The following is a 114,882-nucleotide window of genomic DNA, read 5'->3' on the forward strand; positions in this document are numbered from 1 at the left end:
GCACCGGCGTGATCGCCGTGGTACTGAAGCGGCTGGACCGCGCGCTGGCGGACGGCGACACCGTCCACGGCGTGATCAGGGGCTGGGGCATCGGAAACGACGGCGCGGACAAGAAGGCGTACGCCGCGCCCAGCGCGCGCGGGCAACAGGACGCGATCCGGCGCGCGTTGCGGCACGCCCGGGTCGACGCCGGGACCATCGGCTATCTGGAGTCGCACGGCACCGGCACGCTCAAGGGCGACCCGATCGAGCTGGCCGGCGCGGGCGCCGCCTACCGGGAGCACACCGACCGCACCGGCTACTGCGCCCTCGGCGCGGTCAAGGCCAACATCGGGCACCTGGACGTGGCCTCGGGGCTGGCCGGCCTGGTCAAGGCGCTGCTGGTGCTGGAGCGTGGGGTGATCCCGCCGATCGCCGGGTTCACGGAGCCCAACCCGCGGCTGGGGCTCGACGCGAGCCCGTTCTACGTGCCGCGTTCCGCCGAGCCCTGGCCGGAGACGGGCACGCCCCGGCGGGCGGGGCTGACCTCGTTGGGGATCGGCGGCACCAACGTGCACCTGGTTCTGGAGCAGGCGCCCGAGCCGCTGCCGCGCGCCGGCGCGGCGCCGGCGCCCGACGTGCTGCTGGTGTCGGGAAGCAGCCGGGAGGCGCTCGTCGATAACGCGCTCGCCCTGCGGGACGTCCTGCGCGCCCGCCCCGAACTGCCGCTGGCCGACGTGGTGACCACCGCGGCGGTGGGCCGCGCCCACGGGCGGCACCGGCTCGCGGTGCGCGGGGCCTCCACGGCGGGGCTGGCCGAGGCGCTGGACGCCGGGCTGGCCGAGGCGCCGCCCGAGCCGGTGGGCGAGGAGGACGCCCGGGTCGTCTTCCAGTTCACCGGGCAGGGGGCGTTGCGGCCCGGGGTGGCGACCGAGCTGTACGAACGGTTCGCCGTCGTGCGGGAGGTGCTGGACGCCGGCGAGGAGGCGCAGCTGCGCATCACCGGCGAACCGTTCCTGCCCCGGCTGCTCGCCGACGTGGGCGACCCGGCGGACCCGGCCTGGCCGGCGGCGACCGCGCAGGTGGCGCTCTTCGCGCTCCAGTGCGCGCTGGTGGGACTGTGGGAGGAGGCCGGGGTCACCCCGCACGCGGTCACCGGGCACAGCGTCGGCGAGTACGCCGCGCTGTACGCCGCGGGAGCGCTCTCCCTCACCGACGGGTTCGCGCTGCTGGCGCACCGGGGGCGGTTGACCCGTGACGCCTGCCCGCCGGGGGCCATGGTCGCGGTGTCGCTGACCGGTCGGGAGGCGCGGGCGGAGGCGGCCCGGCACCCCGGGGTCGAGCTGGCGGTCTCCAACGGGGAACGTTCCCAGGTGCTGGCCGGCCCCGTGGCGGGGATCGCCGCGCTGCGCGCCCGGCTCGGTGAGCGGAACGTGCCGCACGAACGGCTCGCGGTGGACCGGGCCTTCCACACCGCCCTGACCGAGCCGATGCTCGCGCCGTTCGCCGCGGTGCTGGAGAAGACCCGGTTCACGCCGGTGCGCACGACGTTCGTCAGCGCGCTCGACGGATCTGCGCACGCCCCCGGCTGGGTGCCGGACCACGACCATCTCCTGCGGCACGCCCGCGAACCGGTCCGCTACGACGCGGCGCTGCGCGCCGTCGCCGACACCGGCCCCGGGGTGCTGCTGGAGATCGGGCCGCACACCACGCTCAGCGCTCTGGCCCGCCACGCCCGGGCGGGCGTGCGGGCCGTGCCCTCCCTGCGTCGGGGTGCCGGCCTCGGCGCGCTCTTCGGCGCGGCCGCCGCACTGCACTGCGCGGGGGCGGACGTCCGCTGGGAGGCGTTCCTCGCCGGTAGCGGGGGGCGGCGCGTGCCGCTGCCCGGCTACCGCTTCCAGCGCCGGTCCCACTGGATCGGCTCACCGCCCAGGCCCCCCGCACCGCCGGCGCCCCGGCCCCCGGCGAGAGAGGAAAGCACGATGACGACGGACAGCACGAGGACCGCGCCGCCCGGACCGACCGCCCCGGCGGCGTCCGGCGGGCCGATACTGGAGGGCATCCTGGCGGTGCTCGCCCGCAGCCTCGGCGAGGACCCCGCCTCGGTGCCCGTGGACACCACCTTCTTCGACCTGGGCGCCGACTCCCTGCTGATGATCAACGTGCTGCGCGAGATCGAGCAGGAGCACGGGGTGCGGGTGACGATGCGCGAGCTGTTCGAGGAGACCGGCACCCCGCGGCTGCTCGCCGAACTCATCGCCGGCCGGCTGCCCGCCGCCGCGCCCGTTCCGCCGCCGCCGGCCGCACCCCCGACCGCGGCGGCGCCCCCGCCGCTGCCGCCGCTGCCCTTCACCGCGCCGCCACCCGTGCCGACCCCGCACGTACCGGCCCCGGGCGTGCCCGCACCGCCGCCGCCCGCGCCCGCCGCCGCGCCGGCCGCCCCGGCGGCGGACGGCGAGTTCGTCACGCGGCGCGAGCTGGAGGAGCTGTCGCGGCGCGTCCAGCAGATGTCCCAGATCCAGCTCCAGATGCTGACCCAGCTCACCCAGCTGCTCACCCTCCAGAACGCGGCGAACGCCCCCCACGCCGCGCCCCGGACGGACGACGGGGAGTCCAGGTGAACGACCAGGGCAGTCGCATCCGCGACCTCGACCGGGACCTGGCGGCCATGACCGCGCTGGCGCGACGGGTCACCGAGCAGATGAACGCCGTCGCCGACACGGGACCCGAGGCCGGCACCGGGGCGCCGCCCCGGGAGCACGGCCCCCGCGTGGAGGTCGCCCAGGGCGGCGGGATGGTCCGCGCGGGCGCCCCCCGCGCACAGCAGGAGCACCTGGACGACCTCGTGCGCCGCTACACCGCCAGGACCGCCGCCTCCAAGCGGCTGACGCAGCGCCACCGGCGACGGCTCGCCGACAGCCGGGCCGTGGTCGGCTTCCGCCGCTCGACCAAGGAGATGCTGTACCCGGTGGCGGCGGCGCGGGCCGCCGGGGCCCGGATCGAGGACATCGACGGCAACGTCTACACCGACATCACCATGGGCTTCGGGGTGCTGCTCTTCGGTCACGAGCCGGAGTTCGTCCGGGAGGCCGTTAACGCCCATCTCTCCCGCGGCATCCGGCTCGGCCCGCGCAGCGCGGAGACCGGGGAGACAGCCGAACTCCTCGCCGAGCTGACCGGGTTGGAGCGCGTCGCGTTCGCCAACTCGGGCACCGAGGCCAACGCCGCCGCCATCCGGCTGGCCCGCGCCGCCACCGGCAGGGACCGGATCGTCACCTTCCAGGGCGCCTACCACGGCCACGCCGACCAGGTGCTCGGCCGGGTCGCCGGCCGGGACGGCTCGGCCCGCACCGTCCCCGTCTCGCGCGGCATCCCGGACAGCGCGGTCGCCGAGCTGAGCGTGCTCACCTACGGCAGCGAGGAGGCGCTGGCGGCCATCGAACGGGACGCCGGGCGGATCGCCGCCGTCGTCGTCGAGCCCGTGCAGAGCCGCAACCCGGCGCTCCAGCCCGTCGAGTTCGTGCGCCGGCTGCGCGCGCTGACCGCGCGCCACGGCATCGTGCTGCTCTTCGACGAGATGCTGACCGGCTTCCGCCCCGCGCCGCGCGGCGCGCAGGAGCTGTACGGGGTCACCCCGGACCTGGCCACCTACGGCAAGCTGCTCGGCGGCGGCTTCCCCATCGGGGCGATCGCCGGCCGCGCGGACATCATGGACGGGGTCGACGGCGGCTGGTGGAGCTACGGCGACGACAGCGTCCCGCCCGCCGACACCACGTTCTTCGGCGGCACCTATCTCCAGCACCCGGTGTCGATGACGGCCGCCCGTGCCGTGCTCACCCATCTCAGGGAGCAGGGCCCGGAACTCCAGCGCCGGCTCAACGCGCGCACCGCGGAACTGGCCACCGGGCTCAACGCCTTCTTCGAGGAGGAGGAGTTCCCGCTGCGGGTGCGGTGGTTCGGCTCGCAGTTCCGCTTCGAGCACCACGCGGACATGGAACTCCTCTACTACCACCTGATGTTGCGCGGGGTGCACGTCTGGGAGTGGCGGAACTTCTTCCTCTCCACCGCCCACACCGACGAGGACGTGGCGCGGGTGGACGAGGCGGTGCGCGGCGCCCTGCGCGAGCTGCGCGCCGGCGGCTTCTTCCCCACCGACCGCCCGCGCACCCACGTGCCCGCCACGACGCCGGCCGCCGCCACCGCGCCCGCCCCGGCGACGCGGCCCGCGCCCGCTCCCACGCCGACACCCGCGCCCGCGCCCGCGCCCGCCCCGGCGGCGCGGCCCGCCGGCTCCCCCGGGCGGCGCGCCGACTTCGGGCTCTACTTCTTCGGCGACTATCCGCAGGACGAGACGGAGAACGCGGCGGAGGGCCGGGGCCGGTACGAGGTGCTGATGGAGGCGGCCAGGTTCGCCGACCGGCACGACTTCTCCTCGCTGTGGATGCCGGAACGCCACTTCCACTCGTTCGGCGGTCTCTTCCCCAACCCCGCCGTGCTGGCCGCCGCGCTCTCCCGGGAGACCGAACGGGTGCGGCTCAACGCGGGCTCCGTGGTGCTCCCGCTGCACGACCCGATCCGGGTGGCGGAGGAGTGGTCCATGGCGGACAACCTCTCGGGCGGGCGGATCGGCCTCGGTGTCGCCAGCGGCTGGAACGCCGACGACTTCGTCTTCTTCCCCGAGCGCTTCGGCCGGCACAAGCAGGAGATGTACGAGCGTCTCGAGCAGGTGCGGACGCTGTGGCGCGGCGACGCGCTGCGCCGCGCCACCGGCGACGGGGAGCGCGAGATCCGCCTCTTCCCGCGCCCGGTGCAGGAGATGCCGCCGTGCTACACGGCCGTGGTGGCCAACCCCGAGTCCTACGAGCTGGCCGCCCGGCACGACCTGGGCATCGTCACCAACCTGATGACGCAGGACGTGGCCCAGCTGCGGGAGAACATCGCCCGTTACCGCGCCGCCAGGGCCGAACACGGCCTGGACCCGGAGGCCGGGCGGGTGGCGGTGCTGCTGCACACCTACATCGGCGAGGACCACGAGACGGCGCGCGCCGAGGCGTTCGAACCGATGGCGCGCTACATGCGCGCCTCGCTCGCGCTCTTCAGCGGCGTCACCAACAGCCTGGGCCTCCACGCCGATCTGCGGTCGCTGAGCGAGGACGACCTGGACGTCGTCTTCCGCCGGGCCTACGGCCGCTACTGCGACCAGCGGGCGCTGATCGGCGACGTCGAGTCGGTGCTGCCGGTCGCCGAGGCCGTCGCCGACGCGGGCGCCGACGAGATCGTGGCGCTGGTGGACTTCGGCGTCGCGGACGCGCTCCTGCGCGCCGGACTCCCCCGGTTGGACGCGCTGCGCCGCCGCCACCGGGAGCGTCCCGCGCCCGAGGCGGACGCGCCGCTGTCGCCGGGGCAGGAGCGGATCTGGTTCCTGGAGCGGCTGTTGCCGGGGCGCACCGCCTACAACGAGGTGAAGGCGATCCGGCTGAGCGGCCCGTTGGACACCGGCGCGCTCCATGTGGCGCTGCGCCGGCTGGTGGAGCGCCACGAGATGCTGCGCACCGTCTTCCGGCCGGCGGGCGAGTCCGCGGTGCAGCGGGTGCGGGCCGTGCCGGCGCCGGACTTCGAGGTGGTGGACGGCACCGCACGGCCCGAGGCGGCCGTCCGGGAGGCGCTGGCGGCGGAGAGCTCCCGCCGTTTCGACCTGGAGCGCGGGCCGCTGTTCGTCAGCCGGCTGGTGCGCACGGCGGCGGACGAGCACGTGCTGGTGCTGTCGTTCCACCACATCGTCGTGGACGCGGCGTCGGCGACCGTGCTGAGCCGGGACCTCTCCGCCTTCTACCGGGCGGAGCGCGACGGGACGCCGGCCGGGCTGCCGGCGCTGGGGCGGCGTTACGCCGACCACGCGCGCCGGGCGCGGGCGGCCCAGGACGGGCCTGAGGCGGCGCGCGACCTGGCGTACTGGCTGCGGGCCCTCGGCGGTGGGCTGCCCGTGCTGGAGCTGCCGACGGACCGTCCGAGGCCGGAGCGGATGACCTCGGAGGGCCGTGCGGTCTTCCACTCGTTGGGCCCGGAACTCACGGGCCGCGTACGGGCGTTGGGGGCCTCCCGGCGGGCCACGCTCTTCATGACGCTGCTGGCGGGCTGGGCCGCGATGCTGCGCCGGGTCACCGGGCAGGAGGACGTGGTCGTGGGCGTTCCGGTCTCGGAACGCCCACGGGGGGCCGAGGAGTTGGTCGGCTTCTTCGTCAACACCCTGGCGGTCCGGGTGGACCTGACGGGCGATCCGGGGTTCGAGACGCTGCTGGACCGGGTGCGGGGCGTGGCGCTCGACGCCTACGACCACGCGGGGACGCCGTTCGAGCGGGTGGTGCGGGAGCTGGCGCCGCCGCGCGGGACGGACCGGACGCCGGTCTTCCAGGTGTGCGCGGAGTTCCAGTCGGCGGAGCCGTTCCGCTTCGACCTGCCGGACGTCGAGGCCGTCCCGTTGGACGCGGGCCCGGACAAGGCGCTGACCGATCTGACGGTGTACTTCACCGACGGGCCCGAGGGCGTGCGCTGCCATCTGGAGTACAACGCCGACCTGTTCGACGCGGAGACCGTCGACGGCTTCTTCGCCGTCTTCCGTGACGTGCTCGCCGCCGCGACCGCCGAGCCCCGGGCGCCGCTGTCGCGGCTGGCGCCGCCGGCTGCCGAGGGCGACCCGGTGCCCGAGGAGTGGGAACGCGGCCCGGTGCGGCCCGTCGAGGAGACCACGGTCCACGCCTGGGTGGCGCGGCGCGCGGCGGAACGCCCCGATCATCCCGCGGTGGTGGCGGGCGAGACCGTGCTGAGCTACGGGGAGTTGGAGGCACGCGCCGAGCGGCTGGCCGGCGCGCTGCGCGCCCTCGCGCCCGGCGACGGGTCAGGCGGGGTGGTGGCGGTGTGGCTGCCGCGCTCGGTCGACCTGGTGGTGGCGCAGCTCGCGGTGTGGAAGACCGGCGGCGCCTATCTGCCGCTCGACCCCTCGCTCGGCACGGCGCGCGCCACCGACGTGGTCGCCGAGAGCCGGGCGTACGCGGTGGTGAGCGCGGGAGCGGGGGTGCCGCCGCTGCGGCCGCCGGGGCCGGTGGCCGTGGTGGCGCCGGACGCCGCCGCCCCCGAGGGCGGCACGCGGCCCGCGTCCGCGCCGGGCGACGGCGCGTCACCGGCCTGTGTCCTCTACACCTCGGGCAGCACCGGCGTGCCCAAGGGCGTGGTGCTCACCCACCGGGGCCTGGTGGATCTGTGCGGGTGGCACCACGCGCGCTTCGGGTTCACCGGCGAGGACCGGTCGGCGGCGGTGTGCGGGCAGAGTTTCGACGCCCTGCTGCTTGAGGTCTGGCCCGCGCTGACGGCGGGCGGGACGGTGGTGGTGGCCGACGAGGCCGTCCGCACCGACCCGCCGGCGCTGGCCCGCTGGTACGCGGAGCGGCGCGTCGCGTTCAGCATCCTGCCCACGGCCCTCGGCGAGCAGTTGATGCGGCTGCCGGCCGGCGACCAACCGCCCCTGCGGCACCTGCTGTTGGGCGGCGAGCAGCTGCGGGTACGGCCCCGGGCCGAGGCCCGGTACGAGGCGGTGAACGTCTACGGCCCGACGGAGACCACGGTGCTGTGCGTCGCCGAGACCGTGGCCCCGCCGACGGACGGCGCGGACACCGGGCCGATCCCGATCGGCCGGCCGGTCGACAACGTCCGGCTGCGGGTGGTCGACGACGCGGGCAGGCCGGTGCCGGTCGGCGCGGTCGGCGAGCTGCTGGTGTCGGGCCCCGGGGTGGCCGACGGCTATCTGCACCGGCCCGACCTGACCGGGGAGCGCTTCCGGGAGGAGCCGGCACCGCGCCACTACCGGACCGGGGACCTGGTGCGCTGGACCCCCGCGGGGCGGCTGTCGTTCGTGGGCCGCGCCGACGACCAGGTGAAGATCCGCGGTTTCCGGGTGGAGCCGGAGGAGGTGGCGCGGGTGCTCGGCCGGCTGGCCGGCGTGCGGCGGGCCGCCGTCGTGGGCCGGGTCAGGGACAACGGCGAGACCGTGCTGGACGCCCATGTGGTGCCGGTGGCGCCGGTGGAGGGCGGGGCCGACGGGCACCGCGCCCTCGCCGGCCGGCTGGCGCGCGAACTGGCCGACCGGCTCCCGGAGTACATGGTGCCGCGCGCCTGGAACGTGCTGGCCGCGCTGCCGCTGTCGGCCAACGGCAAGCTGGACCGGGGGCAACTCCCGCCGGCCGGGCTGCGGCTCGGCGTGGGCGGACCGCCCGCGCCGGAGCGGGTTCCCGGGCCGCCGTCACCCGCGCGGGGCGGGCGGCTGCGGGAGATCTGGGGCGCCGAGTTCGATCTGGCGCCGGAGGCGGTCGACCCCGAGGTCTCGCTCTTCGACCTGGGCGGCCACTCGCTGACCGCGATGCGGCTGGTCAACCGCTTCCGCGAGGAGTGGGGCGTGGAGTACCCGCTGTCCCGGCTCTACGAGGAGCCGACGCTGCGGGCGGTCGAGACGTTCCTCGACGGCGGCGCGGACGGCGGCGCGGACCCCGGCGGCGCGGACCCCGGCGGGGGCGCGGCGGCCGCGCCCGGGCGCCGGGTGGTGCGCGCGGGGCCGGCCACCGAGCAGCAGGCCAGGTTCGCCACCCGCCACGCGGAGCACGCCAGGCCGCAGGTCTACAACGTGGCGCTGCGGATCGACCTCTCCGGCACGTTGGACGAGGAGGCCCTGGCCTCCGCGCTGCGGACGGTGGCGGAGCGCCACGAGTCGCTGCGCACCCGGCTGGTGCGGGAGGCGGACGGCGGCTGGCGCCAGGAGGTGCTGGAGCCGGTCCCGGTGGCGCTGCCGGTCGACGACCTCACCGACCGCCCCGAGGCGGAACGCGAGGCGCTGGTCGGTGAGATCGCGAGGCGCGCGGCGGAGACCCCGCTCGACCCGTACACCGGCGACGTGCTGGCGCACCGGCTGGTGCGGGCCGGCGCGGACGCCTGGACGCTGGTGCTGGTGCTGCACCACTGCACCTGCGACGGGTGGGCGGTCACCGTGCTGCTCAAGGAGGTGGCGGCGCTCTACCGGGCGGCGCTGACCGGGGCCGACGACGGCCTGTCGCCCGAGCCGCCGCAGCAGTTGGAGTACGCGCGGTGGCAGGCGGAGCTGTTCAGGACCACCGGCGAACGGCGGCTCGCGTACTGGCTGGAGGAGTTGGCGGACGCGCCGTTCCGCGCCGGACTGCCGCTGGACCGGCCCCGGCCGGAGACGCTGAGCGGCGCGGGCGGCGTGGTGCCGTTCACCGTGCCGGCCGACGTGTGGAAGGCGGTGGAACGGTGGGCCGCGCGGCGCGGCACCACGCCGTTCGTGGTGACGGCCGCCGCGCTCGGCCGGCTGCTCGGCGGCAAGGCGGAACGGCCCGACGTGCTGCTGAACATCTCCTACGCCGGGCGGGAGAGCCGCGCGTTCGAGTCGTTGGTCGGCTGCACGGCCACCGGCTTCACGCTGCGGGTCCGCGACGGCGACGGCGGCTCGTTCGCGGCGCTCGTCGACCGGGTCGCCGGCTCCGTCGTGCGCGGCATGGAGCAGGCGATGCCGGCGCGCCGGGTGGCCCCGGCGATGCGGGAGCGCACGGGCGTGCCGATGCCGGACGCGCTGGCCCTCGGCCTGGCGTACGAGAGTTCGCTGGACACCGGGATGGACCTGCCGGGGCTGACCGCCACGGTGGAGGACGTCGCGCCGGACGCCTCGCGCGCGGAGTTCATCATGGTGCTCGACCCGGCCGGCGGCGAACTCGGCGGCGTCGTGGAGTACTCGGCCGACCTGTGGGACCGGGAGACCGTCCGGACGTGGACGGAGGAGTACGTGGCGCTGCTGCGCGAGAGCGTCGAGGAGCCGGCCGGGGAGGTGACCGGCTGACCGGCGGGGCGGGGCGCGCGGGCCGGTGCGGCCGGCGCGCCCCGCGCGGCGTTCACAGGAACGCGTGCCCCTCGCCCCGGTAGGTGGGTGCCTCGCCGTCGATCCGGTCGCCCGCGACCAGGTGGAAGGAGTCGACGCGCTCGGCGAGTTCGCCCGCCTTGGCGTGGCGGAACCACACCCGGTCCCCGACGCGCAGCCGGTCGGCGGCGGGCCCCAGCAGCGGGGACTGCACCTCTCCCGCGCCCTCCATCCCGCGGTAGCGCAGCCCCGGCGGGAAGACCGGCCGGGGCTGCCGGTCGGCGCCCGGCGGTCCCGAGGCGATCCAGCCGCCGCCGAGCACCGTGGCCACCCCGGGCGCGGGGCGGCGCACCACGGGCAGCGCGAACCAGGCCGCCGGGCGCGGTCGGAACGCGCGGTAGCCGTCGAAGAGCAGCGGCCCGTAGAGGCCGGACCCGGCGGCCACCTCGGTGACGGCGGGCTCGGCCGCGGTGCGCTCGACGCTGCCGGTGCCGCCGCCGTTGACGAACTCCAGGTCGGCGAGGGACCGCACGGCGGCGACCGCGGCGGCCCTGCGTTCGGCCAGCTCGGCGACGGAGGCGCGCTGCATCGCCCGCACGGCCAGGCCGCGCAGCGGCGAGCCGGCCGGGGCGTCGCCGACGCCCGCGGTCTGCGACTCGTAGGACATCATGCCCACCAGCCGGAACTCCGGCCGGTCGGCCACGGCGCGGGCCAGCGCCAGCGCGCCCCGCGGCGTGCGGACGGGAGAGCGGCGGGCGCCGATGTGCAGCCGGTCGCCGAACAGCCGCAGCGAGGCGTCGAGTTCGAGGCAGACCCGGACCGGGCGGTCGGCGGAGGGCCGTGCGGTCTCCCGGACGAAGTCCAGGTGGTCGACGGAGTCGACCATCAGCGTCACGCGTCGCGCCAGCCGCTCGTCGGCCGCCAGCCGGCGCAGCGCGGCGCGGTCGGCCGTCGGGTAGCCCACCACCACGTCCTCGACGCCCGCGACGCCGGCCCCGTCCGGGGCGTCCTCGTCCGTCGCCAGCCACAGGGCCTCCGGCAGGGTGAACGCCAGCACGCCGGCGAAGCCGCGCCGCGCCAGCACCCGCCGGGTCAGCTCCCGGCAGCGCAGCGACTTGCTGGCCACCCGGATCGGCTTGCCGAGCGCCCGGCGCGCGAGGTCGTCGGCGTTGGCGTCGTAGGCGTCGAGGTCGACCACGGCGAACGGCGGGTCCAGGGCGGCCGTGGCGCGTTCCAGGCGTGCACGGGTCTCGCCGTCCGCGGCCTGCTGCGGCATAGTGACGGGTGCGCTCACCCTGACCCCCAGTCTCGTCCGTGCGGCCGTCCGAACCCGGTCGGCCGGGTGTGGACCACCGTAGCGGCGCCGCCGCGCGGGGCAACCCCCGCGCGGGGCACGGAAACACGCGCACCACCTCCCGGGGTCCGCACGGGCGCGGACGGCGCGAGGAGAGGGGACGGCGGATGGGCGTCGCTACCACCGAGGCCGACTGGCGGAACTGGTCCCGCACCGCGAGCGCGCGCCCGGTGCGGGTCGAACGGCCGCGCACGGTCGAGGAGTTGCGCGAGGTCGTGCGGCGGGCGGTGGCCGAGGGGCTGCGGGTGAAGGCCGTCGGCAGCGGCCACTCGTTCACCGGGATCGCGGTCGCGGATGGCGTGCTGGTGCGGATGGACGCGCTGGACGCGCCGCTGCGGATCGACCGGCGCTCCGGGCTGGTCACCGTCGAGGCGGGCATCCCGCTGCACCGGCTGAACGCGGTGCTGGCCGCGCACGGTCTGGCGATGACCAATCTCGGCGACATCGACCGGCAGACCCTCTCCGGCGCCCTCTCCACCGGCACCCACGGCACCGGGGCCCGCTCCGGCGGGCTGGCCGCGCAGGTGCGGGCGCTGGAACTGGTGCTGGCGGACGGCTCGCTGGTGCGCTGCTCGGCCGGGGAGCGGCCCGAGCTGTTCGCCGCCGCCCGCGTCGGGCTGGGGGCGCTGGGCGTGCTCGCCACCGTCACGCTCCAGTGCGAGCCGGCCTTCGCGCTGCGCGCCCACGAGGGGCCGATGGGGCTGCCCGAGGTGCTGGACGGCCTCGACGCGCTGCTCGCCGCCAACGAGCACTTCGAGTTTTACTGGTTCCCGCACACCGACCGCGCGCTCACCAAGCGCAACAACCGGCTGCCTCCCGGCGAGCGGCCGTGCCCGCTGGGGCGGGCACGCGCCTGGTTCGACGACGAGTTCCTCTCCAACACCCTGCTGGAGGGCGTCAGCCGGCTGGGCACGGCGGTGCCGGGGGCGATCCCCCGGCTCAACGCGCTCAGCAGCCGCGCCCTCGCGGCCAGGACCTACAGCCACGCCTCGCACCGGGTCTTCACCTCGGCGCGGCGGGTGGTCTTCCGCGAGATGGAGTACGCGGTGCCGAGGGAGTCGGTGGCCGAGGTGGTGCGGGCGGTCCACCGCTGGGTGGCGGGGAGCGGCGAACGGGTCGCCTTCCCCGTCGAGGTGCGGTTCGCGCCGGCCGACGACGTGTGGCTCTCCACCGCCTACCGGCGGGAGAGCGCCTATGTGGCGGTGCACCAGTACCACCGGCTGCCGCACGAGCGGTACTTCCGCGCCGTGGCGGCGATCGCCGACGCGGTGGGCGGTCGCCCGCACTGGGGCAAGCTGCACTGGCTGGACGCGGCGGCGCTGCGCGGGCGCTATCCGCGGCTCGACGACTTCCTGGCCGTCCGGGACCGGCTCGACCCCGGCGGGGTCTTCGCCAACCCCTATCTGGACCGGGTGCTGGGCCCGGCCCCGGCCGCCGGCTGAGCGCCACCGGCCGGGGCACGCGCGAGGACGGCGGGCAGCGCGTCCGCCGGGTCGTGGCCGGCGGTGAGTTCCCGGGCGCGCCTTCGCGCCAGGCGGGCCCCGGGGCCGAGGGCCCACGTCCACCAGTGCCCCAGCCGTTCCTCGTCCAGCCGCTCGCCGGGGATCACCGCGGGCCAGCGCAGGGCCCTGGCCTGGGCTGTCATCTTGGCACCGGCGCTCACCGGGTCGATCGCCACGGCCGGGACGCCGACGCGCAGCGCCAGCACCAGCCCGTGCAGACGGTCGGTGACGACGACGTCGAGGCGCTCCAGCAGGGACAGCAGTTCGTCCGGCGTGCCGGGGAGCGTGCCGTCGCGCGCGTCGAGCCGCGTGTCGAACGGCACGGGCGCGCAGCGCGTGTCGTTGAGCCAGCCCGTGACGGTCTCCGCGACCCGGCCGTGCAGCCGGCGCGCGCCGTACTCGTGCTGGCCTCCGGTGAGCAGCAGCCCGGCCACGGGGACGGCGGGGCGCGCGGGCGCGCGGGCCGCGAGGTCCTCGGTGGGCGGGCCGGCGCCGTCGCGGGCGAGGATCCGGTGGAAGCCGGCGACGGCCGGGTCCCGCGGATCGAGCACCGAGGTGCCGACGGCCACCCGCAGGCAGTGGCCGAACCGCTCGTGCAGCCAGGCGATGTCCTGGCCGTGGAGCGGCCCGCAGACGAAGACCAGCCGGGTGTAGGCGGCCGGGTCGGCGTCCGCGAGGGAGAGCGCGCCGGGCCGGAAGCCGGGGCTCCAGGCGACGTCGTGGGGCTGGCCCGCCCGGTCGAGCACGGCCTGGACCCGGTGCAGGGCCAGGATGTCGCCGGCGGTCGCCTCGCCGTGGAGGAGACTGAACCAACCGGTCACCAGGGTCCGTTCCATCGCGGCCGGGTTTCCCGTCCCCGACGGCCGAAACCGGCTCCCGGCGTCGGCGTGCGTCAGATCCGGCCGTCGGTCAGCCGGGTCAGCGGGCCGGCGTTGCTCCGGAACGAGCGGCGGCCCAGGGCGAAGGCGCCGGCGGCCAGGCAGACGGCGCCCACGGCGGTGCCGGCGGAGACGCCCTTGTGGTGCCGGGCCGTGGTCCAGGCGCTGGTCGCGCCGGAGGCCGCGTGGTGCGCGGCGGAGGTGACGGCCTGCCGGCCGCCGGCCAGTCCGGCGGCGGCCGCGCGGCCGGCTCGGCCGGCGGTCTCGCCCGCCGCGCGCGCCGTCTCCCCGGCGGACTCCTCGGCCCCCTTCGCGTGCGCCGCGGCCTGCTCGGCCTCCTCCTTGGCGACTGCCAGCCGGGTGCCGGCCTTGGTGCGGTTGTCGTCCGTGCGGTTCTTCCTGGCTTCGCTCTTCGCAGTCATGACGCTCGGGTAACCGCGCAAATCGCTCTGAAACGTGGCCCGTTGACCCGCTTCGCCAACTCCCCCGACACCGGGGCGCGTTGGGGCGCGATCACTTCGGGGGACGCGGGAGGCCGCGTGGGGGGCCCGAGCGCCTCACCCTGGCCCTGTTCGTCACTAACTGCCATAATGCCACTTAATGTATCGCGCTCGACGGAACCGGAGCCCGAGATGACGACGACCAGACGCCGCGGCGGCGCGATGAGCGAGGTGCGGCGGCGCCGCCTTCGGCTGGAGATCTCGCGGGAGGCTTCCCGGCTCTTCTGGCGGCAGGGCGTCGAGGCCACCAGCGGCGACCAGATCGCCGAGGCCGTCGGCCTGTCCACCCGCACCATCTGGCGCCACTTCCGCACCAAGGAGAGCTGCGCCGAGCCCATCGTCGCCCGCGGCGTCGAGCGGGGGGTGACCCTCCTCCGCGCCTGGCCCCCGCACCTCTCCCTGGAGGAGCACGCCGCGGCCGAACGGACCGGGCACGTCCGCGAGGCCGGCGCCGACGCCCTCGCGGACGACGACCGGCTGGCCATGCGCCTGGTGGTCCTCGGTGAACGGGAGCCCGCCCTGCGCACCGCGTGGCTGATGGCCTGCGACCGGATCGAGCGGGAGCTGCGGCCGGTCATCGCCGAACGCCTCGGGCTCGCGGCCGACGACCGGCGGGTGCGGCCACACGCCGCCGCGGCGGCCGCGGCGCTGCGGGTGCACAACGAGCACGTCGCCGTCGCGCTGCTGGCCGGCGGCGACCCACTCCGGCGCCTCGACACCCCGGCCCACCTCGCCCGGGCCGTCCGCACCGCGACCGGCGGGGCGGTAGGGGACGCGATCGCCCGCCGCCCCGGGCACCCGCCCCCGTGAGAACAGGCGCCGGGCCGCGCCATAATCCTCCGATGCGCTCCTCCCCCTCACCGCAACCCGCCCGCCGCTGGGCCCGCGCCGAACGCCTCGACGCCGACCGGATGGCCGAGGCCCTCCACGAGCGGACCGGCGTCCGACTGACCGTGGAGGGCCCCTGCCCCGGCGGGCAGGTGGGCGCGGCCTACGTGCGGTGGCCCGACGGCCGCCGCTCCGTGCTGAAGTGGCGCCCGCGCGCCCGCGTCGCCGACCTGGTGGACGGCCCGATCGCCGTCTCCGAGGCGCTGCGGGCCGCCGGCTGCCCCGTGCCGGCCACCGAGCTGGTCGAGCAGGTCGACCACGCCGTCGTCACGGTCCAGGAGCTGCTGCCGGGCAGCACGCTGGACCGTCTGGACGCGCACGGCCTCGAACAGGCACTGGCCCTCAACCGGGCGTTCGCCGGGCGGCTGGCCGACCGCCCCGACATCCCGGCGATCGCGCTGTATCTGCGCGAGGACGGTCCCGGCTTCTGCCTGCACGAGCCGCTGCGCCGGCACGGCGCCCGCGCCGCCGCGCTGGAGCGCTGGGTCACCGCCGTCGGCGCCGCGCACCCGCCGGCGATGGAGGGCGAGGACGCCGTCCACCTGGACTACCACCCGGGCAACATGCTGGCGGTGGACGGCACCCTCACCGGCGTCATCGACTGGGACGGCGCCGGACGCGGCCACCACGGGTTCGACCTGGTCACCCTGCGGTTCGGCGTGCATGTCGAGGGGACGGGCCCGGGGGTGGAGGACCGGCTGGACGAGGTGCTCGACGCGCTGCCCGAGACGGTGCTGCGGCCGGCCTGGGCGCACATGAGTCTGCGGATGGTCGACTGGTCCATCCGCCACCACACCCCGGCCGACGTGGAGCACTGGCTGGACCTGGCCGCGCGCCGGACGGACTGAACGCGCTCCTCCCGCGGCATCACCGCGTCGCGGCGCCGCGAAGGGCACGCGAACGGCGGGAGGCCGACGGCGGCGGCCGTTCCCCCCTCCGCTCCGGGGCGGGCGGCGCCCGCCGGTGACCGCCGGACGCGGCAGGGCGGGACCTCCCCCGTGTGCGCCGTGCGCCGACCCGGCTGTCACTCGATGACGCCCGAACCGTTCACTTCGTGACAGCCAGCCGGGAGGCCAGCTCCCTGGCCGCCTCCCGCCCCGCGCGGTTGGCGCCGACGGTGGACTGCGAGGGGCCGAAGCCGATCAGCCACACCCGCGGCTCGTCGACCACGCGAGTGCCGCGCAGCGTGATGCCGCCCCGCGCGTTGCGCAGTCCCAACGGGTCGAGATGGCCGAGCGCCGCCTTGAAGCCGGTGGCCCACAGCAGGGTGTCGACGGCGGTGAACGAGCCGTCGGCCTCCCGGACCCCGAGGGGCTCGACGGCCGTGAACATCGGGCGCCGCACCAGCGCCCCGCGCTCCTCGGCCGCGCGGGCGTACGGGGTCCAGGCCAGGCCGGTGTAGGAGACGACGCTGCCCGTCGGGCGCCCCGCCGTCACGTCGGCGGTCACCCTGGCGATGACCTCGCGGCCCTCCACCTCGGGGCGGAACGCGCCCTCGCGGAAGACCGGTTCGCGGCGGGTGTACCAGAAGGTGGTCGCCACCCGGGAGACCTCCTCCAGCAGTTGCACCGCCGAGATCCCGCCGCCGACGACGGCCACCCGCCGCCCCGCCAGCTCCTCGGCCGAGACGTAGTCCCGGGTGTGCAACTGCCGGCCGGCGAAGGTCTCCTGCCCCGGGTAGCGCGGCCGGACCGGGTTGTTCCAGGTGCCGGTCGCGTTGACCAGGGCGCGGGTGCGCCACCGGCCGGCGGTGGACTCCACCAGCAGCTCGCCCTCCGGGTCCGTGTCGGCCCGGCTGACGGCGGTGACGGTGACCGGGCGGAGGATCGGCGGACGGGTGGCGCGCTCGAACGCGTCGAAGTAGCGGGGAACGGCGTCCCGGCTCGGCTCGGCGGGGTCGATCGGCGGCTGGGGGAAGTCCGGCAGGTCGAAGATGCCGTTGACGGTCGCCATCCGCAGCGACTCCCAGCGGTGCCGCCAGGCGCCGCCCGCGCCGGACTCGGCGTCCAGCACCACCACGGTGCGGTCCGCCTCCGGGTCGGTCAGCGCGCTGGCGAAGCCGCGCCGCCCGAGGTGATAGGCGGCCGAGAGGCCGGCCTGGCCGCCACCGACGACCACCGCGGTGGCCCGACGCTCGGCGCCGGGCTGGACGAGGGCTCCCATCAGCCGAACTGTACCGACCGCTTGGCCAGCCCCATCCAGAAGCCGTCGATCACGCTGCGCTGCGCGGTGAGCTCGCCCACGGCGTCCGCCGCCCCCATGGCGACGAAGAGCGGCGCGAAGTGCTCGGTGCGCGGATGCGCCAGGGCGCCGGCGGGCGAGGCGTGGGTGAAGTCGAGCAGCGCGTCCGCGTCGCCCGCCTCCAGTGCCTCGTGCCCCCAGTCGTCGAACTCGGCGGACCAGGCGGGCACGCCCTCGTCGCGCAGCGCCGCGAGGTTGTGGGTGAAGAAGCCGGAGCCGACGATCAGCACCCCCTCGTCGCGCAGCGGCGCCAGCCGTCGGCCGATCTCCATCAGCCGCCCGGGGTCGAGGGTCGGCAGCGAGATCTGGAGCACCGGGATGTCGGCGTCCGGGTACATCTCCACCAGCGGCACGTAGGCGCCGTGGTCCAGCCCCCGCTCCGGCACGTCCCGCACCGGTGTGCCGGCGGAACGCAGCAACGCCCGGACGTCCGCCGCGAGTGCGGGGGCGCCGGGCGCCGGGTAGCGCACCCGGTAGTAGCGCTCGGGAAAGCCCCAGAAGTCGTACTCCAGCGGCACGGTCGCGGTGGCGCCGATCGCCAGCGGGGCCTCCTCCCAGTGCGCCGAGACCATCAGAACGGCCTTCGGCCTCGGCAGTGCGGCCGACCAGGCGGCGAGCTGCCCCGGCCAGAGCGCGTCGTCCGCCAGCGGCGGGGCGCCGTGCGAGACATAGAGCGCGGGCATCCGGGCGGACGTGGGTATGGCGGTCACGGGGCCCTCCGACGGTCTCATTGAAGCTTCAACTTCTTGCGTCGAGAGTACTCCAGTGAGAGCTCCGCCGGGCCGCGCCGGCGAGGCCCCCGGTCGCCCGGGGGCGTCGCCGTCCGTGACCCGGCGGGTGGTTCGGTGGTTCAGCAGGTGCCGTCGGGGAACCGGACGCCGTTGTCCGCGCCCGCGACCTCGCTCACCACGCTCGGGACGCAGTCCGCGCCGTCCGGCGCGTAGGAGTAGGGGATGTCCACGGTGGTGGTCGACTCCGGGTCCGGCCCCGCCGGGTTGGTCTCGTCGCCCGGCTCGGACCAGGTCACGTTCTCGAAGACGTTGCCGTCGACCTGCCAGTAGCCGGCCTCGTCCGTGTAGAAGGTGCCCAGGACGTCCTTGGAGTCCTGGAAGTAGTTGTTCTCCACCCGCACCCGCGCGCCGGCCCGGGAGTTGATCCCGGACTCGTGGACGCTCACGTAGTGGTTGTTGAAGACGTGCCCGACGCCGCCGCGCAGCAGCGGGGTGCGGGAGTCGATGTTCTCGTACAGGTTGTGGTGGTAGGTGACGAAGCCGTTGGAGGTGTCGCTCTCGCTGGAGCCGACCAGCCCGCCGCGCCCGGAGTCGCGCAGGACGCTGTGGGAGAGCGTGACGTACTGGGTGTTGTTCTTCATGTCGAAGAGCCCGTCGTAGCCCTCGTCCTCGCCGCCGGACGCCTCCAGCGTGACGTGGTCGACCCAGACGTTGCGGACGTCCTTCTCCATCCCGATGGCGTCGCCGCCGTTGGAGGTCGGCGAGCCCGACTTCTTGACGTTCCGCACCGTCACGTTCTGGATGATGATGTTGCTGGACTCCCGTATGTGGATCCCCAGTTGGTCGAAGACCGCGCCGTCGCCGACGCCGACCAGGGTCACGTTGCTGATCTGCTTCAGCTCGATCACGTCGTCGGCGGTGTTGCAGCTGTCGCCGGAGACCTTGCTGGTGTTCCCGTGGTTGATGGTGCCCTCGACCTCGATGGTGATCGGGGTGTCCTCGCTGGCCCGCGAGCAGAGCGCCTCGTGGATCTCGGTCCCGGTGCCGGCCCGGACGGTCTCGCCGCCCTCGCCGCCGGTGGTGCCGCCGTTCTCGCCGGCGTAGCCGCTGGCCGTGCCCGTCACCGAGGTGGACGCCTCGGCCGACGCCTCGGGCATCGACAGCGCGACCCCGCTCGCGGCCACCACGGCCAGCAGCGTCGTGGTCACGCCGACCCGCGGCGATACTCGTGTCCTCATGGTTGGTCCGCCTTTCGCGCGTTGTGGGGGGTGTGGCGGGGGTCGCTCAGTCCGTGACCCGGGCGCCGCCGAAGGTCACCACGAGGCTGCCGTCCTCGGCGAAGGACCAGTCCAGGTCGCCCGCGTAGGCGCCGCAGGAGGCGCCGTTCTCGCCCGACCAGAACTCGTTGGAGCCGTCGACGTCGCCGATCGTGCGGTCGTTGGAGCCGCTGTCGCACGAGACGTTGTCGCGGAAGACGGAGGAGCCGCCGTCGAAGTTGAAGTTGCGCTCCTCGCTGCCGATGCTCACGTTGCCCGAGACGGTCATGGAGCCGGTGTTGCGGTTGTAGGTGAACCCGTGCTTGCCGTTGCCGTGCGCGATGTTGTCGCGCAGCACGTGGTCGACGCCGATGTCCTCGCCGCCCAGCTTGTAGCCGTTGCGGTCGCCGTCGCCGGCCTGGGAGCCGTCGGAGAGCGTGCCGTTGTCGTAGGCGAGCGAGTTCTCGATGGTGACCGCGCCGATCGCGCCGGTCTCCGACTTGGTGTAGAGGTCGTAGCCGTCGTCGATGTTGTGGTGCGCGACGGTGTGTCGGAAGACGTTGCCGGGCCCGACCGTCAGCTTGGGCGCGAAGCCGTCGGCGTCCTCGCCGTCGGAGTCGACGTTGTCGTGCGAGACGGCGCTGAGCACCAGGTTGTTCGAGGGCCACTCGCTCTCGGGGGTGTCGGAGGTGGCGCGGGAGAGCTGGAGCCCGGAGTCGCGGTTGTGGCGGGTGACGGTGCGCTCGATGACGTTGTCGCTGCCGCTGACGAAGATGCCGTTGTCGCCCGCGTGCTCGACCGTGATGCCGTAGAGGTGCCAGAAGGAGGCGTTCAGCGCCAGACCCCGGTTGGCGGAGTCCTCCTCCTGGGCGGAGAAGTCCAGCACCGGGGTCTCCCCCGGGTAGGCCGACAGCGTGGTGCGGGCGTCGGCCGTGCCGTCGCTGCCCGGCGCGATGGTGACCGTCTCCGCCAACGCGTAGGTCCCGTCGCGCAGATAGACCGTCCCGCCCGCGGTGACGCGCTCCAGCGCGGCGGTGAGCGTGGTCGGGTCGTCCTCCGTCCCGGCGGCGTCGGCGCCGCCGTCCGGCGAGGCGTAGAGCGCGTCGGCCGCCAGGGCGGGCGCGCCCGGCTCGTCGGCGCCTGCGCCGGCGGCCGCGCCCAGCAGCCACGCCGCCATCACGCCGGAGAGCGAGACCGCGAGGGCGACGCGCCGGCGGCGGGCGGGAACACGGACCAGAGACATGGGCTCATCTCCTCAGAACCGGGGTGGGGGGTGCCTCGGCGGAAACGACGACCCCGCGGAAACGGGGAAGGGGTGGGGCCAGCCACCCGCGGCTCCCCGGTCCGCCGGCGCGTCGGCCGCGCGGGTTCTCGTCGCCGGGCGCACGGCACGGACCGCGCGACCCGGCGTTGACCGGTGGTGTGGAACGGCGGGGACCGAGCGGCTCCCTGGTGGGTTTCGGCCTCGCCGCGCAAGCGCTTGCCGTCACGGTCGGGGGTTCCCGACCTGGTCAGGGGCACTTGGGGGAACAGCGTAGGAGCGGGAGGCCGAACAATTCCGGGATGCGCGTGGACAATAACGATCCCACGCGCCCCTCCCCCGCCGGGGACACCGCGTCAACTGCCCGGGAACGGCCCCCCGTTCGCCCCGGCGGGTCGTTCAGTCCAGGTAGCGATAGGCGGAATAGGTCAGATAGCCGGCGTCGCCCCCCTGGTAGAAGTCGCGCGCGTCCTCGGGGCTCAACGGCAGCCCGGCGCGCAGCCGTTCCACCAGGTCCGGGTTGGCGATGAACGCGCGGCCGAAACTGATCAGGTCCGCGCCGAGCCCCAGCCAGCGGTCGGCGTCGGCGCGGTCGGTCCGCTTCGGGCCGCCGGGCGGAACCGGGTTCATGATCAACGTGCCGGGCCAGGACTCGCGCAGCCCGAGCAGCACCTCCTCCTCGCTGGTCGCGACGAGATGGACATAGGCCAGGTCCAGCCGGGCCAACTCGGCGAGCAGCGTCCCGTAGAGCCGGGGCACGTCCTCGTCCGCCACGCCCCAGGTCGTCGACCCGGGCGAGAGCCGGATGCCGGTCCTGGCGGCGCCGACCGCGTCGACGGTGGCCTCCGCCGCCTCCACGGCGAACCGGACGCGGCCCGCCACCGAGCCGCCGTAGCGGTCGGTGCGCAGGTTGGCGTTGCTCGACAGGAACTGCGAGATCAGATAGCCGTTGGCACCGTGCAGTTCCACCCCGTCGAAGCCGGCCTCCACCGCTCCCCTGGCCGCCTCCGCGTACGAGGCGGCGTGCTCCGGGACCTCGGCGGTCTCCAGCGCGCGGGGAACGGGCGCCGGCCGGGGGCCGTTCGGGGTGAAGACGTCGCCGACGGCGGGCACGGCCGAGGGTCCCACGGGCCATGAGCCGGTGGTGTCGGGGTGCGAGACCCGGCCGCCGTGCATGATCTGCGCGAAGATCCGGCCGCCGTTGGCGTGCACGGCCTCGGTGACCTGCCGCCAGGAGGCGACCTGCGCCCGGGTGTGCAGTCCCGGCGTGCCAGGGTTGGACTGGCCGACCAGGCTGGGCTGCACGCCCTCGGAGACGATCAGCCCGGCGCTGGCCCGCTGCGCGTAGTAGCCGGCCATCGACGGCGTCGCCAGCCCGCCGTCGGCGGCCCGCGCGCGGGTCATCGGGGCCATCACGACGCGGTTGGGAAGGGCCAGCTCGCCGAGCCGGTGGCGGGAGAAGAGGGCTGAGCGGGATGACATCGTTTCGGGCTCCTCACGGTCGCCGCGTTCCCAGATCTTGGGCGGCGCGGCTACGCTAAAAGCTCACATCCATGTGAGGGGCAAGTCCGGGGCGCGGTCCATCTCACCGGGCGGCGCCCAGGCCCCGGGAGGGCGGAACGTTGCGGATCGGCGAGTTGGCCGCGCGCACCGGCGTGAGCGTGCGGTCGCTGCGGTACTACGAGGAGCAGGGCCTGCTGAGCAGCGCCCGGAGCGCGAGCGGCCAGCGGCACTACACCGAGGGCGCGGTCGGCCGGGTGGAACTCATCCAGCAGCTGTACAACGCCGGCCTGTCCAGCAGGACCGTCGCCCAGCTGCTGCCGTGCGTGGACGCGCCCAGCCACCGGGCGACGGACGTGGCGCTGGAGAAGTTGGCGCGCGAACGGGACCGGATCTCGGCCCACATCGACGAGCTGGCCGCGACCAGGGACGCCCTGGACGCGGTGATGGAGACGGCGCGCGCCTACCGCACCGGGCAGTGGCCGCCACAGGGCGCGGGCGACTGCGCGGCGCGGCGGCGCGCGGGATGAGCCGGGGCGGCCGGGTGGGGTCCCGGGGGGCGCGGGGTTGACTTCGGGCATGAGGATGCGCAGCAGTTTTCCCGCCGCCGTGGTCGTCGCCGTCGTCGCGTGCGCGGCGCTCGCGTCGTGCTCTTCGGACTCCGACTCGGACCCGGAGGGGGGCTCGGGCTCCGGCTCCGGCGGGGCGGGCGCCGAGTCGTCGGCGTCCGAGACCGACGAGGACGGGGCCGGGGCGCCGGAGGAGGAGACCGGGGACGGAGACGGGGAGGGAGACGGGGAGGAGGCCGCGCCCCCGCCGTCCGGGCCGTGCGCGGAGGGGAGTTGTGAGGTCGAGGTGGTCGTGGGGGATGTCCTCGAGGTCCCGGAGAGCTACGGCCTCGGGCCGATCGAGGTCACGGGCATCGCCGGCGACACGGTCGACATGGTCGCGCCCGTGACGGGTTCCGGCTTCAGCCTGGCCGGCTGTTCCGGGGGCGGCGGGGTGACCTCCCACGGCGGCGGTGGCGTCGGGATGAGCTGCGACGTGGGGACGGCCGCCACCGTCAACGACGCGATGGGCCTGGAGGTCGTCGAGATCACGGGCGACGGCGCCGTCCTGCGGATCGAACCCGCCGGGTGAGGCGCCTCCCGGCCGGCCGGGTCGGCGCGACCGGCCGGCCGGGTCAGGAGAAGAAGACCAGGTTGACGATCGCCACCGTGCCGATGGCCACGATCAGCCCGCGCATCAGTCCCGGGGGCAGCCGTCGCCCGACGCGGGCGCCGACCACGCCGCCGAGGGTGGCGCCCACGGCGATCAGCGCGACGGCCAGCCAGTCGATCGAGTCCCAGGCGACCGCCATGAAGACCACGGCTGCCACCAGGTTGACGCCGGTGACCAGCAGGTTCTTCACCGCGTTGACGGACTGGAGGGACTCGCTGGTCAGGATGGACAGCAGCCCGACGACGAGGATGCCCTGCGCGGCGCCGAAGTAGCCGCCGTAGACGCCGACGACCAGGGTGCCGCCGAGCAGCGCCGCGCGCCGGCCGGACGAGGGGCCGGCGTCGGCGGCGCCCTCCGGGTCCTCCGCGGCGCGGCGGGCGGCCGCCCGCTGGACGAACGGTCCCGCGACGACCATCACCAGGCCGGCGGCGATCAGCACCGGGACGATGGTGCGGAACGCGTCGTCCGGCAGCACCAGCAGCAGCGCCGCGCCGACGATCCCGCCGCCCAGGGAGGCGGGCAGCAGCACGCGGGCGAGGCCGGCGTTCCGGCGCAGCTCGTGCCGGTAGCCGAGGGTGCCGGAGAGACCGCCGCCGACCAGGCCGATGTTGTTGGAGATGTTGGCGACCAGCGGCGGGTAGCCGCAGAGGACCAGCACGGGGAACGAGACCAGCGTGCCGGAGCCGACGACCACGTTGATCATCCCGGCCCAGAAGCCGGCGCCGAGGATGGCGGCCCACTTGCCGCCGACGGCCGCCGCCTCGACCAGGCCGGCGTCGGCGATCACCACCGGCCGGCCCGTTCACCCGCCGCGGCTCCCCCGCCGCACCCGTGACCGCGCGTCGCATCCATGGCCCCAGGCTAGGACCCCTGGCGAGCGGCCCCGCGAGCGGCCCGGGTCAGGCGCCGGCGTGGTGGGGGGTGGCGTGCGACGAGCCGAGCAGCGCGAGTGCCCGCGCCGTGGGCCCGTCCGGCTCGGCCTGGTAGACGACCAACTGCCGGCCGGGGGCGTCGCGGACGTCGAACGTGAGGGAGGTGAAGGAGAGCCTGCCGACCTCCGGATGGTGCAGCTCCTTGTCGGTGCGCGACTTGTCCCGGACGATGTGCGCGCCCCACAGCGCGGCGAACTCGGCGCTCCGGCCGGCCAGCGTCGCGACGAGGGCGCGCAGCCGGGGGCAGTCCGGGTCGATGCCCTCGGCCTGGCGCAGATGGCCGACGACCACCCGCGCGGTCAGCGACCAGCGCACGTGGAAGTGCCGGGCGACCGGGTCGAGGAAGACCATGCGGGCGAGGTTGTCCGGTCTCCTGAACGGCGCGTGCAGCGCCTCGGCGAGCGGGTTGGCGGCGAGGATCTCCAACGTGCGGTCGATGACGAACGCGGGAGCGCCGGCGAACCCGTGCAACAGCCGCCGCAGCGCCGGCGGGACGGAGTCCGCCGGCGGTGTCGAACGGGGCCCGGGGGCGGTGCCCGCCAGCCGGTGGAGATGGTCGCGGGCGTCGGCGTCCAGCCGCAGGGCGCGGCCGAGCGCGTCGACGACCCGCGCCGACGGATGGCGCTCGCGGCCCTGCTCCAGGCGCGCGTAGTAGTCGACGTTGACCCCGGCCAGCACCGCGACCTCCTCGCGGCGCAGCCCCGGCACCCGGCGCGGGCCGTGGGAGGGGATGCCGCTCTCCTCCGGGCGCAGCCGCGACCTGCGGGCGCGGAGGAAGGGACCGAGCCGGTTCTCACTCATGCGTCGAGGGTAGGGCGCGCCGTCGCGCGCCGCCTGGGTGTGGCGCACCCAGGCGGCGAACGCCCTGGTCCCGGCGGTGCGTTCGGCCGAGACTCGGTGCGGACCCGGGGACGCGCCCCGGGCCGCGACGAGGGGAGCGGGGAGATGGCGGAGCGGGACGCCGGATGTCAGGCGCTGGAGGCGCGGCTGAGGAGGTGGGAGGACGGTCAGGCGCTGCGCGGGCTGCTGATGCGCGGCTGGCGGGCGTTGGACCACAGGGACTGGGACGCCTGGATCGCGCACTGGGCCGAGGACGCGGTCTTCGAGTTCGGCCCGTGGGGCGAGACGCGGGGCCGGCGGGCGATCAGGGAGCGGGTGGAGGAGGCCGAGGCCGACTACCCGACGATGCAGCACCACATCCTCAACCTGCATGTGGAGGTGGAGGGCGACCGGGCGACCGGCATCGGCTACATGTGGTTCGTCGCGGTCACCGCGCCCGGCCGGACCGGCACGCCGTACGCGATGGGCGGCCCCTACGACTGGGAGTTCCGCCGGGGCGCGGACGGCCGCTGGCTGGTGACGCGCCAGCGGTTGGGGCTGTGGTGGACGAGCGGCGAGGACACGGGGGACCGCTTCGCCGCTCCGCCGGGCGCTGCCGGCGGTCTCACCCCGTGAGGTCCGCGAAGCGGGCGAACTCCCAGGGGTCGTGGGCGCTGAGGACGGTGACCTCGTCCGGGTGGTCGCGGCGGAGGCCGCGCAGTCGGTCGCGCGTCCCGACGCGCGCCGCGACATCGGTCTCCGCTCCCTGCTGGACGGGCTCCAGGGCGGGGTGGGGAAGGGGCGGGGTGCGCTCGATCTCACCGTGGTACATGTACGCGTCGCCGGCGTGGAAGAGCCATCGTCCGTCGCCCTCGCGCACGGCGACGCCCGCGTGTCCCGCCGAGTGGCCGGGCAGCGGCACCAGCAGCAGTTCGGACGCCAGTCCCCGGGGCCGCGCCACTCCCGGGAAGCCGAACCACTCCCCGCCCCCGTCCTCGGACGCGGGCGTGAGCATCGGGCCGTGCGCCCGGTGGGCCGGCATGAAGCGGTCGAGGCTGTGCCCGTGGTGCGCCGCGGCGGGGTCGGTGACGGCCCGGTACTCGTCGGGGTGCAGGTGCACCCGTGCGTGCGGGAAGTCGGGCAGTCCTCCCGTGTGGTCGCGGTGCAGGTGGGTGAGCACGATGTGCCGCACGTCCCCGGGCGCGTACCCGAGGCGGACGACCTGGCGCAGCGCGCTCTCCGCGCGGTCCAGCGCGGGCTGGGCATAGGCCACCCAGTCGGCGCCCAGCGAACGGCGGGGGTGCCGCAGGTCGGCGGTTCCGAGGCCGGTGTCCACCAGGACCAGCCCGTCGGAGTCCGTTTCGAGGAGCAGGCAGTGGCAGACGACGGCGCGTGCGCGGGGCGCGGGGTCCGTCGCGGGTTCCGCCGGAAGTGGTGGAATCTTCCGGAGCGAACCGCAGTTGAGGTGGTGGACACGCATGAGGCCCCCTGGAGTCGGGTCGGCGGGGTGTGCGCCACGGACGTTAGGAGGAGCCCTCGTGACTCACCAAACGGTGGGACACACGCCCACCGGGGACGGGGACGGTCCGCTGGCGGACTGTCCGGACAGCGCCCTCGTTCCGCCGGGCTCCGAGCCGCGCTGCCCCGTCGACATCACCCTCGCCACGCTCGGAGGCCGGTGGACGCCGCTGGTGGTCCGCGAGTTCCTGCGTCGCGGCCAGGCCAGCTACTCCGAGCTGTCCGCCGCCCTGCCCGCCCTCTCGGACAAGGTGCTCTCGGACCGGCTGGCCCAGTTGACCGGCGCGGGCGTCGTCGAGCGCCGTCGCACCCCCGGTTGGCCTCCCCGCGTGCGCTACGTGCTCACCGCGCAGGGGCGGGCGCTGGAGCCCGTGGTGCGGGGCATGTGGGAGTGGGGCACGGCGCGACGCGAGGCTCTCGCGCGGGCGCCGGGCCCGTCAGACTCCGTCTAGGGCCTTCGACAGGACGGTGCGGATGTGGAGCGGGTCGGCGTCGCGGTCGTCGAGGAGGATCGCGGCGCAGAGGCCGTCGCACAGCGCGACGAACGCCTCGACCGCGTCCGGGTCGTCCGTCCGCGTGCGGGCCAGCGCCGCGACGTTGTCGCGCCAGCCGCGCGCCGCCGGGCGCAGCGCGGGGCGGCGCGCCGCCAGCGTCGACAACTCGCGCTCCGCCAGGGCCCGTTCGCGTCCGGGGCCGGAGGAGTCGGCGATGAGCAGGGCGAGCCCGCCGAGCGGGTCGTCGTCGGCCTCGACGAGCCGGCGGATGTGGTCGGTGTAGGCGTCGGCGATGCTGGTCAACGCGGCCACCAGCAGGTCGTCGAGGGTGGCGAAGTAGTAGAGCGTGAGGCTGGTGGTGATCCCCGCCTCCCTGGCGACGGCCCGGTGGGTCACCCCGGCGGCGCCGTCGCGGCGGACCACGGTGAGCGTCGCCTCGATGATCTGGGCCCTGCGGCGTTGGCCGCGCAGCCTGCGCCCGTCGACCGTGCCCTGCTCGTCCGCCATCGCCCTCACCGCTCGTCGAAGCCCGCCGGGGTCGAGGCTATCGGCTCCGCGCCGGGGGCGGGTTGGCCGATCGGCCGGATGTGGCGCAGCGCGCGGAGGCAGACGAGCGACGCGGCGGCGACGGCGGCACCGGCGACGAGCGCGGCGGTGTTGAGGCCCCCGGTGAACGCGTCCCGCGCGTGGGCCAGGGCGCCCGGGGGCAGCCGTTCCGCCACGGACACCGCGCCGGGGAGGCTTTCGGCGTAGGGCCGCGCCTCGGCGGGGGCCAGGCCGGGCCGTTCCCCCGCCGACGTCCGGTAGAGCGCCGTCGCGAGGCTGCCCAGGAGCGCGACCCCGGCCGCGACCCCCAGCTCCTGAACGGTCTCCGACATCGCGGCGGCCGACCCGGCCCGCTCCCGCGGTGCCGCGCCCACGACGATGTCGGTGCCCAGCGAGGCGATCGTTCCGAGGCCGAGGTAGAGGAAGCCGAACCCGACGACCACGCTCGTCCGGCTGTCGCTCCCGGCGAGGGCGAGCAGGGCGTAGCCGACGAGGGAGAGGGCGAGGGCGGCCGCCATCACCCGCCCCGGCGGAACGCGCGTGGCGAGCAGCGGGGCGCCGATGCCGCCGACCAGCATCGCGAGCGCGGGCGGCCCCATCCACAGGCCGGCGGCCGTGGGCGAGAGCCCCGCGACGAGCTGGAGGTGCTGGGTGACCAGGAACATCATGCCGCCGAAGCCGGCCAGACCGACCAGCAGCACGCCAAGCGCGGCGGAGAAGGCGCGGTCGGTGAAGAGCCGCACGTCCAGCAGCGGTCTCGGCAGGCGGAGTTGGCGGCGCACGAAGACGACGGCCGAGGCGCCGCCGAGCAGCGCGGCGACGAGCGCCTGTCCGTCGGGGCCCTCGGCCGCGACATGCTTGACGGCGTAGACGGCCGGCAGCACGGCCGCCAGCGACAGGGCGACGCTCCACGGGTCGAGCCGGCCGGTGGCCGGCCGGCTCTCGGGGAGCAGCACGGGCGCGGCGACCAGCACCACCACCGCGACGGGCACCGCGAGCAGGAAGACCGCGCCCCACCAGAGGTGGGAGGAGAGCACGCCTCCCACCGCCGGACCGGCCGCCATGCCGAGCGCGAACATCGTGGCCCAGGCGCCGATCGCCAACGCCCGCTGCCTGGCGTCCCGGAACATGTCGCCGATGAGGGAGAGCGTGGACGGCATCAGCGTCGCCCCCGCCACGCCCAGCAGCGCGCGGGCGAGGATCAGCCAGAGCGCGCCGGGGGCGAACGCAGCGAGCACCGAGGCCGCGCCGAACGCGGCCATGCCGACGCGCAGCAGCCGCCGGCGCCCGACGCGGTCGCCGAGGGTGCCCATGGTGATCAGGAACCCCGCGATCAGGAACCCGTAGGCGTCCATGATCCACAGGGTCTCCGTCGCGCTCGGCCGCAGCTCCGCGGTGAGGCTCGGAACGACCAGGTACAGCGCCGTGACGTCCAGTCCCAGCAGCGCGGTCGGCAACGCCAGGACCGCGAAGCCGGCCCACTCGCGCCTTCCGGCGCGCGACGACGGTTCCGCCATCTCACCCTCCCACTTAGTTGAACTCACGTACTAGTTGTACCATCGTTCAACAATGAGCGTGTGGGAGGTGCCGGGTCATCAGGGGACGGACGCCGAGGGGACCTCGGACGGGGACCTAGCGTGCCGCGGAGTCGCTCAGCAGCCGCAGCGCCAGGTCCTTCAGCTCCTGGTCGGCCTCGCCGGCGTCGCCGGAGTCGAAGGGCGGGGCCGGGTCGTACTCGATGGCGAGCTGGATGGCGCGGGCGGTCCGCTCGTCGGTGAGCTCGGCCGCCAGGTGGAGCGCCAGGTCGATGCCCGCCGAGACCCCGGCGGCGGTGAGGATCCTTCCCGAGCGGACATAGCGCTCCGGCACGTAGGTGACGCCGTAGGTGTCCTCGATGTACTCCGCCGACGCCCAGTGGGTGGTCGCCCGCCGGCCCGTCAGCAGCCCGGCCGCCGCGAGGATCAACGACCCGGTGCAGACGGAGGTGGTCCAGCGGGTGCGCCGGTGGACGCGGCCGATCCACTCCCGCAGCCGCGGGTTCTCGATGGCGCCGACCGTTCCTTCCAGACCGCCGCCGGGAACCAGCAGCACGTCGAGCCGGTCGACCTCGTCGAGGGACGCGTCGGCGAGGACGGCGACGTCGCGGGTGTCGGTGCGGACGGGGCCGGCGTGCTCGCCGATCATGGTGACGGAGGCGCCGGGCAGCCGGGAGAGCACCTCGGACGGGCCGGTGGGGTCGAGCAGGCTGAACCCCTCGTAGAGCAGCACACCGACGCGGGGGCCCGCCCCGCCGCCGGAGGCGGGCAGGGGCGCGGGCTCGGGGGCGGGCGCGGAGGGGCGTGCGCCGGCGGCGGCCGGCGCGGCGCCGGCGAGCACGGAGCCCGCGGCGGCGGCGACGGTGGCGCCGAGCAGGGCGCGGCGGTCGGTGCGGCGCGGCACGCCGGTCTTCTGGGTCGTCATGGCACGGAAGCCTGGCGCGGCGGCGGCTCCCGTGGGGTCGGCGTGTCCCTCATCCTGCGCAACGTGTCCCCGGTCGCGCCGTAGTGGTCGAGCAACGCCTGGCGCAGCACCGTAGCCGAGCCGAAACCGCAGCGGCGCGCCACGGCGGCCAGCGGCAGCGAGCTGGCGCGCAGCAGGTGGACGGCGGCCTCGGCGCGCGCGGCGCGCACGGCCCTGGCGGGGGTGACCCCGAGGTGGGCGGCGAAGAGCCGGGTGAGGTGGCGTGGGCTGACGCCGGCCCTCGCGGCGAGGGCGCGGGGGCTGAGGTCGTCGGTGAGGTGCCCCGCGACATGGCGCAGCAGGTCGGCGACGGCGCGGTCCCTCGGCGGCGGCGCGGCGAATGACGCGCTCAACTGGGCCTGGTCGGCCGGTCGGTGGACCCAGGTGACCAGCTCCCGGGCGACGGCGCGGGCGAGGACCGGGCCGTGGTCGTCCTCGACGAGGGCCAGCGCCAGGTCGAGGCCGCTGACCACGCCCGCCGAGGTGAAGACGTGGCCGTCCCTGACGTACAGCGGCGTCGGGTCGACGGCCACCGCCGGATGGCGCTCGGCGAGCGCCCGCCCGTACCGCCAGTGGGTGGTGACCCGCCGGTTGTCCAGCAGACCGGCGGCGGCGAGCACGTCGGTGCCGGTGCAGACGGAGGCGACCCGGCGCGCGCCGCGCGCCAGCCGCCGCACCTGCGCGACCAGCGCCCCGTCGCGCGCCGCCGTCTCGCTGCCGGCGCCGCCGCTGACCAGCAGCGTGTCCACCCGCCCCGGGACCTCGGCCACCGCGCGCAGCGCGCCGACCCGCAGCCCGCAGGAGGTGCGGGCGGCACGGCCGCCGGGGGTGGCGACCTCGACGGTGTAGGCCGGCGCGGCCCGGTGCGCGTTGGCGATCTCGAAGGCACCCGCCGGGCAGGCGATGTCCAGGATCTGGGCGTCGTCATAGGCGACGATCAACACCCGGCGTTCCTCGGCCCGTTCCTCCACCACGGCTCCTCCCCCGGACGGGCCCGGCCCGCCGCTGGTCGTTGGAGCGTAGACCGGCGGCGGGTCCGGGTGCCGGTCAGGGGCCGAGGAGCAGCGCCAGGGGCGCGTCGGGGTCGGTGACGACATGGCGCAGCAGGACGGTCAGGTCGTCGGCCCAGGCGACGACGGTGGCCGGCTCGAAGAGGTCGGTGGCGTACTCGAAGGTCACCTCCAACCCGGTCTCGTGCGGCACCAGGACGACGTAGAGCGCGTTCCTCGCCACACCGGGGAGGGGCAACGGGCGGACGGTCGCGGACAGTCCGGGCAGGTCGAGGGCGGGGGGCGGGGTGGTGACCACGGTGAAGAGCACGTCGGGGAAGGCGCCGGCCGAGGTGCCGGGGGCGACGAGATCGGCCACCTCCGCCAGCGGCAGCTCCTGGTGGTCGAGCGCGGCGAAGAGGGCGGAGCCCAGGCGCCGCGCCAGCTCGCCGACCGTCCCGGCAGCCGTGAGACGGGCGCGCAGCGCCACCGCGTCCCCCAACAGACCGACGACGTCCGCGCGTTCGGGGTCCAGCCGGTTGGCGCTCGACGCGTTGAGCACCACGTCGTCACCGCGCCCGGTGCGGCGGGACGCCCACACCGCGAACGCGGCGGCGAGCACGGCGTAGGGCGTGGTGCCCAGCCGGGTCGCGGTCTCGGGCAGCGCGCGGGAGAGCGCCGCCTCCAGCGTGCGGGTGTGCAGGGCGCCCCGGCCGGAGAGCACGGCCGGACGCGGCCGGTCCGCCGGCAGCGCGAGATCGAGCCGCGCCCCGGCCAACTCGGCGCGCCAGAAGCGTTCCAGCTCCGCCCTGCGCTCCCCCGCCAGCGCGGCCTCCGCGCGTGCCATCGCCGGGAACTGGCCGCCGGGCGGCGGGAGTTCGGCTGCCCCCGGGTCCTCGGCGGCGTGCGCGAGCGCCCCGAGGTCGCGCCAGATCACGCCCAGCGACCAGCCGTCGCAGACGGCGTGGTGGAAGACCGTCAGCAGGGTCCAGCGGTCCGGCCCCGTCCTGGCCAGCCGGAAGCGGAAGAGCGGCGCGCGCTCCAGCGCGAACGGGCGGCCGGCGTGGCGCAGGCACCACCGTTCCACCTCGGCGTCCGCGACCAGCGCCCCCGGGTCCAGCTCGTCGACGGGGAGGTCGACCGGGACCCGGTCCAGCACCTCCACCAGCGCACGCCCGTCCCGCACCACCAACCGGGAGCGCAGCGCCGTGTGGCGTTCCACCAGCGCGGCCAGCCAGGCGCGGAGCCGCTCGGGTCGCACGGATCCGCGCAGGTCGACGCGGTGGGTGACGTGGTAGCAGCCGGCGTCGGCGCGCTCGTGGTGGCGGCGCCACAGGCGGCGTTGGACGGCGTTCATCGGGACGGTCTCGGTCACCTCCCACCGCCGGTCCGCCCCGCGTGCGGCGATCCCCCTGACGGTGGGGGTGCGGAAGAACTCGGCCATGGGCAGGGTCAGTTCCAGCTCCCGCGCCATGCGGTGCAGCAGGCGCACCGCGCTCAGCGAGTGCCCGCCGAGCGCGAAGAACGAACGGGTCACCGGGACGTGCGCCACGCCCAACTCCTCGGCCCACAGCTCCCGCAGGGCCTTCTCCAGCGGGGTGGCCGGCTCGTCGTCCTCGGCGCCGGACGCCGGCTCCGCCTCCGGTTCCGGCAGCGCGTGCCGGTCGAGCTTGCCGGAGGCGTTCACCGGCAGCCGCGCCAGCCGCGCCCAGTGGCGCGGCACCAGCGGGTCGGGCAGGCGCGCGGCCAGCGCCTCGCGGCAGCGGGCCAGCACGTCCGCCCCGTCCTCGCCCGGCGCGGGCACCACGCAGGCGAACAGCTCCCGGGCGCCGTTCCGGTCGCCGCGCGCCACCACGGCGGCGTCGGCCACCCAGGGCAGCGCGGTCAGCGCGGCGCGCACCTCGCCCGGTTCGACCCGGTGGCCGCGGATCTTCGTCTGGTCGTCGATCCGCCCCCGGTACTGGAGGGTGCCGTCGGCGCGCCAGCGCGCCAGGTCCCCGGTGCGGTAGGCGGAGGCGCCCGTGCCGTCGTCGAGGAAGGCGGCGGCGGTCTCCTCGGGGCGGCCCAGATAGCCGGCGGCCACGGGCACGCCGCCGACGTGGAGTTCGCCGACGGCGCCCAGCGGCACCGGCCGGCCCGCCGGGTCCAGCAGCCGGAGGCGGGCGCCGCGCACCGGGGTGCCGATCGGCGGCCACGGGCCGGCCCCGGGGTCGACCCGGTGGGAGGTGACGATCACGGACGCCTCGGTCGGTCCGTACTGGTGGTACAGCGCGCAGTCCGCGTGCCGGTCGAGGAAGCGGCGTACGCCGTCGGTGAGTTGAAGCGCCTCGCCGGCGGAGAACAACTCCCGCAGGGTGGGCAGCCGGGGCTCGGTCTCCAGCAGGTGACGCAGCGGCGTGCTGGGCAGGAACATCCGCTCCACGGCGTGGCGCCGCACCGTCTCGGCCACCTCCCCCGGGTCGCGGCGCGCGGCGTCGTCGATCAGCACCAGCGCGGCGCCGGCCGCGAGGGTGGTGAAGACCTCCTGGACGTGCACGTCGAAGACCGGCGCCGTCCACTGGAGGGTGCGCAGCGCGGGGTGCGCGTCGAGATGGGCGAGCACCAGGTTGACGGGGCCCCGGTGGGGCACCACCACCGCCTTGGGGCGACCGGTCGAGCCCGAAGTGTGCAGGCAGTAGGCGGGGTCGTCGGGCCCGGCGGGCTCGGGGGGCCCGGGGGCGTCCGGCGTCCCGGCCGGCTCCGCCTCGTCCCCGTCGACCGGCACCAGCGGCACGTCCCCGGCGAGCGCGGGGTGCGCCCCCAGGGTCGCCGCGTCGCCGAGCAGGGCGCAGGGGTCGCCGTCGGCCAGCAGCCCGGCGAGCCGGGGCGTGGGCGCCGACGGGTCGAGCGGCAGATAGGCCGCGCCGCTGGTGAGCACGCCGAGCAGCGCGGTGATCAGCTCGGGGCCGCGCGGCAGCAGCACGGCGACCCGCCGGCCCCGGCCCGCGCCCGCGGCCCGCAGCCGGCCCGCCAGCCGTTCGACCCGTTCGGCCAACTCACCGTAGCTGACGCGTAGTTCGCCGTGGATCAGGGCGGTCGCCCCGGGGGTGCGGCGGGCCTGGCGGGCGAAGAGCCCGTGCAGGGTGTCCTCGACGACGGGCGCCGGCTCCTCGAGCCGTCCGAGCCGGGCGAGCGCGGCGCGCTCGGCCTCGGGGACGGCGGTGAGCGCGGCGAGCGGCGCGGCCGGGTCGGCCAGGGCGCGGCGCAGCAGCGCCTCGACCCGGTCCAGCAGCCGCCGCACCGTGGCCGCCTCCAGCAGCGCGGTGTCGTACTCGACGGCGACCCGCAGGCCGCCGGGATGGTGCGTCAGATAGAAGCTGAGGTCGAACGGGGCGCGGTCGCTGGGCACGTCGAGCAGCGTCGCGCGCGGGCCCGGCGGGTCGAAGGCGACGGCCTCCTCGTTCTCGTACTCGACCAGGACCTGGAAGAGCGGGTTGCGGCCGGGGTCACGGGCGGGGTTCAGCGCGCCGACCAGTTCGTCGAACGGCACGCCCCGGTGGTCCAGCGCCTCGGCGCCGCGCTCCCGCACCCGCCGCAGCAGGGTGGGCAGGTCGGGGTCGCCCGTGAGGTCCAGGCGGAGCGGAACGGTGTCGAGGAAGAACCCGACGTGGCCCTCGGCCCCCTCCGGGCGCGCCGAGACGGCGGTGCCGACGACGATCTCCGACTGCCCGGCGTGCCGGGCGAGCACCGCGCCGATGGCGCCGGTCAGCGCCATGAAGAGAGTGGCGCGCTGGGAGGCGGCGAACTCCCGTACCGCACGGACGAGTTCGGCGTCCCAGGCATGGCTGACGCTGGCGCCGGCGCCGGTTCTGACCGACGGCCTGGGGTGGTCGGTGGGCAGCGCCCACTCGGGGGCGCCTTCGAGGCGTCGCCGCCAGTGGTCGAGTGCGGCGGCACGTTCCCCGGCGTCCGGCTCCGCCCGCTCCGGCGCCTCGGGCAGCGGCGGCAGCGGCGCGAGGCCGGTCTCGGTCTCGGTCTCGGCACGGTAGAAGGCGGCCAGGTCGGAGACGAGGACAGCCGTCGAGGCGGAGTCGAAGACGAGGTGGTGGGCCATCAGGAAGAGCAGATGGCTCTCCTCGGAGAGCCGCAGCAGCCGCGCGGTGACCAGCGGCCCCTCGGCGGTGTCGAGCACCCGGCCGCGCTCGGCGGCCAGCGCGACGGCGACGGCCCGGTCCACGTCGAGCCCCAGATGCTCCTCCACCGGGCAGTCGAACGGCATCCGGGCGCGCACCTCGCGGTGCGGCACGCCGTCCTCCTCACCGAAGACGGTGCGCAGCGCGGGCTGCCGCTCGGCGACGCGGTCGAGCGCGCGGCGGAACGCGGGCACGTCCAGCGGTCCTTCGAGGTGGACGGCCTTGGGCTCGTGGTACATGTGCGTGCCGGGGTGCAGCCGCTCCAGAAACCACACGCGCCGCTGGGCCGGCGTCAACGGCAGCCGTGGCGGCGGCTGTTCGACGGTCGGGGCGGTGGCGGAAGCGGCGCTCACGGGCGGGGTCGGCGGGGGCGCGGTCGACGGCGGGGCGCCGCGGGCGGGCCTCGGCTCGGCGGCCAGGTCCCGGCGGAGGCCGTCGAGAAGCGGCAGCGCCGCCAGCACCTTCTCCTTCTCGACGCCGAAGTCCACGAAGCAGGCGATCTCGTCCGCCCCGGCCGCCAGCAGCCGGCGCCCGGTGGCCAGCGCCGCCTCCCGGTCGCCGATCAGCGCGCGCGTGTCGCAGTAGTCGGCGTAGGCCCGGCCGAGCAGGAACTCCACGTCCTCCTCGGGCGAGTCGGCCAGGTCGACCTCCATCCCGAGGCTGTTGGTCACCTGGTTCAGCAGCGCGAGCGAGGAGCGCAGATAGCGCACGAACGGGCGGTGCGCCTCCGCCCTGGCGCGGGCGTCGTCCTCCGCCAGATAGGTGTGCATCAGCACGACGACGCGCCCGCCGGCCGGGTCGAGGCCGTGTTCGGCGCGGGCGGCGCGGTAGCGGGCGATGTTCTCCGCCAGTTGCTCCACCGTCTGGGTCATCAGGTTGGTGACGACGCCCAGGCCCTCGGCCGCGGCCCTGCGGTAGCTGTCCGGGTTGCCGACCACGGCGGCGTACATCGGCGGGTCCGGCTGGACGGGCGTGGGATGGAGCCGCACGTCGACGGGCCGGCCGTCACCCGAGGTGGTGGTCACCGCCTCGCCGGCCCACAGGCTCCGCACGGTCGCCAGGTGCTCGTACATCACCTCGCGGTGCCGCCCGAAGTTCTGCGGCGCCAGCGCGAAGTCGGTGGCGTGCCAGCCGCTGGCGAAGCAGAGGCCGACCCGGCCGCCGGAGACGTTGTCGACGACCGACCACTCCTCGGCGACCCGCACGGGGTGGTGCAGCGGCAGCACGACGGAGCCGGCGTGCAGCCGGACCCGGCTGGTCCTGGCCGCCAGGGCGGCGGCGAGGACGGAGGGGTTGGGGAAGAGCGCGCCGAACGAGGCGAAGTGCCGCTCGGGGAACCACAGCGCGTGGAACCCGTTGCGGTCGGCGAACTCGGCCGCCTCCATGATCAACGCGTACTTGTCGTGCGCGTCGTCCTGCGGGTAGTCCCCGAAGAAGTAGAGGCTGACGTCGCAGGCACCCGCCGGCACGGGCGCGGGCGGTGCGGCGGCGGGTGCGGGGACGGGCACGGGGGCGCGCTCACCCGCAGGCGCGGACGCGGGCGCCGGCACGGACGCGGGCGCCGGCACGGATGCGGGCGCCGGCGCGGACGCCGGCGCGGACGCCGGCGCGGGCTCCGTCGACGCGCCGCCCAGCAGGTCGAGTTGGCGGCCGATCACCTCGCCGACCTGGTCGGCCAGCCGCTCCATCAGCCGCAGCTGCCGCGCCAGCAGCGCGTGCGGCGCGTGCGGCCCGTCGGGTGACGCCTCGACGGGCGGCCCGGGGGGCGACGGAGCCGACACCTGAACGTCCGCCGGGGCGGCCGCCGGGGCTGGTGCCTCGGCGGAGGCGGAAGCGGAAGGTCCGGTCGGGACGGACGCGGGACCGGGCCGCGCGGGCGGGGCCGGCGGGACGGGTTCGGCCGAAGCGGCCGGGCGTTCCGCCTCGGCGGCGAGCCGGGCGGCCAGCGCACGCGGGGTGTCGACGGCCTCGAAGAGCTCGCGCACCGGGACGCGCACCCCGTGGCGCCGCTCCAGCGCGGCCGTCAGACCCATCAGCGAGAGCGAGTCGGCGCCCAGCGCGAGAAAGGAGCTGTCCGGGGCGACCTCGGCCACCGGTCTGCCCAGCTTGCCGGCGGTCACCTCGCGTACGGACGAGAGCAGTTCCTCGGACACCGGCGGGCGCGGTTCCCCGGATGCCCCCGACCCCGCCGGCGCGGGCGCCGGCCCCGCTCCCCCGCGTGTCGCCGCGAAGGGCACCGCCGTGCGGCGCAGCGGGTGACCGGGCAGCGGGACGCGGCCGACGTCCGGGACCAGCGAGGGCCAGTTCAGCTCGGCGCCCGCGCGGTGGAGCGCGCCGAGCGAGGCCAGCAGCCCGGCCGTCTGCTCGTCGGCCGTGTCACCCGCGCCCTGCCCCCGCAGCCAGCGGCTCTCCGGGTCGGCGGCGCGGCCGAGCCCGGTGAGGGCGTCGCCGGCGCCCGCCTCGACGAAGTCGCGGTGGCCCCGCCGCGCCGCCGTGGCCAGCACCAGGTCGAAGCGGACCGGTTCGCGTCCCTGCCGGCACAGGTGGTCGACGTCCACGCGCCAGCCGACCGGCCGGTGCAGGCCGTCCGTCGCGGTGACCAACGGCAGGCGTAGCGGCCGGAGCGCGACCCGTCGGGCGAGCTCGCGGAAGGCGCGCAGCGCCGGTTCCATCGCGGCGGTGTGATAGGCCCGGTCCACGGGCAGCGCGCGGTGCGGCACCCGCTCGTCCACGCAACGGCGCGTCAACTCCCCCAACGCCGCCGGGTCCCCCGCGACGACCTGCACGCCGGGGCCGTTGCACGCCGCCACCGTCGTGCCCGTCGCCTCGGCGAGGCGCCGCGCGGTGGGCGGGTCGGTGAGCAGCGCGAGCATCCCGCCGGGGGGCGCGTGGTCCCGGGTCGCCCGGCCGCGCCACGCGGTCAGCCGCAGCCCGTCGTCCAGGGAGAGGGCGCCGGCGGCGTGCAGCGCGGCGAACTCGCCCACGCTGTGGCCGAAGACCAGCGCCGGCTCGATCCCGGCGGCGCGCCAGGCGGCGGTCAGGGCCGTCTGGTGGGCGTAGAGCGCGGCCTGGGCCAGCTCGGCGGGCAGCGGCTGGTCCGCGTCGCCGACCAGCAGCGGTTCCAGCAGCTCGCCGTCGAACTCCCGCGCGTACAGCGCGCCGCAGCGCTCCAGCGTCCGGCGGGCCGCCGGATGCGCGGCCCACAGCCCGGCGGCCATGGCGCGCCGGGCGCCGCCCTGCCCGGGGTAGGCGAAGGCGACCGGTCCCGCCTCCCGGCCGGCCTCGGGCACCGAGGCGCGCAGGGAGCGCGCCAGCTCCCCGGCGGTGCGGCCGACGGCCACCGCGCGGGCGGCCCGGTGCGGCCTGCCGTGTGCCAGGGTGGCGGCGACCTCGGCGGCCGCCGGCGCCGGCCGCGCGGTCAGCCGCGCGACGAGTCCCGCGACCGACTCGGCCAGCGCCGCCTCGTCCACGGCCGAGACCGGCACGAGCAGCGGAGAAGCGGCGTCCGGCGCGGGGGCGCGCTCGGGCGCCTCCTCCAGCACCACGTGGGCGTTGGTGCCGCCGACGCCCAGCGCGCCGACCCCGGCGCGACGCGGCGCCCCCTCCGGGGCCGGCCAGGGCGCCACCGCCCGCACCAGGGTCAACGGGCCGTCGTGCAGGGGGAGTTCGGGGTTCGGTGTGGCGAGCCCGACGGTGGGGACCAGGGTGCGGTGGCGCAGCATCAGCACCGTCTTCAGCAGCCCGGCCATGCCGGCACAGCTGTCGAGGTGACCCACGTTGGGTTTCACCGAGCCGACGGCGACCGTTCCCTCCGGGCCGTCGTCTCCGGTCAACGCCTCGCGCAGCGCGGTGAGTTCTATCGGGTCGCCGAGGGCCGTCCCGGTGCCGTGGGCCTCGACGTAGCCCAGGGCCGACGGCGGCAGGTCGGCGCGGCGCAGCGCCTCGCGGACGACGTCGACCTGGCCGGCGACGCCGGGCGCGGCGAAGCCGGCCTTGGCGGCGCCGTCGTTGTTGACGGCCGAGCCCCGGATGACGGCGTGCACGGTGTCGCCGTCGGCGAGCGCCCGGTCGAGGCGCTTGACGAGGACGACGGCCACGCCGTTGCCCCCGACGGTGCCGTCGGCCTCGGCGTCGAAGCTGCGACATCGCCCGCTGGGCGAGAGGATCGACCCCGGGTGTCCCCGATAGCCGGTGTGCTGCGGCAGATGGACGGCGGCGGCGCCGGCGAGCGCGAGGTCGACCTCCCCGTCCAGCACGGCGCGCGCGGCGAGGTGGACGGCGACCAGCGCGGTGGAGCAGGCGGTGCGCACCCCGATCGCGGGGCCGGTCAGGCCGAGCCGGTAGGCGACGCGGGTGGCCAGGAAGTCCGGTTCCCGGCCGATGGCGTCGGCCATGCCGGCGCCCGGGTCGTCCGGGTCGGGGTCGGGGCCGGCCAACGGCCGCTGGTGGTCGTAGAGATGCATCCCGGAGCCGGCGTAGACCCCGACCCGGGCGGCGGCGGGCGTGGCCGCGTGTCCCGCGTCCTCCAGCGCGCGGTGGCAGCACTCAAGGAAGAGGCGGTGCGCGGGGTGGGTCGCCTCGGCCTCGGCCGGCGTCATGCCGAAGAACGCGGGGTCGAACTCCTCGACGCCGTCGATGACCCCGCCGACCGGCACCCGCGCGGGGTCCGCGCGCTCCTCCGGGGTGAGCCCGGCGGCGGCCAGCTCCGCGTCGTCGAAGACGCGCACCGCGCTGCGCCCGTCGCGCAGCAGCTCCCAGAACTCCTCGGGTGTCGACGCCCCGGGGAAGCGCAGCGCCATCCCGACGACGGCGACCCGGCGCGCCGCGTCGTCCTCGGTCCGGTCGGCGGGCGCGGCGGCCGTCTCCACGGTCGCCGCGGCCGCTCCCGGGCCGTCCGCGAGCCGTGCGGCGAGGGAGGCGACGGTGGGGTGGGCGAAGAACGCGGCGGCCGGCGGCACGGCGCCGAGCCGTTCGGCGAGCCGGGCGCGAAGCCTGGCCAGGCGCACGGAGTTCAGACCCAGTTCCCAGAACGGCACGGTGTCGTCCACCGGTCCGTCCAGCAGGGCCGCCAGTTCCTCGCGCACGGCGTCGGCGACCGCGCCGGGCGCGGGCGCCGGATCGGCGTCGAAGTCGCCGGCGAGCAGGCGTTCCCGCAGCTCTCCCCGGCGGACCTTGCCCGCCGGGGTCCTGGGGAACTCCCCCTCCGCGACCGGCACCACGCGGGCCGCGGTCAGCCGCAGCCGGGCGTAGAGCGCCGCGGCGGCCTCGCGGGCGATCCGTTCGTCGTCGGCGCCCCGGCTGACGAGGAAGACGGCCAGCTCCTCGGTGCCGGTGTCGGCCCGGGGGATCCCGCAGGCCGCGATCCCGTCGCGGGGCAGCCCCAGGGCGACGGCGAGGACCTCCTCGACCTCGTGGCTGTAGACGTTGTGGCCGTTGATGATGATCAGGTCCTTGCGGCGGCCGGTGATGACCAGCTGCTCGTCGGCGAGGAACGCGAGGTCGCCGGTGTCCAGCCAGTCGCGCCCGCCGGGGAAGGCGGCGGCGTCCGCCTCCGGGTCGTCGACATAGCCGGGCGTGACCCGGGCGGGGGCGTGGACCTGGAGCCGGCCGACGCGCCCCGGGCGGGTCGGCTCGCCGGCGTCGTCGACCAGCCGCAGGGTGACGCCGTGGGCGGGGCGACCGCAGGAGACGAACGTGACGGCCTCCTCGTCCGGGGTCCCGGGCCCGGCGACGACCAGGTCGCCGGCGAGGCTGTCCTTGCGGAGCCGGTGGACGGTGCCCGGCCGGTCGAGCCGCCCGTGGGTGACGCCGGTGACGGTCTCGGCCATGCCCCAGACGGGCACCACGTGGCGCTCGGTGACGCCGAACGGCGCGGTGGCGTCGAGGAAGCGGCGCATCACCGGCCAGGCGACGCGTTCGCCGCCGCAGACCAGGGTCCTGAGCGCGGACAGGTCCCAGCCGGCGTCGGGCCGTTCGGCCAGCGCGTCGACGAGGAGCTGGAAGCCGAAGGTGGGCGCCCAGCCGTGGGCGGCGCGGTGCTCGGCGAGCAGGTCGAACCAGCGCGTCGGCTCGGCGAGCACCCACTCGGTGGGGGCGTGCACGTTGGTGGAGCCGGTGAAGACGGCCAGCAGGTGGTAGAGCAGGAAGGCGCCGCTGTGGTCGACGGGCAGCCAGTTGACCAGGGTGTCCTCGGGGCGCACGTCGAGGACGCGGCGGGAGCTCGCGGCGAAGTCGGCGAGCCCGGCGTGGGTGAGGCGGGCGGCCTTCGGCGCTCCGGTGCTGCCCGAGGAGAGCATCAGCAGGGCGGTGGCGGCGGGGTCGGGCGCCGGCTCCCCGTCGACGGGGTGGGCGGTGAGCAGGTCGCGGGCGGCGGCCGTTCTCAGCGCCGGATCGGTGCGGGTGAGGTGCGCGAGGTCGGCGGGGTCGAGCAGGACCAGCGGGCGCGCCAGCAGCCGGTCGACGTGGCGCAGCCGTTCCCGCGCGGGCGAGTCGGGGACGGGACGGTCGGCGATGGCGACGGGCCTGGCGCCCCGGAGGAGGCAGCCCCAGAAGGCGGGGAAGAACGCGGCGAGCGGCAGCCCGCACAGCACGACGGCGTCGCCCGGCCGCACCCCGGCCTCCCGCAGCCCGCCGGCCAGGCGGCGTGCGGCGTCCAGGAGTTCGGGATAGGTGAGGCCGGTGCGCGTCCCGTCGTCGGCGACGGTGACGACGCGGCCGGGCCCGGTCTCGGCGGCTTGTAAAAGGGCGCGCACGGCGTCCGGCGCGTCCTCGCGCGTCCGCTCGGGCTCGGGCCCCCGGCACTGTGCCTGTCCTCGGACGCGCTCCATCGGCGTTTTCCCCATCTCTCGTGCTCGCGGTGGTCTCTCGCGGTGTCGGTGGTCGCGCGCCGGTCAGACGCGGGTGGTGGCGGGCTCCCGCGGGGCGGCGGCGCGCCGGCGGGTGGTGAGAAGCAGCAACACGAGCGCCCCGCAGAACGCGGCGCCGTGGAAGAGGCCGACCACGGTCACCGCCGGCCACACCTCGAGCGCCGCCGCGGCGACGACGGTGCCCAGCGCGAACCCGGACTGCTCCGCGGTGGCCGAGAGACCGAAGAGCCGGCCGCGCTCCCGGTCGGGCACGGCCTGGAGGCGCGAGGTGTAGACGATCTCGGTCCAGCCGTCGGCGAAGCCGGCGCAGGCGGCGGCCAGCACCAGCCCGAGGGCGGGCAGCCCGAGGAAGGCGGTGAGGAACGCGACCGACATGGCGCAGGTGCCCAGCGCGAACGCCCGCGTGCTCCAGGCGCCCTCCCCGGCGCGGCGGCGCAGCACCAGGTGGGCGAGGACGGTGCCGACGGCCCAGGCGGCCCAGAACTGGGTCATGAAGACCGCCGGCGCGTCGGCGTGGTCGGTGTTGGCCACGACGGGCAGCGCCACGTTGTGCGAGGAGGAGGCCAGCGCGTCCAGGCCGCGCAGCAGCACCAGCCCGAGCAGCAGCGCGGGCAGCCCGGCGAGCGCGCGGCGGCGGCGCACCGGCCCGGTCTCCCCCGCCCGCCCCTCCGGCGGCTGCTGCTCCTCGGCGCCGGGCGGCAGGTCGGTGCGGGGCCGCAGCAGGACCAGGGCGACGGCGGAGACGGCGAAGCTGGCGGCGTTGAGCGCGAACGCCAACGGGTAGCCGCCCCAGCCGATCACCGCGGCCGCCGAGGCGAAGCCGAGCACGGTGGCCAGCGAACGGGCCGTCACCAGCATCCCGTTGACCCGCCCCCTGGCCTCCTGCCCGACCATCACGGGGACCGCGCTGCGCAGCGCCACGTTGAAGCAGGTGTTGCCGGCGCCCAGCACGACCACGGCGCAGGCGACCGCCGCCAGCGGGGTGGCCTCGCCGCCGATGGCCAGCGCGGCCATGGCCGTGGCCTGGGCGAGGTCGGCGCCGATCATGGTGGTGCGGCGGCCGATCCGCGCGGTCAGCGCGCCGGCCGCCAGCCCGGCGGCGAAGCCGGCGCACAGCCGCAGCGCCATCAGCAGGCCGACGCCGAAGGCGGTGCCGGTGACCTCGTAGGAGAAGAGGGAGAGCGCGATCAGGTTCAGATAGTTGCCGTAGGACGAGACCGCGTAGGCGCACGCGAGCAGCCTCAAGCGCTGGTCCACTGCCGCCACCGTGCCCCCATGTCACCCGAACGTGTTGCTCCGCTTCCCCGGCGCCGAGCTTAACCAGCGGCACACCGTCGAAGTCCAGCACGACATGGCCGCAACCCGACTTCTCTGATGGCGAGTTGACGCCACGCATCCCCGCGGAACGCCGGGGGCGCGCGGCGGGCGGAACGCGCCCTTCCCTTTTCGGCCGTTCCGGGAACTCGCGCGGCACGGACGACGTTCTCCGGGAACGCGAGGCGTTACCACACCGGTACGCGGCGAGTGAGAGAGTCGGGAGTGCGCCGATGGCGATGTGGGACAAGATCAAGGACCAGGCCATGAGTCAGGCCAAGAACCTCCAGCAGTCCAAGAGCGGCGCGGGCAAGACGTCGTCCCCCGGCGGGAGCGGGAGCGGCGGCTCGAAGGCCAAGCTGGTGAGCGCGCTCAAGGCGCAGCTGACCTCGCTCAAGGGCGAGTTGAAGTCGGGCGGCTTCCGGGACGCCAGCGTCGCGCTGTGCGCGCTGGTCGCCGCCGCCGACGGCCGCGTGGACCCGGCGGAGCGGCAGCAGGTGGAGCACCTGATCCTGACCAACGACGTCCTCCAGAACTTCCCGGCCGACCAGCTGCGCGCCCAGTTCACCAAGCACGTGGACGCGCTCGGCTCCCGGTTCGCGGACGGCCGTTCGGCGGCGATGGCGGACGTGGCCAAGGCGGCGAAGAAGCCGCAGGAGGCGCGGGCCGTGGTGCAGATCGGCATCGTGGTCGCCGGGGCGGACGGCTATGTGGCGCCGGCCGAGGCGGCCGTGCTCCGGGAGGCGTGCGTCGCCCTGGGCCTCTCCCCCGCCGAGTTCGAGCTCTGAGCGCGCCCGGGTCACGCCGATGACCGGCTCCGACACGGACGAGGCGCCCGCGCTGGTGCTGGAGACCCGCGCGTCGGACTCGCCGTTCGTGGCGCACGTGTGGCGCGGCCGCAGCACGCGGGTCGACCGGATGACCTCCGTGGCCACACCGCACTGGGAGCTGGTGGTCCACGCGCGGGAGGGGCGGGTCCACGTCGGCCTCCAGGGCCCCGAGTCGCGCGCCAGCACCGCCCCCGTCCCCCAGGACGCGGAGTTCCTCGGGATCACCTTCGCGCTGGGCGCGTGGATGCCGCACCTGGCGGTGAGCCGGCTGCTCGACGCGGCGGCCGAGCTGCCGAGCGCGACGCGCTCCTCGTTCTCTCTCAAGGGCTCGGCGTGGCACCTGCCGACCTTCGACAACGCGGAGGCGTTCGTGCGGCGGCTGGTCCGCGAGGACGTACTGACGCGCGACCCGGTCGTCACCTCGGTGCTGGCCGGCGGCGATCCCGGGGTCTCCGCGCGCACCGCGCAGCGGCGCTTCCGGGCGGCCACCGGGCTCAGCCGGGAGGCCATCCGCGGGATCGAGCGGGCCCGGCGCGCGGCGCTGCTGGTCCAGGACGGCGTGCCGGCGGCGGAGGTGGTCCACCGCCTCGGCTACTTCGACCAGCCGCACCTGGCCAGGTCGTTGGCCCGGTACGTGGGCCGTACCGCCACCCAGCTCAGCGCGCGGACCCCGGCGGAGGCGATGTCGCTTCCGTACAAGACCGGGGCCGCCGGCGCCGCATAACCTCCGGCGCGTGGCCGTGGGGGCCACACGTGACCCCGGGCCCGGCCCGGGGAGAGAAGAGAGGTCTCACGCCGTGCGCAAGCTCGTCTCCTGCCTGTTCGTCTCCCTCGACGGCGTCGCCGAGTCGCCCGACCAGTGGCAGTTCGCCTTCGACGAGGAGATGGGCGAGGCGGTGACCCGTTCCCTGGAGGGGAACGACACGGTGCTGATGGGCGCCACCACCTTCACCGAGTGGTCCGGGTACTGGCCCTCGGTCACCGAGGGCGAGGACGCCGGCTTCGCCGACTGGATCAACGGCGCGCCCAAGTACGTCGCCTCCACGACGCTCACCAGCGTCGACGAGTGGCCGGGCAGCCGCCTGCTGGAGGGCGGACTGGCCGAGGCGGTCGGCGCGTTGAAGGAGGGTGAGGGCGGCGGGATCTCGGTCGCCGGCAGCCCGTCCCTGGTCGCCTCCCTGCTGGAGGCCGGCCTGCTGGACGAGCTGGTGCTGCTGATCCACCCGGTGATCGCCGGCGGGGGCCGCCGGAAGCTCTTCGCCGACGACGCCCCGCTGAGGAAGCTGACCCTCGTCGAGGCGCGCCCCACCGGCAGCGGCGTGATCATCGCCACCTACCGCCCCGCGCGCTGACCGGTGCGGGCCCCGGCGCCCCGGCGCGTCCGGGGCCCGCGTCCCACCAGCCGGGCAGCGACTTCCGCGCCTCGGGGCGTTGTGGCAGACTGCGCGGCAAGGTCACGAGTGACAGCGTCGATGGGCCCCGGCCCGCTGTCCGGCAACCCTCCGTCGCGGCGGGGTGCCCCGGGTGATGACCGGGCCGTGGACAGCAGGGTCCATGGCAAGTGCGGCCCAGGGGAGTTTCTCGTGCGTCAGCGAATGCGGTAGGAGCCTTCGGCTCCGCCTCCGCCCGTTCCCGTCGCGGCGCGCCCCGTCGCGACCCTTGCCCGTCGCGTCCCGCCGGAGACATCGTCATGCCCACGCACACCGCGTCCCGCCCTGCCGTCACGCCCGTCCCCCCGCAGCCGACCCGCTCCGCGCCCGGGAGCGCGGCCCACCCGCACGCCGTGCTCAGCGAGGCGGTGACCGCCCCGCTGGCCGGCGGCGGCGAGATCGGCTACGCGGCGCTCGACTATGCCGCGAGCGCCCCCGTACTGCGCCGGGTGTGGGAGGAGGTCGCCGCCTACGCCCCCTACTACGGCAGCGTGCACCGGGGAACGGGCCATCTCTCCCGGCTCTCCACCGAGCTGTTCGAACGCTCCCGCGCCACCGTCGCCGCCTTCCTCGACTGCCGGGCGGACGACCGGCTGCTCTTCACCCGTTCCACCACCGACTCGCTGAACCTGCTGGCCGCCGCGCTGCCCGCGGGCACCCGGGTCTTCGTCTTCGAGACGGAGCACCACGCGGCGCTGCTGCCCTGGGCACACCACGGCCACCCGGTCCACCACCTTCCGGCGCCCGCCGACCCCGAAGGCGCGGTCCGCGCCGCTGAGGAGGCGCTCGCCGAGGCGCCCGAGGGGCCCAAGCTGCTGTGCGTCACCGGCGCCTCCAACGTGACCGGCGAGCTGTGGCCGGTGCGCCGGCTGGCCGCCGCCGCGCATCGGCACGGCGCCCGGATCGTGCTGGACGCGGCGCAGTTGGTGCCGCACCGGGCGGTCAGCGTCGCCGAACTCGACGTGGACTGGGTGGCGTTCTCCGGCCACAAGCTGTACGCGCCGTTCGGCGCCGGTGTCCTCGCCGGCCGCGCCGACTGGCTGGACGCCGCCGCGCCCTATCTGGCCGGCGGCGGGGCGACCCGCGTCGTCGCACGCGACCGGAGCGGCGGGCTGCGGGTGAGCTGGGCCGAGGGCGAGGCCCGCCACGAGGCCGGCTCGCCCAACGTCATCGGGGCACTGGCCGTCGCCGCCGCCTGCCGCGCCCTGACCGACGGCGGCGGGTACCCGGCGCTCGTGGCGCGGGAGACGGAGCTGCTGACCCGGCTGCGCGCGGGGCTCGCGGCGCTGCCGGGGGTCACCGAACTCTCCCTGTTCGGCGCGGACGCGGAACGGGTGGCCGTCGTCTCGTTCACCGTCGAGGGGTGGGAGAGCGGGGAGTTGGCGACGGTGCTCTCCGAGCGGTACGGGATCGGGGTGCGGTCCGGGATGTTCTGCGCGCAGCCGCTGGTGCGGCGGCTGCTCGACGCGGACGACGGGTCGCAGGACTGCGGCGGCACGCTGCGGGCGCTGCGCGCCAGCTTCGGCGCCGGCACCCCCCGGGAACACGTGGACCGCCTGGTCGGCGCGCTCGCCACGTTGGCCCTGCCGGGCACCGGAAGGTCGACCACCCGCCCCGACCACGTGCGTCCGTAGGCGCTCAACGCGGTGGGCCGGTGAAGGGGCGCGGGGAACCGCGCGGGCGCCCCCCACCGGGCCGGGGACGACACCCCGCCCGAGACACCCTCGAAGGGGTGTCGCCCCCGTCCCCCTACCGGTGTTCGACCGTCAGCTCGTGGATCTCGACCTCGCCGTAGTTGTCCTCGTCGCAGGGCGAGGAGTTCTGGCAGTTGGCCTGCGTGTAGGCGCCCGCCTTGAAGTAGTTGGTGGAGTCGGAGTGGTCGAGGGTCGTGGCCAGCTCGCCGTTGTAGTGGACCTCGATCTCCCCGTCGGAGACCACGTACGTGATCTCGAAGACGGTGCCCAACTCGTACTCGTCCGTGAGCAGGTGGTGGTGTCGGGTGTCGCCCTCGGTGATCCACAGCTCGTCGTCCTCCAGGCGCACCACCGTCACGTCGTCGTCGCCGCCGTGGATCTGCGCGCCGACCACCCACGGCCGTTCCTCGGGGAGATGGGTGAACGCCTCCCGGACCGTCATGATGTGGGTGCCCGAGGTGGAGGACCACTCGGTCTCGTCCTCCCCGCCCGGCTCCATCTCCCGCAGCTCGGAGCGCGGGTAGCTGGAGCCGCCCGTGGTGACGCCGTCGACCGGGGCGCGGAAGCGCACCGCCTCGCCCGAGGGGGTGACCTCGAAGTACGGGTCGTGGGAGAAGCCGTCCAGCTCCGGCTGGAAGATCTCGGTGGGGTCCTCGTCGTCGCCGATCGGCAGCGTCACCTTCCAGTCGTCCAGGTCCAGGACGTCGGACGGGAGTTCGGCGTCGCCGTCCACCCCTCGCGCCGCCGGGGAGGCGCCGTCGGCCGCCCACACGGTGGTGGCGGCGACCGGCGCCGCGACCAGCGCCGTAAGGGCGGCGAGCGCCAGCGGCAGCCCGCGGCGGCGACCGGTGGCGTCGGCGGGACGGGTGGGGCGGGTGGGGCGGAAGGGCCTCACGGGGTTCTCCCTCTGGTCCGGGTGCGGTGCGGGCGCGGTGTCCCGGGGGAAGACTAGGAACGGCGTCCGGGAGGGGGCACGGGCCCGGCGGTGATCCGGTTGTGGCCGCGTCGTGAAGACCGCCGGGTAGGTGGCCCCGGGCGGCACGCCACGGCAGTAGGTTCTTCCCGTGCGTGCGCGGTGTGCGCACCGGTGCGCGGGGTGAGGGGGAAGGGTGCGTCCGGGAGACGAGTTAGCCGGCAAGTACGTCCTGCGGGAGGTCATCGGGAGGGGGCGCGGCGGCCATGTGTGGCGCGCCCACGACCGGTGGGCCGGCGGGGATGTCGCGCTCAAACCCGGACAGCCGGGAGCCGGTGGGGCGCTCCCCTTCGAGGCGTCGCTGGGGGAGCCGCGCGCCCTGGCGAAGTTCCGCGGCCACCCGCACGTGGTGACGTTGTTGAACGTCGTGGAGGCGTCGCCCGACGCGCCGGCGGGAACGAGCCACTGGCTGGTGCTGGAGTACATGCCGGGGGGCGGACTCGACCGCGGGCGGCTGCTGCCGCCCGAAGAGGCGGCCCGGGTCGGCGCCCAACTCGCGGACGCCCTGGCGGCGTTGCACGAGGGCGGCATCGTGCACTGCGACGTGAAGCCGGCCAACGTGGGCCGCGATCACCGGGGTACGGCGAAGCTGCTGGACTTCGGCGCCGCCTACCGCTTCCGGGACACGGCGACCGTGACCGTCAACGGGCCGTTCAGCTTCACCCCCGACTACGCGGCGCCGGAGATGGCCAAGGGGCACATCCCCCGGCCGGCCTCCGACGTCTTCAGCCTCGCGGCGACGGTGCACGCGCTGGTGACCGGCGCCCCGCCGCGCGGCGACGCCGCGCCGGACGACGCCACCACGGCCCGCACCGGCGAGAGCCGCGCGGGCGAGGGTCGCACGGAGGAGGACGACGAGGCGCTGCGGCGGTGGCGCGCCGAGCAGGGCGTGGTCCGGGTGGACACCGAGCGCGTCGGGCCGTTGGCGCCGGTGTTGGAGGCGATGCTGCGCCGCGACCCGGGCGCCAGGCCGGACGCCGCCGAGGCGGGCCGGCTGCTGGCGGCGGTCGCCGGCGAGGAGTCGACGTCCGGGGCGCGGACGGCGGGTCCCGGCCCGGACGCGACGACGGGCGAGGGGCCGCCCTCCCCGCGTCGCCGCTGGCCGTGGGCGGTCGGCGCCGCCGGCGCCGCCGCCCTGCTCGCCGCGCTGCTGGTGGTGGTCGACGGCGGCGGGGACGACGCGGAGGAGCCGGCGGCCCCGACCGCCGGCGAGGCGGGGGTCATCGGCGACCCGCGCACCGCCGACCTGTGCGCGCTGGTCGACGTGCCGGCGCTCAGCCAGCTCGGGGACGTCCGGGTGGACACGGACTTCGGCAACTTCGACCAGTGCGAGGTCATCCTCAACGAGGAGGGCGGGGGCGAGGGCCAGTCGCGGGTCGACGTCTCCCTCCAGGTGCGGCCCGGGGCGCCGCCCGAGGCGAGCCGGGTCACGCGCGAGATCGGCGGGCTGGCCGTGGTGCCGGGCGAGCCGGCGGCCGACGAGTGCCGGATGACGCTGGTGCCGCCGGGCGCCGAGGAGGAGGAGCGGGTGCTGCTGCTGCGCGCCACCGAGGAGGACGACCCGGTGGCCGGCGGGGCGGCGATGCTGTGCAACATCGCGGACACAGCGGCCAGGGGCGTGGCCGCCGTGCTCGCCGAGGGCGCGGTGCCGCGACTGCCGGCGGCGCGCGCCGAGGAGTCGCTGGTGTGGGAGAGCGCCTGCGGGCTGGTGGACCGGGAGGCGCTGGCGGCCGTTCCCGAGCTGGTCGGGGACGAGCCCGAGGTCGGGCTCATGGAGTGGTCGTGCGAGTGGGCCGACGACGACAGCGGCATGGAGGCGAAGGTCTCCTTCCACCGCGACCAGCCCGACTCCCTCCCGGACGGCGAGTGGCGGGCCTTGAACGGCTACGACACGCTGATCGCGGCGGGCAACGAGCCGGAGACCTGCTCCGCGTTCGTCGCGTACCGCGAGTACGGCGGGCAGGACGCCGACACCTACGCGGAGACGGTGCGGCTGTATGTCCGGGGGCCGCGCGCGATGGACGAGTTGTGCGGCGGGGTCACCGAGCTGGCCACCCAGGTGAGCAGGCGGCTGCCGCCGGCCGGCTGACCGGGAGGGGTCACGGCGCGGCCGGGCGAGACTGTGCCCACGACGCGACGAGACGTGAGGAAGGGGGCGCCGCGATGCGCCACGACCGTCCGCCGAGCCTGGCCAGGCTCGGCCAGGGCCAGGGCACGGCCGGCTCCCCCGCCGGCCCCGTCGTGCCCGGCACCCTGCACGCCAGGAGTCTGACGGGGAACCTGCGGGTCGCCCCCGACGCCGGGCGCACCATCAGCTTCGGGCGGGCCCTCGGCCCGGAGAACGCGCTGACCGTGGGTCGCGAGGACACCGGCGTCAGCCGCCGCCACGGCGAGGTGAGCTACCACGACCGGAGCTGGTGGCTGCGGAACACCGGCCAGCGGCTGATGCGGCTGCCGCGCGGGCAGTTGGTCCACAGCTCGACCGACCCGGTGCCGCTGGCCCCCGGGTACACCCCGGTCTTCGTGCGCGGCTTCGGCTACCGCGAGCACCTGGTCGAGCTGTACGTCACCGACCACGGCGACTCCGGGCCCCGCGCGCGGGACTCGGCGGAGACCGTTCCCCCGCGCCGCTGGCCGCTGACCGACGCGGAGCGGCTGGCGCTGATCGTGCTCGGGCAGGAGTATCTGCGCTACGACCTGGAGCCGAGGCCGTTGGTCTACCGCCGGGCGGTGGAGCAGCTGCGGGCCCTCCAGCCGGAGTACGGGTGGACCGAGCGCCGGGTGCAGGAGCGGGTGAGCGCGGTCCGCCGCCGGCTGGACCGCAGCGGCCTGGTGGAGGCAAAGCTGCTGCGCGAGGCCGACGACGACGCCAGCGACGCCACGCTGATGCACAACCTGCTGCGCGAGTTGGTGGACTCCACGACGCTGGTGCCGCCGGATCTCACGGCGTTGGAGCTGGCCCTGGACGCGCTCGACGGGGAGGCGTAGCCGGCACCGGCCCCGCGCGCGGCGACGGGCGCGCCCTCATCCGGTCGCGCCCTCATCCGGAGGCGCGCGCGGGGGCGGGGGCGCCGGCGAACTCCTCGTCCAGCAGCGCGGCCAGCGCGCGCAGCGCGGGGACGGCCCGGTCGGTGCGCCAGACCAGGCCGAGTTGGGACGCCTCGCCCAGCCCCGCGACGGGCAGGTAGCGGACGTCGCCCCGGGTGGCGCGGTCGGCGAGCGGCCGGCAGACGAGCAGGGCGTGCTCGCCGGCGGCCACCAGGGCCAGGCCCTCCTGCACGGTGCTGATGCCCGTCGTCGAGCGGATCGGGGCGCCGGCCGGGGTGGCGCTCGGCACCCGGGCGGCGCGCCAGTAGTCGGGCGCGTCCCCGGTCGGGTGGAGCAGGTCCAGGTCCGCCAGCGCCTCGACGGGCGCCGTGTCCGCCCGCGCCAGCGGGTGCCAGGAGGCGACGGCCAGCAGCCTGTCCTGCGGCGGAAAGCGGTAGCCCACCGTCAACCGGGGCTCGCGCATGGGCAGTTCGACGATCACGGCGTCCAACTCCCCGCCGAGCACGGCGGAGAACGGGGAGCCGAGCGGGATCTCGCTGAGCGCGATGCCGACCTCGTGCTCGGCACGCAGCCGCCGGAACGCCTCGGTGACCTCCTCGTAGACGCTGCCGTGGAACCCCACGCGCAGCTCGCGCAGCGCCGCCCGCCTGGCGCGCTCGTGGGCGCCGGCGATCACGGCCGTGAGCGTCTCGTAGGCGGGACGCACCTCGTCGACGAACTGGCCTCCGAACCGCGTGAGCGCCACCCGTCGGCTGGTGCGGTCCACCAGCCGCACGCCCAGCCGTCGTTCCAGGGCCGCGACCAGCTGGCTGACCCGGCTCTGGGAACACCCCAGGCGCTCCGCCGTCCGCCCGAAGTGCAACTCGTCGGCGAGCGTGAGCAGGCACTCGATCTGCTGGACGTGCACCGGGTTCATCGCCGCGCCTTCCGCCGGATCATCGATCAGCCTAGCTCATCGATCCGTTGAGAACTTCGGCGTTGTTCCCGGTCACGGGCGCTGTTTGGCTGGACGTCATGGGTTCGCACACGCCGGCGGGGAACGCCGGCCAGGACACGACGCGCACCACCCGCCGGCAGTGGGTCGCGGTCGCCGTGTTGTCGTTGAGCACCTTCGTGGTGGTCACCTCCGAGATGCTTCCGGTCGGTGTGCTGACGCCGATGGCCGAAGGGGTGGGCACCGGCACCGGCGCGGCCGGCCTCAGCCTGACGATCACCGGACTGGTCACCGCCGTCACCGCGCCGACGGTGCCACGGCTGCTCGGCGGCCAGGACCGGCGCCGGGTGCTGGCCGTCGCCATGGTGGTCCTCGCGGTGGGCAACGCGCTGACCGCAGTCGCCGACGGCTTCGGCGCGCTGGTGGTCTCCCGCGTCGTGCTGGGGCTCGGGATGGGGGCGGTGTGGGGGCTGGCCTCGGCGGTCGCCGTCCGGCTGGTCGCCGCGCGCGACACGGCGCTGGCCGTCTCCCTCGCGGTCGGCGGCGTCGCGGCGGCCTCGGTGGTCGGGGTGCCGTTGGGCACGGCGGTGGGCAACGCCCTCGGCTGGCGCGCCGCGTTCGCCTCGCTCGCCGGCGCGGCGCTGCTGCTGGCGGCCGCGCTGCCGCTCGTCCTCCCCGGGCTGCCGCGCCCTGCGGCGCCGGGCGGCGCGGACCCGCGCGAGGCGCCCGCGCCGCTGTGGCGCACCCCGGCGGTGGCCGTCGGCCTGGTGCTGATCGCCCTCCTGGTCACCGCGCACTTCGCCGCCTACACCTATGTGCGGCCGGTGCTGGAGGAGGTGACCGGCCTGTCCCCCACCCCGATCGCCCTGATGCTGCTGGTCTACGGGGTGTTCGGGCTGGCCGGCAACTTCCTGGCCGGGGCGTGGGCCGCCCGGCGGGCGCGCGCCACGCTGCTGACGCTGACCGCCGGCGTCGTCGCCTCCGTCGGTCTGCTGGCCCTCCTCGGCACGCTGACGGCCGTCACCGGGGCCGGCGTCGCGCTGTGGGGCCTGGCCTACGGCGGTGTGTCGGTGGCCGGTCAGATCTGGATGACGCAGGCCGCGCCCGAGCGGACGGAGCAGGTCACGGGCGTCTACGTCGGGATCTTCACCGCCGCCATCGCGCTGGGCGCGTTCCTCGGCGGACTGGCCGTCGAGGCCATCTCCCTCCCCCTCCTGCTGGGCGGCGCGGCGGCGCTCGCGGCCGTCGCGCTGGCGGTCGGGCTGCTGGGCCCCGGGCCCGCGCCCCGCGCGCGGGGCGGCGGCGCGGCGGCCGGCGCCCCGGTGACCACCCCGGATGAGGAATCTCTCATCTCCCGTTCATGACAGGGTGACCCCGCCGGCCGCAGGCTGAGGCCATGGCCTTCTCCCACCGGCTGGCGGTGCTCGCCGCCGTCGTCCTCATCCCCGTGACGATCGCGGGGGCGAGCCACGTGCTCGGCGACGACACGCCGTCGCCCGACGTCGCCCCCGACGTCCGGCTCCAGGACCCGTCGGACCCGGCGCCCTCCGCGTCGGCTCCCCCGTCGGAGCCGCCACGGGAGGATGTCGCGCCCCGTCCCCGAGCCACCGAGACCTCCCTCCATGACGACGAACGACCGCCCGGTGCGGGGCAGGACGCCCCGGACGACGACGACCGCTGGGACGACGACGGGGACGACGAGGACGACGGGGACGACGACTGAGGAGGGGTCCGGGGAGCGGGCACGGCGCCCGTTCCGGATCGGGGCCAGGTTCCGCATCCTGCTGTGGCTGGTGGTGCTCATGGCGGTGTCGCTGGTCACCGTCGTGGTCATCGTCCGCTCGGTGCTGTGGGGCGACATGAACGACCGGGTCCACCAGATCCTCGGCCAGGAGACCGCCGAGTTCGGCAACTTCGTGGAGTACGGGCGGGACGTCCGCACCGGTGAGCCGTTCTCCGACCCCAGGACGCTGCTGAACGACTACCTGGAGCGGCAGTTCCCCGAGCCCGCCGAGGAGTTGCTGGGCTTCGTGCCGGGCGAGGAGCGCGACACCCTGATCCGGCAACCGCGCGAGATCAGCGCGCGGCTGCCGCTGCACGAGGACCCGGCGTCGGTGGAGCGGATCATCGCCGACGAGGCGCGCTCCGGCACCCTGCGCCGGCCGCAGGGCGACGTCCGCTGGGCCAAGGTGAACATCGACCACGCCGGCTCCGACCGGCCGGCCGCGTTCCTCGTCACCTACCACCCGGCGAACGCGGAGGACTCGGTGCGGAACGTGGTGCGCACCCTCGTCCTGGTCTCCGGGATCGCGCTGCTGATGACCTGCGTCGTCGGCTGGTGGGTCGCGGGCGGGATCCTGGCGCCGGTGCGGCTGGTGCGCAACACCGCCGCCCAGCTGACCGAGCAGGACCTCGCCCGACGCATCCCGGTGCGCGGCTCGGACGACGTCTCCGCGCTCGCCGAGACCTTCAACGCGATGCTGGACCGGCTGGAGCGGGCCTTCGCCACCCAGCGCCGGTTCGTCGACGACGCCGGGCACGAGCTGCGCACGCCGATCACCATCGTGCGCGGCCATCTGGAGCTGATGAGCCAGGACGAGGGACCCGAGGCGGCGGCCGAGCGGCGCGAGACGCTGCGCCTGGTCAGTGACGAACTGGACCGGATGAGCCGCATCGTGGAGGATCTGCTGACGCTGGCCACCTCCGAGCAGCCGGACTTCACGCGCCCCGAGCCGGTGGAGCTGGCCGAGCTGACGGCCGACGTCTTCGTCAAGGCGCGGGCGTTGGGCGAGCGGCGCTGGGAGCTGGCCGAGGTCGCCGAGGGCGAGGCGGTGCTCGACCCCCAGCGCGTCACCCAGGCGATGGTGCAGTTGGCGCAGAACGCGGTGCGCCACACCGGCCCGGGCGACGTGGTGCGCGTCGGCTCGCGGTGGCGGGACGACCGGGTGGAGCTGTATGTCGCCGACAGCGGGCCCGGGGTCGCCGACGACGAGGCGCCGTTCGTCTTCGACCGCTTCTGGCGCGGCGCCGACCGCCGGGGCGGCGGGGCGGGGCTCGGGCTGTCCATCGTGCGCGCCATCGCCGAGGGCCACCGCGGGCGGGCCGGGCTGAGCCCGACGCCCGGCGGGGGCGCCACCTTCACGCTGACACTGGAGAGCGCATGAACCGGGTGCTGATCGCCGAGGACGAGGAGCGCATCGCCTCCTTCGTCCAGAAGGGGCTGCGGGCCAACGGGTTCACCACCACGGTCGCCGCCGACGGGGACGCCGCGCTGGCCCACGCGCTGAGCGGCGGGTTCGACCTGATGCTGCTCGACATAGGGCTGCCGGGTCTCGACGGGTTCTCGGTGCTGCGGCAGATGCGGGAGGCGCGCGTCGGGGTGCCGGTGATCGTGCTGACCGCGCGGGACTCGGTGCGGGACACCGTGGCCGGCCTTGAGGGCGGCGCGGACGACTGGATGACCAAGCCGTTCCGCTTCGAGGAGCTGCTGGCCAGGGTGCGGCTGCGCATCCGCACGGCGGCCGGCGCCCCGGAGGCGACCGTGCTGCGCAGCGGTGACCTCAGCCTGGACCTGCGGACCCGGCGCGCGCATACCGGCGGCGCACGGGTGGACCTGACGGCCCGGGAGTTCACCCTGCTCGAACTCTTCCTGCGCCACCCGGGGCAGGTGCTCTCGCGGGAGCAGATCCTCTCCCAGGTGTGGGGCTACGACTTCGACCCGGGCTCCAACATCGTGGACGTCTACGTCCGGGCGCTGCGCCGGAAGCTGGGCGGCGGCTGCGTGGAGACCCTGCGCGGGATGGGGTACCGGCTGCCGACCCCGGGGCCTGAGGGGCGCTCCGGCTGACCGTGGGGCGGGCGCCGGACGCGGCGACGCCCGCCGGATGAAGGCCCTCTCATCCGGGGTTCACCGAACCCTCAGCGGCCGTTCCCAGACTGGCCTGGTGTCCACGCTCACCGTTCACTCCGCGTTCTCCGCCCGCCGCTCGCTCGCGCTGGGGCTGTGCCTCGGCCTCGCGGGGCTGCTGGCGGTGCCGGCGAACTTCCCCGGCCTCGGCGCCGACGCGCGGTTGACGCTGGCGGTCTTCACGCTGGCCACCTGCGCCTGGGTCGCCACCCCGCTCGACGACACCCAGGTGGCGCTCGGCGCCGGCCTGGTGCTCACGGTGGGCGGGGTGACCGCGGCCGAGGCGTTCTTCGCGACCCTGGGCGATCCGACCATCTGGCTGCTGATCTGCGCGTTCGTGCTGGCCGCCGCCGTCGCGGAGAGCGGGCTGGCCGGGCGGCTGGCCGCCTTCCTGGTGGGCGGCGCCCGCACGGTGCGGCAGTTGGCGCACCTGACGACGGCCGCGCTGGTCGTCTCGGCGTTCGCGGTGCCGGCGACCTCCGGGCGGGCGGCGCTGGCCCTGCCGGTCTTCGTGGCGCTGGCGCGGGCGTTGGCCGGGCGCCGCAGGGTGGTGGTGGCGCTGGCGCTGCTCTTCCCCACGGTCATCCTGTTGTCCGCGGTCGCCACCCTGATCGGTGCCGGCGCCCATCTGATCACCGTCTCGGTGCTGTGGGAGGCCACCGGACAGCGGATCGGCTTCCACCAGTGGCTGCTGCTGGGGCTGCCGTTGGCCGTCGTCTCCTCCCATCTGGCGGCCGAGGTGGTGCTGGCGCTGACGACCCGCCGGGAGGACCGGCGGCTTCCGGTGCGGATCGCGCCCGCCGACATCGAGCGGTGCGGTGAACGGCCGGTGACCGGGCCGCTGACGCCGGTCGAGCGGCGGTGCGCGGCGCTGCTCGGCGCGGTGGTGGTGCTGTGGTCGGCGGAGCCGCTGCACGGGATGTCGCCCGCGCTGGTGGCGTTGGCCGGCGCCGTGGCCGTCACCGCCCCGGGCGTCGGCGCGGTGACGCTGCGGGCGGCGCTGGCGACGGTGCCGTGGTCGTTGCTGCTGTTCATGGCGGCGACGATGGGGATGGGCGTGGCGCTGCTGACCTCGGGCGCGGCCGAGTGGCTGCTGGGCTGGCTGCCCGAGGGGGCCGTCGCGCCGTGGCTCTTCCTGGGCGCGGTGGTGGCCTTGAGCACGGCGGCCCACCTGGTGCTCCAGTCGCGTTCCGCGCGGTCCGCCGTGCTGGTGCCGCTGGTGGTGGCGGGGGCGGTCGGCGCCGGGGTGGACCCGGTGTCGGCGGCGCTCGCCTCGACCGCGGCGGCCGGCTTCTGCCACACGCTGCCCGCCTCGGCGAAGCCCGTGGCGCTCTTCGGTGACGTCCCGGACGTCCCGACCTACACCCCGCGCGACCTGCTGCGGCTCTCCGCGGTGCTGGCACCGCTGACGGCCGCGCTGGTCCTGCTGTTCGCCCTGGCCGTCTGGCCGTTGTTCGGCGTCGCCCCGTGAGGGGGCGGTTCTTCGAGGAGAGTCCCATGGTGTTTCCCTACCGGATCGTGGTCGCCCCCAGCGGGTTCAAGGAGTCGCTGTCGGCGGCCGACGCCGCCGAGGCGATCGCCGCCGGGCTGCGCCGGGCGGCGCCGGGCGCCGAGATCGACCTGGTACCGCTGGTCGACGGCGGCGAGGGCACGGCCAGGGCGCTGGCCGCGGCGACCGGCGGGCGGCTGGTGCCGGTGGCCGCGACCGGGCCGACGGGCGATCCGCTCCACGCCGAACTGGCGGTGCTGGGCGGGACGGCGGTGGTGGAGATGGCGTCCGTCGCCGGACTCTCCCTGGTGCCGGCAGGGCTGCGCGACCCGGGGCTGACCACGACGCGCGGCGTCGGCGAGCTGGTGCGCGCCGCCCTGGACCTGGGGGCGCGCCGGGTGCTGGTCGGGTGCGGCGACTCGGGCACGTCCGACGGCGGCGCGGGGGCGCTCCAGGCGCTGGGCGCGCGCCTGCTGGACGCCGGGGGGCGCGAACTGCCGCCGGGGGGCGCGGCGTTGCGTCACCTGGACCGCATAGACCCGACGGGCCTGGACCCGAGGCTGGCCGGCACGGAACTGGTGGTGGCGTGCAACCCGTTCAACGTGCTGTGCGGGCCGCGCGGGGTCGCCCGGGTCTTCGGGCCGCAGAAGGGAGCCGGCCCGGCGCGGGTCGAGGAGCTGTCCTCGGCGCTGGAGCGGTGGGCCTCGGTGCTGGCCAGGGACGTGGCGCCGGCCGGGCTCGACCTGCGGTCGGGGGCGGGCACGGGCGCCTCGGGCGGGCTGGGGGCCGGGCTGGCCGCGCTGGGCGCGCGACTGCGGCCCCGGTTCGAGGTGCTGCTGGACCACTCCGGCCTGGACGCCCGGCTGGCGGCGGCTGACCTGGTGGTCACGGCGGAGGGCGCGCTGGACCGGGAGTCCTCCCGGGGCAAGGTCCCGGGCGAGGTGGCGCGCCGGGCGAAGGCGTTCGGGGTGCCCGTGCTGGTGCTGGCCGGCACCATCGGGGAGGGCGCGCGGGAGGCCACGCGGGTCGGCGTCGACGCCTGGAGCGGCATCCTGCCGGCGCCCGTCGGGCTGCCGGAGGCGCTGGCGCGCGGCGGGGAGTTCCTGGCGGACGCGGCGGAACGGGCGCTGCGGATGGTGCTGTTGGGCGGCCGGCTGGCCGAACGCGCCGTGCGCTCCTGAACGCGGGGCCGGTCGGCGCGGGCACGGGGGGCGTCCGGACGGCGACTGTCGGTGCGGGCTGCTACGGTCCGAACCGTGCGCACTTCCCGGGCGGCTTCCGGCGCGGGGTGCGGGCAGAGAGGGGCGGCGCGGGGCGCATGAGCGGTCAGTTACGGATGAGGGCGGCCGACCTGGTCGGCCGTGACGCGGAGTTGGCCGTCGTGGCGGCGACGCTCCGGGACGCGGCCGGCGGCCGGGGCGGCACGGTCTTCGTCACCGGGGAGCCCGGCATCGGGAAGACCCGGCTGGCGGCCGGCGCGCTGGAGCTGGCGCGCGGCGCCGGCATGGCGGTGCTGCGCGGCAGGTGCACCACGGTCGGCCCCGCGGTGCCGTTCCGTCCGCTGACCGAGGCGCTGTTGGCGCTGGCCAGGACGGGCGAGGCGCCGCCGGCCGAGGTGCTGGGCCCCTATCTGCCGGTGCTGGGCCGGCTGGTGCCGGAGTGGTCGACGGGAGGGGACTGCGACGACTCGCCGGTGGTGCTGGCCGAGGCGGTGCTGCGGCTGGCGTCGGCGCGGGGCCGGGCGCACGGCTGTCTGCTGGTCGTGGACGACCTGCAGGACGCGGACCCGGAGACGCTGGCGGTCATGGAGTACCTGGCGGCGAATCTCGCCGGGCAGCCGGTGGCCCTGTTGGCGACGGTGCGCTCCACGCCGTCGGCCGCGCGGGAGTTGACGGAGGCGGTGGCGCGGCGGGGGGAGGCCGTCCCGCTGCCGCTCGGCCGGCTGGGCGCGGCGGAGGTCCACGCGTTCACGGCCGGCTGCCTGGGCGTTCCGGCCGACGCGCTGCCGCGCGAGGTGTCGGCCGAGGTCTTCGCCGACAGCCACGGGATACCTTTCGTCGCCGAGGAGCTGGTGCGCGCGATGATCGCGGCCGGGCGGCTGGCCGGGGGCGGCGGCGGGTGGCGGCTGGTGCCGAGCGAACGCCCGTCCGTGCCGGTGACGTTGGTGCGGGTGGTGGCGGAGCGCGCCGGGCGGCTTGGGCCGGGAGGGGTGCGGGCGCTGTCGGTGGCGGCGGTGCTGGGGCGTGCCTTCCCGCTGTCGGTGCTGCGGCAGTGCGCGGGGCTGCCGGAGGAGACGCTGCTCGGGGCGGTGCGCGCGGCGCTGGCCGAGGGGCTGCTCCAGCCGGACGAGGAGCACGGCCACGGCTGGTACGCGTTCGCGCATCCGCTGGCCGAGGAGGCGCTGCTGTCGCTGCTCGGCCCGGCGGACCGGACGGAGCTGTCGGCGCTGGCCGCCGAGGCGGTGGCGGAGCTGTACCCGGGGCTGCCGGGCACCTGGTGCCTGCTGGCGGCGCGGCTGCGCCGGCACGCGGGCGAGCCGGGGGCGGCGGCCGGCCACTATCTGGAGGTGGCGCGCCGGGCGTTGGCCGGCAGCGGCCCGGGGACGGCGATCACCGTGGTCGACGAGGCGCTGGCGATGCTGGGCGACGCGCCGTTCGCGCCGGTGGGCGCCGGGGTGCACCGCTCGTTGCTGGAGACGCTGCTGCTGGCGCTGGCCGACGACGGGCGCTTCGACCGCGCGGTCGGGGTCGCCGACCGGCTGCGCCGGGCCGACCTGGCCGCGGCGCCGGGCGCGGACGCCGCCCGCCGGGTGGAGCTGCACGTGCGGCTGGCGTGGGCGGCCGAGGTGGCGGGCCGTTGGCAGGAGGGCCTGGCGCAGGTCGCCGAGGCCAGGGCGCTGCTGCCGCCGGACGCCGGCGGGGCGGAGACCGCCGGGATCGACGCGGTGGAGGCGTATCTGACGGTCTCCGACACCCGCCCGGGGCACATCGCGCACAGCGCGCGGCTGGCGCGCCGCGCCATCGAGGGCGCGTGGCAGCGGGAGGACCCGGCGCTGGCCTGCCAGGCGTGGTACGCGGTGGGCGCGGCGGGCCGGGGCCGTTCGCTGGCCGCCTCCGACCGGTGCTTCCGGGAGACGCTGCGGATCGCCACCGCCCACGAGTTGAACGGCTGGCGCGCGCACGGGCTGTGGGGTCTCGGGGGCAACGCCTGGCTGGCGGAGGCGGAGACCGACGCGCTGACCTACGCGTGGCACGAGGCACTGCGGACGGGATGCGTGTCCCTGGCGCACAACGCGGGCGCGCTGCTGGCGCTGGACGCGGCGCTGCGCGCGGACTTCGCGCGCGCGGAGCAGCTGGTGGACGGCGCGTTGGACGAGACGCGGCGGCTGAAGCTGGCGTCGGTGACGCGTTATCTGCTGATGGTGCGCGCCGTGGTCGCCGCGCACCGGGGGCGGCGGACGGGGATGCGGGCGGCGCTGGCCGAGTTCCGGGCCGACGGTGGCGAGCGGTCGATGGAGGCGCCGCTGGCGCGGGGGCTCGGGGAGCTGTTCTGCGCGCTGTTGGAGGAGGACCGGCCCCGGGCGACCCGGCTGGCCGCCTCGGTGACGGCCGTGGCCAGGGCCGACGAGGAGGAGTTCTTCCATCTGACGGGCCCGCACGGGCTGGTGCTGCTGCTCGACGTGCTGGACGGCCGGGCGGGCCGCGCCGAGTGGGAGCGGATCACCGCGGGGCAGGCCGGCAGGCTGCGGTGGAACCGCCAGTTCGGCCGGCTGGCGCTCGCCGTGCTGGAGGGCAGGGAGGGCCGGGCGGAGCGGGCCGAGGCGGCGACGCGCGAGGCGTGGGCCGACGCGGAGCCGTTCCCGGTGGCGCGGTGGTTGGGGACGCGGCTGGTGGCGGAGGCGGCGCTGGCCGACGGCTGGGGCGAGCCGCGCCGGTGGCTGGCCGAGGCCGAGGAGTTCTTCCACCGGGCCGGGGTCATCGCGGTGGCCGGCGCGTGCCGTTCGCTGCTGCGGGGCGTGGGGGTGGTGGTGCGGCAGCGCCGCGCCGGCACCGACCGGATACCGGAGCCGCTGCGGGCGATGGGGCTGACCACCCGGGAGTACGACGTCTTCCGGCTGCTGGTCGACCGCCCGGGGAACAAGGCGCTGGCGGCGCGGCTGCACCTGTCGGCGCGCACGGTCGAGAAGCATGTGGCGAGCCTGCTGTCCAAGACGGGCACCGGGGACCGCCACCGGCTGTGCGAGTTCGCGGCCGACTTCCTGTCGTCGCCGGCCGGCTCCGGGGAGCGCGGTCAGCCGGCGGACGGCGAGGCGGTCCCCCCGTAGGGCGCGGGGCGCCGCGTGGGGGCGCGGCCCGGTGCCGGGAGGCGCCCCCGCGCGTGGTCAGCCGATGCCGACGTTGACGCTGACCGAGGTGGTCCCCGGTTCGTTGTTGAGCACGACGGTGACGACGGCCGCGCCGACGGTGGCGCCCGTGAGGATCGCCAGCCGCACTCTCGCCCGCCGGGCCGAGCGGGCCTCCGAGGACTCGTCGGCCTCCTCCGTCGCCGCCTCCTCGTCCCACGGCTCGTTCGACTGTTCGTCCGCCACCTGGTCACGCTCCTTCCGTTGTCCTGGTTTCCGTTGCTCGGTCGTGGTGCCGGGTGCCGCGCCGGGCCCCGGGTCGGTCGCCCGTGCGGGACGGGACGCCCTCGCCGTCCCCCGCCCGCAGGCGGAGCACCGAGGGGACCTCGGGGCCGAGGGCCAGCCGCAGCAGGCCGTGGCCGATGCCCGCGAGGCCGTTCAGCAGGCCGGGCGTCGGCACGCCGTCGGGCGTGCCGCAGCGCGGGCCTTCGCGTTCGATGGCGTGCAGCAGCCGGGTCACCGCGGGGTGGGCGGGCGGGCCTTCGCCCCTCGTGTCCGCCACCAGCGGTTCCAGCAGGCCGAGTTCGCCGTGGCAGAGCGAGTGGTCCGGTCCCGGCGCCCGGTCGGCGAGCCGCTCGCGGTGCGCGGCGCGCGCGGCGGCCGAGCCGCCGGCCAGCAGCGTGCCGGCGAGGCCGGCGCACCAGCCGAGGTCGGCGGCGGGGGGCGCGGCGGCGGTCGGGCGGCCCAGCGCGAGGTCGACGCCGGCGCTCCCCCGCAGCAGGCCGGGCGCGGCCGGGGGCGTGGCGCGTTCCAGGCGCGCGGTGAGCGCGGCGGCGAGCGCGGCGGCCCCCGGCGTGCCCCGGGCGCGCAGCGCCTCGGCGCCGAGCAGGGCGCCGGCGAGGCCGTCGGCGAGGTCGGCCGTGTCGGCGCGCGCGGCGGCCGAGGCGAGCGCGGTCCGCGCGTCGGGCAGCGCGGCGGTCAGCTCCTCGCTGTCCAGCAGCCGCGCCAGCCGGGCGGTGGCGTAGGCGAGGCCGCCGACGCCGTGGAACCCGCCGGGCCCGACGGCGTCCGCCAGTTCGGGGTGGGCGGCCAGCAGCCGCAGGGTGGCGGGCAGCGGGCGGGTGACGGCGTCGGCCGCCGCCGTCAGGTAGCGGTCGCGGCCGGTGGCGCGGCCCAGCTCGGCCAGGAACAGGGCCGTGCCGGGGTAGCCGTCGGCGAGCGCGGCGCCCTGCGGGTGGAGGAACCAGCGGCGTGCGCCCAGCAGATGGAGACCGGCCCAGTTGACGCGTGCCCCGTCCGTCCTGGCCAGCGCGAGCAGCCGGTCGCCCACGTTCTCGGCGAGCGCGCTCGCCCATTCGGCCCCGGGCGGCGCGCCCACGGCGGTGCCCGGCGGCACGGGCGGCGTCCCGGGGTCGGCGCGGTGGCCGGCGAACGGCCGCGTGGTGGCGAGGGAGGCGCGCACCACCCAGTCCTGGAAGCCGCGTTCCGTCTCGTCCCAGCCGCGCAGCGCGGCGACGGCGGCGGCCAGTCCCGGGCCCGGCAGGACGTCCGGCACGGTGCGGCCGGTCGCGGTGCGCACGTCGGCGGAGCCGGGGGTGGTGGTCAGCAGCGGGATGTCGCCGTCGAGCAGCTCGGCCAGCTCGTGGTCGGCGAGCGCGGCGGGGCGGGGGCGTCCGGTGTCCTCGTGGAGGGCGGCGAAGGCGCGGCGCCTGGCGGCCAGGGTTCGCAGCGCCTCGGGTGCGGTGGCCTCGGCGAGCAGGTCGGCGTACTCCTGGCTCGGGCGGACGACCAGCCGGGTGCGCTCCTCCGCGAAACGTATCAACGGGCCGTCTTCGGCGGTGAGTTCGGCGGCGTGCGCGGACAGCAGGCGGTGTGCGGCGCGGAAGCCGTCGCGCAGCGCGCCGGCGTGGTCGGCCGGCACGGGCGGGGCGTGCGGCGGCGGGAGGGTGGGGCGGTTGGGTCCGCCGGGCCAGGGCAGCCGCCCGCGGACCAGCCGCATCCGGTCGGTGCCGGCGTCCTCCCAGGTGGGGAGGTGTCCGGGGGTGAGCTGGCCGGCGTGGGCGCCGACGGCCGAGCTGTCGATGGCGCCGGCCTCGCCGAGCAGCGGCTGCGGCAGCACGGCGGTGCGGTGCGCCGACTCGGCGAGGGCGTCCGCCGCCGGGTCGGGGCCGCCGTCGGTCAGCGGCGGGGCCGAGGGGTGGAAGAGGGTCTCCACGTCGACCACCACGGGGTGGCCGCCGGCCGCGATGACGTTCTCTGCGTGGATGTCGACCGCGCGGACGGCCTGGAGCAGCGCGAGTTGCGCGCCGGTACGCGCGTAGAAGGCCGCGACCTCGGCCTCGTGGGCGCAGGGCGCCGGGGCGACGAAGCCGGCCCAGCCGTAGCCGTCGCGCGGCAGCAGCTCGACGGCGCGCGGCGCCAGGTCCGGGCGCCGGCGGGCGAACCATTCCAGCAGCTCGTTCCACCGGGCGTGCGCCCCCAGGGGCCGGGGCTTGTGGACCAGCCGGCGGCCGTCGGCGAACTCCAGCAGCGCGACCGTCCGGCCGCCGGCGTGCGGGTCGCCGAGCCCCAGGCGGACCCGGGTCGGCGCGCCGGGGACGGCGTCGCCGGCCAGCAGGGTGGCGGCCAGGGCGGCGCGGTCGGCGCGCCACCGGCCGAGCAGCTCGACGGCGACGTCGACGGCGGTCAGGCAGCGTCCGCCCCACAGCCGGCCCAACACCGGGTGTCCCGCGAGGAGTTCGGTGAGGGCGGGGCGGGTGGCGAGGGCGCGCAGCGCCTCGTCGAAGCGGTCTGTGGGCGTGGCGCCGGTCAACTCCCCCGCCGCGCGCGCCTTGTGGACGTGGCCGACCAGCGTGCGCGCCCCGGCCGTGGCGAGTTGGGCGGCGAGCCAGCGGCGGGTGCCGGCCCACACCGCGCGCGCGTCGGCGTCCCGCGCGGCGGGCGCGGCGGCGGCGAAGGCGGCGTCGGCCGCCGCCAGCAGCGGCGCCAACGGCGGCGCCAGCAGCCCCGCGAGGTCCTGCGCCGGGCGCGGGGCCGGGGCCGGCGGCCGCGCGGGCGCCGCCGCGAGGGCGCGCTCGACGTACGCGGCCCAGGGCGGCGGCCCGTCGGTGGCCCGCTCGTCCTCGTCGCGGGCCGGCAGCCACCACGGGGCGGCAACGCCCGTCCCGCGACGGGCGTTCGGCGGCGCGGTGACTGGGTGCATGGGACGACTCTTTCAGAACGGGCAGGGCCGGTCATGGGGGAAACTCCCCCAGTTTCTCCACAGCCGGAAAGCGCTAAGGTGAGGCTAACCTAAGTTGAGGATCGCTCCTCGGCTCGCAGGACACCGCCGTCCGCCCCGTCTCCGCGCTTCCCCCAGGAGGTCCCGGTGTTCCCTCCGTCCGCCCCCGTCCCCCAGGCCGCCCCGGACCAGCCCCCCGCGCCCGGCTGGCCCGAGGAGGACGCCGACCGCTACCGCGCCGCCGGCCACTGGCGCGGGGAGACCCTCGGCCGGGTGCTGCGCGACCGCGCCGTGGCCCACCCCGACCGGGTGGCCCTGGTGGACGGGCCGCGCCGCTGGAGCTACGCCCGGCTGGACGCCGCGGTCGACCGGATGGCCGCAGGACTCTCCGCCCTCGGACTGGTCCCCGGCGACCGCGTCGTGGTGCGCCTCCCCAACGCCGCCGAGTTCTTCGAGCTTCTGCTGGCCCTCCTCCGGCTCGGCGCGCTCCCGGTCCTCGCCCAACCGGCCGACCGGGACGCCGAGTTGCGCAACCTGTGCGCCTCCGCCGAGGCCGTCGCCCTGGTGGTCGGCGACCAGGGCGACGGACACGACGTCCGCACCCTCGCGAGCCGGGTCCGCCGTCGGGTGCCCTCGCTCTCCCACGTGCTGGTGGCCGGCGAGCCCGGGGCGCACACCCCGCTGGACGCCGTACCCACCGACCCGGTCCGCCCGTCGCACGGGCCGAGGCCGTCCGATCCCGCGCTGCTGCGCCCCTCCGGCTCGTCGACCGGCGCGCCCCGGCTGGTGGCGCGCACCCACGACGACCTGCTGCACCAACTGCGGACCGCCGGTGAGGTCTCCGGCGTCGACGCCTCCGCGGTCTTTCTCTGCGCCCTTCCCGCCGGTTCCACGCTGGCGCTGAGCGCCCCCGGCGCGCTCGGTACCCTGTGCGCCGGGGGGCGCGTGGTGGTCTGTCCGCACCCGGCGCCGGACACCGCGTTCCCGCTGATCGCGCGGGAGAGGGTCACCCACACCACGCTCGTCCCCCCGCTTGCCGGAAGCTGGATCGCGGCCGCGACGACCACCCTGCACGACCTGTCCTCCCTCCGACTGCTCCAGGTGGGCGGCGCCCCGCTGGCCGAAAGGACCGCGCGCCGGGTCGCGCCGGCGCTGGGCTGCGCGCTGCAACAGCTCTACACGACGGCCGAGGGGCTGGTCAGCGCGACCCGGCTGGACGACCCGGTGGAGACCGTGGTCACCACCCAGGGCCGCCCGCTCTCCCCGGACGTCGAGGCCCGCGTGGTGGACGGCGACGAGGCCGAGGTGCCGCCCGGCGAGCCGGGGCAACTGCTGCTCCGCGGCCCGGCCACCGTCCGCGGCTACTGGCGCGCGCCGGAGGAGGGCCGCTTCGCCTTCACCCCCGACGGGTTCCACCGCACCGGCGACCTGGTGCGGCGCACGGAACGCGGCGACCTGGTGGTGGTCGGCCGGGTCAGGCGTCAGATCAACAGGGGCGGCCAGCAGTTCGCGCCCGAGGAGGTCGAGAACCACCTGCTGGCCCACCCGGCCGTGTACGACGCGCGGATCGTCGGCGTCCCCGACCCGTCGCTCGGCGCCCGGGTCGGAGCCCAACTCGTCGCACGCCCCGGCGCGACACCGCCCTCCCGGGATGTTGTCCGGGCGTTTCTGCGGGACCGCGGCCTGGCCGAGTACAAGATCCCCGAGCGGGTCGAGTGCCTGCCCGCCCTCCCGCACGCCGATCCACCCCCCACCCCCCGGGCCCTGACGGGGACCGCGCCGGCGGGCCGACCCTGAGGCCGCCGGCGGGAGGAGACCCGAACATCGGCGAACTCCCGTACCCGGCAAGTCCGTTCACGCCAGGCCCACGCCATGGAACTGGCACACGGAGGGGCCCAGACGCCCCGTACCGCCACCCCTCCGGGGGACGCGTCCGCACCCCCGCCCCGGCTACGGTTCCCGGGTCGCGCACCGGTGCACCAGGCGACGTCCCGGCCCGCGCCGCCCGTCGGCGACGCGGTGCGAATATCCGTACGAGAAGGGAAGAACTGTGCCCATGGTGTTCGAGAACGGCGGTCCTTCGGACCGCATCAGCGGTGTCACGTGGGTCAAGAGCGCCGCGAGCGCGGGCGACGGCAACTGCGTCGAGCTGGCGGCGCTCCCGAACGGCGAGGTCGCGGTCCGCAACTCCCGCTTCCCCCAGGGACCGGCGCTGGTGTACACGCCCGCGGAGATGCGGGCCTTCGTCTCCGGGGTGCGGTCGGGCGATTTCGATTCGCTGCTGTGACGACCCGGTGAGGACCTGAACCGCCCTGCCCCGCAGGGCGGTTGCGCGGACAGCCGCACTTCCGTCGGGGATACTGAACGTCGACATCCCTACCACGGAGCGTGCCCATGTCCGTTAGCGGTCCCAGCCGACTCACCGTCGCCGCCTCCGGCGACCCGTGCGCCACGCGCTGGGGCACGCCGGAGGCGGCGCAGCGGGTGCTGGGCGAGAGCCTGCGCCAGCTGCGCCACGACGCCGGGTTGACGTTGCGGGAGGTCGCCGAGCCACTGCGGGGCTCGGAGGCCAAGGTGAGCCGGCTGGAGCGGGGCGCCGGCTCGCCCAAGGAGCGCGACATCGAGGACCTGATCGTCTTCTTCCGCGTCCCCGACGAGAAGGCCAGGGAGATCCGGGCGCTGCTGCGGCAGGCCAGGGAGAGCCCCTGGTGGTCGCAGTTCAGCGACGTGACGCCCAGCTACCTGCGCCGGCTGATAGGGCTGGAGGGATCGGCCGCCGGCATCCACACCTACGAGAACCACGTGGTGCCCGGCCTCCTCCAGACCGAGGAGTACGCCAGGGCCGTGATCAGGGCGGCGCTGCCGCAGGCCGACCTCATGACCGTGGAGCGGAAGGTCGAGCTGCGGGTCTCCCGGCAGAAGGTGCTCCAGTCGGCGCAGCCTCCGATGGTCCGCGCCCTGCTGGACGAGGCGATCCTGCGCCGCCCGGTCGGCGACTACGGCGTGATGTGGCGGCAGTTGCGCCATCTGCGGGAGGTCGCGCGGCGCCCGTCCGTGCGGCTGCGGGTCGTGGAGTTCGAGCAGGGCACCGGGCGCGTTCCGCACTACCCCATCACCCGGCTGCACTTCGGGGACGGCGGGCCTTCCGAGCTGGTCTACGTGGAGCATCTGGAGAGCGCGACCTATGTGACGCGTCCCACCGAACTGGAGCGCTACCGCAGCCTGTTGGAGGAGGTCGGCGAGGCGGCCTCCGGCTGGGAGCGCACCGAGGAGCTGCTGACCGGGGCCATCGAGGAGTACCGGCGCAAGGACCTGGGGGACCGGCGGGCCCGCGGCCGCGCGCGGTGAGCGGGGTCAGGTCGCGGCGACCCCGCACCAGCCGGTCCACTCGTCGGTGCGCTGCGGCGGCTGGAGCCGGTCGTCCGGGCGCCAGTGGCGCACGTCGGTCAGCCCGGGATCCAGCAGCCGCGTCCCGGCGAAGTACCCGGCCACGTCGGCGCGTTCCCGCACCCTGCCCCAGCGGCCCCCGGTCAGCTCGGCCATCAGCGCGGTGATCCGGCGACGGACCAGCGCGTCGTCGCTGACCAGGTGCGAGAGGGCGACGAAACTGCCGGGTGGCAGCCGGGCGCTGACGTCGGCGACCAGTTCGGCGGGGGCCTGGGCGTCCGTCAGGCAGTGCAGCACGGAGCCGAAGAGCGCCGCCGTGGGCTCGGCGGCCAGCAGCCGGCGGACCCCGGGGTCGGCGAAGACGCGCTCCGGGCGCGTGATGTCGGCCCGCACGACCAGGGTGTCCCGGTCCTCCTCCAGGACCAGCCGGCCGTGGGCGACGGCCATGGGGTCGATGTCCACGTAGACCACCCGGGCGCCCGGCACGTGCCGCCTGGCGATCTGGTGGACGTTCTCCCTGGCCGGCATCCCGACGCCGAAGTCGATGTACTGGGTGACCCCGTGGTCCCTGGCGAGCACCCGGACGGCGCGCTCCAGGAAGGCCCGGCAGTTGCGGACCACGGCGACGCTGCTGGGGGCGAGGGCGAGCAGCCGGGCGACGGCCTCCCGGTCGGCCCTGTAGTGCTCGGCGCCGCCCAGCAGGTAGTCGTGCATTCGCGCGACGCTTGGCGTGGTGGTGTCGATCCGCGCGCTGATTCCCCGCCTCCCGTTCCCTCACCGCTCTCACCGGGGCAGGCCCACCGAGGGCGCCGTGGGGGCCGACTGTAGTGCACGTCCCCGCCCGATCTCAGGTGTTCACGGGGGGAGTTGGCGGGCACACCCCCGGGGCGCGCGACGCGGCGGGGGGCGCACGTCGTGGGCCGCGCCGTGGCGGCGTCGTCGAAGCGCGCCTCGGCCCCCCGGCAAGGTGACAGGGTGTGTCACCTGCCGCGGGGAGAATCGCCACCATGCAGAAGACCTCCGCACGCCTGCTGGCCCTGTTGTCACTGCTGGGGACCCGTCGCGACTGGCCTGGCGCCCTGCTGGCCGAGCGGCTCGACATCAGCCTGCGCACCGTGCGCCGCGACATCGACCGGCTGCGCGAACTCGGCTACCCCGTCTCGGCGACCAAGGGCCCCGAGGGCGGCTACCGCCTCGCGGCCGGCGCCGACCTGCCCCCGCTGCTGTTCGACGACGAGCAGGCCATCGCCCTCACCCTCGCCCTCCAGATCGCCGCCACCACCGAGGGCAGCGGCCACGCCGAGCCGGCCGCCCGTGCCCTGCGCACCGTCCGCCAGGTGATGCCCGCCCGGCTGCGCAACCGCGTCGACGCGCTGCGGGTCACCGCCGTCGAACGCCCCACCGCGCGACCGGCCGCGCCCGTCGGCGGCGACGTGCTGCTCGCGCTCAGCGCCGCCGCCCACGCCCACGAGGTCCTGCGCTTCGACTACGGCCCGGGGGAACCCGACCGGCCCCCGCGACGCGTCGAGCCCCACCACGTCCTCACCCGGGACGGGCGCTGGTACCTCGTCGCCTTCGACCTCGACCGCCAGGACTGGCGTATCTTCCGCGCCGACCGGATCACCCCGCGCGTCCCGAACGGGCCCCGCTTCAGCCCGCGACGACTGCCCGGAGGCGACGTGGCCACCTTTGTCACCGGCCGGTTCCGCGGCGCCACCGACACCACCGGCGACTGGCCCTGCACCGGCACCGTCGTCCTCGCGCTGGGCGCCGCCGCGCTGGCCCCCTACGTCCGGGACGGCGTGCTGGAGGAGATCGGCCCGGACCGTTGCCGCCTCACCCTCGGATCGTGGTCCTGGACCAGCCTCGCCGCCGACATCGCCCGTTTCGACGTCGACACCACGGTCGTCGGCCCGCCAGAACTGACCCACGCGTTCGCACACCTGGCCCGCCGGTGCGCCGCCACGACCGGCCAGGCCACGTAGCGGAACGCGGGAGCACGGGAGCACGGGCTCGAGAGGACGCGGGAACAGGGGAACGCGGGAGTGCCGGACAGAAAACGCGGGAGTGCCGGACAGAAACTGACCGCTGCGCCGGGCAGCATCCCCGACCATGGCGCACTCCTCCTCCGCACCCGTCCCCGCCGCCTCCCCCCGCGGGAGGCCGCGCGGCCTCCGTCCCCTCCCCGCCGCGCCGGTCCGCCGTGTGACCGACCGGGAACGCCGCGCGCGGCTCGCCACGAGGCACGCGCTGGCCCCCGCCCACCGGGTCGGGTCGCCGTCGGCCGTCGCGCGGGCGATGACCGTGCTGCACGCGACGGAGCCCGCCACCGTCCCGCTGTCCTGCCACGCCCGGATGCACTCGCTGACGATCCGGGAGGTGGACCGCGCGCTCTTCACCGATCGCGGCCTCGTCAAGCAACTCGCCATGCGCCGCACGCTGTTCGCCTTCCCGCGCGACCTGCTCCCCGCCGCCTGGGCGGGCGCGTCCGCCCGCGTCGCGGCCGTCGAGCGCGCCCGCGTCACGCGGGACGTGGTCGCGGCCGGCCTCGCCTCCGACGGGGACGACTGGCTCGACCGCGCCCGCGGCGAAGTCCTCGCCCTCCTGGCCGACCACCCCGACGGGCTGACCGCACGCGAGATCCGCGGCGCCGTACCGAGGATCGACGTGCGGGTCGCGGTGCGGCCCGGCGATCCCTGGACGGCCTCGCGCGTCCTCACCCAGCTGGGCGCCACGGCCGACCTGGTCCGCGGCACCAACACCGCCGACTGGTACGTCTCCCGCCCCCGGTGGACGCGCACCCGCGACTGGCTGGGCGACACGCCCGCGCCGATGACCGCGGCGGACGGCTACCGGGAGATCACCCGCCGCTGGCTGTACAGCTTCGGTCCGGGAACGGAGGACGACCTCGTGTGGTGGCTCGGCGCCACCAGGACGATCGTCCGCGAGGCGCTCGCCGCTCTCGGCGCGGTGCCCGTCGCCCTGGACACCGGGGCGATCGGCTGGCTGCTGGCCGACGACGTGGACGAGCTCGCCGATCCGGGCCCCTGGGCCGCGCTGCTGCCGGTGCTGGACCCGACCGTGATGGGGTGGCGGGCCCGCGACTTCTATCTCGGCCCGCACCGGGAGCCGCTCTTCGAACGCCGCGGCAACGCCGGGACGACCGCCTGGGTCAACGGCCGGGTGGTGGGCTGCTGGGTGCAGGACGAGGCGGGCCGGGTGCGCGTGCGCCCGCTGGAGCGGTTGTCGGCCGACGAGGAACGCCTGCTCGGCGCGGAGACCGAGCGGCTGACCGCCTGGCTCGCGGGCTTCCGTGTCCCCACCGGCTACGTCTCACCCGCGATGAGGCCCTGAGCGCCGCGGCCCCGCCCCGGGCCTGCGCGGGGCCGCCGGCCGCGACGCGCGCTCAGGCGCCCCGGCCGGCCCGCGCGGCGTCGTGGGCCTCGCGGGCGTCGAGCAGTTCGTCGACGTGCGCGCGCACCCAGTCGCAGACCTCCTCCAGCGGCTCCAGCAGCCCCCGGCCCAGGGGTGTCAGCCGGTACTCGACGCGCCGCCCCCCGGCGCCGTGCTCCTCGGAGCGCGCCACCAGCCCGTCGCGTTCCAGGGCACGCAGCGAGGCGGTCAGCACCTTGGGCGTGACCCGCCGCAGCGGCACCCGCAGCTCGGAGAAGCGGCGGGGCCCTCCGGCCAGGCAACGGAGCACCATGAAGCCCCACTTGTCGCCGACCCGCACCGGGCTGAGCGTGCTGGGGCACACCTCGTCGAACAGGTCGGCGGGCAGGGGTTCCCTCATGTCCCCGGACGATAGCCGGTATCCGGGAGGTAACCACCACCCCCGCTAACGTCCTGGCCACCGGCCGGCGCACGGGCGTCGGCCCGGACGAGAGGAGTCGCGCGATGCGGATCGTGGTGTTCGGGGGCGGCGGGCGCGCCGGGCGGGCGACGGTGGCCGAGGCGCGGGCGCGGGGGCACGAGGTCACCGCCGTGGTACGCGATCCACGGCGGCACCCGGAGCTGCCCGCGACGCGAACGGTGGCCGGCGACGTGACCGTCGTCGAGGACGTGCGGCGGGCCGCCGAGGGGCAGGACGCGGCGATCAGCGCGGTGGCCGACCTGACGGTGCCGGCCGACGCGTTCTACACCGGCGCCGCCGACGCCCTGACGGCCGGGCTCCGCACGGCGGGGGTGGGGCGGCTGCTGGTCGTCGGGATCGCCTCGGTGCTGCCGGGGAGGTCGGGTGCCCCGCTGATGGACGAGCCCGGCTACCCGCGTGAGCACCGCGCCTTCCTGCTCGGGCACGCGGCGGGGCTCGCCCGGCTGCGGGAGGCGGCGCTGGACTGGGTGTACGCGGCGCCGGCCGGCGACTTCGACCACGAGGGCGGGCGGACGGGACGCTATCGGCTCGCGGAGCACGGCGCGGCCGAGGACCGGATCTCCTACGCCGATCTCGCGGTCGCCCTGCTGGACGAGGTGGAGAGGCCGGCCCACCACCGCGCCCTGCTGGCCGTCGCGGGGGACGGCGACCGCTGAGCCCCTGCCCTGCCGGTCCCGCCGGGCCCGCGACCGGATCGGCGGGACCGGGCCCGTGCCGTCAGGGCCGCCGCGCCCGGGGCACCGGCGGGCCCTCCCCCGGGCTCCGGTCGCGGACCAGCACCCCGACGGCGACCAGCGCCACCACCCCCAGCACGCCGCCCAGGGTGAGGGCGGAGAACCGCAGCCGCCCGTCGCCGAGCTGGAGCAGCAGCGCGAAGAGCGGCGAGAGGCAGAGCAGGAGGGAGGTGGTGATGGGCTCGGTGTGCCGCACCCCGACCTGGAGCGCGCAGAGCGGGACCCCGACCCCTATCACCGCGACCACGACGCCCGGGACCAGCGCGGCCTCCAGCCCGGGGCCGCCCTCCAGGGCGACCAGCGCCCAGGACGCCGCCCCGATCAGTACGAAACGGGTGGCCAGCGCCGTCCCGGGGGCGCAGCCCGCGTCGTTCAGCCGCTTCATGTAGAGGATGCTGGCGGCCGACCCGGCGGCGCAGGACAGGGTGAGCCCCAGGCCCCAGGCCGCGTCGCCGGCCCCGATCTCGCCCAGGCCGCTGCGCCCGCTGAACGAGCCCCACATCAGCACGCCCAGCAGCCCGCAGATGGCCGCCGAGACCACGATCTCCGCGCGCAGCACCCGGCTCCGCCGGCGCAGCAGCGGGCCGGCGAACACCGTGATGACCGGGCCGAGCGCCAGACTGACGACGTTGACGATCGCCGGCTCCAGATGGTCGAGGGCGTAGAAGGTGCTCAGCCAGGTGACGGCCGTCGTGACGTTGAGGGCGACCAGGTCGGGGCGGTGCCGCGCCCACGCGCCGGGCGCGGCGGGGCGCAGCCGGCGGCGGGCGGCGTCGGCCGCGGCGAACACGGCCACCGCCAGGGTGAAGGCGACGGCGGCGACCGCGGCGGGGCTGACCACCTCGAAGCGGTTGCCCGCGTAGACGTCCATGGCGGCGGCGAGCACGGCGTAGACCAGCAGCGGCAGCACGCCCCGCCGGGGCCCGGCGCCGGCGAGGCCGGGGACGCCGGGTGCGGCGGGCGCGGACGGGGAAGCGGTCACACGGCACCGTCGCCGCGGAAGGTGGCGACGATCCCCCGGGCGGTGAGGAACGTCAGCCAGCGACGGACGGCCTCGGGGTCGTCGGTGGCCTGGTGGAGCCCCGGCGGCACCCGGCCGGCCGCGACGTCGAGCACGGCGCAGGCCAGCGGCACGGAGACCAGCCGCGCGGTGGCGGACTCCCGGGCGTCGCCCACCGTGTCCAGGCTCCACTCCCCCGACCAGTCGGTGCCGTCGTCGGTGTGGACGCTCAGCCGCACGGACATCACGACTCGGTCGCGGTCAGCGTCCGTGCCGGGCTGGCGGGCCGCGAGCCGCTCGGCGAGGGCGGCGACGCCCGCCTCGTCGGCCTCGGCCAGCTCGGCGAGGACCGGCTTCCACGCCGCGCTCCAGCCGTCAGGCCGCAGCGTGCCGCGCGCGAAGCTCTCCAGCCGCCAGGTGGCAGGCAGCCCGTAGGTGGCGAGGAACGGCAGGCTGTCCCGGCCGGGATGGGCCTCGAACGTCTCGTCGCCGACGGTCAGTCGGCGGGTGTCCTCCCAGGGCCGGGCGACCAGTCGCGGCAGCCCCTCGGCGATCGTCCGGGCCGGGGTGAGCAGCGCGGTCAGCGCCTCGTGCGGCGAGCGGTCGAAGCGGTGGCGGAAGGCGTCGGGCGCCGCCGGGCCGCTTCCGCTGTGGGAGGCGAAGTCCGCCACGGCGGGGCGGTCGCCGAGGGTGGCCCGCGCGGCGCCGACCAGGTCGTGGGCGAACAGGTGGTCGACGCCGGGGGCGAGGCCGACCTCGGTGAGCAGCACGGAGCCGCGCTCGGCCGCCCGCCTGGCGTGGGGGGTGAGCCCGGGGTCCGCGTAGCCGGGGCTGACGAGATGGGCCGCGCCGGCCAGCGCCGCCTCGGCGAGCGCGGGATGCCCGGCGGCGGGCAGCATCGCGACGACCACGTCGCCGGGCACGATCTCCCGGGCGAGGGCCCCGGGCTCCAGGGCGCGCGGCTCGGCGCCGCCGGTGAGGCCGAGCCGGTCCAGGTGGGACTCGGCCCTCGCGACGGTGCGCCCCCACAGCAGGGTGGCGGCCTCGTCGCAGACGAGCCCCAGGCCGCTGCCGGTCGCACGGCCCGTGCCGATCCAGTGCACGCGGCCGGTCGGTGGGATCAGGTCAGCCATCGGTCCTCACTCGCGGGTCGTGCGGTGGTGTGGAGCGGTCATCCCCCGGGGCGGGGCGACCGGACGAACTCCCCTCGGCGCGCGGCGCCTTCCGCCCACGCGCACCCGCGTCCCTCGCCGCTCCGTATCCCGCGCCCCGCTTCCCGCGCATGGCACCACTCCCCTTTTCCACGCCCGTCACCAGCGGGAATCCCGCCGGGTACCGGACGTTGGGCAGAATGCGCCGGGACACGAAAGGGTGTCAAGGAATACCCGGCGCCAACCCCTGGGAAGGCGAAAGGAATTGACTGTTGCCGATCGGATAAGGCTTCGCTTTATCGGGACCCAACCGATCAATCGATCGAGATAACCAGCAGTCCGACCAGCACCCCCACAAAAGACCACCGCCGATGTGATCTGACTCACCGTCACCCGGGGAACGCGCACCGTGGAACGCGGCTCCACCTCAGGGAGCACCCTCACCAACCGCCCCACCCTCGCCCCAGTCCTCCGCTTTCACTTTCGAAAGCACCCGAAACCAGGGGAAGGGTGCCGCGCCCCACCTCCGCACCCCTCGACGAGGCGCCGCCGCGCTCCCCCGCCCCCGCACGCCCGAGGGGCCCGCGCACGGGGGAGTTCCCCCGTGCCACGGACCCCTCGGGTCGGCGCGGCGCGGTCCGCTCAGGCGGTGGCCGGCGGCGGGTCGGCGGCCGGGGGCTCCTGGCCCCCGGCGTCGCGGCCGCGGCCGCTCAGCTCGCGCCAGACGGCGAGCACCACCAGCAGCGCGGCGACGATCCCGAGGCCCAACGGGATGGCCATCCGCACCAGCCAGAGCATCTGGGAGTTGGAGTCCGCGTCGTCGGCCCGCTCCTTGGTGCCCTCCTCGGTCCCCTCGACCGCCAGCGCGTTGACCGGCGCCAGGTCGACCGGCCCCTCCGGCCCCTGGATCTGGGCGACCACGGCCTGGTCCAGCGAGCCGTTGAGGACCGCGCCGGTCTCGGAGTCGACCCACGCGACCCGCGAGACGCTGGCGGCGTAGGTCAGCGGCACCTCGTCGGGCAGCTGCCCCAGCAGCTCGGGCGGCGGCTGCTGCTCGGCGGGAAGGGTCTGGGCTATGCCCGCCAACACGTCCTTGGGCAGCGCGGCGGGGAAGCGCTCCGTCATGGCCGGGTCGGCCAGCGGCCCCGCGGCGTCCATCGTGTAGACGTAGGCGGTGCGGCCCTCCACGTCCTCGGTCCGGTCGTAGACGGCCGGCACCTCGGTGGCGGTGGTCGGGTCCCAGAAGGTGTAGTCCTTCTCCTCCGGGTCCAGCGGCCAGGAGATGACGAGCCCCTGGTGCTCCTCCGCCTCCGAGCCCTCCGGCGCCTCGACGTTGACCAGGTCCTTCCGGTCCACGGCCCAGCGGTGGCTGGTGGTGGACAGTTCGGTGCCGTCCTCGCCGGCCACCGTGACGTCGTCGGTGACGACGGCGGTCGAGCCGTCGGTCTCCACGACCTTGACGTGGCGGTCGAGGCTGATCGGGACGTCGCGGAGGAAGGCGTTGGCCAGGTCCCCGCTCTCGATGGCGGCCGCGTTGAGCAGCGTCGCCGATCCGGTGTACTCGAAGGTGGTGTCCGTGTCGTCCGGAAGCTGGTGGACGGACGGGTAGACCACGAGGCGGGTCACGACCGAGGCGGCCACCAGCACGGCGGCCGATCCGGACAGGACCCAGGTGCTTCTGCGCATGGCATCTCCCGGTTACGCGCACACGACATTGTGCGACGGCTGGGTCAACCTATGGTCGGCACCAGTGCGGGTCAATAAACTTCCGACAACAGGTGAACGACTGTTCACCCCGACTCGCGCCCCCGTCACCGCCCCCGCGCCCCCGGCGTCCGGAACGCGCCGTCCCGTTGACGCCCCTCCGGCACCGTGCCAGCATCCCGACTGAGAGCGCTCTCCGGCTCAACTCGCCCCCCGCGGAAGGCGCGTTGCCCGGCGGTCGCCAGCATCCCGCACGGACTCCCCCATCCCCCACCGGAAGGTCCAGGCGATGTCCCTCGTGCCCCGCGTGTTGACCGGCGTGATCGCGTTGCTGCTGGGCGCCGGCGCCCCCACCCTGGCCGGCGCCGCGCCCGCGGACACCGGAGGACCGACGCCCGCCGCCTCCGCCAAGAAGGGCGTCAGCGCGACACCGGTCGCCGGCGCCTCGGAGGCACTCGCCGACGTCGACGTCTCCTGGCACTACGGCTGGGCGTCGGGACCGCGGGGTGTCGCGACGCCCGAGGGCGCCGAGTTCGTCCCGATGATCTGGGGCGCGGACTCCGTCACGGACGAGGCGCTGGCCGAGGCGGCGCGGGAGGGCGAGCAACTGCTGGGCTTCAACGAGCCCGACCTCCCGGAGCAGGCGAACATGTCGGTGGAGCAGGCGCTCGACCTGTGGCCGCGGCTGGAGTCCACCGGGCTGCGCCTGGGCGCGCCGGCGGTCGCCTACGGCGGGGACACCCCCGGCGGCTGGCTGGACCGCTTCATGACGGGCGCCGAGGAACGGGGGCTGCGCGTCGACTTCGTCCCGGTGCACTGGTACGGCTCGGACTTCGGACCGGACGCGGTGGAGCACCTGCGGGGCTATCTCCAGGCGGTGGCGGACCGGTACGGCAAGCCGGTGTGGCTGACCGAGTACGCGCTGATCGACTTCACCGGCCCGACCCCGCGCTACCCCGGCGAGCAGGAGCAGGCGGACTTCGTGCGGAACTCGACGGCGATGCTGGAGGAGCAGCCGTACGTCGAGCGCTACGCCTGGTTCACCCTCTCCACGGGCACCCACGCGACCGGGCTCTACGAGGGGACGACACCCAACGCGAGCGGGCTGGCCTACCGGGAGGCCGGCTCCTGAGGCGCCGCCTCACGGGCGCCAGTACCCCAGCGCGTGCAGCCGGCTTCTGGGGATCCCGACCTCCCGGCGCAGGAAGGAGGCCAGCGCCCGGGTGGTGACGGTGTCACACGTGACCCAGGCGTAGACGTCCGCCGGGTCCCGGACCAGCGCGGGCAGCTCGGCGCGCACCCGCCGCACCAACCCGGCGCCGCCGTCGACCCGTTCGACCAGCCGCAGCTCGTGGCGGTCGGGATCCAGCCGGAAGGGCAGCACCCGGTCGCCCAGGTGCGGGGTCTCGAACCAGAGGGTGGCGGGGGTGTCGGGGTGGTCGGCGAGCAGGGAGACGACGGCGGGCAGCGCGGCGGGGTCGCCGACCACCAGCAGCCGCCCCGGGGCGGGCGCCGGTCGGGTGTAGCCGGAGCCCTGGAGGGTCGCGTCGACGGTGTCGCCGGGGCGCGCGCTCCTGGCCCAGTCGCTGGCCGCGCCCGAGTGCAGCGCGAACTCCAGGCTCAACGCGCCGGCGCGCGGGTCCGGGTCGACCAGGGTGAACGCGCGCTGGTGCGGCTTGCCGCCGCGGTCGAACCAGAGCCTGACCCACATCGTCGGGTGCGGCGGAACGGCCGCGAGCAGCCCGCCGTCCGTGACCCGCACCCGGCGGTAGCGGTCGGTGATCCGCTCCACCCCGGTCACGGTGAACGTGAAGTCCCTGCCGCGGAACAGCCTCAGGACCGCCCCCTCCCAGCCGTGCCCCATCGCTCGCGCCGCCTCTCCGTGCCGACAACCGGCGCACCCCGCACCGTGAAGTTAGGCTAGCCTAAGCTAAGTTCACGGTGCGGGATGCCGGCCCTCCCCGGCCTCCCCCGTCAGCGCCCGCGCGGCGGCCAGCAGCGCCTCGGGGTGGTGGATCAGGTCGGTGTTGTCGGCCCACTGGTCGACCGCGCCGGTCAACGGCCAGGCGCGGACCGCCGGATCGGTCAGCGTGCCGGCCAGCGCACCGGCGAGGCGCTCGGCGTGCAGCACCCGGTACGGACGGCTGTGGTAGTCGCGCGGGGTCGGGTCGACGTGCGGGGCGAGGCCGGTCGCGTTCTGCAGGCGCGCGACCCGTTCCCACGCGCGGCCCAGCGCCGCCTCGCGCTCCGGGTAGTCGTCCGCGCGCTGCGCGGCGCGCAGGTCGGGCGTCAGCTCGCGGGCCACCGGCAGCCGGGCGAAGGCGCTGCCCAGCCACTTGCTGTAGGGCGCGTAGCGGCGGGCCAGCAGCAGGCACAGCCGCATCAGGTCGCGCACCAGCCGGCCGGCCACCACGGCGGAGCCCAACTCGTCACCGACCTCGGCGCAGCGGCCGACGAACGCCTCCTCCTGGGAGACCCGCTGCCACTGGCAGGCGAGTTGGTAGCGCCAGAGCTCGTCCGGGTACCAGTCCAGACGGCGGCGCGCCGCCGTCAGCGTGCCGAGTCCGTCGTGGAAGACCGCGCCGCCGGTGACCTCGGCGAGCCGTTGCTGCGGCATCGCCAGCCACTCCACCGGGGTGGGCGGGTCGCTCACCCCGCCAGGGCCGAGCTGCCGCCGCAGCCAGGCGTCCACGGTGGTGACCGTCACCCGGTGGTCGACCGGCCCCTCGGTGGGGGTCATCAGGCCGACCGGATCGGTCTCGGCCCGTTCGAAGTGGGTGGGCCAGCCCCTGACGTGCTTGGGCAGCCGCCGGGCGAACAACTCCACGAGCTCCGGCGCGCGTTCCGCGTCCGCGGGCGCCAGGAAGAGTTCCAGGCGGGGACCCCACTCGTGGTCGGCGGAGCGGGCGGTGTCGAAGCCCAGCACCTCCGAGCCCGCGCCCACGCGGGCGGCGGCGTGCGGCAGTCCTGGTCGCGCCTCGGCCAACAGCGGCGCGACCGCCTCGTGGTAGAGGACGCGGGAGAGTTCGAGGCCGGGAAGGAAGGCGGCGGGGGGTGTGGTCATGGCGCCACTCTCACCCGGCGCGCGGGCCCGGGCCAGCGAATTAGGCCGGGCCCGCGTCGCGCGGCCGTTCAGTCCTCGACGACCCGCTTGCCGTCCGCGTCGCGCACCACGGTGAAGGCGTCGACGACCGTGCCCTCCTCGGTCCTTGACTCGTAGCGCAGGCTGTCGGTGGTCACGTCGACGACCTGGTAGGTCTGGGTGTCGCCGTGCTGGACGCGGACCTCGGCGCCGGCCGCTTCCCAGTCCTCGGGGCTGGGCTCGTACATCTTCGGTCCGGCGACCGAGACGACGTAGGCGGGTCCCGTGGTGACGTCGGGGTCGTCGGTGCGGCGGTCCAGCAGGTTGCCCCGGCCGTAGGAGTGGTCGTGGCCCTGGAGCACCAGGTCGACGTCGTGCTCCTCCAGGACGTCGAGAAACGCCTCGCGCACGGCGAGCCCGCTGCGGCCCTCGCTGTTGGCCATGACCGGCTGGTGCAGGGTGACGACGGTCCAGCGGTTCGGGTTGTCGCTCAACACCCGCTCCAGCCAGACCTTCTGGTCCTCCAGCCAGTCGACCGCGTCGAACCAGGGCGCGTTGGTGTAGTTGCTGTTGAGCGAGACGAAGCGCACGCCCTGGTAGTCGGTGTAGTGCGCGGTGCCGTCCAGGTCCTCGTCGTCCGGGCCGTTTCCGGCGCCGGGGAACTGGCGGGTCCAGTGCGCGGACAGCTCCCAGCCGTCGTACTCGTGGTTGCCCGGCGTGGCGAACTGCGGGTGGGTGGCGGTGTGGCCGGTGCCGAAGGCGTCGAACCACTCGGCCCACTCGTCGTCGGCGTCGGCGTTGTTGACCAGGTCGCCGGCGTGCACGGTGAACGCGGCGTCGGGGACGGCGGCCCGCGCGGCGTGGACCAGCGGCGCGGCGCCGGTGGTGATGTCGTTCTGGATGTCGCCGAAGTACAGGAAGGAGAACGGGTCCCCCGCCGCGCCGGCGGTGCGGAAGGTGATCCACCCGCTCCATTCGGTGCCGTCGCCCACGCGGTAGCGGTAGGCGGTGTCGGCGGTGAGACCGGTGAGGTCGGCACGGTGGTAGTGGCCGCCGGCGACCTCGCCGGTGGCGACGGCCGGCACGGTCACGGCGGTACCGCCGTCCGCCGGCTGGTACTCGACGGCGGGCGCGGCCGAGGCGGCGTCGGCGCGCCAGGTCAGGGTGGCCGCGGTGTCGGGGGTGGCGGTCGCGGAGAGCACGATCCGGTCGAAGCCTCCCGCCTCCGTGGCACGCGCGTGGTCCTGCGCGCCGGCGGGTGCTCCGGCCAGGCCGGCGAGCACCAGCGCCGCGGTCGCGGGCAGCGCCGACCTGCGGGCGCCGCGCGGCAGGCGGCGCGGCCGTGCGGTGGATGTCATGCGGACTCCTCGTGGGGCGGCGATCCGTGAGGGCCGGCCCGGCGGCGCCGGGAGGGCCCCCGCCAGCCTGCCCACCGCACCTGGCATGTGCGTGAACGCCAGGCCAACGTCACCGCCCCGGAGCAACGTCACCACCCCCGGCCGGCGTCGCCGCCCCCGCCCGCACGCGCCGCGGTGGCGGCCCGGCCGGCCGCCACCGCGGTCACCCGGCCGCCGTCACCCGGCGAGCACGCCGGCCAGCGCCTCGGCCGTCGCCGGGTGGGCCGTCACCAGCGCGCCCGCCGGTCCCGCCGGGGGCGGCGCCTCAGCCCACTCCACCGGCAGTCCGAGCAGCGCCGTCCACGCCTCGCATCCGGCCGGGTGGGCGGCCAGCAGCCCGCCCGCCGGCCCGGCGTCGGGCGCGAGCCGCGCCGGCGCGGTCGCCGGCGGCGCCTCCCACGGCGGCACCAGCGCGTCCAGCGCCGGCAGCGCCCCGGGGAAGGTCCGGCCCGCCTCCCGCACCAGCACCGGCAGCAGCTCCGCCGCCTCCCGCCGCAGCGTCATGATCAACCGCGGCAGCCAGGGCAGCAGCACCTCGTCCGGCAGCCGGCCGAACGCCCCGGACAACTGCTCCACCACGAACGGCGCCAGCGAGGGCACCGGCTCCAACGCCTGCACGAAACCGCTGACATAGCGCGGGAACGACGGCACCACCAGCGGGTTGGCCAGCAGCTCCGCGCACCGCTCCCGCAGCTCGGACAGCGGCAGCAGGTCCAGCCGGTGCTCCGCCGCCCACAGCAGCGCCGTCCGGTCCGGCCGCGCCGGATGGCACTGCCGCACGGCCAGCTCCAACTGCGCCCGGTCACAGCCCAGGGCCAGCGCGAAGCCCTCAAGGCCGAACAGGAAGCCCAGCATCGCCGCGACCTGCCGCGCCCCGACCTCCTCGTCGGTGAACGCCGTGGGCAGCAGCGTGCAGTAGTGCGCGTAACCGGTGGTCACGAAGGTCTCGGCCCAGGGCGGCGGCCCCGCCTCCGTGGTGCGGTAGTACGCGAGCAGCCGGCGTATCCGGCGCAGCACCAACGGCGCGCCGTCCACCGTGCGTTCGGCCGCCAGCAGCGCCACGGCACGGGCGCCGAGGTCGTCGACCAGCCGGCCGGGGCCGAGGTAGACCAGCGCCTCCTCGACGGCCTTCAGCGCGGTCGCCGCCGTGGCGTCGGGCTCGCGCACCGCGCGCCGCAGCCGCTGCTCCAGCACCTGCTCGACGGTGACGCCCTCGTAGCCGAGCTGCACCAGCGCCCGCTGCTCGCGGCCGAGCGCCAGGTCCCAGCTCTCCTGGATGGCGCGCTCCCCCAGGGTGCGGTCCCCCATCACCGGGCGGACCACGTCCCCCAGCAGGCGGCGCAGCATCCACAGCACGTCAGAACAGGGCCGCAGCTCCGGTCTGCCGGCCAGGTCCAGCAGGGCGCGCTGCTGGGTGCGGGCGGTGAGGTTGAGCCCCAGCGGCTCCAGCCGGTCCAGCACGTCGCGCGCCAGCGGCGGCAGCGCGTCGTAGCCGACCGTGCCGATCCGGTCCCCGCCCAGCAGAATCCCGCACAGCCGGCGCACGTCCCGCTTGCCGGGGACGGTGTCCTTCTCGACGCAGGTGACCGCCGCGTCCTCGAAGTCGTACGGCGTGGGCCTGGCCCGGCCGCGCATCCCCGCCAGCAGCACCGAGGTCTCGAAGACGGCGATGGCGTCGGCGGTGCTGGCCAGGTAGCCGTTGCGGCGGGCGAGCCGGACCAGGTCCACGCACCAGCCGCGCAGCTCCTCCTCGTCCAGCGCACCCGGCACGGGCGACCGGTCCAGGAACGGCGACAGCCGGTCGCCGCCCGCCTCGCCCGCGCCGCCCGGGGAGGGGGCGCGCTTACGGGCCTTCGGCTTCCCGCGCCCGCTTTGCTGACCCGCCAGCCGGAACGGGGTCAGCCGCTCCGCCGTCAGCGTGCGCGACCAGGTGGCCGCCGCCAGCGAGACGGCGCCGGGGGCGAGGCCGAACTGCGCCTCGATCGCCGAGTGGCTGGAGGGGATCAGCCCGTACCGCCAGGCGGTCCCGGTGCGCTCCGGTATCGGGAACGGCTCCGCCTCGGAGGCGAGGCCGAACTGCTCGACGCGGCTGGCCGCGTGGAACGCCCCGCAGACGTGGAGCGCGGTCGCTGGGTCGGCGCCGGAGGAGGCCAGATGCTCCTTGATCCGGGTCCACATGTACCGCTCGCGGTCCTCGTCGACCGCCAGCCGCGCCCGCCGCTCGGGCCGCAGCCTGCGGAAGAGGCTGCCGATCATCACCATGACCTGGCGGTACGTCCGGTAGTCCGCGCCGGCCAGCGGCTGCTCCACGTACTGGTCCCACCACTCGGACCAGTGCCTGACCTTCCCGTGGTGCAGCAGGTAAGCCTCCAACTCGGCGAAGCCGGGCCGCAGCCGGCCCACGCCGACGCCGAGGGCGTCGCCGTGCAGCCCCGCCGCCTCCTCCGGCTCCTGCCCCTCGCCGTCCGCCGCCGGATCCGCGCCCGGGGGCTCCTCCCGCTCCCGCCACTGGAGGACGTGGTCGGCCGACCGGTCCACCAGCACCAGCTCGACGTCGGGGGTGTCCAGCGCGTAGGCGATGGCCTGGTACTCGGCGGACGCCTCCGTCAGGGGCGCCACCACGCTCAGCGGCGCCCAGTCGGAGGGGAAGCCGTCCAGCTCGGTGGCGAACGCCTGGAGCGCGACGGGCAGCCGGCAGTTGCGCAGCTCCTCCAGCAGCGGGGCCAGGTCCTCCGGCAGCTCCAGGTAGATCACCCGGGGCTGCTTCTCCGCCAGCCGCCTGGCCATGGCCAGCGCGGAGGCGGGTGAGTGGTGGCAGACCGGGAAGATCTCCAGCTCCTCGGCGAGCGCCCGGTCGACGTCCTCGACCATCCCGGCCAGGATCTCCGGCACCGCGTCGTCGGCCCCGGCGAACTCCTCGGCCGCCGCCCGCAGCCGCTCGCGCAGCGGGCCGAGGTCCCCGGCGGGCCCGGCGACCGGGCCCGCCGCGACGGGGGCGCTCACGACAGCGTCGCGATCGCCTCGCGGCCACCGTCCAGGAAGTCCCGCCAGGGACCGCCCTGTTCGCCCTCGCTGCGGGGCTCGACGACGCCGTGCCAGAACTTGTTGAGGATCGCCAGGTCCTCCGGTGCGCGCCGGGCGAGCGAGCCGACCAGCGAGCTGGCGAGCGTGTGGGCGCCCAGCTCCTTCTCGCCGAAGAACTGGCTGTGCAGCACCGCGTCCTCCAGGACGCCGATCTGCTCGGCGGTGGAGAGCGCGGACTCCAGCCGCTCGTCGTCGCTGGCCGCGTTGGCCGCCGCCGCGCGCAGGTCGGCGAAGCTCTGGAGCAGGATGTCCAGCAGCGTCGGCGGCACCTCCACCTCTATCCGGTGGCGGCGCAGCAGCTCGCTGGTGCGGAACCGGACGATCTCCGCCTCGCTGCGCTTGTTGGTCACCACCGGCACCCGGACGAAGTTGAACCGGCGCTTCAGCGCGGACGACAGGTCGTTGACGCCCCGGTCCCTGCTGTTGGCGGTGGCGATGATCGAGAACCCGGGCTTGGCGAAGACCGTGTTCTCCCCGTCGGCGCCGTCGAGTTCGGGGATGGAGACGTACTTCTCGGACAGGATCGAGATCAGCGCGTCCTGCACGTCGCTGGTGGAACGGGTCAGCTCCTCGAAGCGGCCGATCACGCCGGTCTCCATCGCCGTCATGATCGGCGAGGGGATCATCGCCTCGCGGGACTGTCCCTGGGCGATGACCTGCGCGACGTTCCACGAGTACTTGATCTGGTCCTCCGTGGTGCCGGCGGTGCCCTGGACCACCAGCGTCGAGTTGCGGCAGATCGCCGCGGACAGCAGCTCCGCGAGCCAGCTCTTGCCGGTGCCGGGGTCGCCGATCAGCAGCAGGCCCCGGTCGGAGGCGAGGGTGACGATGGAACGCTCCACGAAGGCGCGGTCGCCGAACCACTTCTGGGGGATCTCGCGGTCGAGCCCGTCGGCCCGCTCGGACCCCAGGATGAACAGCCGCACCATCTTCGGGCTCAGTCGCCAGGAGAACGGCTTGGGCGCGTCGTCGACGGACTCCAGCCAGTCCAGCTCCTCGGCGTACTTCACCTCGGCGGGCGCGCGCAGCAGATTGTCGGTCATCGGGACTCCTAGGCGAGGAAGTTCTTGAGTTCGAACACGAGCTTGCGGATGTGGCCGGAGATCACCGGCGTGCCCAGCTCCTTGAGGTGCTGGCGGAACGTCGGGTTGACGCTGCCGCGCCCCGAGCTGTTGACGGAGCCGACCGGTATGAGGCGGGCCCCCGAGCGGTGCACCGCCCGGAAGTCGTTCATCAGCGCCGGGTTGTCGTAGAAGTCGGAGATCCACACCAGCACCGTGTTGTCCGGGTCGGTGATCTTCGGCCGGGCCAGGGCCATCGCGGCCGTGCCGTCGGTGCCGCCCCCGAGCCGGGTGCGCAGCAGTACCTCGAAGGGGTCGTGCACCCAGGGCGTCAGGTCCAGCGCGCGGGTGTCGTAGGCGACGAGGTGGACGTCGACCTTGGGCAGCCCGGCGAAGATCGAGGCCAGGATGGTGCAGTTGACCATCGAGTCCACCATCGAGCCCGACTGGTCGACGACGACCACCAGCCGCGCCGGCGTCGTCCGGCGCGCCGTGTGCCGGTAGTAGAGCCGGTCGACGTAGAGCCGCCGCTGCTCGGGGTCGTAGTTGGTCAGGTTCTTCCAGACGGTGCGCTGGACGTCCAGGTTGCGGAAGACCCTCTTGGGCGGCACCGAGCGGTCGATGGTGCCGGCGCTGGTCTTCTCCACCTGGGTGCGCAGCACCTCGGCCACCTCGTCGACGAAGCGGCGGATCAGCGCCCTGGCGCTGGCCAGCGCGGTGCCCGAGAGGTTGTCCTTGTCGTGCAGCAGCTGCTCGATCAGCGACATGCTCGGCGTGAGCGCCCGGGCGCGCGCCGGGTCGGCGAGCACCTCGCGCAGATGCATCCGCTTGACCAGGTCGCCCTCCAGGGCCGACAGGTAACCGGAGAGCTCGCCCCGTCCGCCCTCGTCGCCGCCCAGCGCCTGCCGGCACCATGAGGCGTCCCGCTGCCAGTCGTTGAACCGGGCGGCGGAGACCGCGCCCGTACCGGTGGCGAACGTGTTCAGCAGCAGCTTGGTGACCAGGGCCGCGCGGCGCACCGAGCGCTCCGGGTCCTCCTCCGCGCCGCCCCCCTCCGCGCCGTCCTCCTCCCGCCCGCCGCGCAGCGCGGCGAACTCGTCGGCCAGCTCCGGGAAGCGCTGGATCAGGTTGTCCACCGAGACGCCCGGGTCCAGCAGCGCCGGCGGGAGTCCGAGGTCCTCGGCGACGGCCACGCCCGCGCTCTCCAGCGCGGGCTGCTCCTCGCCGTCGAAGAGGCGGGCCAGCAGCCGCCAGTACAGCACCTGCCGGCGGTTGCCCATGGCCCGCGCGTGCGCCGGGTCGCCGGCCCGCGGCGCGCTCGTCTCGTGCTCGGTGTCGGTCATGCGCGCAGCAACCGTCCCGCGCGCTCGCGCAGCACCGCGAGCGGGTCGCCCCACCTGGCCTCGGACTTGGCGGCCTTCGGGTCCGTCGGCCCGTCCGCCCAGTCCCCGGTGTGCACCTCGACCTCCTGCCGCCGCACGGTGGCCCGCACCCCGAGGGGCCGCAGCGTCCAGCCGTCGGCCTCCCAGCACAGCAGCCCCAGGCACGCGGTGGACGCGCCCACCAGCTGCGGTGTCAACGGGCCCGCCGCCGGCAGGTGCTCCACGTCCAGCCGCAGCGCGTGACCGTCGAGCGTGAGCACGTCCTTCTTCACCCGGTACCCCTCCAGCCACACCGGCTCGGCGAGCTGCACCGGATGGCGCCGCAGCGGCGGCACCGGCGCGGCGACCGCGCCCGCCAGCTGGGTGCGCGCGGTGACGAACGGATCCGCCGGCTCGTCGAGCGCCACGGCGGACTCGTCCCACAGCAGCTCGCCGCCGCCCAGCGGCGTCAGCCCGGTCGCGCTCAGCGCCCGGCGCTCGGCCAACGCCCGCAGCAGCACGGGGAACCGGGCCAGCAGCCGCCACACCGTCGGCCCGGTCAGCGTCTCGACCTTGGCCGCGCCGACCCCGAACCGCACCAGCCGCGCCGGCCGGTCGCCGCCCTCCTCCAGCAGGGCGTGCACGACGAGCTGAACGGCGGTGGGATGCTCGTGCAGCTCGGCGCCCAACGGCAGCAGCCGGCCGCTCACCGGGGCCGCCGGCGCGTCCGCCGTCCGCAGCACGCCCGGCTGGCACAGCAGCAGCGCCGCCGCCCACAGGTCGGCCCAGCGCCGCACCGGCAGCCGCTCCCAGGTGGCCAGCGGCAGGCAGGCGCGCAGCTCGCCGGCGAGCCCGTCCAGCAGCACCGCGAGCCTCCGGGCCGCCGGCTCCGCCCACAGCGCCGTCAGCGCCTGGTCGACGCCCCGCAGGGAGTCGTCCGTGAGGCCCCGCCAGCCGACCAGCGCCAGCTCCCGCAGCCAGGAACGCGCCCCCTCCAGCAGCCGGTCCGGCAGCGGCTCCCCGCCGCCCGCCTCCGGCCACTCCGCGCGCTGACGCCCCAACGCCGCGTCCAGCGCGGCCAGTTGGCCGTCGTGCACCGCGCCCAGCAGCGCGGCCCTGGCAGCGGCCAGCACGACCAGCCGCTCGTCGGAGACGGAGCCGGCCCGGACCTTCTCGGCGGCCTCGGTGGCCGCCGCGCCAAGCGGCGACGCGGAGACCGTGCCGGCCAGCGCCGACACCGCGCCCGCCTGCTCCGGGGTGAGCCGGCCGAGCCCGCCGACCAGCGTCCGGTCGAAGCCGTCCACCGCCTCCAGCGCCTCGGACACCCCGTGCGGCTCGTTCGCCAGCAGCTCGGCGAGCTGAATGCCCAGCATCAGCGCACCGCCCCCGTCGCCGGGAACCACCGCAGCTCAGGCAGCGGCGCCGCGCTCTCCGGCACCTCCAGATAGGCGAGATGCCGCAGGAAGCGGCTGAACACCTCGGCCGCCGGGCGGTCGTGGTTGACCCCGCCACCGCGCAGCCGCGACGCCAGGTCGCCGTCCCCCGGCTCCGCCCGCAGATAGCGGCCGACCCGCTCCTCCCCGTACTGGAGGACGGCCTCCTTCACCAGCGCGTCGACGTGCTTGCAGCCGCCCGGCCGCGCGCCCCCGCAGGGCCGGTTGTTGTTGGTGCCGCAGCTGACGTCGTGGCTGCCGGCCTCGATCGCCGACACATAGACCCGGGCGATGTCGGAACCGCTGGACACCACTCCCTGCAACCTGCCGTCGGCCAGCTCGACGAACGGCACCTTCACCACCTTGCGGGGCCTCGCCCCCGGAACGACGCGCGCCGTCGCACGCCGCTCCCAGCGGATCGTCTCCGCGTTCTCCACCATCGTCTCTCCCCTGACTGTGCGCCGGGGCCGGGCCGTTTCCGCGCAGGCCCCATCAGCCCTCACGGGCAGCCGGAACCAGAGGAACCCCCAGCCCAGAGGGCCGTTGCGACCCTCTGTGGCGATCTGGGGAACAGCATGGCCCACACCACTGACAATCGCCGAAACGGCCGTGCCCGCCCGCCTCTGCTAGCGTCCGAGGCATGATCACGGACGGCTCCCCGACCCAACTCATCGACCTGGCCGCCTCGGTGCTCCACCCGCACCGGGTGGGGGACCGGCTCTTCGGCGACGTCGCCTCCGCGCTGCTGACCGCCGGCGGCAGCCTCCACACGGGCGTGTGCATCGACACCGGCTCGGGCACCGGCTTCTGCGCGGAACACGCGGCGATCGGCGCGATGGTGACGGCCCGCGAGTACCGCATCGCCCGCATCGTCGCCGTGTGGCGCAGCGACGAGGGCGTGCTCCACGTGCTGCCCCCGTGCGGCCGCTGCCGCGAGTTCATCCGGCAGATCGACCCGGCCAACCTGGACACCGAGGTCGTCCTGAGCCGCACGGAGGCCCCACCGCTGCGGGACCTTCTCCCGGCCCACGCGTGGCCGTCCCCGCTGGACTGAGGCATCGGGGACCGGCCGCGGCCGTCAGTCCAACTCCCGGTACTCCTCCGGCGGGTGAACCAGCTCGGGGTGGGTGGACGCGTAGCGGTCGCCGTGGATCACGCGCATCGCCCAGTGCCACGCCTCGTCATGGAAGACCAGGCCCCGGAAGGGCGCGTCGGCCGGCTCGTACGGGTAGTGCTCCCGCGCCACCGCCCGCGCCTCCTCGGGGGTCAGCCCGCCGTGGCGCGCCAACACCCAGGCGTAGCGGCGCCGTTCGGCCAGCAGATAGGCGACGTACTCCGTCTCGCTCCATGTCATCCCCGCCCCCTCACACGGGCATTCCACCACGGACCGGCCCCGTCGGGGCGTCCTCCGACGCGGTGTGCAGGACCAGGTCGTTGATCCCCGGCGTGCCCAGGGAGATCCGCAGGCCGTCCTCGCCCAACAGACGTGTCGTCAGGCCGTTGGCGCGCAGCCGCGCGGCCAGCTCCCGGGTGCGGGGGCCGGGCGGCAGCCAGACGAAGTTGGCCTGGCTGGGCGGAACCTGCCAACCTGCCGCCCGCAGCCCGGCGACGAGCCTGTCCCGCTCGCCGCGGGCCCGCTCCATCCGGTCGGCGAGCTCGTACTCGGCCCGCAGGGAGGCCACCGCGGCCGCCTCGGCGAGCGCCGTCACGCCGAACGCGGGGCGCAGCCTGGTCAGGGCGTCGACCATCGCCGGGTGCGTCACGGCGTAGCCGACCCGCAGCCCGGCGAGCCCGTGCGCCTTGGAGAAGGTACGGACGACCGTCAACCCCGGGTGCTCCGCGACGAGTTCGACGGCACGTGGCGCGGCGGGGTCGTCCACGTAGTCGATGTAGGCCTCGTCGAGCACGACGTGCACCCGCTCCGGAACGCGCTCCAGAAACGCGGCCAGCCGGTCGTGGGTGACGGTGGTGCCGGTCGGGTTGTTGGGCGAGCAGACGAAGACCAGCCGGGTGCGCGGAGTGATCGCGGCCGCCATGGCCGGCAGGTCGAGGGCGGCGCGGCGCAGCGGCACGGTGACCGTGCGGGCGCCGTTGGCCCGGATCGCCAGTGGATAGCCCTCGAAGGAGGGCCATCCCGTCACGACCTCCTCGCCGGGCGCGGTGGTGAGCCGCACCAACTGGTCCAGGAGGGGGGTGGCGCCGGGGCTGACGAACAGCCGCTCGGGCGGCACGGAGAGCCGGCGGGCGAGCGCCCCGACCAGGGCGGAGTTGGCGAGGTCGGGATAGCGGTTGATCCGGCGGGCGGCCTCGGCGAGGGCGGCGCCGACGGCCGGCAGCGGCGGCTCCGGGTTCTCGTTGGAGGAGAGCTTGTGGGTGGCGGCGAGCGAGGCGGGCTCGCCCGCGGCGTAGGCGGGAAGGGACAGGAACTGCTCACGCACGGTGGGTGGTCGGGAAGGCATGGTGGTTCCCTCCGCTCGGCGCGCCCGCCCCGCGCCGGGCGGTGCGGGGCCGGGTCGCGGCGCGTGGCCTGCTCAGGCGTAGTAGCTGAACTTCTTCGTCAGCGCGCGGACGGCCGGATCGGGGCCGGTCACCCCGGTGGCGATGATCTCCAACTGGGCGGCCTCGGAACCGGCCACCTCCGCGCGGTACTTCTCGAACTCGTTGCTCCAGCTCCGACCCCGGTCGGAGAAGACGGCATGGAGCAGCCCCTCCTCCCGGGCGGCGGCGGCGAGCTTCCCCACCTGGGCGGGCCTTCCGGTGAGCACGACCACGTTGTCGCGGATGGTGGCGTGCTCGTTGCCCGACAGGTCCGCCAGCCGCTCCGCGCCGTAGAGCGCGGGCCGCCGGGTCGCGAGGTGGCCCATGAGCACGGCCGTGGCGTTGGCGACGACGCCGGGCGGCAGGTGCTTGGCGACCACGAGGGCCGTGCGAAGTCCGGTGTCCTGCGGGGTCACTCGGGTTTCCTCTCGAAGACGATGAAGGCCATGGACGTCCCGCGCGCGAGGACCTGGACCACGTCGAGCCCGTGGTGCTCGGCGACCAGCCTGTTGGTCACCGCGAGCGTGTCGGGACGGCCCTGGACGATATCGCGCACCGCCGTCGTGTTGGACGTCGCCGGGAGGACCTCGTCGAAGGACTTGTCGATCTGGTCGAGGAGCCGCAGGGTCGCGGGCTGGTGGCACAGCCTGCGGTAGGAGTCGGCCTTCCCGCCGTCGGAGGCCACCAGGACCATGTCGGGCAGCCGGCTGAGGAAGGCGCCCACGGCGACCAGCTCCGGGTCGAAGAAGAACCCGCGCACCTCGGCGTAGGCGCCGGGGACCAGCAGCGCGTCCTCCTGTCGCCGCTTCACACTGTCCGCGGCGAGTTCGAAGGAGGGATAGCCGGAGAGCCGCTCGGCCAGCCCGGCGAAGTATTCGGTACCGACGGCGACGCTGCACGTGAGTCCTTCCGGCTCGTCGGCCAGCGTCGCGACAGAACGATATCGATAACGCGGCAGAAGCCTCGTGTGATAGGCCGCACGCACCGCTGTCTCGGTCATCGTTTCTCAGTTCTCCTGACGGTTTCGGAGGAAAGACGACACGGGGGGGGCGAAAGGCGGAAAGAAAGAGGGCGCGTGCGCTCAGGGAGCGTCGAACGCGACTCTGATCCCCAGGGCGAGCAGGACACCGCCGGTGAGGCACTCCAGTCGGGCGCGCACCCGGGGCCGGGTCAGCCAGCCGTGCAGCAGCCCGACCAGCGAGGAGGTCAGCCGCCACCAGACCAGCGCCACCCCGACGAAGGCGAACGTGAGCACGAACGAGGTGCGCACGCGGGGCTCCTCGGGCCCGATGAACTGCGGCAGGAGGGTCAGGAAGAGGACGGCGATCTTCGGGTTCAGCAGGTCGTTGAGCACGCCCTGCCGGAAGGCGACGGCCCGGGTGAGCGGCGCCCGGACCGTCCCGACCGAGGTGAGCGGCTCGGCGGCCGCCCGGACGGCCCGCCGCCTCCCGCGCCAGACGCCCCACAGGGTGCCGGCGCCGAGCCACAGGAGATAGAGCGCCCCGGCCAGCTTCAGCCCCGCGTACGCGGTCGCGGAGGCGGCGAACACGGCGGAGAGTCCGAGCGTCGACACGGTGGCGTGCACCAGCAGTCCGCTGCACACCCCGAGCCCGGTCCACCACATGGCCGAACTGCCGCCCCGCAGGCTGTTACGCAGCCCGAGCGCGGTGTCCGGCCCGGGAATGACCGTCAGCACGATCACGACAAACAGAAACGGGATCAGTTGTTCCGGCAATGCCACAGCCCATTCGACTCACTGCGCCCCCCTTTGGGCCACTGCGGCGGACCGGCCTTCGTGTACGCGGGAACGCACTGCACCCCACCCCGCGCATCACGGCCGCCCGCCCTTCTCCCCCAAACCCTAGAGGCGCCCGAGTTATCCCGACAATTACCTGATCGGGTGAAGCCGAATGAGCGTCGGAGAGGCCGCCCCGAAGCGGCGACAAAGGAAGGAAGAAGGGCGGGAAAGGGCGCGGCCACAGCCCGCCCGCCGCGCGTCCCCCGGGAACGGGGGCGGGGTCACACGCCTCGGCCGCCGGACCGCGCCTCCCTCTCCACGACGGCGCGGAAGGCGCCGGGAGGGCGTCCGGTGAGGCGCCGCACGGTGTCGGTGACCCGGTCCTCCGCGCCGTCCGCGACGGCGCGGTCCAGGCCGGCCAGCAGCGCGGCGAACTCGGCGGGGAGGGACGCCGCGAGCCGTGCGCGCATGTGCTCGTACGACAGGTTCCGGTGCGTCACGGGCCGGCCCGTGACCTCGGTGAGGATCGCGGCGATGTCGTCGTAGCCGAGCGCCTCGGGGCCGGTGAGGACGAGATCGGTGTTGGGCGCGCTCCGGTCCGTCAGGGCGCGGACGGCCACGGCCGCGATGTCCTCGGCGTCGACGAAGCCGACCCGGCCGTCCCCGGTCGCGGTCCGGATGACGCCCTCGTCGCGGATGCTGTCGGCGTGGACGTGCGCGCCGGTGAAGTTCTGCATGAACCACGAGGGCCGCAGCACCGCCCACTCCCCGAACAGGCCGGGCAGCGCCGCGTGCACCTGACCCACCGCCGGGCCGCCCTCGGGGATGGCCGAGGCGCTCAGCAGCACCGCGCGGCGCACCCCGGCGGCGCGGGCGCGCCGGAGGAACGCCAGCATGAGCGGCGCCGGGTCGGGGTCGCCCACGGGCGGCACCAGGTAGACGCGCTCGACGCCGTCGAGGGCGGGCCCGTGGGTGGTTGGCGCGTACCAGTCGAACGCGACCGGCTCGGCGCCGGCCGACGGGGCGGCCCGGCGGCTGGCGGCCCTGACCCGGTGCCCCTCGGCCGTCAGTCGCGCGACGGTGCGGCTTCCTGTGGTGCCGGTCGCGCCGATGACCAGCGTGGCGGCGGCGCTCATCGGCCGCCGCCGGCGAAGTCGGTGCCCGGCTGCTGGACGGCGAGCGGGTTCCAGTAGTCGCGGCAGGAGGCGATGAGCCCGTCCTCGACGGTCACCACGGCGACGTAGGACGCGTCGAAGGGCGCCCCGGTCTCCACCACGCGGCCGACGCCGCGCATCTCGACCACGACGGTGCGCGGGTCGGTGGTCTGGTGGACGCGCAGGTCGGGGAAGTCGCGCAGGTCGATGTGGTCGGGGTAGTGGCGCATGTAGGCCGCGACCTCCTCCCTGCCCTCCAGGCGCCGGGGCCAGCCTTCGGGGGCGAAGGGGAACTCCAGGACCCCGTCCTCGGCGAAGAGCGCCGCCCACGCGGCAATGTCCTTGTCGAGCAGCAGTCGCAGGCCGTGGCGGAACAGCTCCGCCGGAGAGGTCGGCGTGGGCATGGGTATCCTCCAGTGACGTATCCGGACCCGCGGTCCGGATCGAGAATACGGACCGAGGGTCCGCTTTTCAAGCGGACCGTGTGGAGGGAGCACCATGGCCGAACCCAGGGCCCGCAAGGATGCCGCCCGCAACAGGGAGGCCGTCCTCGCCGCCGCCGACGCGCTCTTCTCCCGTCGGGCGAGCCCGGAGGACGTCACCATGGCCGAGGTCGCGGCGGCGGCCGGCGTCGGAAAGGGAACGCTCTTCCGCGCGTTCGGGGACCGCGCCGGACTGCTCCGCGCGCTCTACGAGGCCCGGCTCGAACCGCTCAGGGCCGCCATCGAGAGCGGCCCGCCGCCCCTGGGCCCCGCGACACCGCCGCGCGAACGCGTCCCCGCCCTGCTCGACGCCGCGCTGTGCTTCAAGCTCGACAACCGGAGCCTCGCGATGGCCCTGGAGGAGAGCGGGGGCACCAGCCCGTACCGCACGGAGCACTACGCCCGCTGGCACGCCATGCTCCGTGACCTGCTGGAGCGGATCCCCGGCCTGGGCGACGGCGACTTCCCCGCGCACGCCCTGCTCGCCGCCACCCGGGCCGACCTCGTCGAGCACCTCGCGGGAGAGGGGCGGGCGCCACGCGAGAGGCTGCGGGAACGGTTGGCGCGCTACGTGGAGAGGTTCCTCGACTCCGGGGCGCCCGTGGAGAGGTGACCCGGGGGAACGGCGCGCCGGGGGCTCCGGTACCCGCCCCCGGCGCGCCGTTCCGCGGGGCTACGCGGCGCGGCCGTGGGCGACGCGGGAGCGGCGGGCCACGGAGTCGAGGGTGACGGCGAGGGCCAGGACGAGGCCGGTGATGATGAACCGGAAGGAGGAGTCCAGGTCAAGCAGCGTCAGGCCGTTGGAGATCGACTGGATCACCAGGATGCCGAGCAGCGCGGAAAACGCGCTGCCCCGGCCGCCGAAGAGGCTGGTGCCGCCGATGACGGCGGCGGCGATGGCGTTGAGGTTGACGTCGCCGGCGCCGGTGGCCTGGTTGGCGGCGGCGAGGCGGGCCGCCGCGATCATGCCGCCGAGGGCGGCCAGCGTCGAGCACAGCACGAAGACCGAGGTGTAGACCCGGCGCACGTTGATGCCCGCGCGCCGTGCGGCCTCCGCGTTGCCACCGACGGCAAAGACCGAGCGCCCCCAGCCGGTCCGCGTCAGCGCGTAGTGCAGCAGCAGGACCAGCACCACGAAGCTGACGAAGAGCCAGCCCACGCCCCGCGCCCGGTTGAGGTACCAGACGGCGAAGCCGAGGCCGAGCAGCACGGCGGCGCTGCGGGCCACCAGCAGGGAGGTGGAACGGGCCGAGAGGCCGGCGGCGCGGCGGGTCCTGGCCAGGCCGTAGCCGGTGGCGAAGAGCCAGCCGGCGGCCACGACCACCAGCACATAGGACAACCACTCGGGCAGGAAGGCGAGTTGGGCGAAGTGCACCAGGTCGGACTCGAACGGCAGGTTGATCGCCCCGGTGTCGCCGAGCAGCCACAACTGGATGCCGAGGAAGCTGAGCAGGCCGGCGAGGGTGGCGACGAAGCTGGGCACGCCGAGCCTGGTCACCATCTGCGCGTAGACCACGCCGATCAGCGCGCCCGCGCCGAGCGCCGCGGCCATGGACAGCGGCAGCGGCCAGCCGTGGCTGACGAAGGTGACGGCGGTCAGCGCGGCGGAGAGCCCGCTGACGGAGCCGACCGACAGGTCGATCTGCCCGACGAGCAGCACGCAGACCACGCCGAGCGCGATGATGCCGACGGAGGCGGACTCCATCAGCAGGTTGACCAGGTTGGCGCTGGAGAGGAAGACGGAGTTCAGCGACTGGAAGACCGTCCAGATCACGACCAGCCCCAGGACGATCGGCAGCACGCCGAGGTCACCGGAGCGTACGCGTCGCCACAGCCCGCCGGCCACGGACCTCCACCCGTCGCCGCGCCGCAGTCGTTCGTCGAGCAGGTCGAGCGGGGCCGCCGTCTCGGCCGCCTTGACGTCGGCCATCAGGCTTCCCCCTTCACGGAACGGGCGCGCCCCGCGCGGCGGGAGACCACGTTGTCGCTGGCGCCGATCATCGCGGCGACGATCTCCTCGCTGGGCGCCTCGGCGGCGAAGACGCCGTTGTTGCGGCCGAGGCGCAGCACCACGACGCGGTCGGCGACGGCCCGGACGTCCTCCATGTTGTGACTGATCATGATCACGCCGAGCCCGCGTTCCCTGAGGCGTTCGATCAGGTTCAGCACCTCGGCGGTCTGGGCCACCCCCAAAGCGGCCGTCGGTTCGTCGAGAACGATCACCCGGGGGTCGCCCAGCAGCGTGCGGGCGATGGCGACCGTCTGGCGCTGGCCGCCGGAGAGGGAGGCGACGGGCACCCGGACGGTGGGGATCTTCGCCGACAGCTGGCGCAGCAGCTCCCAGGACCTGATCTCCATCGTGACCTCGTCCAGCCGGGCACGGCGCAACTCGCGGCCGAGGAAGAGGTTCTGGATCACGTTCAGGTTCTCGCACAGCGCCAGGTCCTGGAAGACGGTGGCGATGCCGAGGGCGTGCGCGTCGGCCGGGCTGGCGACGGTCACCTCGCGGTCGGCGAAGGTGAGGGTCCCCGCGTCCGGGCGGTGGACGCCGGCGAGGACCTTGACCAGGGTGGACTTGCCGGCGCCGTTGTCGCCGACGACCGCCACCACCTCGCCGGGTGAGACGTCGAGGTCGACGTCGGTGAGCGCGGCGACGGCGCCGAAGTTCTTGCTGATGCCGCGCAGCGACAGGATGGGCCGCCCGCCCGGGGCCGCGGCCGGCTCCTTGACCGGGTCGTTCATCTCACTGCTCCCACTCGATGCCGGCCTCGGCGCAGGCGTCGGCGTACTCGGGGGTGCAGACGTCGGCCGCGTCGACCTGGTCGGACTCGGCCAGGACCTCGGGGAGGTTGTCCAGGGTGACGACGGTCGGCTCGAAGAGCTGGGCGGGGGTGTCGAAGAGTTCGAGCTCCCCCTCGGGGGTCTCGCCCTGGGCGAAACGGTAGGAGACCTCGGCGGCGGCCTCCGCGACGATCTTGATGGGCTTGGAGATGGTGTTGTACTGCTGTCCCGCGACGATGCGTTGGGCCGCCGCCACCTCGAAGTCGTTGCCGGTGACCGGCGGGATCGGGACGCCGGCGGCCTGGAACGCGGCGATCGCGCCGCCCCCGGTGCCGTCGTTGGCGGCGACGACGCCGGCGATGTCGTCCTCGAAGCGGTTGATCTGGCCGGCGACCCAGTCCTGCGCGTCGGACGGCTGCCAGCCCGGGGTGTCGAACTCGGCGAGCAGCTCGTAGCCGCTGTCGTCGACCGCGTTGTGGATGCCCTGCTTGATCAGCCCGGCGGCCGCGTCCGTGGGCGAGCCGTTGACCTGGAGGATGCCGCCCTCGGCGCCGGTCTCGTCGAGATGGTCGACGAGGGACTGCCCGATGGACTCGCCGATCGCCTCGTTGTCGAAGGATATGTAGTAGTCGGCCGGGGTGCTGGATATCGGCCGGTCGTAGGCGATGACCGGGACGCCCTGGGAACGGGAGGCGTTGACGACGCTGGCGGCGGCGTCGGAGTCGACCGGGTCGATGACCAGCACGTCCGCGCCCTGCGCCAGCGCGGAGTTGGCCTGCTCCTGCTGGCGGGAGGCGTCGGCGTTGGCGTTCTGGTAGATGACCGAGCAGTCCGCGCACAGCTCCTTGATCCGCGCCTCGAAGAGCGGGGCGTCCCACAGCTCGTAGCGCGGCGAGGCGATGTCCGGCATGAGGAAGGCGATGGTGGCGCTGTCCCCGCCGCCGCCGTCGTCGTTGGTCTCCTCCTCCGAGGCGCAGGCGGACGCCGAGGCGGCGGCGAAGGCGAGGGTCAGGGCGAGTGCGAGGGTGCGTCGGCTCACGGTGCGTTCCCTTCGGGCGGGTCAGGCTTGCAGGGGGTGGTTCAGCGAGAGCAGGGCGGCCGGGTGGGCGGGGTCGTCGGGCAGCCGGATCTCGGTCACCGCGACGTTCTCGACCCGGGGGAAGAGCCGCCGGTAGTGGGTGTGGGGCAGTCCCAGCAGCGCGCACAGTCCCAGGCGGAGCGCCGTGCTGTGTGCGACGACCAGCACGGTGCGCCCGGGGAAGCGCGCGCCGATCGCGCGGAGCGCGGCGCTCACCCGGGCGGCGACCTCGTCCGGCGGTTCGGCGCCGGGGAACGGGTGGGCGGCCGGGTCGGCGACGAACCGGCGCACCGTCTCGGGGTCGGCCTCGGCCCTGGTGCGTCCCTCCAGTTCGCCGAAGTCGGCCTCGCGCAGGCCCGGTTCACGCAGCAGTTCGACGCCGAGCGCCTCGGCGGCCGGGGTCGCGGTGCGCACGGCGCGGCCCAGCGGCGAGCTGACGACGGTGTCGACGCCGGCGGCGACGGCACCGCGCGCGAGTGCCGCGACCTGGCGCAGGCCGTTGTCGGTCAGGTCGGGGTCGGTGCGGGCGCCGGCGTAGCGGTTCTCGGCGTGCCAGACGGTCTCGGCGTGCCGGGCGAGCAGCAGCCGCGCGGGCGTCGGGGTGCTCATCGGGCCTCCAGGACCTCGGGGTTGGCGCAGTGCAGCGGCGCGTCGCCGCGCAGCCAGCGGCCGGCCTCGGCGGCGACCATGGTGGCGGCGCGACGGGCGGTGGCGCGGCTCGCGCCGGCGAGATGGGGGCTGAGGACCGCGTTGGGCGCCGAGCGCAGCGGGTGGTCGGCGGCCAGCGGCTCCTCGTCGAAGACGTCGAGCCCCGCGGCGAAGAGGTGTCCGTCGGCCAGCGCGGCGGTCAGCGCCTCGTAGTCGAGGAGGCCGCCGCGCGCGCAGTTGACCAGCACGGAACCGCGCGGCATGGCCGCCAGCGCGGCGGCGTCGATCAACCCGGCGGTCTCCTCGGTCAGTCGGGCGTGCAGGGAGACGACGGAGGAGGAGGCCAGCAGCTCCGGCAGCGAGACCAGGCGGGCGCCGGGCGGCAGCGCGGCCGGGTCGGTGTAGGGGTCGGCCACCAGCACCTCGGCGCCGAGCGCGTGCAGCGCCCTGGCGACACGCGCGCCGACCGCGCCGCAGCCGACCAGGCCGACGACCGAGCCCGCGATCTCCAGGCCGGTGGCGTCGTAGGCGTAGAAGCCGCTGTCCCAGCGCCCGGCCCGCATACTGTCCTGGGCGTGCGGCACCCGGCGCATCGCGGCCAGCATCAGGGCGAGGGTGTGCTCGGCGGTGGACTCGGCGTTGCGGCCGGGGGCGAACGTGACGCGCACCCCGTGGGCGGTGGCGGCGGCGAGGTCGGCGTTGACGGGGCCGCCCCGGGAGACGGCGAACAGCTCCAGCTCGGGACAGGCGGCCAGGACCCGTGCGGTCAGCGGCGCCATCTGGGTGAGGCAGACCCGCGCGCCGGCCAGCGCCTCGATCATCGCCTCCTCGCTCCCCGACGCCTCGTCGACCTCCGCGACGGGCCCGAACGGCACGTGCGGCCAGGGGAGTTCGAGTGTGCGCGCGTCCCAGGACGAGGGGCCGCTCTGGGCGTGCAGGGCTTCGAGGAGCAGGCTGTTGAGCACGAAGTCGTCGCCGGCGAGCAGGACGGGGACCGGTCGGCCTGCGGCCTCGTCGCGGGGGTGGCTCACGGTGGGTCCTTTTCCTTTCGGCCCGTCGGGGGGCCCGGCGGGTGGGGCGGTCGGCATCAGGGGCGTTCCTCGGCGAGGCGGGGGTCGAGCCAGCCGCGTTCCGCGAGCGCCTCCAGGAAGGCGCGGTAGCCGGGGAGCAGGGACGCGGTGCGGGCGGGGTCGGGGGTGAGCGTGCGGCGGACGCGGACCAGGCGGCGGGCGGCGGCCCGCAGGTCGCCGCCGACGGAGCCGGCGGCCAGCACGGCCATGCCCAGGGCCGGTTCCGGGGTCTCGGGCAGTCGGACGGGGAGGCCGAGCATGTCGCAGCGGAGCTGGTTCCACCAGTCGTTGCGCGCGGCCCCTCCGGTGAGGGCGACGGGCCCGTCGACGGCGCAGCCGGCGGCGGCCAGCAGCGCGAAGGAGAGCCGTTCGACGTGGGCGACGCCGGTGAGGACGGCGGCGAACGCGGTTTCGGGGTCGTCGCCCACGGCCAGCGGACCCTCCCCCAGAAAGCCCTCGGCGTCGGGGGCGACGAACGGGAACCGCTCGCCGCGCCCGACCAGCGGATAGCAGACCGGCACGGTCTCGACGCGGGCGGCGGAGGCCGTCAGCTCGGCGAGCGCCGGCTGGTCGGCGTCGGGGAAGAGGTGGCGCACGGCGGCGGCGCCGGTGGAGGAGGCGCCGCCGGGCAGCCACAGGTCACCGTGCGGGGCGCGGTGGGAGTAGACGGCTCCGGTGGGGTCGGCGGGCAGCCGGGCCTGGACGCCCTTGAGCGCGAGGGTGGTGCCCAGCACGGCGTTCCACTGGCCGATCTCCAGGGCGCCGGCGGAGAGTTGGGCGGCGCAGGCGTCCGTCATGCCGGCGACCACGGGGGTTCCGGCGGGGAGGCCGGTGGCGCGGGCGGCGGCGGGGGCGATGGTGCCGAGCACGGTGCCCGGCCGGACGACGTCGGGCAGCACGGCGGGGTCGACGCGCAGTCGGCGCAGCACCTCCTCCGGCCAGCGCAGGGCGAGCAGGTCGTAGCCGGTCTTGAGGGCGTGGCTGGTGTCGCTGGCGACGGGGTGGCCGACGAGGGCGGCGGCGACGACGTCGGGCTGGTGGGCCAGGCGCGCGCCGCCGTCGAGCAGCCCGAGGTCGCGCCACCACAGCAGCTTGGGCAGCGCCCAGGCGGGCTGCATCCGGTAGCCGAGGGCGGTCCACAGGTCGGCGCCGGCCTCCTGGGCGGTGGCGGCGAGCGCGGCGGCGCGGGTGTCGTCGTACATCACGCCGGGGGTGCGCGGGGTGCCGTCGGGGTCGGTGAGGAGCACGGTGCCGGAGGTGGCGCAGACGGCGAGCGCGCCGACGGGGCGGCCGGCCAGCGCCTCGGCGACCTCGGCCAGTGCCTCGGTGGCCAGCCGCCGCCAGTCCGCCGGGTCCTGCTCGTGCCGGACACCGTCCCGGTGGCTGGTCAACGGGCGTGCGGCGACCGCGAGTTGGCGCCCCGCCTCGTCGACGGCCAGGGCCCGGACGCTCTGGGTGCCGACGTCGACGCCGATCCAGACGGGCTCAGCCATGGTCCCGCCACTCCGCCCAGCGGGTCGCCGCGAGCGCTCTGGTGGCGAGGAACTCGGCGTGTTCCGCGTCGTGGAACCCCCGGACGCCCGTGTCCGGCGCGTAGCGGGCGCTCGGCCGGACGAGGGCACGGGCGGCGGTGGTCAGGTCGGGGTGGTCGCCGAGCGCGGTGGCGGCGAAGAGCAGGGCGCCCTTGGCTCCGACCTGGGTGTCCTCGGTGCGGACGGCCGGCACCCCGGTGATGTCGGCGATCAGTTGGCACCACAGGTCGCTGGCGGCGCCGCCGCCGCACAGGCCCAGCTCGACCGGGCGTCCCGGCGCGGCGTCCAGGCAGTCCCTGATGACGTGGGCGAGCCCCTCCAGCACGGCCCTGGCCAGGTGTTCCCGGCCGTGGGAGAGGAGCGCGCCGGTGACCAGACCGCTGGCCGCCGGGTCGAGGAACGGGGCGCGCTCCCCCGCCGGGGAGAGGTAGGGCAGCACGCGGAGCCCCTCGGCGCCGGGGGCGGCGCGCGCGGCCAGCGCGGTCAGCTCGGCGTGGTCGCGCAGGCCGAGCAGCGCGACGAGCCAGTCGAGGACGCCGGTGCCGGCGAGCGTGGGGAAGGCCCGCATCAGGCGGCCCGGGGCGCCGAAGTCGAGGGTGAGGCCGGCGGGTCGGGCCTCGGTATCGGGCGCCTCGACCAGCATCTCGGTGCACAGCGTGGTGCCCAGCACGCAGGTCGCCCGGCCGGGCTCCGTGGTGCCGACGCCGAGGGCGGTGGAGACGATGTCGTAGGGGGCGAGGACGACGGGGGTGGTGGGCGGCAGGCCCAGCGCCTCGGCGGCCCCGCCGGTCAGCTCGGCGATCTGCCGTTCCCCGGTGAGCAACGGGGGCAGCAGCCGGCGGTGCGCGGTCAGCCCGTAGGTCTCCAGCAGGGTGTCGGTGTAGGCGCCCGCGCGGATGTCGAGCCAGGGGGCCGACGCCTCGGACGGCTCCAGGCCGAGGACGCCGGTCAGCCGCAGGAAGAGCCAGCTGCCGCAGGTGAGCACGGAGTGCGCGGCGGCCAGCGTCTCGGGCTCCTCGTCGGCGAGGTGGCGCAGCACGGCGTTGGGCAGCCCGGCGTTGGTGAGCGAGGCGTTCACCCGGAAGGCGCGTTCCAGCACGCCGTCCTCGGCCCAGCGGCGGACGACGTCGGCGGCGCGGCCGTCGTTCCACAGCACGGCGGGGCGGACCGGGCGGTGGTCGGGGCCGACCAGCCAGGCGCCGTCGCCCTGGGCCGTCAGCGCGAGAAACCGCACGGGCCGGCCGGCGCGGGTGACGGCCTCCCGCACGGTGGCGACGACCGCGTCCCAGACCTCGTCCATGTCCTGCTCGGCGCGGTTCCTGGCGGGGTGGTGAACGGCGGTGTCGCGCCGGGTCACCACGCGTTCCCTTCCCTCGGCGTCGAAGACCACCGCCTTGATCACGGTGGTGCCGGCGTCCACACACACAGCGACCGGTCCGTCCGATGTCACCGTCCGGTGCCCCTTCCTGGTCATCGTCCTGGCCGAGCCCGAAGTGAGGCGTATTACAGGCAGGACCTCCGGTATTTCGCAACTTTTCACATCGATCTTGATGACACGTCACCACCGGGATGGTGAACGTCCAGGTGGGACGGCATGGTGGGAGATCTACCCCGATGGGCCAACCCCATTAACTTCACATGACTTAGCAGTGACGGGTCTCGTGGCGGGGAGTCAGCCGCGCACCACGTCGACGCGGGCACCGCGCGCCCGCAGCCCCCGGACCGTCAGCTCGGGCGTGCCGTCGTCGACGACGACGCGGTCCAGGTCGGCTATGCCCACCAGCCGGTGCTGGGCGCGGCGCTCGAACTTGGTGTGGTCGATCATCGCGACCGTCCGCGCCGCCGAGGCGATCAGCGCCCGGCGGGTGATCATCGTGCCCAGCGACTGGAGGTAGCAGAAGCCGTCGGCGACCGCCGTGGTGGACAGGAAGAGCACGTCGGGCCGCAGCTCCGACGCGGCCTCGGCCGTGGCCCGCCCCAGGAACGAGTCGTAGGAGGCGTCGTAGCGCCCGCCCAGGCCGATCAGCTCGATGCCGGGCTGGGCGGCCAACGCCCGCACCACCGGCAGGAAGTGGGTGACCACGGTCAGCGGCGCCCGTTCCGGGAGGAGCCTGGCCAGCACCAGCGAGGTGGTGGAGTCGTCGAGGGCGACGACCTGCCCGGACTCGACCTCGCTCGCCAACACCTCGCGCGCTATCGCCGACTTGGCCTCGACCTGGGCCTGCATCCGGTGCTCCAGGTCGCCGTGGAAGGTGGTGGTGGGCGCGCTGGTGGCCCCGCCGCGCACCTTGTGGAGGAACCCGCGCCGCTCCAGCTCGTCCAGGTCGCGGTGGACGGTCATGATGCTGACGGCGAACTCCCTGGCCAACGCGTCCACCCGGACGAACCCGGCCTCCGCCACCCGCCGCCGCATCGCCACCCGGCGCAGCTCGGGGTTGCGGCGGGCACCCTCGGCGGCGAAGGGATCGTTGACCACCTCACCAGCATCGCACGCGGGCCGGAACGCACCGGCCGCCACCAGCCGTTGAACACCAAGGGTGACCATTCCATGACTTACAGTGTTCGGCATGGTGTCGTCCGGCACCGTTCGGACGGATTGTGAGGGGGCGTCATGCGCGCGGTTGTGATGGAGAGGTTCGGGGGCCCCGAGGTGCTGCGGGTGGTCCGCGTCCCCGAGCCCCGCCCCGGCCCGGAGGAGCTGCTGGTCGACGTCGTCCGCGCGGGGGTGAACTGGACGGACGTGCACGCCCGCACCAACTCCTCCTGGGCGCCCGTGGAGTTGCCGCACGTGCCCGGGGCGGAGGTGGTCGGCAGGACCGCCGAGGGGCGCCGGGTCGTCGGGCTCACCCTGGCCGGCGGCTACGCGGAACGGGCGGTGGTCGACCGGCGGATGGCCTGGGAGGTGCCGGAGGACATCGGGGACGACGAGGCGATGCCGCTGCCGCTCCAGGGCCAGGCGGCCTGGCACCTCCTCTTCACGGTGGCCCGGATCCGCCCGGGACAGCGGGTGTTGGTGCCGGCGGCGGCCGGCGCGCTGGGGTCGATGGCGGTACAGCTCGCGGCCGAGGCCGGCGCCCGGGTCATCGCGCTGGGCAGCACGGAGGAGCGGCGCCAACTGGCGCTGGCCCTGGGGGCGGAGGTCGCGGTGGACTCGGCGCCCGAGGGCCTGGCCGAGCGGGTCCGCGACGCGGCGGGCGGCCCGGTCGACGTGGCGCTGGAGATGACGGGCGGCCCGGTGCTGCACGAGACCATCGCCGCCCTGGCGCCGCGCGGCCGGCTGGTGATCTACGGCTGCGTGGGCGGTGCGCCGACGGACCTGCCGACGCGGGCGCTGATGGACCGTTCGGTCACGGTCTCCACGTTCTGGCTTCCGCACCTGCGGGAAGCCGGCGCGGCGCTGCCCACCAGCATGGCCGCGCTCTACGACGCGGTCCGGCGGGGCACCCTGCGCCCGATGAACGGCGGCGTCTACCCGCTGGGCGAGGCGCCGGCCGCGCACCGGGCGCTGACGGCCCGCACCCACCTGGGCAAGTTGGCGCTCGACCCGTCGCGGTGACGCGCGACCCCTGTGGAGGGGACGCGAGTTGGGCTATGACTTACCGGTGTAGACCATTTTCCAGCCGAAGGGTCCGCCCATGCGTCACCGGAGACTCGCGTGCGTGGGGGTGGTGGCGGCGCTCGGCGCGCTGCTGTCGGCCTCCCCCGCCGTCGGGACCTCGACCACCGCGCCCGAGGAGGGGGTTTCGACCGCCGCCGTCGCCCCACGCCTCGCCATCGACGACGACTTCCCCGACCCCGACGTCATCGAGGTCGGCGACACCTACCACGCCTACTCGACCAGTTCGCGTCACGGCCGGGTGCCGCACGCGACCGCCCCCGGGCCCGACGGGCCGTGGACGATACGGGGCGACGTGCTGCCGGAGAAGCCCGCGTGGGCCGGGTCCGGCGGCTTCTGGGCGCCGGACGTCTCCCCACGGGCCGACGGCCGCTACCTGATGTACTTCACCGGCCCCGACACCGCCTCGGGGCGGATGTGCCTGGGCGCCGCGCTCGCCGACGGCCCCGAGGGACCGTTCACCGCGACCTCCGACCGCCCGCTGGTGTGCGACGCGGGTGAGGGCGGCGACATCGACCCGTCGAGCTTCGTCGACGAGGACGGCACCCGCTACCTGCTCTACAAGAACGACGGCAACGCGATCGGCCAGCCGACCGTCATCTGGCTCCAGCGCGTCGAGGCCGACGGCCTCACCCTCGTCGGCCCCCGCACCGAGCTGCTGCGCAACAACCTCCCCTCCGAGGACGGGGTGATCGAGGCGCCGGTGCTGGTCAAACGCGCCTCGCAGTACGTGCTGTTCTACTCGGCCGGCGTCTACTCCACCCCCAACTACCAGACCAGCTACGCCGTCTCGTCCTCCCTCACCGGCCCCTACACCCGCGCCTACCGCCCGCTGATGACCACGGGCAGCCTGGACGGCGCGGTCTCGGGCCCCGGCGGCGCGGACATCGGGGACGGCCGGATCTTCTTCCACGGCGCCCTCCCGGCAGGCGGGCGCGGTCTGTACGTGGCCGACCTGGGCTGGGACAACGACTACCCGGTGGTGCGCGGCAGCCGCGTCCGCCACGAGGCGGAGCGCGGGACGCTGAGCAACGCCAGCGTGCGCGAGGCGCCCGGCGCCTCCCAGGGCGCGGTCGCCGCCGGCATCGACCACGCCGACAGCGCGGTCGACATCCGCGTCTTCGCCGCGAGCGCCGGCACCCACACCCTGCACATCGGCTACGCCGCCGGCTACGGCGAGGCCCAGCACGCCCTGTCGGTCAACGGCGTCTCGGCCGGCGCGGTGACCTACCCGGACCGGGGCTGGGAGAACTGGACGGAGGTCGCCGTCGACGTCGAGCTGAACGCCGGCGCCAACACGGTGCGCCTGGGACACCTCAGCCGCTGGGCCGAGTTGGACTACGTCGAGGTCTCCTAGCCGGTGTCCGCCGACGCGCCGCCGGAGCCGTGGCTCCCGGCGGCGCGTCAGCCGTCCGCCAGTTCGCGGACCGCCGCGGTGACGCGCGCCCAGGACGGCTCGGGAAGCTCGTGCCCGACCCCGGGCAGCAGGACGAGACGCGCGTGCGGGATCCGGGAGGCGATCTCCTTCGCCGCGCTCGGCTTGATCAGCGGGTCGTCCGCCCCGTGCAGCACCAGCGTGGGCCGGCTGACGGCGCCGATCGCCGGGCCGTGCCACTGGGCGCCGACCTGCCGGCTCTGCGCCTGCTGGTCGAGTATGCCGCCGTCGGCGTTGCGCTCCGCCGCCTCGCGCGCGGCCCGTTCGTCGAAGGGCCGGTGCGGGGAGGCGAGGAGCCGGGAGACCGCGACCCCGGCCTCGACGGCTCCTTCCCTGGTGTCGGGGAACCTCAGCCTGGCGAAGCGGGCCAGGGTCCGTTTCCTGATGTAGCGCGCGGCCCGCAGGCCGGCGACGTCTCCGGGGACCGCCGCCATGGTGGTGAGCGTCCGCACCCGGTCGGGGTGCCGCAGCGCCACCCGCTGGACGACGCCCCCGCCGAGCGAGACACCCAGCAGATGGGCCGAACGCCACCCCAGGGCGTCCAGAACGGCGACGGCGTCGTCGGCCATGTCCTCGGCCGTGTACGCCTCGCCGCGCTTGCGGAGGAGCGCGGAGATCGGGCCGCGCGCCGCGGCGGGCGGGAGCCGGGTCGACTCGCCGCCGTCGCGCTGGTCGTAGCGGGCCACGGCGAAGCCCTCGGCCGCCAGCATCCGGCAGAGGCCGTCGGGGACCCAGTGCCGGTTGACGCCCAGGCCGGTGGCCAGCAGCAGCGGCTCCCCCTCGGCGCCCTCGGTCAGCGCGTCGAAAGCGAGCCGCACCGCGCCGTTCTCGGCCCAGCGCACCGGACTCCAGGTGCCCGTCGGGGATGTGGACATGAGGACCTCCCATAACTGCGATCAGTGTTCGCAGTTTCTAGGGTAGGCGATGCTGTGGAGGAACCGAGCGACGGGTGGAGTGGTGGACGAGGAACACGTGGTCGTCTGGGAACGGCCCGAGCGCGGCACGCGGGGACCCGCCGCCGTGCACAGCAGGACCGAGCTGGCCGCCGTCGCCGTCACGCTCGCGGACCGGGACGGCCTCGCCTCGCTGTCGACGCGCCGGCTGGCCACGGCACTGGGCACCGGCCAGGCGTCCCTCTACCGCTATGTGGCCGGCCGCGAGGACCTGCTCGACCTGATGACGGACGCGGTGACGGGCGAGATCGACCTCGACGCCCCGCTCGACGGCGACCCCGTCGCCGACCTCACGGCCCTGGCGGTCAGGACGAGGGCCGTCTATCTGCGCCACCCCTGGCTCTCCGACGTCCCGCCGGAACCGCTCAGGCTGGGACCCAGAGGGCTGGACTACCTGGAGTACGCGATGCGGGCGATGGCGGACGTGCGGCTGCCGGGGCGCGCCAAAGCGGAGGTCGTGGCGCTGATGAACGCCCTGGTCGCACAGTTCGCGCGGGCGGAGCCACGGGACGGCGACGGGGGCGATGACCGGCGGGCGGCACGGGCGGGCTACCTGGTCCGCGCCGCCACCGCGGGAGACCATCCGCACCTCGCCGCCGCGCTCGCCGAGGACGCCGACGTGAGCCCGCGGGAGACCACGGAGGAGCTGTTCGAACGGACCATGCGCCGGGTGATCGGCGGCCTGCTGTCCGGCGCCCGCTGAGCGCCCACGCCCCGGGCGGGGCGTGGGCGCCGCGTTCAGCCCTTGATCGTGAAGCCGGCGCGCAGCAGCGCCTCGTCGCGGGAGGAGGGACCGACCAGCAGCTCGAACGCCCCCGGCTCCACCACCCGGTTGCCCGCCGCGTCGACCAGGGTGCAGTCGGCGGCCGGGAGTTCGAGCGCGACGGTGGTCGACTCGCCGGGCGCCAGGCGGAGTTGGCGGTACCCCTTCAGCTCCTTGGCCGCCCAGGTCACCGAGGTCACCGTGTCGCTCACATACAGCTGCACGGTCTCCAGGGCCGGCCGGTCACCGGTGTTGGTCAGGGTCACCCGGGCCCGCACGGTGTCCTCGGCCTCCAGGACCGGGGTGAGCACCTCCAGGTCCCGGTATTCGACGGTGGTGTAGCTCAGCCCCTCGCCGAAGGCGAACGCCGGGCTCTGGGTGAGGTCGGCGTAACGCGTGCCGTGCTGCCCGCGCAACTGGTTGTAGTAGGTGGGCTGCTGGCCCACGTGCCGGGCGAACGAGACGGGCAGCCGGCCGCTGGGCTCGACGAGCCCCAGCAGCATCTCGGCCAGCGCCCGCCCCCCGCGCATCCCCGGGTTGGCCGCGTAGACCACGGCGGCGGCGTTCAGCGCCGAGGGCGGCAGCACCAGCGGCTTGGAGCTGAGCAGCACCACCACCAGCGGCTTGCCGGTGGCGGCCAGCGCGTCGAGCAACGCGACCTGGCCGCCGACCAGTTCGAGCGTGGCGGTGGAACGGCTCTCGCCGACCAGCTCGATCCGGTCGCCGACGACGGCCACCACGTGGTCGGCCGCCTCGGCGGCGGCCACCGCCTCGGCGATCAGCGCCTCGTCGGGCTCGGCGGGCAGCACCACGTCGGGGCGCGGCTGGCCGTCGGGGAAGAACGCGCCCTCGGGGTCGCGCCCGACGGTCAGGATGTCGGCGCCCCTGGCATGGGTGACGGTCCAGTTCTCGGGGGCCACGGCGCGGAAGCCGTCGAGCACGGTCTGGGTCATCTCGCGCGGGTGCCCGTCGGGCATCAGCCAGTCGGTCTGGCCCGAGGCGCCGGCCCAGTCGCCGAGCTGGGTGTGCGGGTCGTCGGCGTTGGGCCCGATCACCGCGACGGTGCGCGGCGCGGCGCCGTCGGCGGCGACGGCGCGGCCGTCCGCGTCGGCCGTGAGGCCGCCGTCCAGCGGCAGCGTCCCGTCGTTGCGCAGCAGCACCAGGGACCGGCGGGTGATCTCCAGGTTCAGCTCGGCGTGGGCGGCGGAGCCGATCACGGCGGCCTGGCGCTCGGGGTCGGGGTGGCGCGGGTCCTCGAAGAGCCCCAGCTCGAACTTGAGGGTGAGGATGCGGCGCACGGCCGCGTCGATGTCCGTCTCCGCCAGGGTGCCCTCGGCCACCGCGCGCAGCGCGCCCTCGTAGAACTGCGGGGTGGTCATCACCACGTCGTTCCCGGCACGCACCGCCTTGGCCGCCGCCTCGGTGTGGTCGGCGCAGATCAACTGCTCCCACACCATCCGCCCGACGTTGTCCCAGTCCGTGACGAGCGTGCCGGTGTAGCCCCACTCGCCGCGCAGCACCTCGTTGAGGAGCCAGTCGTTGATGGTGATCGGCACGCCGTCGATGGACTGGTAGCCGAGCATGAAGGTGCGGCAGCCCTCGCGCGCGACCCGCTCGAAGGGCGGCAGGAACCAGGAGCGCATCTTCCGTCTGCTGAGGTCGGCCTCGCTGGCGTCCCGCCCGCCCTGGGTCTCGGAGTAGCCCGCGAAGTGCTTGGCGGTGGCCAGGATGGCGGTGGGGTCGGTCAGTCCCTCGCCCTGGTAGCCGCGGACCATCGCGGAGGCGAACTCGCCGATCAGGAACGGGTCCTCGCCGAAGGTCTCGGAGACCCGGCCCCAGCGCAGGTCACGGGTGATGCAGAGCACGGGGGAGAACGTCCAGTGGATGCCGGTGGCCGCCGTCTCCACGGCGGTCGCGCGCGCGACCCGCTCGATCAGCGCCGGGTCCCAACTCGCCGCCATCCCCAGCTGGGTGGGGTAGATGGTGGCGCCCTTCCAGAACGAGTGCCCGTGGATGCAGTCCTCGGCGACCAGCAGCGGGATGCCGAGCCTGGTCTCGGCGGCCAACGCGTTGGCCTCGACGACGCGTTCCGGCGGGGTGTGCAGGATGGAGCCCACGTGCAGGTCGCGCACCAGGTGCTCGACGCCTTCCATGCCGGACAGCTGGAGCATCTGCCCGACCTTCTCCGGCAGGGTCATCCGACCGATCAGGTCGGCGACGCGCTCGGCGACGGGCAACGCGGGGTCGCGGTAGGGCGCAGGGGAGTTCACGGGGGTCCTTTCCCGAGGTGTCGCGGGCGGGGCGCGCGGCGGGCCCGCGCCCCGGGCCCGCACCCCGTCGTGCGGACGCCGCGCGCGGCGCTGTGAACGGGGGTCACCGTGACTCCCGGGGCGAACAGTGCGGACAACCGCGCTGGTGAGGCGCTGCGACGACGCTAGCACTGAAAACCTCCGGATGGAGGTTTTACTGGTTCCGGGACTCCTTCCGGTACTACTGTGCCCCGCATGACGAAGCCCCCCGCGCCCGCCGACCCAGCGCCGCGCCGCGGCCCTTACGCCAAGGGCGTCGAGCGGCGCAGGGAGATCCTGGACCGGGCGATCGAGGTCTTCGCCGAACGCGGCTCCGAGGGCACCTCGCTGCGCGCGATCGGCGACGCGCTCGGCGTCTCGCACGCGGCGCTGCGGCACTACTTCTCCTCGCGCGAGGAGCTGTTGCTCGAGGTCTACCGGTACGCCGAGGAACGTTCCTCCGAGCGGGACCCGGAGGCGCCGGGCGGCTCGGCGGTGGGGATGATGACGCACGCGGCCCGCCGCAACCGTCGGGTGCCGGGGCTGGTGCAGCTGTACTCGACGCTGCTGGCCCACGCGTTGGACGACGACCACGAGGAGTCGCGGGAGTTCTTCGCCGCCCGCTTCGCCGGGCTGCGCGCGACGCTCGCCGCGCGGGTGGCCGCGGGGCAGGCGCGCGGGGAGATCCGGGGCGACGTGTCGCCGGCGTCCGTGGCGGCACTGGTCATCGCCGCCTCGGACGGGCTCCAGGCCCAGTGGCTGCTGGACCCCGCGGTCGACGTGGAGGAGACCCTGGCGCTGCTGGAGTCGCTGCTGACGCCGGGGGGCGGTGGCGGGGAGGCGCCGGGAACGGGGCGGCCGGAGGCGGGCGTTCCCGGGGCGGGGGCGGCGGAATGATCTACCATGCGCGCATGGCCGCCCTCACCGACGCTCCCCCCGTGTCCGTGCCGACGGGTCGCCCGTCGTGAGCCCGCCGGCACCGCCCGAGCCCGACGACTACGTCCGGGGGGTGCGGGAGGGCTCGCGCGCCTGGATCGCCCGCACCGTCACGCTGCTGGAGTCCCGCCGTCCCGACCACCAACAGCGCGCGCAGGAGGTGCTGTTGGGGCTGCTGCCGCACGCCGGGCGCTCGCACCGGATCGGGATCACCGGCGTGCCAGGGGTCGGCAAGTCGACGTTCATCGACGCGTTCGGCTCGCTGCTGACCTCCACCGGGCACCGGGTCGCGGTGCTGGCCGTCGACCCGTCGTCGACCAGGACCGGCGGCTCCATCCTCGGCGACAAGACCCGGATGGAGCGGCTGGCCACCGACGAGCGGGCGTTCGTGCGCCCCTCCCCCAGCGCCGGCACCCTCGGCGGGGTGGCCAAGGCCACCCGGGAGGCCGTGGTGGTGATGGAGGCGGCCGGCTACGACGTGGTGCTGATCGAGACGGTGGGCGTCGGCCAGTCGGAGACCACGGTCGCCGACATGGTGGACACCTTCCTGGTCCTGGCGCTGGCCAGGACCGGGGACCAGCTTCAGGGCATCAAGAAGGGCGTGCTGGAGCTGGCCGACGTGATCGCCGTCAACAAGGCCGACGGCCCGCACGAGCGGGAGGCGCGCGGCGCGGCGCGCGAACTGCGCGGCGCGCTGCGGATGATGCAGCCCGTCGACCCCGACTGGACGCCCCCGGTGCTCACGTGCAGCGCGCGCGAGGAGGCCGGGCTGGACGAGGTGTGGGAACGGGTGCGCCGCCACCGCGGCGTGCTGGAGGCGTCGGGTCGGCTGAAGCGGCGCCGCGACGACCAGTTGGTGCGCTGGACCTGGTCGATGGTGACGGACGCGGTGCTCTCCCGGCTGCACCGGCATCCGGCGGTGCGTGAGCTGGCACCGCTGGTGGAGGCCGAGGTGCGGGACGGTTCGCTGACGGCGGCGCTGGCGGCGCGGCGGCTGGTGGCCGCGTTCACCGGGACGGAGGCGGAGCCGGAGGGCGGCACCCGGGAGCCGGGCGGCTGAGCCGACCGCGTTCCCGGTGTGCGCGACGAGTGTCAACTCTCTTCCCCCGTACGGTGGTTGCCTGGATGCTGTGCTCTGCACCTTCCGCACCATCCGCCACGACGAGGGAGTTGACCGATGCCCCCACCACCGGTTACCCGACGCACCGCGCTGACGCTCTTCGCCGCCACGGCCGGCGCCCTGCCGTTCGCCGCCTCGGCCGCCTCGGCCGCCTCGGCCGCCACCGCCACCCCGGCGGCACCGGCCGCGCCGGTACCGCGCGCCGATCCGGCGCGCTGCTATCTCGGTTCGGCGCTCACCGAGATCGGGGTGGCCACTGCCGACCCCGCCACGGGCGCGCTGACGCTGGACGCGACGGTGGCGGGCAGCCGTTCCGCCTTCCTGGCCCTCTCCCCCTCCGCCGAGGCGCTGTACTCGGTGATCGACGAGGAGGGCGGCCGGCTCGACGCGTTCGCGCTCGACGCGGAGGGCTCCGTGACGGGGACGCTGGGCTCCGCCGGGGGGCTGGGCGCGGGCCCCTGCCATGTGGCGGTCCACCCGGACGGCGGCCACGCCTTCTCCGCCAACTACAACGACGGCACCGTGGCCGTCGTCGCGCTGCGGGAGGACGGCGCCCCCGGCGAGGTGACCCAAATCGTCCAGCACACCGGCTCGGGTCCCGACCCGGACCGGCAGGAGGGCCCGCACGCGCACATGGTGCTCATCGACCGGGGCGGCGCCCGGCTGCTCGCCGTCGACCTGGGCAACGACTCGGTGTACGCCTACGCCTTCGACGCCGAACGGGGCGAGCTGACCGAGGAGCACAGGTCGCCGATGCCCCCGGGCTCGGGCCCCCGGCACATGGTGCTCCATCCGGACGGCCGCACGGCCTATGTGCTGGGCGAGTTGGACTCGACGCTCACCGCCTGCTCCTACGCCGCCGAGACCGGTGAGCTCACGCCGGGCGCGGTGGTCTCGCTGCTGCCCGAGGGCGCCGACCCGGCGGGGAACACCGGGGCGGAGGTCGTCGTCACGGCCGACGGCCGCTTCGTCTACGCCTCCAACCGGGGCGACGACAGCGTCGCGGTCTTCTCCGTGGCAGGCGACGACGAGACCGCGCCCCGGCTGGTCGGGCACGTGGACAGCGGCGGGGCGACGCCCCGCCACATCAGCCTGGGCGAGGGCGACGGGCATCTGTATGTCGCCAACCAGACGGCGGGAACGGTCGTCGTCTTCGCCAGGGACGCGGAGAGCGGCGAGCTGACCCGGGTGGGAGAGCCGCTGCCGCTGTCGGGCGTGGAGTGCGTGCTGCCGGCCGCCTCCGTGCTGGGCTGACCGCCGGCGCGCGCCCCGGAGCTCGTCACGCGAACCGGGGCGCGCGTCGACCGGCACGCGCGGTGGTGCACGCCGGGCCATGCGCGGGCGGGCGGCGCCCCGGGTCAGCGCGGCGTCAGCACGTAGGAGACGCCGGCGCGCGCCGGGAGTTCGACGACGCCGTCCCGGTCGGCGTCGAGCACGCCGGCGCCGCCCAGCGAGTCGGTGACGCGGCACCCGTCGGCGACCAGCGCGCCGCGCACCAGGACGGCGCCGTCCCGTCCCGCCGTCAGCACCGCGCTGACCGGCCGGCCGTCGGCCCAGCCCAGGTCGACGGTGAGGTCACCGGCGGCCCGCAGCCCCGTGACCGAGCCGTCGGGCCAGGCGGCGGGCAGCGCCGGCAGCAGCTCGACCTCGTCGCGGTGACTCTGGAGCAGCATCTCCGCGATGCCGGCGGTCGCGCCGAAGTTGCCGTCGATCTGGAACGGCGGATGGGTGTCCCACAGGTTGGGCAGCGTCGACTCCCGCAGCTGCTGGGCCAGCATCACGTGCGCGTGGTCGCCGTCGCGCAGCCGCGCCCAGAAGTTGATCTTCCACGCCTTGCTCCAGCCGGTGCCGCCGTCGCCCCGCGCCCGCAACGTCACCTCGGCCGCCGCCGCCTCGGGCGTGCCGGGCGCGATCTGGTCGGACGGGTGCAGCGCGTAGAGATGGGAGACATGGCGGTGGTCGTCCCCCGGGTCGTCCAGGTCCGCCTTCCACTCCTGGAGCTGCCCCCAGGAGCCGATCCGCAGCCCGGGGTCCAACCGTTCCAGCGTGGCGGCCAGTCGACCGCGCCACTCGGGGTCGGCGTCCAGGGTCTCGGCGGCGGCGAGGGTGTGGGTGAGGACCTCGCGGACGATCTGCTGGGACATCGAGGCGCCGGCGGTGAAGTCGCCGTGCTCCGGCGAGTAGCTGGGGCTGACGACCAGCAGCCCGTCGCGCGGGTCGGTGTGCAGGGTGTCCAGCCAGA

At 75.7% G+C, this 114,882-nt stretch carries 88 protein-coding genes, 1 pseudogene and 1 riboswitch (2 of these 90 running past the window's edge); of the genes and pseudogenes, 37 read left to right on the forward strand and 52 right to left on the reverse strand.

Annotation, left to right across the window (positions count from 1 at the left end; translation table 11 throughout):
* Positions 1-2,600 carry the 3' portion of a type I polyketide synthase gene (locus CRP51_RS10010; protein ID WP_097230721.1) on the forward strand. 745 nt of this gene lie to the left of the window's left edge, so 2,600 of the gene's 3,345 nt are visible here — the last part of the coding sequence; the start codon falls outside the window, past its left edge; its stop codon occupies positions 2,598-2,600.
* Positions 2,597-9,874, forward strand: coding sequence for a non-ribosomal peptide synthetase (locus CRP51_RS10015; protein WP_245880485.1), 7,278 nt, complete (start codon positions 2,597-2,599; stop codon positions 9,872-9,874). Before CRP51_RS10010 ends, CRP51_RS10015 begins: the two co-directional genes overlap by 4 nt.
* A 52-nt stretch (positions 9,875-9,926) precedes the next feature.
* Here the strand turns inward: CRP51_RS10015 and CRP51_RS10020 are convergent, their stop codons facing one another.
* Positions 9,927-11,168, reverse strand: coding sequence for an amino acid deaminase/aldolase (locus tag CRP51_RS10020; RefSeq protein WP_097230722.1), 1,242 nt, complete (start codon positions 11,166-11,168; stop codon positions 9,927-9,929).
* Between the two features lie 185 nt (positions 11,169-11,353).
* Here CRP51_RS10020 and CRP51_RS10025 point away from each other — a divergent pair, with 185 nt between their 5' ends.
* Complete coding sequence (locus CRP51_RS10025; RefSeq protein WP_097230723.1) at positions 11,354-12,688, forward strand: D-arabinono-1,4-lactone oxidase; 1,335 nt, start codon at positions 11,354-11,356, stop codon at positions 12,686-12,688.
* Here CRP51_RS10025 and CRP51_RS10030 read toward each other — a convergent pair.
* Both CRP51_RS10030 and CRP51_RS28790 read right to left on the reverse strand, forming a co-directional pair.
* Positions 12,646-13,584: a polysaccharide pyruvyl transferase family protein gene (locus CRP51_RS10030; RefSeq protein WP_097230724.1), complete on the reverse strand. Its 939-nt coding sequence runs from the start codon at positions 13,582-13,584 to the stop codon at positions 12,646-12,648. The two genes, CRP51_RS10025 and CRP51_RS10030, sit on opposite strands and share 43 nt — an antisense overlap.
* 56 nt (positions 13,585-13,640) lie before the next feature.
* On the reverse strand, positions 13,641-14,048 hold the full coding sequence (locus CRP51_RS28790) for a hypothetical protein (protein ID WP_097230725.1): 408 nt from the start codon (positions 14,046-14,048) through the stop codon (positions 13,641-13,643).
* A 210-nt stretch (positions 14,049-14,258) separates the two neighbouring features.
* Between CRP51_RS28790 and CRP51_RS10040 the strand changes: the two genes are divergently transcribed.
* Together CRP51_RS10040 and CRP51_RS10045 are read left to right on the forward strand one after the other, a co-directional pair.
* On the forward strand, positions 14,259-14,936 hold the full coding sequence (locus CRP51_RS10040; RefSeq protein ID WP_170970505.1) for a TetR/AcrR family transcriptional regulator: 678 nt from the start codon (positions 14,259-14,261) through the stop codon (positions 14,934-14,936).
* Between the two features lie 32 nt (positions 14,937-14,968).
* Positions 14,969-15,862, forward strand: coding sequence for a phosphotransferase (locus CRP51_RS10045; RefSeq protein WP_097230726.1), 894 nt, complete (start codon positions 14,969-14,971; stop codon positions 15,860-15,862).
* A gap of 199 nt (positions 15,863-16,061) precedes the next feature.
* Here CRP51_RS10045 and CRP51_RS10050 read toward each other — a convergent pair whose 3' ends face one another.
* From CRP51_RS10050 to CRP51_RS10070, 5 genes and pseudogenes are all read right to left on the reverse strand, one after another.
* Positions 16,062-17,177, reverse strand: coding sequence for an FAD-dependent oxidoreductase (locus CRP51_RS10050; protein WP_097230727.1), 1,116 nt, complete (start codon positions 17,175-17,177; stop codon positions 16,062-16,064).
* Positions 17,177-17,938 (reverse strand): dioxygenase family protein, encoded by a 762-nt coding sequence (locus tag CRP51_RS10055; RefSeq protein WP_097230897.1) that lies wholly within the window; start codon positions 17,936-17,938, stop codon positions 17,177-17,179. The genes CRP51_RS10050 and CRP51_RS10055 overlap by 1 nt, the downstream gene beginning before the upstream one ends.
* Before the next feature lie 170 nt (positions 17,939-18,108).
* A pseudogene (locus CRP51_RS10060) lies at positions 18,109-19,224 on the reverse strand (pectate lyase family protein); the annotation flags it as partial.
* A gap of 46 nt (positions 19,225-19,270) precedes the next feature.
* On the reverse strand, positions 19,271-20,485 hold the full coding sequence (locus tag CRP51_RS10065) for a right-handed parallel beta-helix repeat-containing protein (RefSeq protein ID WP_097230729.1): 1,215 nt from the start codon (positions 20,483-20,485) through the stop codon (positions 19,271-19,273).
* 417 nt (positions 20,486-20,902) lie between these two features.
* Entirely contained in the window at positions 20,903-21,985 is a 1,083-nt protein-coding gene (locus CRP51_RS10070; protein ID WP_097230730.1) for an alkene reductase, read from the reverse strand.
* 140 nt (positions 21,986-22,125) lie between these two features.
* Between CRP51_RS10070 and CRP51_RS10075 the strand changes: the two genes are divergently transcribed.
* Positions 22,126-22,533, forward strand: a complete 408-nt coding sequence (locus CRP51_RS10075; RefSeq protein WP_097230731.1) for a MerR family transcriptional regulator — start codon at positions 22,126-22,128, stop codon at positions 22,531-22,533.
* Positions 22,534-22,582: 49 nt separating this feature from the next.
* Positions 22,583-23,143 (forward strand): hypothetical protein, encoded by a 561-nt coding sequence (locus CRP51_RS29415; RefSeq protein WP_245880486.1) that lies wholly within the window; start codon positions 22,583-22,585, stop codon positions 23,141-23,143.
* A gap of 43 nt (positions 23,144-23,186) precedes the next feature.
* On the opposite strand, the gene CRP51_RS10085 is transcribed toward CRP51_RS29415, so the two are convergent.
* Both CRP51_RS10085 and CRP51_RS10090 read right to left on the reverse strand, forming a co-directional pair.
* The gene (locus tag CRP51_RS10085) at positions 23,187-24,014 is read right to left on the reverse strand and encodes a sulfite exporter TauE/SafE family protein (RefSeq protein WP_281259642.1); all 828 of its coding nucleotides are present in this window, start codon (positions 24,012-24,014) and stop codon (positions 23,187-23,189) included.
* Positions 24,015-24,123: 109 nt separating this feature from the next.
* Positions 24,124-24,957, reverse strand: coding sequence for a helix-turn-helix transcriptional regulator (locus CRP51_RS10090; RefSeq protein ID WP_097230732.1), 834 nt, complete (start codon positions 24,955-24,957; stop codon positions 24,124-24,126).
* A gap of 144 nt (positions 24,958-25,101) precedes the next feature.
* On the opposite strand from CRP51_RS10090, the gene CRP51_RS10095 reads away from it, so the two are divergent.
* Positions 25,102-25,611 carry a nuclear transport factor 2 family protein gene (locus CRP51_RS10095; protein WP_097230733.1) on the forward strand — a complete coding sequence of 170 codons (510 nt, stop codon included), beginning with the start codon at positions 25,102-25,104 and terminating at the stop codon, positions 25,609-25,611.
* On the opposite strand, the gene CRP51_RS10100 is transcribed toward CRP51_RS10095, so the two are convergent.
* Positions 25,601-26,455: an MBL fold metallo-hydrolase gene (locus tag CRP51_RS10100; protein WP_097230734.1), complete on the reverse strand. Its 855-nt coding sequence runs from the start codon at positions 26,453-26,455 to the stop codon at positions 25,601-25,603. The genes CRP51_RS10095 and CRP51_RS10100 overlap by 11 nt on opposite strands.
* Before the next feature lie 58 nt (positions 26,456-26,513).
* Here CRP51_RS10100 and CRP51_RS10105 point away from each other — a divergent pair, with 58 nt between their 5' ends.
* On the forward strand, positions 26,514-26,945 hold the full coding sequence (locus tag CRP51_RS10105; protein ID WP_245880487.1) for a winged helix-turn-helix transcriptional regulator: 432 nt from the start codon (positions 26,514-26,516) through the stop codon (positions 26,943-26,945).
* Here the strand turns inward: CRP51_RS10105 and CRP51_RS10110 are convergent.
* From CRP51_RS10110 to CRP51_RS10135, 6 genes are all read right to left on the reverse strand, one after another.
* Positions 26,931-27,494 (reverse strand): TetR/AcrR family transcriptional regulator, encoded by a 564-nt coding sequence (locus tag CRP51_RS10110; protein ID WP_097230736.1) that lies wholly within the window; start codon positions 27,492-27,494, stop codon positions 26,931-26,933. The two genes, CRP51_RS10105 and CRP51_RS10110, sit on opposite strands and share 15 nt — an antisense overlap.
* A gap of 5 nt (positions 27,495-27,499) precedes the next feature.
* Positions 27,500-29,050 (reverse strand): MFS transporter, encoded by a 1,551-nt coding sequence (locus CRP51_RS10115; protein ID WP_097230737.1) that lies wholly within the window; start codon positions 29,048-29,050, stop codon positions 27,500-27,502.
* 115 nt (positions 29,051-29,165) lie between these two features.
* Positions 29,166-29,993: a DJ-1/PfpI family protein gene (locus CRP51_RS10120; protein WP_097230738.1), complete on the reverse strand. Its 828-nt coding sequence runs from the start codon at positions 29,991-29,993 to the stop codon at positions 29,166-29,168.
* Entirely contained in the window at positions 29,990-30,976 is a 987-nt protein-coding gene (locus CRP51_RS10125) for a GlxA family transcriptional regulator (RefSeq protein WP_439333147.1), read from the reverse strand. Before CRP51_RS10125 ends, CRP51_RS10120 begins: the two co-directional genes overlap by 4 nt.
* A 103-nt stretch (positions 30,977-31,079) precedes the next feature.
* Positions 31,080-42,020, reverse strand: coding sequence for a hybrid non-ribosomal peptide synthetase/type I polyketide synthase (locus CRP51_RS10130; RefSeq protein WP_097230740.1), 10,941 nt, complete (start codon positions 42,018-42,020; stop codon positions 31,080-31,082).
* Between the two features lie 63 nt (positions 42,021-42,083).
* The gene (locus tag CRP51_RS10135) at positions 42,084-43,316 is read right to left on the reverse strand and encodes an MFS transporter (RefSeq protein WP_097230741.1); all 1,233 of its coding nucleotides are present in this window, start codon (positions 43,314-43,316) and stop codon (positions 42,084-42,086) included.
* 290 nt (positions 43,317-43,606) lie between these two features.
* Between CRP51_RS10135 and CRP51_RS10140 the strand changes: the two genes are divergently transcribed.
* From CRP51_RS10140 to CRP51_RS10155, 4 genes are all read left to right on the forward strand, one after another.
* Positions 43,607-44,161 carry a tellurite resistance TerB family protein gene (locus CRP51_RS10140; protein ID WP_097230742.1) on the forward strand — a complete coding sequence of 185 codons (555 nt, stop codon included), beginning with the start codon at positions 43,607-43,609 and terminating at the stop codon, positions 44,159-44,161.
* Positions 44,162-44,180: 19 nt separating this feature from the next.
* The gene (locus tag CRP51_RS10145) at positions 44,181-44,927 is read left to right on the forward strand and encodes a helix-turn-helix domain-containing protein (protein WP_097230743.1); all 747 of its coding nucleotides are present in this window, start codon (positions 44,181-44,183) and stop codon (positions 44,925-44,927) included.
* A 73-nt stretch (positions 44,928-45,000) separates the two neighbouring features.
* Positions 45,001-45,555, forward strand: coding sequence for a dihydrofolate reductase family protein (locus tag CRP51_RS10150; protein WP_097230744.1), 555 nt, complete (start codon positions 45,001-45,003; stop codon positions 45,553-45,555).
* A 100-nt stretch (positions 45,556-45,655) separates the two neighbouring features.
* Positions 45,656-45,773: riboswitch (SAM riboswitch) on the forward strand.
* 120 nt (positions 45,774-45,893) lie between these two features.
* Complete coding sequence (locus CRP51_RS10155) at positions 45,894-47,267, forward strand: aminotransferase class V-fold PLP-dependent enzyme (RefSeq protein WP_097230745.1); 1,374 nt, start codon at positions 45,894-45,896, stop codon at positions 47,265-47,267.
* A 115-nt stretch (positions 47,268-47,382) separates the two neighbouring features.
* On the opposite strand, the gene CRP51_RS10160 is transcribed toward CRP51_RS10155, so the two are convergent.
* Positions 47,383-48,222 (reverse strand): polysaccharide lyase family 7 protein, encoded by an 840-nt coding sequence (locus CRP51_RS10160; RefSeq protein ID WP_245880489.1) that lies wholly within the window; start codon positions 48,220-48,222, stop codon positions 47,383-47,385.
* Between the two features lie 214 nt (positions 48,223-48,436).
* Between CRP51_RS10160 and CRP51_RS10165 the strand changes: the two genes are divergently transcribed.
* Together CRP51_RS10165 and CRP51_RS10170 are read left to right on the forward strand one after the other, a co-directional pair.
* Positions 48,437-50,389, forward strand: a complete 1,953-nt coding sequence (locus CRP51_RS10165; protein ID WP_097230747.1) for a serine/threonine-protein kinase — start codon at positions 48,437-48,439, stop codon at positions 50,387-50,389.
* A 74-nt stretch (positions 50,390-50,463) separates the two neighbouring features.
* On the forward strand, positions 50,464-51,288 hold the full coding sequence (locus tag CRP51_RS10170; RefSeq protein ID WP_245880490.1) for an FHA domain-containing protein: 825 nt from the start codon (positions 50,464-50,466) through the stop codon (positions 51,286-51,288).
* A gap of 52 nt (positions 51,289-51,340) precedes the next feature.
* Here the strand turns inward: CRP51_RS10170 and CRP51_RS10175 are convergent, their stop codons facing one another.
* Complete coding sequence (locus CRP51_RS10175) at positions 51,341-52,264, reverse strand: LysR family transcriptional regulator (protein WP_097230748.1); 924 nt, start codon at positions 52,262-52,264, stop codon at positions 51,341-51,343.
* Positions 52,265-52,362: 98 nt separating this feature from the next.
* Here CRP51_RS10175 and CRP51_RS10180 point away from each other — a divergent pair, with 98 nt between their 5' ends.
* The 7 genes from CRP51_RS10180 (at position 52,363) to CRP51_RS29945 (ending at position 62,002) form a co-directional block, all read left to right on the forward strand.
* Complete coding sequence (locus CRP51_RS10180) at positions 52,363-53,646, forward strand: MFS transporter (protein ID WP_097230749.1); 1,284 nt, start codon at positions 52,363-52,365, stop codon at positions 53,644-53,646.
* A 32-nt stretch (positions 53,647-53,678) separates the two neighbouring features.
* A complete protein-coding gene (locus tag CRP51_RS10185) occupies positions 53,679-54,005 on the forward strand; it encodes a small secreted hydrophilic protein (protein WP_097230750.1) in 327 nt (108 codons plus the stop codon).
* A gap of 79 nt (positions 54,006-54,084) precedes the next feature.
* Complete coding sequence (locus CRP51_RS10190) at positions 54,085-55,446, forward strand: sensor histidine kinase (RefSeq protein ID WP_342749029.1); 1,362 nt, start codon at positions 54,085-54,087, stop codon at positions 55,444-55,446.
* Positions 55,443-56,129, forward strand: a complete 687-nt coding sequence (locus tag CRP51_RS10195) for a response regulator transcription factor (protein WP_097230752.1) — start codon at positions 55,443-55,445, stop codon at positions 56,127-56,129. Before CRP51_RS10190 ends, CRP51_RS10195 begins: the two co-directional genes overlap by 4 nt.
* A 148-nt stretch (positions 56,130-56,277) precedes the next feature.
* On the forward strand, positions 56,278-57,660 hold the full coding sequence (locus tag CRP51_RS10200; RefSeq protein ID WP_245880510.1) for an SLC13 family permease: 1,383 nt from the start codon (positions 56,278-56,280) through the stop codon (positions 57,658-57,660).
* Between the two features lie 26 nt (positions 57,661-57,686).
* Positions 57,687-58,859 (forward strand): glycerate kinase family protein, encoded by a 1,173-nt coding sequence (locus CRP51_RS10205; RefSeq protein WP_097230754.1) that lies wholly within the window; start codon positions 57,687-57,689, stop codon positions 58,857-58,859.
* A 137-nt stretch (positions 58,860-58,996) separates the two neighbouring features.
* A complete protein-coding gene (locus CRP51_RS29945; RefSeq protein ID WP_097230755.1) occupies positions 58,997-62,002 on the forward strand; it encodes an ATP-binding protein in 3,006 nt (1,001 codons plus the stop codon).
* Positions 62,003-62,059: 57 nt separating this feature from the next.
* On the opposite strand, the gene CRP51_RS10215 is transcribed toward CRP51_RS29945, so the two are convergent.
* Together CRP51_RS10215 and CRP51_RS10220 are read right to left on the reverse strand one after the other, a co-directional pair.
* Positions 62,060-62,266, reverse strand: a complete 207-nt coding sequence (locus tag CRP51_RS10215) for a hypothetical protein (RefSeq protein ID WP_097230756.1) — start codon at positions 62,264-62,266, stop codon at positions 62,060-62,062.
* Between the two features lie 4 nt (positions 62,267-62,270).
* A complete protein-coding gene (locus CRP51_RS10220; protein WP_097230757.1) occupies positions 62,271-65,222 on the reverse strand; it encodes a type 2 lanthipeptide synthetase LanM family protein in 2,952 nt (983 codons plus the stop codon).
* 165 nt (positions 65,223-65,387) lie between these two features.
* Here CRP51_RS10220 and CRP51_RS10225 point away from each other — a divergent pair, with 165 nt between their 5' ends.
* The 3 genes from CRP51_RS10225 (at position 65,388) to CRP51_RS10235 (ending at position 68,588) form a co-directional block, all read left to right on the forward strand.
* Positions 65,388-67,037: a (2,3-dihydroxybenzoyl)adenylate synthase gene (locus CRP51_RS10225; RefSeq protein ID WP_097230758.1), complete on the forward strand. Its 1,650-nt coding sequence runs from the start codon at positions 65,388-65,390 to the stop codon at positions 67,035-67,037.
* Between the two features lie 259 nt (positions 67,038-67,296).
* Positions 67,297-67,527: a DUF397 domain-containing protein gene (locus CRP51_RS10230; protein WP_097230759.1), complete on the forward strand. Its 231-nt coding sequence runs from the start codon at positions 67,297-67,299 to the stop codon at positions 67,525-67,527.
* A gap of 107 nt (positions 67,528-67,634) precedes the next feature.
* Positions 67,635-68,588 carry a helix-turn-helix domain-containing protein gene (locus CRP51_RS10235; protein WP_097230760.1) on the forward strand — a complete coding sequence of 318 codons (954 nt, stop codon included), beginning with the start codon at positions 67,635-67,637 and terminating at the stop codon, positions 68,586-68,588.
* 6 nt (positions 68,589-68,594) lie between these two features.
* Here the strand turns inward: CRP51_RS10235 and CRP51_RS10240 are convergent, their stop codons facing one another.
* Positions 68,595-69,383 (reverse strand): SAM-dependent methyltransferase, encoded by a 789-nt coding sequence (locus CRP51_RS10240; protein ID WP_281259644.1) that lies wholly within the window; start codon positions 69,381-69,383, stop codon positions 68,595-68,597.
* 251 nt (positions 69,384-69,634) lie between these two features.
* Here CRP51_RS10240 and CRP51_RS10245 point away from each other — a divergent pair, with 251 nt between their 5' ends.
* Both CRP51_RS10245 and CRP51_RS10250 read left to right on the forward strand, forming a co-directional pair.
* A complete protein-coding gene (locus CRP51_RS10245; RefSeq protein WP_097230762.1) occupies positions 69,635-70,612 on the forward strand; it encodes a helix-turn-helix transcriptional regulator in 978 nt (325 codons plus the stop codon).
* Positions 70,613-70,832: 220 nt separating this feature from the next.
* The gene (locus CRP51_RS10250) at positions 70,833-71,981 is read left to right on the forward strand and encodes a winged helix DNA-binding domain-containing protein (protein ID WP_245880491.1); all 1,149 of its coding nucleotides are present in this window, start codon (positions 70,833-70,835) and stop codon (positions 71,979-71,981) included.
* 52 nt (positions 71,982-72,033) lie between these two features.
* Here the strand turns inward: CRP51_RS10250 and CRP51_RS10255 are convergent, their stop codons facing one another.
* Positions 72,034-72,420, reverse strand: coding sequence for a winged helix-turn-helix transcriptional regulator (locus CRP51_RS10255; protein WP_097230764.1), 387 nt, complete (start codon positions 72,418-72,420; stop codon positions 72,034-72,036).
* Positions 72,421-72,524: 104 nt separating this feature from the next.
* Here CRP51_RS10255 and CRP51_RS10260 point away from each other — a divergent pair, with 104 nt between their 5' ends.
* Complete coding sequence (locus CRP51_RS10260; protein WP_097230765.1) at positions 72,525-73,157, forward strand: NAD(P)-dependent oxidoreductase; 633 nt, start codon at positions 72,525-72,527, stop codon at positions 73,155-73,157.
* A gap of 61 nt (positions 73,158-73,218) precedes the next feature.
* On the opposite strand, the gene CRP51_RS10265 is transcribed toward CRP51_RS10260, so the two are convergent.
* The 3 genes from CRP51_RS10265 to CRP51_RS10275 form a co-directional block, all read right to left on the reverse strand.
* On the reverse strand, positions 73,219-74,217 hold the full coding sequence (locus CRP51_RS10265; RefSeq protein ID WP_212615881.1) for an EamA family transporter: 999 nt from the start codon (positions 74,215-74,217) through the stop codon (positions 73,219-73,221).
* Entirely contained in the window at positions 74,214-75,368 is a 1,155-nt protein-coding gene (locus CRP51_RS10270; RefSeq protein WP_097230766.1) for a saccharopine dehydrogenase C-terminal domain-containing protein, read from the reverse strand. Before CRP51_RS10270 ends, CRP51_RS10265 begins: the two co-directional genes overlap by 4 nt.
* Before the next feature lie 660 nt (positions 75,369-76,028).
* Positions 76,029-77,072 carry a porin PorA family protein gene (locus CRP51_RS10275; protein ID WP_097230767.1) on the reverse strand — a complete coding sequence of 348 codons (1,044 nt, stop codon included), beginning with the start codon at positions 77,070-77,072 and terminating at the stop codon, positions 76,029-76,031.
* Between the two features lie 307 nt (positions 77,073-77,379).
* Between CRP51_RS10275 and CRP51_RS10280 the strand changes: the two genes are divergently transcribed.
* A complete protein-coding gene (locus CRP51_RS10280) occupies positions 77,380-78,222 on the forward strand; it encodes a glycoside hydrolase family protein (RefSeq protein WP_097230768.1) in 843 nt (280 codons plus the stop codon).
* Positions 78,223-78,231: 9 nt separating this feature from the next.
* On the opposite strand, the gene CRP51_RS10285 is transcribed toward CRP51_RS10280, so the two are convergent.
* The 8 genes from CRP51_RS10285 to CRP51_RS10320 form a co-directional block, all read right to left on the reverse strand.
* Positions 78,232-78,954 carry a siderophore-interacting protein gene (locus tag CRP51_RS10285; protein ID WP_097230769.1) on the reverse strand — a complete coding sequence of 241 codons (723 nt, stop codon included), beginning with the start codon at positions 78,952-78,954 and terminating at the stop codon, positions 78,232-78,234.
* 72 nt (positions 78,955-79,026) lie between these two features.
* Positions 79,027-80,154 (reverse strand): DUF4037 domain-containing protein, encoded by a 1,128-nt coding sequence (locus CRP51_RS10290; protein ID WP_097230770.1) that lies wholly within the window; start codon positions 80,152-80,154, stop codon positions 79,027-79,029.
* Between the two features lie 68 nt (positions 80,155-80,222).
* Positions 80,223-81,530, reverse strand: a complete 1,308-nt coding sequence (locus tag CRP51_RS10295) for a purple acid phosphatase family protein (protein ID WP_097230771.1) — start codon at positions 81,528-81,530, stop codon at positions 80,223-80,225.
* Positions 81,531-81,746: 216 nt separating this feature from the next.
* Positions 81,747-84,572 (reverse strand): DUF5682 family protein, encoded by a 2,826-nt coding sequence (locus CRP51_RS10300; RefSeq protein WP_097230772.1) that lies wholly within the window; start codon positions 84,570-84,572, stop codon positions 81,747-81,749.
* Entirely contained in the window at positions 84,569-85,696 is a 1,128-nt protein-coding gene (locus tag CRP51_RS10305; RefSeq protein WP_097230773.1) for an ATP-binding protein, read from the reverse strand. Before CRP51_RS10305 ends, CRP51_RS10300 begins: the two co-directional genes overlap by 4 nt.
* Positions 85,697-85,704: 8 nt before the next feature.
* The gene (locus CRP51_RS10310) at positions 85,705-87,057 is read right to left on the reverse strand and encodes a VWA domain-containing protein (RefSeq protein WP_097230774.1); all 1,353 of its coding nucleotides are present in this window, start codon (positions 87,055-87,057) and stop codon (positions 85,705-85,707) included.
* The gene (locus CRP51_RS10315; protein WP_097230902.1) at positions 87,054-88,448 is read right to left on the reverse strand and encodes a hypothetical protein; all 1,395 of its coding nucleotides are present in this window, start codon (positions 88,446-88,448) and stop codon (positions 87,054-87,056) included. The genes CRP51_RS10310 and CRP51_RS10315 overlap by 4 nt, the downstream gene beginning before the upstream one ends.
* Entirely contained in the window at positions 88,448-88,948 is a 501-nt protein-coding gene (locus CRP51_RS10320) for a hypothetical protein (RefSeq protein WP_097230775.1), read from the reverse strand. The genes CRP51_RS10315 and CRP51_RS10320 overlap by 1 nt, the downstream gene beginning before the upstream one ends.
* A 200-nt stretch (positions 88,949-89,148) precedes the next feature.
* On the opposite strand from CRP51_RS10320, the gene CRP51_RS10325 reads away from it, so the two are divergent.
* On the forward strand, positions 89,149-89,562 hold the full coding sequence (locus CRP51_RS10325; RefSeq protein ID WP_107500840.1) for a cytidine deaminase family protein: 414 nt from the start codon (positions 89,149-89,151) through the stop codon (positions 89,560-89,562).
* 24 nt (positions 89,563-89,586) lie between these two features.
* On the opposite strand, the gene CRP51_RS10330 is transcribed toward CRP51_RS10325, so the two are convergent.
* The 7 genes from CRP51_RS10330 to CRP51_RS10360 all read right to left on the reverse strand — a co-directional run bounded on the left by CRP51_RS10330 (position 89,587) and on the right by CRP51_RS10360 (position 94,342).
* A complete protein-coding gene (locus CRP51_RS10330; RefSeq protein ID WP_097230776.1) occupies positions 89,587-89,862 on the reverse strand; it encodes a hypothetical protein in 276 nt (91 codons plus the stop codon).
* Between the two features lie 10 nt (positions 89,863-89,872).
* Complete coding sequence (locus CRP51_RS10335) at positions 89,873-90,967, reverse strand: histidinol-phosphate transaminase (protein WP_097230777.1); 1,095 nt, start codon at positions 90,965-90,967, stop codon at positions 89,873-89,875.
* A 72-nt stretch (positions 90,968-91,039) separates the two neighbouring features.
* Positions 91,040-91,462, reverse strand: a complete 423-nt coding sequence (locus CRP51_RS10340) for a DUF2000 family protein (RefSeq protein WP_097230778.1) — start codon at positions 91,460-91,462, stop codon at positions 91,040-91,042.
* The gene (locus CRP51_RS10345; RefSeq protein ID WP_097230779.1) at positions 91,459-92,046 is read right to left on the reverse strand and encodes a type 2 periplasmic-binding domain-containing protein; all 588 of its coding nucleotides are present in this window, start codon (positions 92,044-92,046) and stop codon (positions 91,459-91,461) included. The genes CRP51_RS10340 and CRP51_RS10345 overlap by 4 nt, the downstream gene beginning before the upstream one ends.
* Before the next feature lie 81 nt (positions 92,047-92,127).
* Positions 92,128-92,787: a LysE family translocator gene (locus CRP51_RS10350; protein WP_212615882.1), complete on the reverse strand. Its 660-nt coding sequence runs from the start codon at positions 92,785-92,787 to the stop codon at positions 92,128-92,130.
* A gap of 278 nt (positions 92,788-93,065) precedes the next feature.
* Positions 93,066-93,920 (reverse strand): NAD(P)H-binding protein, encoded by an 855-nt coding sequence (locus CRP51_RS10355; protein ID WP_097230781.1) that lies wholly within the window; start codon positions 93,918-93,920, stop codon positions 93,066-93,068.
* Positions 93,917-94,342, reverse strand: a complete 426-nt coding sequence (locus CRP51_RS10360; protein ID WP_097230782.1) for a nuclear transport factor 2 family protein — start codon at positions 94,340-94,342, stop codon at positions 93,917-93,919. Before CRP51_RS10360 ends, CRP51_RS10355 begins: the two co-directional genes overlap by 4 nt.
* A gap of 94 nt (positions 94,343-94,436) precedes the next feature.
* Here CRP51_RS10360 and CRP51_RS10365 point away from each other — a divergent pair, with 94 nt between their 5' ends.
* Positions 94,437-95,033, forward strand: a complete 597-nt coding sequence (locus CRP51_RS10365) for a TetR/AcrR family transcriptional regulator (protein ID WP_097230783.1) — start codon at positions 94,437-94,439, stop codon at positions 95,031-95,033.
* A 60-nt stretch (positions 95,034-95,093) separates the two neighbouring features.
* Here CRP51_RS10365 and CRP51_RS10370 read toward each other — a convergent pair whose 3' ends face one another.
* The 8 genes from CRP51_RS10370 to CRP51_RS10405 all read right to left on the reverse strand — a co-directional run bounded on the left by CRP51_RS10370 (position 95,094) and on the right by CRP51_RS10405 (position 104,005).
* The gene (locus tag CRP51_RS10370; RefSeq protein WP_097230784.1) at positions 95,094-96,350 is read right to left on the reverse strand and encodes a sugar ABC transporter permease; all 1,257 of its coding nucleotides are present in this window, start codon (positions 96,348-96,350) and stop codon (positions 95,094-95,096) included.
* Entirely contained in the window at positions 96,350-97,162 is an 813-nt protein-coding gene (locus CRP51_RS10375) for an ATP-binding cassette domain-containing protein (RefSeq protein ID WP_097230785.1), read from the reverse strand. Before CRP51_RS10375 ends, CRP51_RS10370 begins: the two co-directional genes overlap by 1 nt.
* A 1-nt stretch (position 97,163) precedes the next feature.
* Complete coding sequence (locus CRP51_RS10380) at positions 97,164-98,240, reverse strand: ABC transporter substrate-binding protein (RefSeq protein ID WP_245880492.1); 1,077 nt, start codon at positions 98,238-98,240, stop codon at positions 97,164-97,166.
* Between the two features lie 21 nt (positions 98,241-98,261).
* Positions 98,262-98,888 (reverse strand): histidine phosphatase family protein, encoded by a 627-nt coding sequence (locus tag CRP51_RS10385; RefSeq protein WP_097230786.1) that lies wholly within the window; start codon positions 98,886-98,888, stop codon positions 98,262-98,264.
* The gene (locus tag CRP51_RS10390; RefSeq protein WP_245880493.1) at positions 98,885-99,958 is read right to left on the reverse strand and encodes a 2-hydroxyacid dehydrogenase; all 1,074 of its coding nucleotides are present in this window, start codon (positions 99,956-99,958) and stop codon (positions 98,885-98,887) included. The genes CRP51_RS10385 and CRP51_RS10390 overlap by 4 nt, the downstream gene beginning before the upstream one ends.
* A 56-nt stretch (positions 99,959-100,014) precedes the next feature.
* Positions 100,015-101,490 (reverse strand): FGGY-family carbohydrate kinase, encoded by a 1,476-nt coding sequence (locus CRP51_RS10395; protein WP_097230788.1) that lies wholly within the window; start codon positions 101,488-101,490, stop codon positions 100,015-100,017.
* The gene (locus tag CRP51_RS10400) at positions 101,483-102,949 is read right to left on the reverse strand and encodes an FGGY-family carbohydrate kinase (protein WP_245880494.1); all 1,467 of its coding nucleotides are present in this window, start codon (positions 102,947-102,949) and stop codon (positions 101,483-101,485) included. Before CRP51_RS10400 ends, CRP51_RS10395 begins: the two co-directional genes overlap by 8 nt.
* A 252-nt stretch (positions 102,950-103,201) precedes the next feature.
* Positions 103,202-104,005 carry a DeoR/GlpR family DNA-binding transcription regulator gene (locus tag CRP51_RS10405; RefSeq protein ID WP_245880495.1) on the reverse strand — a complete coding sequence of 268 codons (804 nt, stop codon included), beginning with the start codon at positions 104,003-104,005 and terminating at the stop codon, positions 103,202-103,204.
* Positions 104,006-104,140: 135 nt separating this feature from the next.
* On the opposite strand from CRP51_RS10405, the gene CRP51_RS10410 reads away from it, so the two are divergent.
* On the forward strand, positions 104,141-105,085 hold the full coding sequence (locus tag CRP51_RS10410) for a quinone oxidoreductase family protein (RefSeq protein ID WP_097230791.1): 945 nt from the start codon (positions 104,141-104,143) through the stop codon (positions 105,083-105,085).
* A gap of 79 nt (positions 105,086-105,164) precedes the next feature.
* Positions 105,165-106,502: a family 43 glycosylhydrolase gene (locus tag CRP51_RS10415; RefSeq protein ID WP_097230792.1), complete on the forward strand. Its 1,338-nt coding sequence runs from the start codon at positions 105,165-105,167 to the stop codon at positions 106,500-106,502.
* Between the two features lie 47 nt (positions 106,503-106,549).
* Here the strand turns inward: CRP51_RS10415 and CRP51_RS10420 are convergent, their stop codons facing one another.
* A complete protein-coding gene (locus CRP51_RS10420) occupies positions 106,550-107,455 on the reverse strand; it encodes an alpha/beta fold hydrolase (protein WP_097230793.1) in 906 nt (301 codons plus the stop codon).
* Positions 107,456-107,504: 49 nt separating this feature from the next.
* Between CRP51_RS10420 and CRP51_RS10425 the strand changes: the two genes are divergently transcribed.
* Positions 107,505-108,236: a TetR/AcrR family transcriptional regulator gene (locus CRP51_RS10425; protein ID WP_097230794.1), complete on the forward strand. Its 732-nt coding sequence runs from the start codon at positions 107,505-107,507 to the stop codon at positions 108,234-108,236.
* 35 nt (positions 108,237-108,271) lie between these two features.
* On the opposite strand, the gene CRP51_RS10430 is transcribed toward CRP51_RS10425, so the two are convergent.
* Positions 108,272-110,566: an exo-beta-d-1,3/1,6-glucosidase gene (locus CRP51_RS10430; protein WP_097230795.1), complete on the reverse strand. Its 2,295-nt coding sequence runs from the start codon at positions 110,564-110,566 to the stop codon at positions 108,272-108,274.
* A 234-nt stretch (positions 110,567-110,800) separates the two neighbouring features.
* Here CRP51_RS10430 and CRP51_RS10435 point away from each other — a divergent pair, with 234 nt between their 5' ends.
* From CRP51_RS10435 to CRP51_RS10445, 3 genes are all read left to right on the forward strand, one after another.
* Positions 110,801-111,481 (forward strand): TetR/AcrR family transcriptional regulator, encoded by a 681-nt coding sequence (locus CRP51_RS10435; protein WP_097230796.1) that lies wholly within the window; start codon positions 110,801-110,803, stop codon positions 111,479-111,481.
* Between the two features lie 67 nt (positions 111,482-111,548).
* The gene (gene meaB / locus CRP51_RS10440) at positions 111,549-112,580 is read left to right on the forward strand and encodes a methylmalonyl Co-A mutase-associated GTPase MeaB (RefSeq protein WP_097230797.1); all 1,032 of its coding nucleotides are present in this window, start codon (positions 111,549-111,551) and stop codon (positions 112,578-112,580) included.
* Between the two features lie 117 nt (positions 112,581-112,697).
* Complete coding sequence (locus CRP51_RS10445; protein ID WP_097230798.1) at positions 112,698-113,894, forward strand: lactonase family protein; 1,197 nt, start codon at positions 112,698-112,700, stop codon at positions 113,892-113,894.
* Between the two features lie 104 nt (positions 113,895-113,998).
* Here CRP51_RS10445 and CRP51_RS10450 read toward each other — a convergent pair whose 3' ends face one another.
* Positions 113,999-114,882, reverse strand: partial view of a glycoside hydrolase family 95 protein gene (locus CRP51_RS10450; protein ID WP_097230799.1) — the 3' end only. The gene runs 1,522 nt beyond the window's last position; 884 of the gene's 2,406 nt are visible here — the last part of the coding sequence; its start codon lies off the right edge, out of view; it ends in the stop codon at positions 113,999-114,001.

It is taken from the genome of Streptomyces zhaozhouensis, from assembly GCF_900230195.1.
In the GTDB taxonomy this organism is placed as follows: domain Bacteria; phylum Actinomycetota; class Actinomycetes; order Streptomycetales; family Streptomycetaceae; genus Streptomyces; species Streptomyces zhaozhouensis.

What these genes read in the sequence shown, in the direction of transcription:
- CRP51_RS10020 (WP_097230722.1), bottom strand. Translation starts at nt 11,168, where the DNA reads ATGCCGCAGCAGGCCGCGGACGGCGAGACCCGTGCACGCCTGGAACGC.
- CRP51_RS10025 (WP_097230723.1), top strand. Translation starts at nt 11,354, where the DNA reads ATGGGCGTCGCTACCACCGAGGCCGACTGGCGGAACTGGTCCCGCACC.
- CRP51_RS10030 (WP_097230724.1), bottom strand. Translation starts at nt 13,584, where the DNA reads ATGGAACGGACCCTGGTGACCGGTTGGTTCAGTCTCCTCCACGGCGAG.
- CRP51_RS28790 (WP_097230725.1), bottom strand. Translation starts at nt 14,048, where the DNA reads ATGACTGCGAAGAGCGAAGCCAGGAAGAACCGCACGGACGACAACCGC.
- CRP51_RS10040 (WP_170970505.1), top strand. Translation starts at nt 14,259, where the DNA reads ATGACGACGACCAGACGCCGCGGCGGCGCGATGAGCGAGGTGCGGCGG.
- CRP51_RS10045 (WP_097230726.1), top strand. Translation starts at nt 14,969, where the DNA reads ATGCGCTCCTCCCCCTCACCGCAACCCGCCCGCCGCTGGGCCCGCGCC.
- CRP51_RS10050 (WP_097230727.1), bottom strand. Translation starts at nt 17,177, where the DNA reads ATGGGAGCCCTCGTCCAGCCCGGCGCCGAGCGTCGGGCCACCGCGGTG.
- CRP51_RS10055 (WP_097230897.1), bottom strand. Translation starts at nt 17,938, where the DNA reads ATGCCCGCGCTCTATGTCTCGCACGGCGCCCCGCCGCTGGCGGACGAC.
- CRP51_RS10065 (WP_097230729.1), bottom strand. Translation starts at nt 20,485, where the DNA reads ATGTCTCTGGTCCGTGTTCCCGCCCGCCGCCGGCGCGTCGCCCTCGCG.
- CRP51_RS10070 (WP_097230730.1), bottom strand. Translation starts at nt 21,985, where the DNA reads ATGTCATCCCGCTCAGCCCTCTTCTCCCGCCACCGGCTCGGCGAGCTG.
- CRP51_RS29415 (WP_245880486.1), top strand. Translation starts at nt 22,583, where the DNA reads ATGAGGATGCGCAGCAGTTTTCCCGCCGCCGTGGTCGTCGCCGTCGTC.
- CRP51_RS10090 (WP_097230732.1), bottom strand. Translation starts at nt 24,957, where the DNA reads ATGAGTGAGAACCGGCTCGGTCCCTTCCTCCGCGCCCGCAGGTCGCGG.
- CRP51_RS10095 (WP_097230733.1), top strand. Translation starts at nt 25,102, where the DNA reads ATGGCGGAGCGGGACGCCGGATGTCAGGCGCTGGAGGCGCGGCTGAGG.
- CRP51_RS10100 (WP_097230734.1), bottom strand. Translation starts at nt 26,455, where the DNA reads ATGCGTGTCCACCACCTCAACTGCGGTTCGCTCCGGAAGATTCCACCA.
- CRP51_RS10110 (WP_097230736.1), bottom strand. Translation starts at nt 27,494, where the DNA reads ATGGCGGACGAGCAGGGCACGGTCGACGGGCGCAGGCTGCGCGGCCAA.
- CRP51_RS10115 (WP_097230737.1), bottom strand. Translation starts at nt 29,050, where the DNA reads ATGGCGGAACCGTCGTCGCGCGCCGGAAGGCGCGAGTGGGCCGGCTTC.
- CRP51_RS10120 (WP_097230738.1), bottom strand. Translation starts at nt 29,993, where the DNA reads ATGACGACCCAGAAGACCGGCGTGCCGCGCCGCACCGACCGCCGCGCC.
- CRP51_RS10130 (WP_097230740.1), bottom strand. Translation starts at nt 42,020, where the DNA reads ATGGAGCGCGTCCGAGGACAGGCACAGTGCCGGGGGCCCGAGCCCGAG.
- CRP51_RS10140 (WP_097230742.1), top strand. Translation starts at nt 43,607, where the DNA reads ATGGCGATGTGGGACAAGATCAAGGACCAGGCCATGAGTCAGGCCAAG.
- CRP51_RS10145 (WP_097230743.1), top strand. Translation starts at nt 44,181, where the DNA reads ATGACCGGCTCCGACACGGACGAGGCGCCCGCGCTGGTGCTGGAGACC.
- CRP51_RS10155 (WP_097230745.1), top strand. Translation starts at nt 45,894, where the DNA reads ATGCCCACGCACACCGCGTCCCGCCCTGCCGTCACGCCCGTCCCCCCG.
- CRP51_RS10170 (WP_245880490.1), top strand. Translation starts at nt 50,464, where the DNA reads ATGCGCCACGACCGTCCGCCGAGCCTGGCCAGGCTCGGCCAGGGCCAG.
- CRP51_RS10175 (WP_097230748.1), bottom strand. Translation starts at nt 52,264, where the DNA reads ATGAACCCGGTGCACGTCCAGCAGATCGAGTGCCTGCTCACGCTCGCC.
- CRP51_RS10180 (WP_097230749.1), top strand. Translation starts at nt 52,363, where the DNA reads ATGGGTTCGCACACGCCGGCGGGGAACGCCGGCCAGGACACGACGCGC.
- CRP51_RS10185 (WP_097230750.1), top strand. Translation starts at nt 53,679, where the DNA reads ATGGCCTTCTCCCACCGGCTGGCGGTGCTCGCCGCCGTCGTCCTCATC.
- CRP51_RS10190 (WP_342749029.1), top strand. Translation starts at nt 54,085, where the DNA reads ATGGCGGTGTCGCTGGTCACCGTCGTGGTCATCGTCCGCTCGGTGCTG.
- CRP51_RS10195 (WP_097230752.1), top strand. Translation starts at nt 55,443, where the DNA reads ATGAACCGGGTGCTGATCGCCGAGGACGAGGAGCGCATCGCCTCCTTC.
- CRP51_RS10205 (WP_097230754.1), top strand. Translation starts at nt 57,687, where the DNA reads ATGGTGTTTCCCTACCGGATCGTGGTCGCCCCCAGCGGGTTCAAGGAG.
- CRP51_RS29945 (WP_097230755.1), top strand. Translation starts at nt 58,997, where the DNA reads ATGAGCGGTCAGTTACGGATGAGGGCGGCCGACCTGGTCGGCCGTGAC.
- CRP51_RS10220 (WP_097230757.1), bottom strand. Translation starts at nt 65,222, where the DNA reads ATGCACCCAGTCACCGCGCCGCCGAACGCCCGTCGCGGGACGGGCGTT.
- CRP51_RS10230 (WP_097230759.1), top strand. Translation starts at nt 67,297, where the DNA reads ATGGTGTTCGAGAACGGCGGTCCTTCGGACCGCATCAGCGGTGTCACG.
- CRP51_RS10235 (WP_097230760.1), top strand. Translation starts at nt 67,635, where the DNA reads ATGTCCGTTAGCGGTCCCAGCCGACTCACCGTCGCCGCCTCCGGCGAC.
- CRP51_RS10245 (WP_097230762.1), top strand. Translation starts at nt 69,635, where the DNA reads ATGCAGAAGACCTCCGCACGCCTGCTGGCCCTGTTGTCACTGCTGGGG.
- CRP51_RS10255 (WP_097230764.1), bottom strand. Translation starts at nt 72,420, where the DNA reads ATGAGGGAACCCCTGCCCGCCGACCTGTTCGACGAGGTGTGCCCCAGC.
- CRP51_RS10260 (WP_097230765.1), top strand. Translation starts at nt 72,525, where the DNA reads ATGCGGATCGTGGTGTTCGGGGGCGGCGGGCGCGCCGGGCGGGCGACG.
- CRP51_RS10270 (WP_097230766.1), bottom strand. Translation starts at nt 75,368, where the DNA reads ATGGCTGACCTGATCCCACCGACCGGCCGCGTGCACTGGATCGGCACG.
- CRP51_RS10275 (WP_097230767.1), bottom strand. Translation starts at nt 77,072, where the DNA reads ATGCGCAGAAGCACCTGGGTCCTGTCCGGATCGGCCGCCGTGCTGGTG.
- CRP51_RS10280 (WP_097230768.1), top strand. Translation starts at nt 77,380, where the DNA reads ATGTCCCTCGTGCCCCGCGTGTTGACCGGCGTGATCGCGTTGCTGCTG.
- CRP51_RS10285 (WP_097230769.1), bottom strand. Translation starts at nt 78,954, where the DNA reads ATGGGGCACGGCTGGGAGGGGGCGGTCCTGAGGCTGTTCCGCGGCAGG.
- CRP51_RS10290 (WP_097230770.1), bottom strand. Translation starts at nt 80,154, where the DNA reads ATGACCACACCCCCCGCCGCCTTCCTTCCCGGCCTCGAACTCTCCCGC.
- CRP51_RS10295 (WP_097230771.1), bottom strand. Translation starts at nt 81,530, where the DNA reads ATGACATCCACCGCACGGCCGCGCCGCCTGCCGCGCGGCGCCCGCAGG.
- CRP51_RS10305 (WP_097230773.1), bottom strand. Translation starts at nt 85,696, where the DNA reads ATGACCGACAATCTGCTGCGCGCGCCCGCCGAGGTGAAGTACGCCGAG.
- CRP51_RS10310 (WP_097230774.1), bottom strand. Translation starts at nt 87,057, where the DNA reads ATGACCGACACCGAGCACGAGACGAGCGCGCCGCGGGCCGGCGACCCG.
- CRP51_RS10315 (WP_097230902.1), bottom strand. Translation starts at nt 88,448, where the DNA reads ATGCTGGGCATTCAGCTCGCCGAGCTGCTGGCGAACGAGCCGCACGGG.
- CRP51_RS10320 (WP_097230775.1), bottom strand. Translation starts at nt 88,948, where the DNA reads ATGGTGGAGAACGCGGAGACGATCCGCTGGGAGCGGCGTGCGACGGCG.
- CRP51_RS10325 (WP_107500840.1), top strand. Translation starts at nt 89,149, where the DNA reads ATGATCACGGACGGCTCCCCGACCCAACTCATCGACCTGGCCGCCTCG.
- CRP51_RS10330 (WP_097230776.1), bottom strand. Translation starts at nt 89,862, where the DNA reads ATGACATGGAGCGAGACGGAGTACGTCGCCTATCTGCTGGCCGAACGG.
- CRP51_RS10335 (WP_097230777.1), bottom strand. Translation starts at nt 90,967, where the DNA reads ATGCCTTCCCGACCACCCACCGTGCGTGAGCAGTTCCTGTCCCTTCCC.
- CRP51_RS10345 (WP_097230779.1), bottom strand. Translation starts at nt 92,046, where the DNA reads ATGACCGAGACAGCGGTGCGTGCGGCCTATCACACGAGGCTTCTGCCG.
- CRP51_RS10355 (WP_097230781.1), bottom strand. Translation starts at nt 93,920, where the DNA reads ATGAGCGCCGCCGCCACGCTGGTCATCGGCGCGACCGGCACCACAGGA.
- CRP51_RS10360 (WP_097230782.1), bottom strand. Translation starts at nt 94,342, where the DNA reads ATGCCCACGCCGACCTCTCCGGCGGAGCTGTTCCGCCACGGCCTGCGA.
- CRP51_RS10365 (WP_097230783.1), top strand. Translation starts at nt 94,437, where the DNA reads ATGGCCGAACCCAGGGCCCGCAAGGATGCCGCCCGCAACAGGGAGGCC.
- CRP51_RS10370 (WP_097230784.1), bottom strand. Translation starts at nt 96,350, where the DNA reads ATGGCCGACGTCAAGGCGGCCGAGACGGCGGCCCCGCTCGACCTGCTC.
- CRP51_RS10375 (WP_097230785.1), bottom strand. Translation starts at nt 97,162, where the DNA reads ATGAACGACCCGGTCAAGGAGCCGGCCGCGGCCCCGGGCGGGCGGCCC.
- CRP51_RS10385 (WP_097230786.1), bottom strand. Translation starts at nt 98,888, where the DNA reads ATGAGCACCCCGACGCCCGCGCGGCTGCTGCTCGCCCGGCACGCCGAG.
- CRP51_RS10395 (WP_097230788.1), bottom strand. Translation starts at nt 101,490, where the DNA reads ATGGCTGAGCCCGTCTGGATCGGCGTCGACGTCGGCACCCAGAGCGTC.
- CRP51_RS10410 (WP_097230791.1), top strand. Translation starts at nt 104,141, where the DNA reads ATGCGCGCGGTTGTGATGGAGAGGTTCGGGGGCCCCGAGGTGCTGCGG.
- CRP51_RS10415 (WP_097230792.1), top strand. Translation starts at nt 105,165, where the DNA reads ATGCGTCACCGGAGACTCGCGTGCGTGGGGGTGGTGGCGGCGCTCGGC.
- CRP51_RS10420 (WP_097230793.1), bottom strand. Translation starts at nt 107,455, where the DNA reads ATGTCCACATCCCCGACGGGCACCTGGAGTCCGGTGCGCTGGGCCGAG.
- CRP51_RS10425 (WP_097230794.1), top strand. Translation starts at nt 107,505, where the DNA reads ATGCTGTGGAGGAACCGAGCGACGGGTGGAGTGGTGGACGAGGAACAC.
- CRP51_RS10435 (WP_097230796.1), top strand. Translation starts at nt 110,801, where the DNA reads ATGACGAAGCCCCCCGCGCCCGCCGACCCAGCGCCGCGCCGCGGCCCT.
- CRP51_RS10445 (WP_097230798.1), top strand. Translation starts at nt 112,698, where the DNA reads ATGCCCCCACCACCGGTTACCCGACGCACCGCGCTGACGCTCTTCGCC.